98 protein-coding genes, 1 tRNA gene and 5 pseudogenes (1 of these 104 only partly in view) are annotated in these 114,549 nt (G+C 72.8%); 62 read left to right on the top strand and 42 right to left on the bottom strand.

Annotation, left to right across the window (positions count from 1 at the left end; genetic code table 11):
• Positions 1-75: 75 nt before the first annotated feature.
• Together JQN83_RS18180 and JQN83_RS18175 are read left to right on the top strand one after the other, a co-directional pair.
• The gene (locus JQN83_RS18180) at positions 76-1,149 is read left to right on the top strand and encodes an NAD-dependent epimerase/dehydratase family protein (protein WP_208568312.1); all 1,074 of its coding nucleotides are present in this window, start codon (positions 76-78) and stop codon (positions 1,147-1,149) included.
• Positions 1,150-1,379: 230 nt separating this feature from the next.
• Positions 1,380-2,252 carry a lysophospholipid acyltransferase family protein gene (locus JQN83_RS18175; protein ID WP_208568330.1) on the top strand — a complete coding sequence of 291 codons (873 nt, stop codon included), beginning with the start codon at positions 1,380-1,382 and terminating at the stop codon, positions 2,250-2,252.
• A gap of 178 nt (positions 2,253-2,430) precedes the next feature.
• On the opposite strand, the gene JQN83_RS18170 is transcribed toward JQN83_RS18175, so the two are convergent.
• From JQN83_RS18170 to JQN83_RS18160, 3 genes are all read right to left on the bottom strand, one after another.
• Positions 2,431-3,297, bottom strand: coding sequence for an HAD family hydrolase (locus JQN83_RS18170; RefSeq protein WP_208568311.1), 867 nt, complete (start codon positions 3,295-3,297; stop codon positions 2,431-2,433).
• Between the two features lie 109 nt (positions 3,298-3,406).
• On the bottom strand, positions 3,407-4,270 hold the full coding sequence (locus JQN83_RS18165; RefSeq protein ID WP_208568310.1) for a DUF5667 domain-containing protein: 864 nt from the start codon (positions 4,268-4,270) through the stop codon (positions 3,407-3,409).
• 230 nt (positions 4,271-4,500) lie between these two features.
• The gene (locus JQN83_RS18160) at positions 4,501-5,610 is read right to left on the bottom strand and encodes an ECF subfamily RNA polymerase sigma factor, BldN family (protein ID WP_208568309.1); all 1,110 of its coding nucleotides are present in this window, start codon (positions 5,608-5,610) and stop codon (positions 4,501-4,503) included.
• 711 nt (positions 5,611-6,321) lie between these two features.
• Here JQN83_RS18160 and JQN83_RS18155 point away from each other — a divergent pair.
• From JQN83_RS18155 to JQN83_RS18125, 7 genes are all read left to right on the top strand, one after another.
• The gene (locus tag JQN83_RS18155; RefSeq protein WP_208568308.1) at positions 6,322-6,576 is read left to right on the top strand and encodes a glutaredoxin family protein; all 255 of its coding nucleotides are present in this window, start codon (positions 6,322-6,324) and stop codon (positions 6,574-6,576) included.
• 293 nt (positions 6,577-6,869) lie between these two features.
• Complete coding sequence (locus JQN83_RS18150) at positions 6,870-7,640, top strand: redox-sensing transcriptional repressor Rex (protein ID WP_208568307.1); 771 nt, start codon at positions 6,870-6,872, stop codon at positions 7,638-7,640.
• On the top strand, positions 7,637-9,022 hold the full coding sequence (locus tag JQN83_RS18145) for a glutamyl-tRNA reductase (RefSeq protein ID WP_208568306.1): 1,386 nt from the start codon (positions 7,637-7,639) through the stop codon (positions 9,020-9,022). Before JQN83_RS18150 ends, JQN83_RS18145 begins: the two co-directional genes overlap by 4 nt.
• Positions 9,019-9,987 carry a hydroxymethylbilane synthase gene (gene hemC, locus JQN83_RS18140; RefSeq protein WP_208568305.1) on the top strand — a complete coding sequence of 323 codons (969 nt, stop codon included), beginning with the start codon at positions 9,019-9,021 and terminating at the stop codon, positions 9,985-9,987. Before JQN83_RS18145 ends, hemC begins: the two co-directional genes overlap by 4 nt.
• Entirely contained in the window at positions 9,984-11,564 is a 1,581-nt protein-coding gene (locus tag JQN83_RS18135) for a uroporphyrinogen-III synthase (RefSeq protein ID WP_208568304.1), read from the top strand. The genes hemC and JQN83_RS18135 overlap by 4 nt, the downstream gene beginning before the upstream one ends.
• A gap of 19 nt (positions 11,565-11,583) precedes the next feature.
• Positions 11,584-12,567, top strand: coding sequence for a porphobilinogen synthase (hemB, locus tag JQN83_RS18130; RefSeq protein ID WP_208568303.1), 984 nt, complete (start codon positions 11,584-11,586; stop codon positions 12,565-12,567).
• Positions 12,568-13,662: 1,095 nt separating this feature from the next.
• The gene (locus JQN83_RS18125) at positions 13,663-14,100 is read left to right on the top strand and encodes a helix-turn-helix transcriptional regulator (protein ID WP_307799405.1); all 438 of its coding nucleotides are present in this window, start codon (positions 13,663-13,665) and stop codon (positions 14,098-14,100) included.
• Between the two features lie 56 nt (positions 14,101-14,156).
• Here JQN83_RS18125 and JQN83_RS18120 read toward each other — a convergent pair whose 3' ends face one another.
• The 3 genes from JQN83_RS18120 to JQN83_RS18110 all read right to left on the bottom strand — a co-directional run bounded on the left by JQN83_RS18120 (position 14,157) and on the right by JQN83_RS18110 (position 20,146).
• On the bottom strand, positions 14,157-17,429 hold the full coding sequence (locus JQN83_RS18120) for a lamin tail domain-containing protein (RefSeq protein WP_208568302.1): 3,273 nt from the start codon (positions 17,427-17,429) through the stop codon (positions 14,157-14,159).
• A gap of 140 nt (positions 17,430-17,569) precedes the next feature.
• Positions 17,570-18,586: a GNAT family N-acetyltransferase gene (locus tag JQN83_RS18115; protein WP_208568329.1), complete on the bottom strand. Its 1,017-nt coding sequence runs from the start codon at positions 18,584-18,586 to the stop codon at positions 17,570-17,572.
• Between the two features lie 72 nt (positions 18,587-18,658).
• Positions 18,659-20,146, bottom strand: coding sequence for a lytic transglycosylase domain-containing protein (locus tag JQN83_RS18110; RefSeq protein ID WP_307799403.1), 1,488 nt, complete (start codon positions 20,144-20,146; stop codon positions 18,659-18,661).
• Positions 20,147-20,202: 56 nt separating this feature from the next.
• Here JQN83_RS18110 and JQN83_RS18105 point away from each other — a divergent pair, with 56 nt between their 5' ends.
• Complete coding sequence (locus JQN83_RS18105; RefSeq protein WP_208568300.1) at positions 20,203-20,430, top strand: FmdB family zinc ribbon protein; 228 nt, start codon at positions 20,203-20,205, stop codon at positions 20,428-20,430.
• A gap of 186 nt (positions 20,431-20,616) precedes the next feature.
• Complete coding sequence (locus tag JQN83_RS18100) at positions 20,617-23,493, top strand: ATP-binding protein (protein ID WP_208568299.1); 2,877 nt, start codon at positions 20,617-20,619, stop codon at positions 23,491-23,493.
• Between the two features lie 192 nt (positions 23,494-23,685).
• On the opposite strand, the gene JQN83_RS18095 is transcribed toward JQN83_RS18100, so the two are convergent.
• Complete coding sequence (locus JQN83_RS18095) at positions 23,686-24,228, bottom strand: phospholipase (protein WP_208568298.1); 543 nt, start codon at positions 24,226-24,228, stop codon at positions 23,686-23,688.
• A 171-nt stretch (positions 24,229-24,399) separates the two neighbouring features.
• Entirely contained in the window at positions 24,400-26,091 is a 1,692-nt protein-coding gene (locus JQN83_RS18090) for a glycoside hydrolase family 10-like protein (protein ID WP_208568297.1), read from the bottom strand.
• 343 nt (positions 26,092-26,434) lie between these two features.
• Between JQN83_RS18090 and JQN83_RS18085 the strand changes: the two genes are divergently transcribed.
• Positions 26,435-27,928: an amino acid permease gene (locus JQN83_RS18085; protein WP_208568296.1), complete on the top strand. Its 1,494-nt coding sequence runs from the start codon at positions 26,435-26,437 to the stop codon at positions 27,926-27,928.
• Between the two features lie 60 nt (positions 27,929-27,988).
• Here the strand turns inward: JQN83_RS18085 and arfA are convergent, their stop codons facing one another.
• Positions 27,989-29,500: an arabinosylfuranosidase ArfA gene (gene arfA / locus JQN83_RS18080; RefSeq protein ID WP_208568295.1), complete on the bottom strand. Its 1,512-nt coding sequence runs from the start codon at positions 29,498-29,500 to the stop codon at positions 27,989-27,991.
• Between the two features lie 137 nt (positions 29,501-29,637).
• Here arfA and JQN83_RS18075 point away from each other — a divergent pair, with 137 nt between their 5' ends.
• Positions 29,638-30,639 (top strand): LacI family DNA-binding transcriptional regulator, encoded by a 1,002-nt coding sequence (locus JQN83_RS18075; RefSeq protein WP_208568294.1) that lies wholly within the window; start codon positions 29,638-29,640, stop codon positions 30,637-30,639.
• Between the two features lie 114 nt (positions 30,640-30,753).
• On the opposite strand, the gene JQN83_RS18070 is transcribed toward JQN83_RS18075, so the two are convergent.
• The 3 genes from JQN83_RS18070 to JQN83_RS18060 all read right to left on the bottom strand — a co-directional run bounded on the left by JQN83_RS18070 (position 30,754) and on the right by JQN83_RS18060 (position 33,636).
• A complete protein-coding gene (locus JQN83_RS18070) occupies positions 30,754-31,479 on the bottom strand; it encodes a methyltransferase domain-containing protein (protein ID WP_208568293.1) in 726 nt (241 codons plus the stop codon).
• Between the two features lie 167 nt (positions 31,480-31,646).
• Positions 31,647-31,961, bottom strand: coding sequence for a hypothetical protein (locus JQN83_RS18065; RefSeq protein ID WP_208568292.1), 315 nt, complete (start codon positions 31,959-31,961; stop codon positions 31,647-31,649).
• A 37-nt stretch (positions 31,962-31,998) separates the two neighbouring features.
• Positions 31,999-33,636, bottom strand: coding sequence for an ABC-F family ATP-binding cassette domain-containing protein (locus JQN83_RS18060; protein WP_208568291.1), 1,638 nt, complete (start codon positions 33,634-33,636; stop codon positions 31,999-32,001).
• A gap of 185 nt (positions 33,637-33,821) precedes the next feature.
• Here JQN83_RS18060 and JQN83_RS18055 point away from each other — a divergent pair, with 185 nt between their 5' ends.
• Both JQN83_RS18055 and JQN83_RS18050 read left to right on the top strand, forming a co-directional pair.
• Complete coding sequence (locus tag JQN83_RS18055; RefSeq protein ID WP_208568290.1) at positions 33,822-34,592, top strand: ROK family protein; 771 nt, start codon at positions 33,822-33,824, stop codon at positions 34,590-34,592.
• Between the two features lie 92 nt (positions 34,593-34,684).
• A complete protein-coding gene (locus tag JQN83_RS18050) occupies positions 34,685-35,053 on the top strand; it encodes a tetratricopeptide repeat protein (protein WP_088644718.1) in 369 nt (122 codons plus the stop codon).
• 33 nt (positions 35,054-35,086) lie between these two features.
• On the opposite strand, the gene JQN83_RS18045 is transcribed toward JQN83_RS18050, so the two are convergent.
• Entirely contained in the window at positions 35,087-35,305 is a 219-nt protein-coding gene (locus tag JQN83_RS18045; RefSeq protein WP_307799401.1) for a hypothetical protein, read from the bottom strand.
• 190 nt (positions 35,306-35,495) lie between these two features.
• On the opposite strand from JQN83_RS18045, the gene JQN83_RS18040 reads away from it, so the two are divergent.
• Positions 35,496-35,690, top strand: a complete 195-nt coding sequence (locus tag JQN83_RS18040; RefSeq protein WP_067315487.1) for a helix-turn-helix transcriptional regulator — start codon at positions 35,496-35,498, stop codon at positions 35,688-35,690.
• A gap of 68 nt (positions 35,691-35,758) precedes the next feature.
• Positions 35,759-36,013 (top strand): Smr/MutS family protein, encoded by a 255-nt coding sequence (locus tag JQN83_RS18035; protein WP_067315484.1) that lies wholly within the window; start codon positions 35,759-35,761, stop codon positions 36,011-36,013.
• A gap of 6 nt (positions 36,014-36,019) precedes the next feature.
• On the opposite strand, the gene JQN83_RS18030 is transcribed toward JQN83_RS18035, so the two are convergent.
• The 7 genes and pseudogenes from JQN83_RS18030 to JQN83_RS18005 all read right to left on the bottom strand — a co-directional run bounded on the left by JQN83_RS18030 (position 36,020) and on the right by JQN83_RS18005 (position 41,783).
• Entirely contained in the window at positions 36,020-36,283 is a 264-nt protein-coding gene (locus JQN83_RS18030) for a type II toxin-antitoxin system RelE family toxin (RefSeq protein WP_208568288.1), read from the bottom strand.
• Positions 36,280-36,660 carry a hypothetical protein gene (locus JQN83_RS18025; RefSeq protein ID WP_208568287.1) on the bottom strand — a complete coding sequence of 127 codons (381 nt, stop codon included), beginning with the start codon at positions 36,658-36,660 and terminating at the stop codon, positions 36,280-36,282. The genes JQN83_RS18030 and JQN83_RS18025 overlap by 4 nt, the downstream gene beginning before the upstream one ends.
• Positions 36,661-36,780: 120 nt before the next feature.
• Entirely contained in the window at positions 36,781-37,230 is a 450-nt protein-coding gene (locus JQN83_RS18020; protein ID WP_208568286.1) for a GNAT family N-acetyltransferase, read from the bottom strand.
• A gap of 960 nt (positions 37,231-38,190) precedes the next feature.
• Positions 38,191-38,529, bottom strand: a complete 339-nt coding sequence (locus tag JQN83_RS18015; RefSeq protein WP_208568285.1) for a PadR family transcriptional regulator — start codon at positions 38,527-38,529, stop codon at positions 38,191-38,193.
• Between the two features lie 123 nt (positions 38,530-38,652).
• Entirely contained in the window at positions 38,653-38,901 is a 249-nt protein-coding gene (locus JQN83_RS34365) for a transposase (RefSeq protein WP_357019613.1), read from the bottom strand.
• 16 nt (positions 38,902-38,917) lie between these two features.
• Positions 38,918-39,187 (bottom strand): annotated as a pseudogene (locus tag JQN83_RS34360) (hypothetical protein); the annotation flags it as partial.
• Positions 39,188-39,323: 136 nt separating this feature from the next.
• Positions 39,324-41,783, bottom strand: a complete 2,460-nt coding sequence (locus tag JQN83_RS18005) for a M28 family peptidase (RefSeq protein WP_208568283.1) — start codon at positions 41,781-41,783, stop codon at positions 39,324-39,326.
• Positions 41,784-42,025: 242 nt separating this feature from the next.
• Here JQN83_RS18005 and JQN83_RS18000 point away from each other — a divergent pair, with 242 nt between their 5' ends.
• The 7 genes from JQN83_RS18000 (at position 42,026) to JQN83_RS17970 (ending at position 51,064) form a co-directional block, all read left to right on the top strand.
• Complete coding sequence (locus tag JQN83_RS18000; RefSeq protein ID WP_208568282.1) at positions 42,026-43,270, top strand: PP2C family protein-serine/threonine phosphatase; 1,245 nt, start codon at positions 42,026-42,028, stop codon at positions 43,268-43,270.
• On the top strand, positions 43,267-45,141 hold the full coding sequence (locus tag JQN83_RS17995) for a sensor histidine kinase (RefSeq protein WP_208568281.1): 1,875 nt from the start codon (positions 43,267-43,269) through the stop codon (positions 45,139-45,141). The genes JQN83_RS18000 and JQN83_RS17995 overlap by 4 nt, the downstream gene beginning before the upstream one ends.
• Positions 45,138-45,590 carry a response regulator gene (locus JQN83_RS17990; protein WP_067310481.1) on the top strand — a complete coding sequence of 151 codons (453 nt, stop codon included), beginning with the start codon at positions 45,138-45,140 and terminating at the stop codon, positions 45,588-45,590. Before JQN83_RS17995 ends, JQN83_RS17990 begins: the two co-directional genes overlap by 4 nt.
• On the top strand, positions 45,583-46,389 hold the full coding sequence (locus tag JQN83_RS17985) for an inositol monophosphatase family protein (protein ID WP_208568280.1): 807 nt from the start codon (positions 45,583-45,585) through the stop codon (positions 46,387-46,389). The genes JQN83_RS17990 and JQN83_RS17985 overlap by 8 nt, the downstream gene beginning before the upstream one ends.
• 353 nt (positions 46,390-46,742) lie before the next feature.
• Positions 46,743-47,756 carry a coiled-coil domain-containing protein gene (locus tag JQN83_RS17980; RefSeq protein WP_208568279.1) on the top strand — a complete coding sequence of 338 codons (1,014 nt, stop codon included), beginning with the start codon at positions 46,743-46,745 and terminating at the stop codon, positions 47,754-47,756.
• A 36-nt stretch (positions 47,757-47,792) separates the two neighbouring features.
• A complete protein-coding gene (locus JQN83_RS17975; protein ID WP_208568278.1) occupies positions 47,793-49,346 on the top strand; it encodes a fused MFS/spermidine synthase in 1,554 nt (517 codons plus the stop codon).
• Between the two features lie 71 nt (positions 49,347-49,417).
• Positions 49,418-51,064, top strand: a complete 1,647-nt coding sequence (locus JQN83_RS17970; protein WP_208568277.1) for a serine/threonine-protein kinase — start codon at positions 49,418-49,420, stop codon at positions 51,062-51,064.
• Between the two features lie 122 nt (positions 51,065-51,186).
• Here the strand turns inward: JQN83_RS17970 and JQN83_RS17965 are convergent, their stop codons facing one another.
• Positions 51,187-51,855, bottom strand: a complete 669-nt coding sequence (locus JQN83_RS17965; protein WP_244252651.1) for a potassium channel family protein — start codon at positions 51,853-51,855, stop codon at positions 51,187-51,189.
• The gene (locus JQN83_RS17960) at positions 51,845-53,179 is read right to left on the bottom strand and encodes a TrkH family potassium uptake protein (RefSeq protein ID WP_208568276.1); all 1,335 of its coding nucleotides are present in this window, start codon (positions 53,177-53,179) and stop codon (positions 51,845-51,847) included. The genes JQN83_RS17965 and JQN83_RS17960 overlap by 11 nt, the downstream gene beginning before the upstream one ends.
• A 216-nt stretch (positions 53,180-53,395) precedes the next feature.
• On the opposite strand from JQN83_RS17960, the gene JQN83_RS17955 reads away from it, so the two are divergent.
• Both JQN83_RS17955 and coaD read left to right on the top strand, forming a co-directional pair.
• The gene (locus JQN83_RS17955; RefSeq protein ID WP_208568275.1) at positions 53,396-54,529 is read left to right on the top strand and encodes a glycerophosphodiester phosphodiesterase; all 1,134 of its coding nucleotides are present in this window, start codon (positions 53,396-53,398) and stop codon (positions 54,527-54,529) included.
• 221 nt (positions 54,530-54,750) lie between these two features.
• The gene (coaD, locus tag JQN83_RS17950) at positions 54,751-55,221 is read left to right on the top strand and encodes a pantetheine-phosphate adenylyltransferase (RefSeq protein ID WP_208568274.1); all 471 of its coding nucleotides are present in this window, start codon (positions 54,751-54,753) and stop codon (positions 55,219-55,221) included.
• A 180-nt stretch (positions 55,222-55,401) separates the two neighbouring features.
• Here coaD and JQN83_RS17945 read toward each other — a convergent pair whose 3' ends face one another.
• On the bottom strand, positions 55,402-55,605 hold the full coding sequence (locus JQN83_RS17945; protein ID WP_208568273.1) for a hypothetical protein: 204 nt from the start codon (positions 55,603-55,605) through the stop codon (positions 55,402-55,404).
• A gap of 474 nt (positions 55,606-56,079) precedes the next feature.
• Between JQN83_RS17945 and JQN83_RS17940 the strand changes: the two genes are divergently transcribed.
• Positions 56,080-58,416: a RecQ family ATP-dependent DNA helicase gene (locus JQN83_RS17940; RefSeq protein WP_208568272.1), complete on the top strand. Its 2,337-nt coding sequence runs from the start codon at positions 56,080-56,082 to the stop codon at positions 58,414-58,416.
• 315 nt (positions 58,417-58,731) lie between these two features.
• Complete coding sequence (locus JQN83_RS17935) at positions 58,732-59,856, top strand: DUF8832 domain-containing protein (protein ID WP_307799397.1); 1,125 nt, start codon at positions 58,732-58,734, stop codon at positions 59,854-59,856.
• Positions 59,857-59,942: 86 nt separating this feature from the next.
• On the opposite strand, the gene JQN83_RS17930 is transcribed toward JQN83_RS17935, so the two are convergent.
• Complete coding sequence (locus JQN83_RS17930) at positions 59,943-60,359, bottom strand: helix-turn-helix domain-containing protein (protein WP_208568271.1); 417 nt, start codon at positions 60,357-60,359, stop codon at positions 59,943-59,945.
• Positions 60,360-60,580: 221 nt separating this feature from the next.
• Here JQN83_RS17930 and JQN83_RS17925 point away from each other — a divergent pair, with 221 nt between their 5' ends.
• On the top strand, positions 60,581-61,006 hold the full coding sequence (locus JQN83_RS17925) for a hypothetical protein (RefSeq protein WP_244252650.1): 426 nt from the start codon (positions 60,581-60,583) through the stop codon (positions 61,004-61,006).
• A 6-nt stretch (positions 61,007-61,012) separates the two neighbouring features.
• Here JQN83_RS17925 and JQN83_RS17920 read toward each other — a convergent pair whose 3' ends face one another.
• The 4 genes from JQN83_RS17920 to JQN83_RS17905 all read right to left on the bottom strand — a co-directional run bounded on the left by JQN83_RS17920 (position 61,013) and on the right by JQN83_RS17905 (position 65,734).
• Positions 61,013-62,182, bottom strand: a complete 1,170-nt coding sequence (locus JQN83_RS17920; protein WP_208568270.1) for a class I SAM-dependent methyltransferase — start codon at positions 62,180-62,182, stop codon at positions 61,013-61,015.
• Positions 62,183-62,673: 491 nt separating this feature from the next.
• Positions 62,674-64,422 carry a DEAD/DEAH box helicase gene (locus JQN83_RS17915; RefSeq protein ID WP_208568269.1) on the bottom strand — a complete coding sequence of 583 codons (1,749 nt, stop codon included), beginning with the start codon at positions 64,420-64,422 and terminating at the stop codon, positions 62,674-62,676.
• A gap of 380 nt (positions 64,423-64,802) precedes the next feature.
• On the bottom strand, positions 64,803-65,030 hold the full coding sequence (locus JQN83_RS17910) for a DUF3107 domain-containing protein (protein ID WP_091242202.1): 228 nt from the start codon (positions 65,028-65,030) through the stop codon (positions 64,803-64,805).
• A 65-nt stretch (positions 65,031-65,095) separates the two neighbouring features.
• Positions 65,096-65,734, bottom strand: a complete 639-nt coding sequence (locus JQN83_RS17905; RefSeq protein WP_208568268.1) for a TetR/AcrR family transcriptional regulator — start codon at positions 65,732-65,734, stop codon at positions 65,096-65,098.
• A gap of 2,581 nt (positions 65,735-68,315) precedes the next feature.
• On the opposite strand from JQN83_RS17905, the pseudogene JQN83_RS34455 reads away from it, so the two are divergent.
• From JQN83_RS34455 to JQN83_RS33850, 6 genes and pseudogenes are all read left to right on the top strand, one after another.
• Positions 68,316-69,395 (top strand): annotated as a pseudogene (locus tag JQN83_RS34455) (hypothetical protein); the annotation flags it as partial.
• Between the two features lie 45 nt (positions 69,396-69,440).
• Positions 69,441-70,388 (top strand): annotated as a pseudogene (locus JQN83_RS17895) (alpha/beta fold hydrolase); the annotation flags it as partial.
• A 197-nt stretch (positions 70,389-70,585) separates the two neighbouring features.
• Positions 70,586-71,581 carry a DUF3152 domain-containing protein gene (locus tag JQN83_RS17890; RefSeq protein ID WP_208568266.1) on the top strand — a complete coding sequence of 332 codons (996 nt, stop codon included), beginning with the start codon at positions 70,586-70,588 and terminating at the stop codon, positions 71,579-71,581.
• Between the two features lie 163 nt (positions 71,582-71,744).
• Positions 71,745-72,722, top strand: a complete 978-nt coding sequence (locus JQN83_RS17885; RefSeq protein WP_307799394.1) for a DUF3152 domain-containing protein — start codon at positions 71,745-71,747, stop codon at positions 72,720-72,722.
• Positions 72,723-72,832: 110 nt separating this feature from the next.
• The gene (gene moeZ, locus JQN83_RS17880; RefSeq protein WP_208568265.1) at positions 72,833-74,014 is read left to right on the top strand and encodes an adenylyltransferase/sulfurtransferase MoeZ; all 1,182 of its coding nucleotides are present in this window, start codon (positions 72,833-72,835) and stop codon (positions 74,012-74,014) included.
• Positions 74,011-74,926: pseudogene (locus tag JQN83_RS33850) on the top strand (hypothetical protein); the annotation flags it as partial. The gene moeZ and the pseudogene JQN83_RS33850, both read left to right, overlap by 4 nt.
• A gap of 166 nt (positions 74,927-75,092) precedes the next feature.
• Here JQN83_RS33850 and JQN83_RS17870 read toward each other — a convergent pair.
• Together JQN83_RS17870 and proB are read right to left on the bottom strand one after the other, a co-directional pair.
• Positions 75,093-76,334 carry a glutamate-5-semialdehyde dehydrogenase gene (locus JQN83_RS17870; RefSeq protein ID WP_208568263.1) on the bottom strand — a complete coding sequence of 414 codons (1,242 nt, stop codon included), beginning with the start codon at positions 76,332-76,334 and terminating at the stop codon, positions 75,093-75,095.
• A gap of 49 nt (positions 76,335-76,383) precedes the next feature.
• Positions 76,384-77,541: a glutamate 5-kinase gene (gene proB, locus JQN83_RS17865; RefSeq protein WP_208568262.1), complete on the bottom strand. Its 1,158-nt coding sequence runs from the start codon at positions 77,539-77,541 to the stop codon at positions 76,384-76,386.
• A 13-nt stretch (positions 77,542-77,554) separates the two neighbouring features.
• On the opposite strand from proB, the gene JQN83_RS17860 reads away from it, so the two are divergent.
• The 3 genes from JQN83_RS17860 to JQN83_RS17850 all read left to right on the top strand — a co-directional run bounded on the left by JQN83_RS17860 (position 77,555) and on the right by JQN83_RS17850 (position 80,959).
• Positions 77,555-77,869 carry an MGMT family protein gene (locus JQN83_RS17860; protein ID WP_088644748.1) on the top strand — a complete coding sequence of 105 codons (315 nt, stop codon included), beginning with the start codon at positions 77,555-77,557 and terminating at the stop codon, positions 77,867-77,869.
• 136 nt (positions 77,870-78,005) lie between these two features.
• A complete protein-coding gene (locus JQN83_RS17855) occupies positions 78,006-79,514 on the top strand; it encodes an MFS transporter (protein WP_372444062.1) in 1,509 nt (502 codons plus the stop codon).
• Positions 79,511-80,959 carry a pyridoxal phosphate-dependent decarboxylase family protein gene (locus tag JQN83_RS17850; protein WP_208568261.1) on the top strand — a complete coding sequence of 483 codons (1,449 nt, stop codon included), beginning with the start codon at positions 79,511-79,513 and terminating at the stop codon, positions 80,957-80,959. Before JQN83_RS17855 ends, JQN83_RS17850 begins: the two co-directional genes overlap by 4 nt.
• 206 nt (positions 80,960-81,165) lie before the next feature.
• Here the strand turns inward: JQN83_RS17850 and JQN83_RS17845 are convergent, their stop codons facing one another.
• Both JQN83_RS17845 and JQN83_RS17840 read right to left on the bottom strand, forming a co-directional pair.
• Entirely contained in the window at positions 81,166-82,368 is a 1,203-nt protein-coding gene (locus tag JQN83_RS17845) for a hypothetical protein (protein WP_208568260.1), read from the bottom strand.
• Positions 82,361-82,909 (bottom strand): SigE family RNA polymerase sigma factor, encoded by a 549-nt coding sequence (locus tag JQN83_RS17840; protein ID WP_208568259.1) that lies wholly within the window; start codon positions 82,907-82,909, stop codon positions 82,361-82,363. The genes JQN83_RS17845 and JQN83_RS17840 overlap by 8 nt, the downstream gene beginning before the upstream one ends.
• Positions 82,910-83,091: 182 nt before the next feature.
• Between JQN83_RS17840 and JQN83_RS17835 the strand changes: the two genes are divergently transcribed.
• Positions 83,092-83,679, top strand: a complete 588-nt coding sequence (locus JQN83_RS17835) for an NADH-quinone oxidoreductase subunit B (RefSeq protein WP_208568258.1) — start codon at positions 83,092-83,094, stop codon at positions 83,677-83,679.
• Between the two features lie 354 nt (positions 83,680-84,033).
• Positions 84,034-85,350, top strand: a complete 1,317-nt coding sequence (locus JQN83_RS17830; RefSeq protein ID WP_208568257.1) for a DUF2252 domain-containing protein — start codon at positions 84,034-84,036, stop codon at positions 85,348-85,350.
• Between the two features lie 16 nt (positions 85,351-85,366).
• On the opposite strand, the gene JQN83_RS17825 is transcribed toward JQN83_RS17830, so the two are convergent.
• Positions 85,367-86,413, bottom strand: coding sequence for a glucose 1-dehydrogenase (locus JQN83_RS17825; RefSeq protein ID WP_208568256.1), 1,047 nt, complete (start codon positions 86,411-86,413; stop codon positions 85,367-85,369).
• 232 nt (positions 86,414-86,645) lie between these two features.
• On the opposite strand from JQN83_RS17825, the gene JQN83_RS17820 reads away from it, so the two are divergent.
• The gene (locus JQN83_RS17820; RefSeq protein ID WP_208568255.1) at positions 86,646-87,452 is read left to right on the top strand and encodes an NADH-quinone oxidoreductase subunit C; all 807 of its coding nucleotides are present in this window, start codon (positions 86,646-86,648) and stop codon (positions 87,450-87,452) included.
• Complete coding sequence (gene nuoH, locus JQN83_RS17815; RefSeq protein WP_208568254.1) at positions 87,452-88,417, top strand: NADH-quinone oxidoreductase subunit NuoH; 966 nt, start codon at positions 87,452-87,454, stop codon at positions 88,415-88,417. Before JQN83_RS17820 ends, nuoH begins: the two co-directional genes overlap by 1 nt.
• A 49-nt stretch (positions 88,418-88,466) precedes the next feature.
• Here the strand turns inward: nuoH and JQN83_RS17810 are convergent, their stop codons facing one another.
• Entirely contained in the window at positions 88,467-89,783 is a 1,317-nt protein-coding gene (locus JQN83_RS17810) for a S8 family peptidase (protein WP_208568253.1), read from the bottom strand.
• Between the two features lie 351 nt (positions 89,784-90,134).
• A complete protein-coding gene (locus JQN83_RS17805) occupies positions 90,135-91,181 on the bottom strand; it encodes a glutathione S-transferase family protein (protein ID WP_208568252.1) in 1,047 nt (348 codons plus the stop codon).
• 96 nt (positions 91,182-91,277) lie between these two features.
• Between JQN83_RS17805 and JQN83_RS17800 the strand changes: the two genes are divergently transcribed.
• Positions 91,278-91,700, top strand: a complete 423-nt coding sequence (locus tag JQN83_RS17800; RefSeq protein WP_208568251.1) for an ester cyclase — start codon at positions 91,278-91,280, stop codon at positions 91,698-91,700.
• On the opposite strand, the gene JQN83_RS17795 is transcribed toward JQN83_RS17800, so the two are convergent.
• The gene (locus tag JQN83_RS17795) at positions 91,681-92,256 is read right to left on the bottom strand and encodes a Uma2 family endonuclease (RefSeq protein ID WP_208568250.1); all 576 of its coding nucleotides are present in this window, start codon (positions 92,254-92,256) and stop codon (positions 91,681-91,683) included. The two genes, JQN83_RS17800 and JQN83_RS17795, sit on opposite strands and share 20 nt — an antisense overlap.
• Positions 92,257-92,440: 184 nt before the next feature.
• Between JQN83_RS17795 and JQN83_RS17790 the strand changes: the two genes are divergently transcribed.
• The 7 genes from JQN83_RS17790 to htpX all read left to right on the top strand — a co-directional run bounded on the left by JQN83_RS17790 (position 92,441) and on the right by htpX (position 100,360).
• Positions 92,441-93,031 (top strand): NuoI/complex I 23 kDa subunit family protein, encoded by a 591-nt coding sequence (locus JQN83_RS17790; protein WP_208568249.1) that lies wholly within the window; start codon positions 92,441-92,443, stop codon positions 93,029-93,031.
• Positions 93,028-93,570, top strand: a complete 543-nt coding sequence (locus JQN83_RS17785; RefSeq protein WP_208568248.1) for an NADH-quinone oxidoreductase subunit J family protein — start codon at positions 93,028-93,030, stop codon at positions 93,568-93,570. The genes JQN83_RS17790 and JQN83_RS17785 overlap by 4 nt, the downstream gene beginning before the upstream one ends.
• Positions 93,567-93,968 carry an NADH-quinone oxidoreductase subunit NuoK gene (nuoK, locus tag JQN83_RS17780; RefSeq protein ID WP_307799389.1) on the top strand — a complete coding sequence of 134 codons (402 nt, stop codon included), beginning with the start codon at positions 93,567-93,569 and terminating at the stop codon, positions 93,966-93,968. Before JQN83_RS17785 ends, nuoK begins: the two co-directional genes overlap by 4 nt.
• Positions 93,965-95,878, top strand: a complete 1,914-nt coding sequence (locus tag JQN83_RS17775) for an NADH-quinone oxidoreductase subunit 5 family protein (RefSeq protein ID WP_208568247.1) — start codon at positions 93,965-93,967, stop codon at positions 95,876-95,878. Before nuoK ends, JQN83_RS17775 begins: the two co-directional genes overlap by 4 nt.
• A 173-nt stretch (positions 95,879-96,051) precedes the next feature.
• A complete protein-coding gene (locus JQN83_RS17770) occupies positions 96,052-97,581 on the top strand; it encodes a complex I subunit 4 family protein (protein WP_208568246.1) in 1,530 nt (509 codons plus the stop codon).
• 114 nt (positions 97,582-97,695) lie between these two features.
• The gene (locus tag JQN83_RS17765; protein WP_208568245.1) at positions 97,696-99,279 is read left to right on the top strand and encodes an NADH-quinone oxidoreductase subunit N; all 1,584 of its coding nucleotides are present in this window, start codon (positions 97,696-97,698) and stop codon (positions 99,277-99,279) included.
• A 202-nt stretch (positions 99,280-99,481) separates the two neighbouring features.
• Positions 99,482-100,360: a zinc metalloprotease HtpX gene (htpX, locus tag JQN83_RS17760; protein WP_208568244.1), complete on the top strand. Its 879-nt coding sequence runs from the start codon at positions 99,482-99,484 to the stop codon at positions 100,358-100,360.
• Between the two features lie 144 nt (positions 100,361-100,504).
• On the opposite strand, the gene JQN83_RS17755 is transcribed toward htpX, so the two are convergent.
• Together JQN83_RS17755 and JQN83_RS17750 are read right to left on the bottom strand one after the other, a co-directional pair.
• Complete coding sequence (locus JQN83_RS17755) at positions 100,505-101,725, bottom strand: MFS transporter (protein ID WP_208568243.1); 1,221 nt, start codon at positions 101,723-101,725, stop codon at positions 100,505-100,507.
• Positions 101,725-101,895 (bottom strand): hypothetical protein, encoded by a 171-nt coding sequence (locus tag JQN83_RS17750; RefSeq protein WP_208568242.1) that lies wholly within the window; start codon positions 101,893-101,895, stop codon positions 101,725-101,727. Before JQN83_RS17750 ends, JQN83_RS17755 begins: the two co-directional genes overlap by 1 nt.
• Before the next feature lie 189 nt (positions 101,896-102,084).
• Between JQN83_RS17750 and JQN83_RS17745 the strand changes: the two genes are divergently transcribed.
• Positions 102,085-103,344, top strand: a complete 1,260-nt coding sequence (locus JQN83_RS17745) for an MFS transporter (RefSeq protein ID WP_208568241.1) — start codon at positions 102,085-102,087, stop codon at positions 103,342-103,344.
• Positions 103,345-103,414: 70 nt separating this feature from the next.
• Here the strand turns inward: JQN83_RS17745 and JQN83_RS17740 are convergent, their stop codons facing one another.
• Positions 103,415-103,909, bottom strand: a complete 495-nt coding sequence (locus JQN83_RS17740) for a YajQ family cyclic di-GMP-binding protein (protein ID WP_091242112.1) — start codon at positions 103,907-103,909, stop codon at positions 103,415-103,417.
• A gap of 148 nt (positions 103,910-104,057) precedes the next feature.
• On the opposite strand from JQN83_RS17740, the gene JQN83_RS17735 reads away from it, so the two are divergent.
• A tRNA-Tyr gene (locus JQN83_RS17735) sits at positions 104,058-104,141 on the top strand.
• Positions 104,142-104,327: 186 nt separating this feature from the next.
• On the opposite strand, the gene JQN83_RS17730 is transcribed toward JQN83_RS17735, so the two are convergent.
• Complete coding sequence (locus JQN83_RS17730) at positions 104,328-104,702, bottom strand: winged helix-turn-helix domain-containing protein (protein ID WP_208568240.1); 375 nt, start codon at positions 104,700-104,702, stop codon at positions 104,328-104,330.
• A 186-nt stretch (positions 104,703-104,888) separates the two neighbouring features.
• Here JQN83_RS17730 and JQN83_RS17725 point away from each other — a divergent pair.
• Positions 104,889-105,161: pseudogene (locus JQN83_RS17725) on the top strand (hypothetical protein); the annotation flags it as partial.
• A 523-nt stretch (positions 105,162-105,684) separates the two neighbouring features.
• On the opposite strand, the gene JQN83_RS17720 reads toward JQN83_RS17725, so the two are convergent.
• The gene (locus JQN83_RS17720; RefSeq protein WP_208568238.1) at positions 105,685-106,287 is read right to left on the bottom strand and encodes a hypothetical protein; all 603 of its coding nucleotides are present in this window, start codon (positions 106,285-106,287) and stop codon (positions 105,685-105,687) included.
• A gap of 178 nt (positions 106,288-106,465) precedes the next feature.
• Positions 106,466-107,323: a sigma-70 family RNA polymerase sigma factor gene (locus tag JQN83_RS17715; RefSeq protein ID WP_208568237.1), complete on the bottom strand. Its 858-nt coding sequence runs from the start codon at positions 107,321-107,323 to the stop codon at positions 106,466-106,468.
• 233 nt (positions 107,324-107,556) lie between these two features.
• Between JQN83_RS17715 and JQN83_RS17710 the strand changes: the two genes are divergently transcribed.
• The 9 genes from JQN83_RS17710 to JQN83_RS17670 all read left to right on the top strand — a co-directional run.
• A complete protein-coding gene (locus tag JQN83_RS17710) occupies positions 107,557-107,883 on the top strand; it encodes a hypothetical protein (protein WP_208568236.1) in 327 nt (108 codons plus the stop codon).
• A 423-nt stretch (positions 107,884-108,306) separates the two neighbouring features.
• Positions 108,307-108,582 carry a hypothetical protein gene (locus JQN83_RS17705; RefSeq protein WP_208568235.1) on the top strand — a complete coding sequence of 92 codons (276 nt, stop codon included), beginning with the start codon at positions 108,307-108,309 and terminating at the stop codon, positions 108,580-108,582.
• On the top strand, positions 108,582-108,818 hold the full coding sequence (locus JQN83_RS17700) for a hypothetical protein (RefSeq protein ID WP_208568234.1): 237 nt from the start codon (positions 108,582-108,584) through the stop codon (positions 108,816-108,818). The genes JQN83_RS17705 and JQN83_RS17700 overlap by 1 nt, the downstream gene beginning before the upstream one ends.
• A 381-nt stretch (positions 108,819-109,199) precedes the next feature.
• A complete protein-coding gene (locus tag JQN83_RS17695) occupies positions 109,200-110,288 on the top strand; it encodes an FtsK/SpoIIIE domain-containing protein (protein WP_208568324.1) in 1,089 nt (362 codons plus the stop codon).
• The gene (locus JQN83_RS17690; RefSeq protein ID WP_208568233.1) at positions 110,285-111,184 is read left to right on the top strand and encodes a hypothetical protein; all 900 of its coding nucleotides are present in this window, start codon (positions 110,285-110,287) and stop codon (positions 111,182-111,184) included. Before JQN83_RS17695 ends, JQN83_RS17690 begins: the two co-directional genes overlap by 4 nt.
• Positions 111,185-111,270: 86 nt before the next feature.
• Positions 111,271-111,954: a GGDEF domain-containing protein gene (locus JQN83_RS17685; protein WP_208568232.1), complete on the top strand. Its 684-nt coding sequence runs from the start codon at positions 111,271-111,273 to the stop codon at positions 111,952-111,954.
• Between the two features lie 128 nt (positions 111,955-112,082).
• Entirely contained in the window at positions 112,083-113,390 is a 1,308-nt protein-coding gene (locus tag JQN83_RS17680) for a replication initiator (protein WP_208568323.1), read from the top strand.
• Positions 113,371-113,568: a helix-turn-helix transcriptional regulator gene (locus JQN83_RS17675; protein ID WP_208568231.1), complete on the top strand. Its 198-nt coding sequence runs from the start codon at positions 113,371-113,373 to the stop codon at positions 113,566-113,568. The genes JQN83_RS17680 and JQN83_RS17675 overlap by 20 nt, the downstream gene beginning before the upstream one ends.
• Positions 113,565-114,549, top strand: the 5' portion of a protein-coding gene (locus tag JQN83_RS17670) for a tyrosine-type recombinase/integrase (RefSeq protein ID WP_307799386.1). 455 nt of this gene lie beyond the right edge of the window; the window shows 985 of its 1,440 coding nt (coding positions 1-985); the start codon lies at positions 113,565-113,567; the stop codon falls past the right edge of the window. Before JQN83_RS17675 ends, JQN83_RS17670 begins: the two co-directional genes overlap by 4 nt.

Here is a 114,549-nt window from a genome sequence, read left to right as displayed (position 1 = left end):
TCGACCCCCGGAGGCTCAGGTGATCAGGCCGCGGACATCCCGGCTCGATCTCGCCTGCCGGTCAGGGCGTGCGCGATGACCCCCGGTGGCACCCCAGGTGCTCCGGGGGTCGTCGTCGTGACCGGGGTCGGTCGTTATCTGGGGGCGCACGTCGCCGCCCGGCTCGCCGCCGACCCCCGCATCGAACGGGTGATCGGCGTCGACCCGGCCACTCCCGGCCCCGAGTTCGCCGGCCTGCTCGACCGGGTGGAACGCATCCGGCTGGACCTCGACTCGCTCGGCGGCCTGCTGGCCGACCTCGACGTCGCCGCCGTGGTCCATCTCGCCCTGGCCACCGCCCCCGACCCGCAGCAGGGCGGCCGGTCGGGGATGAAGGAACAGAACGTCATCGGCACCATGCAGCTGCTCGCCGCCTGCCAGCGCGCACCCCGGCTGCGCAAGCTGGTGGTCCGGTCGTCGACCGCCGCCTACGGCGCGTCCTTCCGCGACCCGGCGGTCTTCACGGAGGAGACCGAGCCCCGCGAGGTGCCGCGCGGCGGTTTCGGCCGCGACATCCTCGACATCGAGGGGTACGTGCGCGGCTTCCGTCGCCGTCGACCCGACGTGACCGCGACGGTGCTGCGCTTCGCCCCGTTCATCGGCTCCACCGCCGACACCACACTCACCCGGTACTTCTCCCAGCCGGTGGTGCCCACCGTCTTCGGCCGCGATCCCCGGCTCCAGTTCGTGCACTTCGACGACGCCCTGGAGGTGCTGCACCGGTCGGTCGCCGAGGACCACCCGGGCACGTACAACGTCGCCGGGCCGGGGGTGCTCTCGCTGTCCCAGGCGATCCGCCGGGCCGGTCGGGTGGCCGTGCCGGTGTGGGAGCCGGGGCTGTCCGGGGCCGCCGCGATCGCCCGTAACCTCGGCTTCGGCCGCTACGGCCTCGACCAGGTCGACCTGATCGTGCACGGCCGGGTGGTCGACACCCGCCGGCTGACCCGGGAGTACGGCTTCACCCCGCGCTCCACCGCCGTCGCGTTCGACGACTTCATCCGCGCCCACCACGGTGGTGCCGTCCTCAGCCGGGACCAGCTCGCCATGGCCGAGCAGATGGTGCTGGAGAGCATCCGGCAGGTCCGTTCCGCGGTCCGGGACCGTACGTGACCGAGCAGAACGGCCACCGTCGGCTCACCACGCCGCCCGTCCCCGCCCCGCCGTCGCGCAACGGGGCCCGGCCCGAGCCCACCGACCCCGCCCTGACCCGACCCGCGCCCGTGCCCAAGTCCGCGCCCGCGCCCGCGCCCGCGCCCACACCTAAGTCCGTGCCCACACCTAAGTCCGCGCCCGTGCCCAAGTCCGCGCCCGTGCCCAAGTCCGTGCCCGTCGAGCCTGACGTGGCCGGCCCCTCGGTGGCGGACCGGCCCGGTGACCAGTGGGACCGTCGGGTCGCCTCCGGTCTGGCGTTCCTGCGCCGCCGCCTCTCCGGCCAGTACGAGGTGGACGAGTTCGGGTTCGATCCGGAGCTGACCGGGGCGGTCTTCCATCCGCTGCTGCGGCTGCTCTACCGCGACTGGTTCCGCACCGAGGTGACCGGCCTGGAGCACGTGCCCACCGACGGGGCCGGCCTGGTGGTCGGCAACCACTCCGGCACGGTGGCCCTGGACGCGCTGATCCTCTCCGCCGCCCTGCACGACCAGCACCCCGCCCGCCGCTACCTGCGGCTGCTCGGTGCGGACCTGGTCTTCCGGATGCCCGTCGTCTCCGAGCTGGCCCGCAAGACCGGCGGTACGGTCGCCTGCAACCCGGACGCCGAGCGGCTGCTCGGCAACGGCGAGGTGGTGGGCGTCTTCCCCGAGGGGTTCAAGGGCATCGGCAAGCTCTACTCCGACCGCTACAAGCTGCAACGCTTCGGCCGGGGTGGTTTCGTCTCGGCGGCGTTGCGCACCGGCACCCCGATCGTCCCGGTCGCCATCGTCGGCGGCGAGGAGATCTATCCGATGCTGGCCGACATCAAACCGTTGGCCCGGCTGCTCAAGCTCCCCTACTTCCCGGTCACTCCGACGTTCCCGTGGCTGGGGCCGCTGGGCATGGTGCCGCTGCCCAGCAAGTGGCTGATCGAGTTCTGCCCGCCGATCCCGACCGCCCACCTGACCGACTCGGCGGACGACCCGCTGGTCGTGTTCAACCTCGCCGACCAGGTCCGCGAGACCATTCAGCAGACCCTGCACCAGCTGCTGGAACGCCGCCCCGACCCGTTCGGCCCCTGAGCCTGCGGCTCCGGCCGCCCGGCGCGGGGGTGTGGCGCGGTGGCCCGGTCCGGTCCGGAGAGGGTGCGGTGCGGCGCGGTGGCCCGGCGCGGGGAGGGTGTGGCGCGCGGTGGCCCGGTCCGGGGAAGGCGTGGCGTGGTGGCCCGGCGGGTCGGCTGCGGTCCGGGTGGCGCCGGGGTCAGGCCGGGTGGCGGCGTCGGTGCAGCGCCCGGCCGGCGGAGACCGCGCCGGCCAGCAGCCCCAGCGCCGCCGTCGACGGTACGGCGATCCGGGCGGCCCGGCGCCCGGTGCGGAAGTCCCGGACCTCCCAGCCCCTGTCCCGGGCGGTACGCAGCAACGCGCCGTCCGGGTTGACCGCCACCGCCCGGCCCACCGCGTCGAGCATCGGCAGGTCGTTGCAGGAGTCGCTGTAGGCGGTGCAGCGGGCCAGCTCCAGCCCTTCGACCGTGGCGAGTTGGAGGACCGCCTCGGCCTTCGCCGGCCCGTGCATCAGGTCACCCACCAGCCGGCCGGTGTACGCGCCGTCGACCACCTCGGCGACGGTGCCGATCGCGCCGGTCAGGCCGAGCCGGGCGGCGATCACCCGGCCGATCTCCACCGGCGCGGCGCTGACCAACCAGACCCGCTGGCCGGCGTCGAGGTGGCGTTGGGCGAGCCGTCGGGTGCCGACCCAGATCCGTGGTGCCATCAACTCGTCGAAGATCTCCTCGGCGAGTCGTTCGACGTCACCGACCCGCCAACCCTCGACGAAGGCGAGGGCGGCCTGTCTGGCCTTCGACATGTCGCCGGCGTGCTCGGTGGCCAGCAACCGGAACCGGGCCTGCTGCCAGGCGAACCGGGCCAGGTCACCGGTGGTGAAGTAGCGGCGGGCGGCGAGCCCACGGGCGAACCAGTAGATCGACGCGCCCTGCATCATGGTGTTGTCGACGTCGAAGAACGCAGCGGCGCGGGAATCCGCCGGCCCGGGCGCCGGCGTCGCGTCCGCCCAGCCGGCGGTGTGCCCGTGGGCGTCGGTGCTGACGGTGACCTTGCGGGTGTCGGCCATCGCACCTCCTCCCGCGCCGTCGAGCGTGCCTTCGTTGACGAGCCTAGTCGGGCCGGGACGCCGGTCGGCCGGTCCACGCAGGAACTGTGGCGGGTGACTCTGCCGCCGGTCAGCGGCCGATCGGGCAGCCGGCCGGGACAGGGCCGAGGGCGTCGCTGTCGACCGGGGCGGGTGACGCGCAGCCGATCGCGGCGCGCAGCGCGTCGGAGCGCTTGCGGATCGCGTCGAGCAGGGCGAGGGACTGCCGGGTGCGTTCCCGCTCGGCGGAGCCGGCCCCGTCGAGCAGGCCGGCCACCGCCCGGCGTTGCCCGGTGACGAAGGTGTTCACCGCGTCCAGCGCCGCCGGATCGGTGTGCTGCGCGGCACCGGTGGTGAGCAGCCGTACGCCCTGCCGGGTGTCGGCGTCCATGTCGTCGAGGACCGCGCTGAACCCGGTCGCGTCGTCGCGGAGCGTCGCCGCCTCGTCGAGCCGGGTCCGGGCGAAGTCGAGGAAGAGTTGCCCCCGGCTGAGGTCCGACTTGGCCAGGGCGAGCTGGGCCCGTTCGGTGGAACGCTTCATGCCGTACAGGGCGTCGCCGGGCACCGCGTTCTCGCTGGCGGCGGAGATGCCGGAGACGGCTACCGCCCCGGCCGCGATGCCCACCAGGATGGCGCCCCGGGCCCGGGCCCGGCGGGCGGTCGCCCCGCCCAGCAGCGAACTCCGGCCGGTGGCCTGCGGGGTGCCGGCCGCAGCCGGGTCGGTGGTGTGTTCCCGCTCGGCGGCGGCCACCAGCATGGCCCGCAGGCCGGCGCGGAACTCGACGTCCACCTGGATGTCAGGTCGCTCGGCGACGAGTCGCTGCCCGACCGCCACGAGCCTGGTGAGCTGGTCGTCGGCGCGGGATCGGACGTGGTGGCGTCGGCCGCCGTTGGCCTCGTCGAGAAGCTGGGCGAAGCGTACGGCCCGACGACGGGAGAAAAGGTCGCTGTCCACCGCAGGCACCCCCTCTCGCTGGTCACGGCCGGTCGGCCGCGGTGGTTCCCAGCGACCGGCGGCGGCGTGCACCGTCGTACCAGGGTCGTGGTCGGCGGCGCTGCCCTGGACCGGGACGGATCCGGGGGCGCCGGGACAACCACCGGCCGCACCCGGAGAAACGCTCCGTGCCGGGCACCGGTTACGGGGCGGCCGGCAGCGAAATCACGAAGAGTGATCGTTGCCGCAGGTCAGGGCTGGAAACCGTCGGGTAGCAGACGGGCCAGCGCGCGGACCGCGCGGTACTGCAACGCCTTGATCGCTCCCTCGTTCTTGCCCATCGCCCGGGCCGTCTCCGCCACCGAGAGGCCCTGGAGGAAGCGGAGCACGATGCACTCCTGCTGTTCCGGGTTGAGCCGGGTGACGGCGGTGAGCAGCGCGACGTTGGTGATGTGCTCGACCACCGCCGCCTCGGGGCTGCCCTCCGGTCCGCGGTCCTCCCGGTCGGCGTCGAGTACGTCACCGGTGGTCACCTCCAGCCGGTAGCGGCCGGACTTGAAGTGGTCGGCGACCAGGTTGCGGGCGATGGTGACCAGCCAGGCGCCCAGGTCGCGGCCCTGCCAGGTGAAGCTGCCGATCCGTTTGAGAGCGCGCAGGAAGGTGTCCGAGGTGAGGTCCTCCGCCAGTTGGCGGTTGCCGACCCGGAAGTAGACGAACCGGAAGACCGTGTCCACGTACCGGTCGTAGATCAGTCCGAACGCCTCGGCCTCGCCGGCCTGCGCCCGTTCGACCAGCGTCCAGACCTCGGTGGCCGGGTCGGACGGGTCGGGTCGGCTCGGAAAGCCGGTGGGCGGGGTGCCGGTGGGCGTCGCGGTGGTACCGGGCGGGGCGGGGGCCGGGACCGTCGGGCGTGCGGTGCCCTCGGTCGGTACGGCCGGGACCAGTGCGGTGTCGTCGGTCGGTACGGCCGGGACCAGTGCGGTGTCGTCGGCCGGCACGGCCGGGATCAGTGCGGTGTCGTCGGTCGGCACGGCCGGGATCAGTGCGGTCTCGTCGGCCGGTACGGCCGGGATGACGGCGGTCTCCCCGCCGGTCGGATCGGTCACGGCGGGGGGGTCGCCGACCCGGCGGCTCTGCGTGGGCATGGTGGGTGGCCGGGCGGGTGAGGTCACCCGGCCGGCCGGGGTGGCGTTGCCACCGGGCGCGGCGGGCCGGGGTGCCGCCTCGTTGGGGTGTGGACGCTGGTGCACCCGGCGGGACGCCGCCTCCGGGCGGGCCGGGTCCAACCGTTCGTTCACCGATGCGCGGGGCGTCGGCCCGGTCAGCCCGGTGGGATGATCCGGGTAGCCGAAGGCGGTCATCGGGCCTCCCGAGGGCGCGACACGGCCGGGCCCGGACGGCGGCGGGCAGCCGCCGCGCCGGGTCTGTCCCTGTCGGACAGGGCCGTGTGGTGGGGTGCCGACGCGCGGCAGATCCCCTTGAGGTGCTGGTCCAATGCGCGCACAGGCACGGGGGCCTCCTCGGGCTGAGGGGTGTCGACTCACGGCAAATGGGGTGAGCCGACCCGAGTGATGATAGGGCCAACGTCACCCGTGTGTGCCAAGTCCGTTACACAGGGCCAAAGTATTTGCCGAGGCCGCACAGCCTTGGCGGACCGGTTGTCCGTCGTGGTCGGTTGACTTTCACGTCGCGACTTGATCCGGGGTGGAAATTGCAGCTCAGTGGGGTGGTGGGCGGTCGACGACACGCCGCGGCGCCGGTCCGTCCACCGGTGTTCCCGGCCCCGTCCCGGCGCGGTCGGGGACCCGGATCGGCCCTCCGTTCGGGCGGGCCCGTTGACGCTGCGTGACCGTACGGTGTGTGGGCCTGGCCGGGCGGTCGGGGGCGTGCCAGACTCAGCCACCGCGCGACCGGCTCGGCCGTCCCGGGTGTGGCGCACCGGTGGACGGGCGAGACTGGGCGGGCGTGCCCGGCGCGTGTCGCCGGGCATCCGGCACCCGTGCGCACCGGTCCGTCCACCGCGCGCATCCCCGTCGCGGCCGAGTTCGGCCGCCCCGTACCCGGAGGTCCCGATGTCCACTGCCGCCCGGCTCGCCCTGATCACCCGACCCGGTTGTCACCTGTGCGAGGACGCCAAGGCCGCCCTGGAGCGGGTGGTGGCGGTCACCGGCGACCGGTGGGTCGAGAAGGACGTGACCGGCGACGTCGAGCTGGAGCGCGAGTACGGCGACCGGCTGCCGGTGGTGCTGCTCGACGGCAAGGAGCACGGGTACTGGCGGGTGGAGGAGGAGCGGTTGCTCAAGGATCTGACCACTCCCCAGCTCTAGGGTGGCGCGGATCACGGTGGGTCAGCAGTCGCGCGCGATTGGTGAGGGAAGTCGGGATTGCGCAATAATCGCGCGGCGGCACCCTTGGCGTGCCGGATCGATCTTGCGGGATGGGGGAGCTGGTGGAGGAGTGCCGCGATTCAGCAAGATCGCGATTTGTGCACGTCTTCACAAGCGCCTACTCTGTAGTTTCGACGCGCCCTGCTAGCACGGCCGGCTCACCCGGCCACCGGCGGGGGTCCCCCAACGGGCGGGCACCGGAGCCGGCCGAGGATCGCACCGCACGGAGTCTCATGAGTCAGCACCGTCACCCTGGCGTGCCCGGCCGCGCCGGTGCCGTACCGGCGCTCCCGGACCTCCCGGAGGCGACCGTCGCGCGGCTCCCCGAGTATCTCCGCGCCCTGCACAACCTCGCCGACGCCGGCCACGAGACGGTCTCCAGCGAGGGCCTGGCCGGGGCGGCCGGGGTCAACTCCGCCAAGCTCCGCAAGGACCTCTCCCACCTCGGCTCGTACGGCACCCGGGGCGTCGGCTACGACGTCGCCCTGCTGATCGACCAGATCGAGTTCGTGCTCGGGCTCACCCAACGGCGGGCCGTCGCCCTGGTCGGGGTGGGTAATCTCGGTCACGCCCTGGCCGGCTACGCCGGCTTCGCCGGCCGGGGTTTCCGGATCGCGGCCCTCTTCGACGCCGACACGTCCCGGGTCGGCGAGATGATCAACGGGTTGGTCGTCCGGCACGTCGACGAGTTGCCCCGGGTCGCCGCCGAGGAGGCCATCTCGATCGGCGTGATCGCCACCCCGGCCCCGGCCGCCCAGGCGGTGGCCGAGCAACTGGTCGCCGTCGGCGTCACGAGCATCCTCAACTTCGCGCCGTGCGTACTCTCGGTGCCGGACGGGGTCGACGTGCGCAAGGTCGACCTCGCCATCGAGCTGCAGATCCTGTCCTTCCACGAGCACCGCAAGGCGTCGCTGACCGCGCTGCCCGCCACCGGCGGCTCCGCCCTCACCGCCCTGCCCGGCGGGCTCACGACCCCCGACACCCAGGAGGCGATCGGCACGTGAAGCTGCTCGTCGTCGGCGCGTCCTACCGCACCGCTCCCGTGGCTACCCTGGAGCAGTTGGCAGTCGCCCCCGCCGACCTCACCCGCACCCTGGACCGCCTGGTCGCCCAGCCGTACGTCGCCGAGGCGGTGCTCGTCTCCACCTGCAACCGGGTGGAGGTCTACGCCGCCGTGTCCGGTTTCCACGGCGGCCTGGGCGACATCTGCGCGGTCCTCGCCGAGCAGGCCGGCGCCCCACCCGCCGCGTTCGCCAACCACCTCTACGTGCACTACGACGCCGCCGCCGTCGACCACGTCTTCCGGGTCGCCGCCGGGCTGGACTCGATGGTCGTGGGCGAGGCGCAGATCCTCGGCCAGCTCCGCGACGCCTACCACTGGGCCTCCGGCGCGGACACCGCCGGGCGGTTGCTGCACGAGCTGATGCAGCAGGCGCTGCGGGTCGGTAAACGGGCCCACGCCGAGACCAACATCGACCGGGCCGGGCAGAGCGTCGTCACCGCCGCCCTGGACCTCACCGCCGAGCTGCTCGACGGTGGCCTCACCGGCCGGCCGGCCCTGGTGGTCGGCGCGGGTGCGATGGGCGCGCTGAGCGTGGCGACGCTGTCCCGCCGGGACGCCGGCCCGCTCACCGTCACCAACCGGGGCGTCGACCGGGCGGTCCGGTTGGCCGAGTCGTACGGGGCGAACGCCGTCCCGATCGCCGGACTCGTCCCCGCGCTCTCCACAGTGGACATCGTAGTGGCCGCCACCGCCGCCACCGAACCGGTCCTCACCGTCGACGTGGTGACCGGGGCGCTCGCCCGCCGCGACCCCGACCGGGGGCCGCTGGTCCTGCTCGACCTCGCCGTCCCCCGCGACGTCGCACCCGAGGTGGCCGGGCTGCCCGGCGTCGAGGTGATCGACATCGACCGGATGGCCACCCTGCTCGCCGACGGCCCGGCCGCCGCCGACGCCGCCGAGGTCGGCCGGATCGTGGCCACCGAGGTCGAGGCGTTCCTGAGCTGGCTGCGCGGCGCCGACGTGGCACCCACCGTGGCCGCCCTGCGTGGACGCGCCGACGACGTGGTCGCCGCCGAGCTGCGCCGGCTCACCCAGCGTCGCCCCGACTTCAGCGACGACCAGCGCGCCGAGGTCGCCCGGACCGTGCACCGGGTGGTGCAGCGGCTGCTGCACCAGCCCACCGTCAAGGTCCGCCAGCTCGCCGCCGAACCGGGTGGCGACCAGTACGCCGCGCTGCTGCGCGAGCTGTTCGACCTGCAGGTGCCGCAGACCTCGCCGGTCGACGCGGTGCCCGACGTGGTCGAGACCGGCCATGGATCGTTCGAGGTCGCCGACCTGCCGGCGACCGACACCGACCAGCCGCCCACCGGAGGTGAGCGATGAGTACCCCCCTGCGCCTCGGCACCCGGGGCAGCGCCCTGGCGATGGCCCAGTCCGGCCACGTCGCCGCGGCGATCACCGCGGCGACCGGCCGCGCCGTCGAGCTGGTCGAGGTGGTCACCGCCGGGGACCGGTCGTCCGCGCCGGTGCAGCGCCTCGGCGTCGGCGTCTTCGTCTCGGCGCTGCGCGACGCGTTGACCGCCCGCACCATCGACCTCGCCGTGCACTCCTACAAGGATCTACCCACCGCCGAGGCGAGTGGACTGCACGTCGCGGCGGTGCCGCCCCGGCAGGACCCGCGCGACGCGCTGGTCGCCACCGGTGGTCGTACCCTCGCGGAGTTACCGCCCGGCGCCGTGGTCGGCACCGGCGCGCTGCGCCGCATCGCCCAGCTGCACGCCCTCGGCCTGCAACTGGAGGTCACCCCGATCCGGGGCAACGTCGACACCCGGCTCGGCCGGGTGCTCGGCCCGGACGCCGACCTCGACGCGGTCGTGCTGGCCCGGGCCGGGCTGGCCCGGCTCGGCCGGACCGACGTGATCACCGAAACGCTCGACCCGATGCTGATGCTGCCCGCGCCCGCCCAGGGCGCGCTGGCCGTGGAGTGCCGGGCCGACGACTCCGACCTGGTCGAGCTGCTCGCCGTGCTCGACCACGCACCGTCGCGGGCCGCGGTCGTCGCGGAACGGGCGCTGCTGGCCACCCTGGAGGCCGGGTGCTCCGCCCCGGTCGCCGCCTACGCCGAACTCGCCGAAGGCGAGAACGGTGACGAGATTTACCTGCGCGGGGCGGTGATCAGCCCGGATGGTTCCCGAGACCTCCGGCTGTCCCGCACCGGAACGCCCGCCGACGCGGCGGAGATCGGCAAGGCACTCGCCGCCGAACTCCTCGAACTCGGCGCCGACTCGATCCTCGGCCACGAAGGAAGCACCGGCCCGGGGACCCAGCAATTTGGGAGCACAGAATGACCCGCACCCGTAAGCCCGTCGGCCGCATCGCGTTCGTCGGCGCCGGACCCGGTGACCCGGGCCTACTGACCCGCCGGGCCCACGACGCCCTGACCGACGCCGACCAGGTGGTGTACGACCGGGGAGTCCCCGAGTCGCTGCTCGACGTCGTGCGTGCCCAGGCCCGGGCCGACGCCCAGTTCAGCCCCGCCGAGGGCGTACCGGGCGACGTGGCGAAGATGCTCATCAGCGCGGCCCGCTCCGGGCTCAACGCGGTGCACCTGGTCGCCGGTGACCCGTTCGGCCACGACTCCGTGGTCAAGGAGGTGCAGGCCGTCGCGCGGACCGCCGCGCACTTCGAGGTGGTGCCGGGCGTCGGCCAGGCCGAGGGCGTCGCCACCTACGCCGGGGTGCCGCTGCCCGGGGTACGCACCGCCGCCGACGTCGAGGACGTCAGCGCGCTGGACTTCGACGCGCTCGCCGCCGCCGTCGCCCGGGGCTCGCTGGCCCTGGCGGTCGACGCCGGCGACCTGGCCGCGGTGCGCGACGGCCTGCTGGCCGCGGGGGTGGACGGCACCACCGGGGTCGGGGTGACCGGCGACGGCACCGGTGAGACGCAGTACACCACCACGTCGAGCGTGGACTCGTTCGTCGCGGCGGCGCTCGGCTTCACCGGCCGGGTGGTGCTCACCGTCGGCGAGGGCGTCGGCCAGCGGGACCGGCTGAGCTGGTGGGAGAACCGCCCGCTGTACGGCTGGAAGGTGCTCGTCCCCCGGACGAAGGAGCAGGCCGGGGCGATGAGCGCCCGGCTGCGCGCGTACGGGGCGATCCCGTGCGAGGTGCCGACGATCGCGGTCGAGCCGCCGCGTACCCCCGCCCAGATGGAGCGGGCGGTCAAGGGGCTGGTCGACGGCCGGTACGCCTGGGTGATCTTCACCTCGGTCAACGCGGTCCGGGCGGTCTGGGAGAAGTTCGCCGAGCACGGGCTGGACGCCCGGCACTTCGGCGGCGTCAAGATCGCCTGCATCGGTGAGGCCACCGCCGACGCGGTACGCGCCTTCGGCATCCAGCCGGAGCTGGTGCCCGCCGGGGAGCAGTCCTCCGAGGGGCTGCTGGCCGAGTTCTCCCCGCACGACGAGATCCTCGACCCGGTCGGCCGGGTGCTGCTGCCGCGCGCCGACATCGCCACCGAGACGCTCGCCGCCGGGCTCACCGAGCGCGGCTGGGAGGTCGACGACGTGACCGCCTACCGGACGGTCCGGGCCGCCCCGCCGCCCGCCGAGATCCGCGACGCGATCAAGTCGGGCGGGTTCGACGCGGTGCTCTTCACGTCCTCCTCCACGGTGCGCAACCTCGTCGGTATCGCGGGGAAGCCGCACGCGCGTACCGTTGTCGCTGTCATCGGGCCCAAGACGGCGGAGACCGCGACGGAGTTCGGCCTGCGGGTCGACGTGCAGCCGCCGCACGCCTCGGTGCCCGACCTGGTCGAGGCGCTCGCCGCCTACGCCGTCGAACTGCGCGAGAAGCTCGCCGCCATGCCGGCGAAGCAGCGTCGGGGTTCGAAGGTGCAGGGGCCGACCGCGCTCAGGTTCCGCTAGTCGTACTGGGAGGCCCCTCATGCCGTACCCCGAGATCCGGCCCCGCCGGCTGCGCCGTAACGCGGCCGTGCGGCGGCTGGTCTCCGAGACCCGCGTCGACCCGGCCGAGCTGGTCGTGCCGATGTTCGTCAAGGAGGGGCTGACCGGGCCACGGGCCATCGCGTCGCTGCCGGGGGTGCTCCAGCACTCCCGGGACTCGCTGCGCAAGGCGGCGGTGGAGGCGGTCCAGGCCGGGGTCGGCGGGATCATGCTGTTCGGGGTGCCCGAGCAGCGGGACCCGACCGGCTCCGGCGGCACCGACCCGGCCGGCATCCTCAACGTCGCCATCCGCGACGTCGTGGCCGAGGTCGGCGACGCCACCGTGGTGATGAGCGACCTGTGCCTCGACGAGTTCACCTCGCACGGGCACTGCGGGCTGCTCACCTCCGACGGCGGGGTGGACAACGACGCGACCCTGGCCGCGTACGCCGAGATGGCGGTGGCGCAGGCGGACGCCGGGGTCGGCATGGTCGGCCCGTCCGGGATGATGGACGGCCAGGTGGGCGTGGTCCGCCGGGCCCTCGACGCCGCCGGTCACGCCGACGTGGCGGTGCTGGCGTACGCGGCGAAGTACGCCTCCGCCTTCTACGGTCCGTTCCGCGACGCCGTCGAGTCGGCGCTCGACGGCGACCGGCGCACCTACCAGCAGGACCCGGCCAACCTGCGGGAGTCCCTGCGCGAGGTCGAGCTGGACGTGGCCGAGGGCGCCGATCTGGTGATGGTGAAGCCCGCGCTGCCCTACCTCGACGTGGTGGCGGCGGTCCGGGCCGCGGTGGACGTACCGGTCGCCGCCTATCAGGTCTCCGGCGAGTACGCGATGGTCGAGGCGGCCGCCGCGAACGGGTGGATCGACCGCGAGCGGGTGATGCTGGAGACGCTCACCTCGATCCGTCGGGCCGGCGCGCAGGTCATCCTCACCTACTGGGCGGTGGAAGCCGCGACGCTGCTCCGTCAGCGTTACTGACTCCCGGGGCGGCTTGGCCCGTGCCGCGAGCGCCGTGGCCCACCCTCGTCGGCGTCCCCCGCCCCCGGTCCGCCCTCCGTGCCCAGCCCTGACCCCCTGTTTCCTGCCCTGGCTCCTCGTTTCCTGCCCTGGCCTCTGGGCTTGCGGCCCTCGTTCCTTGCTCCGGCCCCCGTTCCTTGACCTGGCCTCCCGTTCCCTGATCTGGCCCCTTGTCCCTTGACCTGGGGCCTCCCGGTCCTCGCCTTGGCATCCGGTCCCGCTCTCCTGAACCGGTCCCCGCTTCGGCCTCGACCCCGGTCCACACCCCGCCCCGTCCGGGATCCGGCCCTCGGCCCAAGGTCCCGCCCTGCCGTCGGTGAGCGGCTGTCGCTGGCGATGCTGGGTCTAAATTCGGCGGCACCGTCCGGTCGGCTGGCAGCCGTCTTGATTACTCTCCGCATTTTCTGGCCTCCCTCCACCTACCCTCATTCGCACACTTTGCTCTGCTGCCATCCGCGCGACGCTCGCTCTGGGTGCCTGTCGCGGATGGGGCAGCAGAGCAAAGCGTCGGTGGGGTAGTGGGGTGGGGTCGGGAGAGGTTGAGCGTTCTTGCTGTTCAGGGCCTTCTGGTGGAACTTGGTGGGTGGTGGGGTGGTTCAGGCTTACGTTGCTCACAGTAATTTAGGCGATGAGGCGATCGAGTAACCCAGTGTGATCGGAAGAGATCTGTGGAGGGTGGGGGTTTTCCACAGGTCGCGGAGTTGTCCACAGGTGACGACGGCGGGGTTGCGGCAGGGCCTGGCCGGGCGCGACGGTGGTGCCATGACCGACCCCGCGCTGCCGCCCGAACCCGCTGCCCACCCCACCCCGGGCTCTGGTCCGGCTTCGGCGTCCCACCCCGCTCCGGCGCCGCCTGCTCCGGCGCCGCCTGCTCCGGCGCCGCCTGCTCCGGCGCCGCCTGCTCCGGCGCGGCCCGCTCCGGCCCCGTCCGCCCCGGCTCTTGCAGCTCCGTCCGCCCCGGCTGCGGCCCCCTCTCCCGCTCCGGAGGGGAAAGGGGACGAGCCGCCGACCTTCCTCAGCAGGCCGTTCGACCTGCCCTGGCCGGCGGCGGGCATCGTGCGGGCGGTCCGACGGCGTGCCGACGCGAGTCAACGGGAACTGGCCCGCTGGGCGGGGGTGCACCACGGCACGGTCGGGCGGATCGAGGCGGGTGCGCTCACCCCGAGCATCGCCCTGCTGCGCCGGATCATCGCGGCGGCCGGCTTCCGGCTGGCCGTGGTCGACGAGTTCGGCCGGGTGCTCACCCCGATGCGGGACCGCGACGACACCCGGGACGGTGCCGAGCGCCGCTACCCGTCGCACCTCGACACGATTCTCGACCCTGAACCGGGGGAGTGGTGGGCGGACGTCTACGGGCTCGCCCGACCGCCGGAGACGTTCCGCCGTAACCGGGCCGTCCGGGACGCGATGCGCCGCCGGAGCCAGTGGGAGGTGCGGGTGGCGAAGTACCGCAACGTGCCACCGCCGCCCCGCGTGGTGCGCCCGCAATGGTGACGGCCCGCCGATCCGGCGGGAAGCCGGACCGACGGGCCGTCGGAGGTGCGCAACCGTCAGTCGTCGTCGGTGATGGTGCCCGTCGCCAGCAGATCGGCGAACCGCAGGTTCAACGGGCCGGCCACCGCGAACGCGATCTTCTCGTCCGCCTCCCGCTTCCGGTCACCGCGGACGGTCACCGGGAACGCCAGCGAGGTCTGCCCGGCGGGCAGGGTCCGGCAGCCGACGTACGGGGTGAAGTCCAGCACGACCGTCGCGGTCAGCCCCACCGTGGCGGCGCAGAGCGTGGTCGGCTGGGACAGCGGACGGGACACGGTGACCTGGAACGTCATCGTGCTGCCACCCTGGTCGCCCTCCACCACGGTGGCGTCGGCCACCCGCAGCGACGGCTGGCTGCGGAACCGGGCCACCTGCGGGTCGTGGTCGCTGGCCCCCCGGGTGCCGTCCCCGGTGAACTCCGCCGGCCAGTCCGCGTTGACGTGCGCCGCCCGGATCTGCACCAGGTCGGCGTGCAGCGCGTCGTTGACGAACAGGTTGTCCAACGTCTGCGCCGCCCCCTGGAAGCTGTACGAGTACGCCGCCGACGGCACGTCGGCCACCAGGTCGTCCCAGAGGTTGTGCAGGCCGGCCCGGTAGAGCGGCCCGAGCTGGTCCGACGGGGTCGGGTTCGCGCCGGTCGCGATCGGGTCGTCCGGGCGGGGGAAGACGTTCAGGTCCCCGCCGTACACCACCCGGGCGTCCGGATCGGCGGCCTCGATCGCGGTGACGATCGCCGAGCCGTACGCGGCCTGCTCGGTGCGCTGCCCGACCCGGCTGTCCGGCCCGGACGAGTAGTGGTTGCTCAGCGCGTACAGCAGGTAGGACTCCGAGCCGCCGGGCGTCGACTTCACCACGAACTTGCCCAGCTGCGGGGCCCGGGTGAAGACGTTGTTGCCGTCCTTGCCCGTCGAGGTGTCGGTGTCGGCCGGCAGCACCGCGTTGAGCGCCTTCGGGTTCTGCACGTCCGCGTTGGACGCCAGCCCCGCCGACCGGTACTGCACGGTGGGCGCGGAACCCAGCAACGGATCGGTGGCGCTCGCCCCGGCCAGCGACAACCGGTCCGTGCGGTACAGGAACGCCGAGGTGATGCCCCGGGCGTCCGCGCCGGTGCGGTCGTACGTCGCCGCGTAGGCGGGACCACCGGCGGCCCGGATCGCCAGCGCCAGATCCTGGAGGGTGTCCGGAGCGCCGTCGGCGTTGTCGGTGGTGCCGCAGACCAGGCTGCTGCCGGAGACCGAGCAGATGTCCTGGTCCTCGGCCTCCTGCACCAGGATCAGATCCGGGGCGTGCAGGTCGGTGCGGATCTGCGCGGCCAGCTCGGACAGGTGCTCCCGGTAGTCGGCCTCGCCCGCCGGCACGTAGTCGAACGGCGGGGACACCCCCGGGCAGCCCGCGTTGCCGGTGAAGTCGCAGCCGTCGAACGGGTCGTCGCGGAAGTCGTACAGGTTCTCCACGTTGTAGGTCGCCACCGCGACCTCCCGGGCCCGGTCCGCCGGGCGCGGCGGGTTGTTCGTCGCCGGGTCCACCCCGGCGGTCAGGGCCAGCGACTCCGGCTGCACGCTGAACTTGCTGAAGCCGTACGACACCGCACCGAACGCGTCGGCGGTGAGGGTGTCGAAGGTACGCGCGGGCGGGAGCAGCGCCGTCGAATCACCGGCGGTGGCCTTCACGCCGCCACCGCCGAGCAGGATGCGCTGCCCGTTGCCGTTGTCGAAGACCTGCCCAGGCACGTCGTCCAGCGGGTGGGCGTCCCGGAAGACCCGGCGGGCGTACGGGTCGGCCCGCTTCAGCAGCGGATCCGCCCGGTCCACCACCCACACCTCGGAGTCGGCGGTGGAGCCGAACACGTCCCGGGGGCCGGTGACGCCGGAGCCGCTGCGGACCCGCAGCCGGGCCCCCTCGTGCCGCTCCCAGAACCGGTCGGCCGCCGCCGCGTCGGCCGGCGGGACCGCGTCGTCCACGGTCACGGCGGTGTTCACGTCGAGTCCGGTGTCGAGCCGGCGGACCAGCGAGGCACCGGAGAGCTGGGTCTGGTCGAAATACTCCGACACCCGGCCGCGCAGCACCACCTCGTCGCCGACGGTCGGCGCGTAGCCGCCGATCAGCGTGGTGAACGCGCCCATGAAGACGAAGATGCCGTCCGAGCTGAGCGGGTCGCCGTCCTCGGTGCCGGTGCGGCTCTGCAGGTAGAAGCCGTACTGGTCGGCACCGGCCGAGGTGCGGGTCAGCGACTTCTGGGTGATCACGCCCCGCACGTCGTACAGCAGCGGGCTGGTGCCGGTGCCGGTGGGCGGGGCGAGCGGCGACCGGTCGGTGCGCGGGTTCTCGTCGTCGCGGGTCGGGCCCTGCACCTGGCCCACCGACAGCACCCCGTTGGCCTGCACGGTGAGCGGGCAGCTGGCGGTGCCGCCGTCGGCGTCCGTCGCGGTCACGGTGACCGTGTAGGTGCCGGCGGGCAGGCCGGTGGCGGTCACCGTCGCGGTCGCCGTGCCACCCGGCGCGGTCGCCGGGGTGAACGCGGTACGGCTGATCGAGCCGCCCGCCGGGGCCGGGGTGACCGCGGTGACCGCCAGATCGACGATCGTGTCGTCCGGGTCGGTGCCGGTGACCTGCCGGGTGCCCGTCGCGCCGGCCTCGATGGTCAACGTCCCGCCGCAGGTCAGCACGGCCGGCTGGTCGACCGGGCCGCCACCGTCGACGGTGTGCGCGCCCAGCCCGTCGAAGGTGTCGGTGGCGAACCCGGCCCACTGGGCGGCCGGGTCGAACGCGTCCGACGGGTCGGTGTCCCCGCTGGACACCGCCGGCAGCCGGCGCAGCGTGTTGTCGGCGGTGCTGGTCAGCCCGCTGCCCCACTCGCTGCCCGGGTCGACGCCCACCTGCCCGATCGCGTCGAGCACGACGGCACCCCGACGCAGCACGATCGCGTCGTCGCCGTTGAACAGGCTCGCGCCGGTGGTCTGGTCGGCCTGGGCGAGGATCGCCGGCCCGGCCGAGGCGGCGGCGAAGACGAAGACGTCCCCGGCGGCGACGGTACCGGTGAGGGCGATGGTGGTGGCGGTGGTGGACCCGTTGAAGTAGAGCTGGAGCTGGTAGTCACCGGCGGTCAGGTCGACCGCCGCGCCGGTGCCGTTGTACAGCTCGATCGCCTTGTTGTTGGACGATCCTTCGACGTACTCGGAGATGAACAGGTCGGTGGGCGCGGCGGTGGCCGCGGTGGGCGCGACGCCGAGCACCGGTACGGCGACGACGGCGACGGTGGCGAGCGCGGCGAATCTGCGGCGCAGGCGCATGGGGCCTCCACGATGGGTGGACGGGAACCAACGCACGTTAAGGTGCGTCGCTGTCCGCCGTCCATCCCCCCGGGGGCGATGTGGTGAATTCGCGACAGTGCCGCCCGACGCCCCCGATCGGACGCCGCCGGCCGCCCTGCTCAGCGTTGGGCGTCGAGCCGGTGCACCAGTTCGGCGACGTCCACGCTGTATTCGCACCAGTCCCGGTCGGCCTGGTAGCCCAGCTCGGCGTTGACCTTCAGCATCGCCTCGTTGGCCTGGGCGTTCCAGGTCTGCACCTCGGTCAGCTCCGGCTCGGCGGACCGCAGCTCCAGCAGCATCCGCGCCTTGATCGCCCGGTCGATGCCGTAGCCCTGGTGGTCCCGCACCACGATGGTGTCGTACTGGTCGGCGCGGGTGGGGTGCTGGACCGGCACCACCACCTCGGTCAGGCCGGCCACCGTGCCGGTGCGCTCCTGGAGGGCCAGCACGATGTACGGCTTCATGCCCCGGCGGTGCAGCGTGTCGAGGCTGTCCCGCAGCCGCTGCGGATCGTACGAGCTGGGGCGCAGTTCGCCGTCGTCGACGTCGCGCACCTCGGCCTTGGCCCGCGCGTACGCCTCGATCAGGTCGTCGGACGGCCCACCCGGGTAGAACTCCAGGTGGTAACCCGGGTCGACGCCGGCCGCCATCTCGGTGAGCGCCGTCCAGTCGACCGTGCCCAGGTCGAGCACGCTGCGGGTCTCGACGTACTCGCGGGTGAAGCCCAGCGACGAGTAGAAGCCGATCGCGGGGGTGTCCCCGACGACCTCGACCCCGATCGACTGGAAGCCCTCCTGGTAGACCCGTCGGGCGGCGGTGCGCACCAACTCCCGGCCGAGCCCGCTGCGGCGCACCGCCGGGTGCACCAGGACCTCCAGCACGCCGATGTCCCCGAGCAGCAGCACGTGCACGTGCCCGAGGATGGTGCCGTGGCCGCCCCCGGCCGGCGGATCGTCCTCCGCCACCCAGGAGATGCGTCGTTCGCCGGGCATCACCTCGGAGAGGTACTCCCGCAGGGAATCCTCCCGCCAGGGCGGGTCCTGCGGGAGATCGGCGGCGAGGACCGCGTTCAGCGTGTCCAGTACGGAGCCGATCTCGGCGGACGACGCGGTTCGGGGATCCCACTCGCGCACCATCACGCGTCTAGCTTGCCGTCAACGGCTCTTCGGGGGAAGTGTCCGGTCCGCCAATGTATGCGAACGATCACCTCACGTACGGCTTGCGCGCCCGTACTCGTGGGCTTTGTCGAAGACGTCCTGTGCGTACCGGCGGACGTCGTTGTAGGAGAGGATGGCCCCCCACCAGTCGCCGGGGATGGTCATGTTCCGGCCGCCCTGGCACAGGTAGTTGCCGGCGGCGAGCGCGGTGTCGTCCAGGTCGTGCGGGTCCTTGCGGCCGTCGTTGTCGGCGTCCGCCCCGACCTGCTCCCAGGTGGTGGGGATGAACTGCATCGGTCCGATCGCCCGGTCGTAGACGGTGTCCCGGTCGAACAGCCCGCCGTCGGTGTCCCGGATCAGGGACCGCCCGCCCTTGCCGTCGAGCGGATCACCGATGATCTCCGGTACGGCCCGGCCGTCCGGTCCGAGCGTCGCGCCGTTGGCCTGCCCGTGCCGGGACTCCACGTAGCCGATCGCGGCGAGTGTGGTCCAGCTCAGCCGGCAGCTCGGGTTCGTCCGCGCGAGCACCAGCTCGGCGTAGCCGTACGCCTGCATGGCGATCGGGGAGACGCCCACCTTGGTGCCGGTGACCCGGGCCCAGTCACCCAGCGCGTCGGCGGGCCGGCCGGCGGCGGTGGGGGCGACCGGTCCGGTCGGCGCGACCCCGCCCGGTGGGAAGCCGGTCGGCGGCAGGGAGGGGACGCCTCCGCCCGGGAGCACCGGGATCCCGGTGGTCGTGGCGACCGACGGCAACCCGGAGCCGGTGGTGGCGGGGTCGTCCACCGCCACCGGTCGGGGGGCCCGGACCGCGCCCGGCACCACCACCGCGCCGACGGCGGCGGTCGCCGCGACCAGCGCGAACAGGAACAGGGCGGGCAATGTCAGCCGGCCGCTGGGACGACGGGACCAGGCCCGGGTGGCCCGGGTCGCGGCCCCCACCGCCTGCCGTGGTGGCGGCAGGCGGACGGCGTGCGCGAACGGGATCCGCCGCCGCCGACCCGCCACCGCACCGCCACCCGCCGGCGGCTGCGCACCCGGCGTGGCCTCGTCGTCCCCGTCGCCCTTCGCGGCCGACCCGCCCTCGTCACCGGGACCGGTCTTCGCAGCCGGCTCGGCGTCGGTCTTTACAGCTGGTTCGGCATCGGTCTTCGTGGCCGGTTCGGCGTCTTCGGCGTCGGTCTTTGCGGTCGGTTCGGGATCGGTCTTCGTGGCCGGTTCGGGTGTGCCGTCGGTGCCGGCCGTCGGGGCCGACTCCGACCCGGGCATCGTCGGCTGCGATTCAGGCGTCGTCGGCTCCGAACCGGGCGTCGTCGGCTGCGATTCGGGCGTCGTCGGCTCCGGCCGGACCTCGGGGGTCCGGGGTTGAGCGGTGGCGTCGGCCGTCGGGGAGACGGGGGCGGTAGGGGCCGGCGTGGACGAGGGGGCCCGGTGGGGTCGGCGGGGCCGGGGGATCCAGCCGCGCCGTGGAGCGGGGGGTACGTCCTCGGGTGGGGTCGCCGCCCGCAGGGGCCGTACCGTCGAATCTTCGCCGCTCACCACTGTTTGAGTATCACCCATGTCGGCCAGGGAGTCAGGTCCGGCCGTAGGGTGGGGGCATGCCCCGGTACGAGTTCCGCTGCCGCGCCTGCGGCGACACCTTCGAGGTCAACCGGCCGATGGCCGAGGCCGGTGCGCCGGCCGACTGCCCCCAGGGGCATGCCGACACGGTCAAGCTCCTGTCCACCGTGGCGGTCACCGGCCGTGGTGGCGGCTCCGGCGCCGGTGGCGCCCCTGCGGGTCCCGCCTCCGGTGGCGGTTGTTGCGGGGGCGGCTGCGGCTGCTGACCGGATCGTCCGGCGACCGGACCGGCTGGTGACCGGGTCGGAAACGACCCGATGTAACGGTGTGGCGCGTCGGTGCGCCAGGATCAGTGACCCCTTGGGTCCGATATCGCCCAACCGTTCTCACGATGCGTGACCGGTTGACCATAGGGCAGCATGAACCCCGACGTCAGGGCGGAGGTGCCACGAATGTCGCCACGGATCCACCTCCCGAGCGGTTGGGTGACCTTCGTGTTCACCGACATCGAGGGTTCCACCCGGCTGGCCCAACTGCTCGGGTCGGACTATCGCCCGGTGCTCTGGGAGCATCGTCGCCTGCTGCGTGACACGCTGGCCGAGACCGACGGCGCGGAGCTGCTGACCGAGGGGGACTCCTTCTTCCTGGCCTTCCCGGACGCGTCGGCGGCGCTGACCGCCTGCCTGACCGCGCAGCGGGCGTTGTCCACCCACGAGTGGCCCAACCCAGAGGCAGCCCCGAAGGTGCGGATGGGACTGCACACCGGCTACGCGGAGCCCCGCGACGGCGAGTACGCCAGCCCCGAGGTGCACCGGGCCGCCCGGGTGGCCGCCGCCGCGCACGGTGGGCAGGTGCTCTGCTCGGCGTCGACCGCACGGCTGGCCGAACCGCTGCCCGCCGGGGCCACCCTGATCGACCTGGGCCTGCACCGGCTCCGGGGCTTCGACGACCGGGAACGGCTGTTCCAACTCGTCGCGCCGGGGCTCGGGCGGCAGTTCCCCCGCCCGCGTACCGCCGAGGCGTTGGCGCACAACCTGCCCACCCAGGTCACCTCGTTCGTCGGCCGGGAGACCGAACGGGTCGAGCTGGATCTGCTGATCCGTCGGCACCGGCTGGTCACCGTGGTCGGTGCGGGTGGCGCCGGCAAGACCCGGCTCGCCGTCGAGGTGGCGTCCGGCCAGGTGGAGGCGTACCCGGACGGGGTGTGGTTCGTCGACATCGCCACGGTCACCGACCCGGGTCTGGTGGCGTTCGCGATCGCCGCCGTGCTCGGGGCCCGTCCGGAACCGGGCCGCCCGATCCTGGACACCCTGGTCGAGTACGCGGCCGTCCGGCGGATGCTGGTGGTCCTCGACACCTGCGACGCCCAGCCGGCGGCCTGCGCCGAGGTGATCTCCCGGCTGCTCGCCGGTGGCAGCGGACTGCGGGTGCTGGCCACCAGTCGGGAGGCGTTCGGCCTGCTCGGTGAGGTGGTGTGGCGGATTCCGCCGCTGGCGGTCGACCCGCAGCCGGGGCGTACCGAGAGCGACGCGGTGGCGTTGCTGCTGGACCGGACGGCGGCGGCCCGGGGCGGTCGCCCGCCGGAGTGGACGGAGGCCGCCGACCTGCGCCGGGTGGTGCAGCGGCTGGACGGGCTGCCGTTGGCGATCGAGTTGGCCGCGGCCCGGCTGCGGGTGCTCTCCGCCGGTCAGTTGGCCGCCCGGCTGGACGACATGCTGGGCACCCTCGACGCCGGGCGGGACGCCCCGGAAGCACCCGCCGAGCGGGGTTGGGCGGGCAACCAGCAGGACACCGTGGACCTGGTCGCAGCAGCCTCCGGGCAGACGCCGCCGAGCCCTGCGCACCGGGCGGTGCAGCGTTCCGCCACCGAGCGGCACCTCACCATGCAGGCGACGGTCACCTGGTCGTACCGGACGTTGGGGCCCCGGTCCGCCCGGTTGCTGCGCTGGTTGGCGGTCTTCGCCGGGCCGGTGGACCTGGCCACGGTGGAGTGGCTGCTCGCCGACGACCCGCTCGATCCGCTGTCGGTGCTGGTGGACAAGTCGATGGTGCTGGCCGAGCCGCACGCCTCCGGCAGCACCTACCGGATGCTCGACCCGATCCGGGCGTACGCGGCGCGTCGGCTGGTCGAGACCGGCGAGGAGCAGGCCGCCCGGGACCGGCACGTGGCCTGGGCCCAGCACGCGCTGCACCGGGCCCACCTCGGGGCGGACGGCCGCCCGGTCACCCTGTCGCTGTACGCGGTGGACCCGCTGGCCCGTGAGTTGCGGGCGGCGTTGCGTTGGTCGGCCACCGGGGGCAGTGCGCGGGCCGGGCTGCTGCTGGCCGGTGGGCTGGACCAGTGGTGGCGGGAGCGGGGGCTGTCCCGGGAGGCCCGGCTGTGGCTGTTCCGGCTGTACGGGCGGATCGCCGAGACCGGGGAGGCGATCCCCGAGGCGGAGCTGGCGGCGGCGTACCACCTGCACTCGCTGCACGCCGGTGCGGACGGCGAGTTCGCCGAGGAGCTGCGGTTCTCGCAGCGGGCGGAGGCGGCGGCCCGGCAGGCCGGTGACGCGGGGCTGCTGGCCCGGGTGCTCGCCGGGCGGGCCGCGCCGCTGGTCGACATGGGGCAGTTCGCCGAGGCGGAGCGGGTCTGCCGGGAGGTCATCGACTGGGCGGGCGAGTTGGAGGTCAGCGGGGACGCCCTGCTGGCCGTCTACAACCTGGCGGAGCTGCTGTGGCGGCGGGGTGCGTTGGCGGAGGCGGCGGAGCTGCTCGGGGCGGCCCGCCCGGCGGAGGCGGCCCGGCCGGTGGAGCGGGGCTACCGGTCGGTGGACATGCTGCTGGGCATGGTGGCGTTGGCCCGGCACGACCTGGTGGCCGCGCACGACCATCTGTTGGTGGCGCTGCGGGCCCGGATGGGGCACGGCTACCACGGGCGGGCCTGCGACACGGTGAACGCGGTGGCGGTGCGGTGTGCGCTGGGCGGGGAGCCGGTGACGGCGGCCCGGTTGTTCGGCGCGGCCCAGGCCACCCGGGCCCGGTTGCGGGGCACTCCGGGCATCTTCGCCACGTACTGGCAGGAGCGGCAGGTCGAGCTGCGGCGCACCCTCGGCGACGCGGCCTTCGACGCGGCCTACGGCGAGGGCGGCGAGTTGGGTCTGGAGGAGGCGGCGGCGTTGGCGTTCGCCGTGGAGCACCCGGACCTGGCGGCGGACTCGGTCCGGTTCCGGGCGACGGGTGTGGTGACGCCGCGACCGACCGGCACGGCCACCCCCCGACCGGCCGGCGCGGTCACCCCTCGACCGCTGGCCCGCCGCGATGCGGAACGTCGGGAGGAGTGGGCCTGACCCGTCGCGCCGTCCGACGGGCGCGGCGGCGATCCACGACGAGCCCGCCCGGCGGGTACGGGGCTGCGGGGGACCCGGTGCGGCCTGCGGGTCCAGGCGTTCGGCGGACACGAGCGCGGCGCGCAGACCGGCCGGTGGGCGTGGGCGTCCGGCGGCGCTGCCCGCGCCGCCGGACGCCCGGCTGCCGGTGGGTCAGCCGCGTCGGGCGGCGGCCCGCTCGGCGTCGGCCTTCATCCGGGCGGCCCGGTCGAGGTCGGCCTGCGAGACGGCGGCGACTGAACCGAAGATGCTGACCGCCTGGTAGTACGTCCAGGCGAGGCTGGTGCAGGCCGGGCGGACGACGGAGTTGTAGGTGGCGCAGACCCGCTTGAGGTCCTCGTAGAAGGCGCTGTCCAGGCGGGCCTTGTTGGCGGAGAAGATCCCCATCGCCTTGTGGTTGCGGTAGCCGAAGTCGTGCCGGTAGCAGGAGAGGTTGAAGGTGAAGCCGAGCGGGTTGTCCGGGCTCGACGAGCAGTAGTCGGTGGACCAGTCGAAGCCGTAGTCCGCCCAGGCGGCCTGGTTGAGGCGGCCGGAGTTCCAGGCGTTGTAGCTGCTGGCGCTGGTCTGGGTCCAGCTGCTCAGCACGCTGAGCTTTTGCGAGGTGCTCACCGCGGCGGACGCGGGTGAGCCGACGCCGAGCACGCTGAGCAGGGCGAACGTGCCGGCGGCGAGGGCGGTGGCGAGACGACGGGACAAGTTTTCCTCCGCGGGATGGGCGGTACGGTGTGTCACCGGTTGGTCACCAGAGTTAGATCAGTCTCGATCAATGTCCCGTCGGTGGGGCGTGGCGGAGGCGACGTATTGGTGACATACGTCGAAACAGACGAATGCCCCGGATGCCGGAGCACCCGGGGCGTCCGAGGACGATCAGCGCACCACCCGCGCCGAGGAGGCGGCACTCTCGTTCCACGACCGGTCCAGCGCGGTCACCTGGTAGGTGTACGCCCGGCCCGGCTCAGCGGTGCCGTCCACCCAGGACTGCGGCTGCCCCGGGGCGGCCCGGACCGTGCCGACCAGGTGTGCCGCGTCGGCCCGCCCGCACCCCTCGACCGGGCCGGGCCCGTCGAAGCGGTAGACCGCGTACGACGTGGCGGTGCCGAGCGGGCCCGTCCCGTCGGCCGGCTGCCGCCAACGCAGACGTACCCCCTCGGTGGTCCGCTCGGCCCGGGTGAGTGCCGGACGCAGCAGCGGCTTCGCCGGCAGGTGCGCCATGGTCGGCACCAGCGCCGGACGGGAGTAGTGCGCGGCGGCGTAACTGCTCGTCGCGCCGAGCCGGTCGGCCCGCACCTGCACCGCCGAGAAGTGCACGTTGCCGAGCACCTCCGGGTAGGCCCGGTTCAGCGTCAGGTGGTCCGACAGTTCCTGCGGGTTCATCCAGTACGTGCCGTAGGCCGGGTCGCCGCTCTTGTAGTCCGCCTGGCCGATGTAGAGCTGCACCCGGGTGCCGCGTACCGTCTGCGCCCACCAGGGCACCAGTCGGGCGTAGTCGGCGGCCGGATACTGGCCGATGTACCAGTAGAGCTGCGGCACCACGTAGTCGATCCACTCCTGCTTGACCCACCTGCGGGTGTCGGCCGAGATGATGTCGTACGACTGGCTGCCGGTGGTGTCCGAGCCGTCCGGGTCGGCGCTGGCGTTGCGCCAGATGCCGAACGGGCTCACCCCGAACTTCACCCACGGCTTGACCGCCTTGACCCTGACCCCCATCTCCTGGATCAGCAGGTCGATGTTGTCCCGCCGCCAGGCCGCCCGGTCGGTGAACCCCCGGTGGTACGCGGCGAACGTCGCGTCGTCCGGTACCGGGTACGTGCCGCTCGGGTACGGGTAGAAGTAGTCGTCGAAGTGCACGCCGTCGATGTCGTACCGGCGGACCGCGTCGAGTATCGCGGTCTGGACGAACTCACGGACCTGCGGGACGCCCGGATCGTAGTAGAGCCGGCTGCCCGCGACGCCGGCCGGCGGGTAGGCGAAGGTCCACTCCGGATGCTGCCGGGCCGGATGGTCCGGGGCGAGCTGTCCCAGGTCGGCGCCCGCGCCCCCGGGTGCCGGCATGGAGATCCGGTACGGGTTGAACCAGGCGTGGAACTCCAGGTTCCGCAGGTGTGCCTCGGCGACCAGGAAAGCCAGCGGATCCCAGCCCGGGTCCTGCCCCCGCACCCCGGTCAGGTACTCCGACCACGGCTCGTACGGCGACGGCCAGAACGCGTCGGCGGTCGGCCGGACCTGCACCACCACCGCGTTGTGGTGCAGTCGCTGCGCCAGGTCGAGCCAGCCCCGGTACTCCGCCTGCTGGGCGGCGATCCGGTCCGGGGCGGTACGGGAGGCCGCGCTCGGCCAGTCGATGTTCACCACCGACGAGATCCACATCGCCCGGAACTGCCGCTTCGGCACCGCCGGATCGACCACGCAGGCGTCACCCACCCCGCCCGTCGCGGCACCACCCCCGCTGCCCGCGCCACCCACGCCGTCTCGGCCGGTGGCCGCCGCCGACCCGGTCCCCCCGAGCCCGCCGACCACCACCAGCACCAACCCGACCGCACCGATCCCGAGCCTTCGCACCACGCTCTCCCTCCGCCGCTCCCGCCCGCCCGCACCCACCCGCCGCCGCTCCCTCTCCGCCTCCGGCGTCCCGCCCCTCGCCCCTTCCCCCTCCCCTCCGGACGGGTGGGTGAGGGGAGGAGGGGAGGGGCGGGAAGTGGCGGGGTGGGGTGGGGGATGGGAGGAAATTTTCATACTTGGGGTGAGGGTGCAAGGGGTGGGGTCGGGTGGTGGTGACCGAAAGTGGTTAGCGGGGGACTGGGTGTAGATGTGGTGGGGTTGATTGGGGTGGGGTTGGGGTGGGTAGCAACGCGCGGCACCGGTCGTCAGCAGGGCGGTCGCGGTGGTGGGAGGGGTGAGTACGGTGTCTGTGCTGCGAACCAAACCGATCAAGGATGTGGTTGCCCAGGGCAACGCGGACGGCAGCGACGGCAGCCCCGGTCTCAAACGCCGGCTCGGTGCCCGCGACCTCACCGGCTTCGGCATCGGCATCGTGATCGGCACCGGCATCTTCACCCTCACCGGCATCGAAGCACGCGACAGCGCCGGGCCGGGCGTGGTGATCTCGTTCGCCATCGCCGGGGTGGTCGCCCTGCTCGCGGCCCTCTGCTACGCCGAGTTGGCGTCCAGCGTGCCGACCGCCGGCAGCGCGTACACCTACGCGTACGCCACGATGGGTGAGATCGTCGCGTGGATCATCGGGTGGGACCTGCTGTTGGAGTTCGCGCTCGGCGCGGCGGTGGTGGCCCGGGGCTGGTCCGGTTACCTGGCCGAGCTGTTCGGCCTGCCCAGCACCTGGTTCGCCGAAGAGGGCAGCGTGGTCAACCTCGGGGCGATCGGCATCGTGCTGCTGCTCGGTGTGGTCGCCGTCATCGGCATCCGCGAGTCCGCCCGGATCACCAACATCCTGGTGCTGGTGAAGGTCGCCATCTGCATCTTCGTCGTGGTCGCCGGGCTGTTCTTCGTCAAGGCCGCCAACCTCAGCCCGTTCATCCCGCCGGCCGAGCCGGCCGGTGCCGGTGACGACGGCATCAAGCAGCCGGTCGTGCAGGCGTTCTTCGGGCTGGAGCCGTCCGTCTTCGGTTTCGTCGGGGTGCTCAGCGCCGCCGCCGTGGTCTTCTTCGCGTACACCGGGTTCGAGGCGGTGGCGAACCTGGGTGAGGAGACCAGGCGGCCCAAGCGGGACCTGACCCTGGGGTTGTTCGGCACCCTGTTGATCTCCACCGCGCTCTACGTCGGCGTCTCGCTGGTCGTGGTCGGCATGGTGCCGTACGGCGAGATCGACCGGGGTGCCCCGATCGCCGCAGCCTTCAACGCGGTCGGTGCGAGCTGGGCCGGGGTGCTGGTCTCCATCGCGGCCGTGGCCGGCCTGACCAGCGTGATCCTGGTCGACCTGGTGGCCATGGGCCGGATCGGGTTCGCCATCTCCCGGGACGGGTTGATCCCGCCCGCCGTCGCCAAGATCCACCCGCGTTGGGGGACCCCGTACCGGATCTCCGCCGTGATGACGGTCGTGGTGGCGCTGCTCGCCGGGTTCCTGCCGCTGTCCGCGTTGGCCGACCTGGTCAGCATCGGCGCGCTCTGCGCCTTCATGATCGTCGCCATCGCGGTGCCGATCCTGCGCCGCAAGCGCCCCGACCTGGAGCGGCCGTTCCGGGTCCCGTTCTCCCCGGTGCTGCCGATCTTCACCGCGCTGGCCTGCCTGTACCTCACGCTCAACCTGTCGATCGAGACCTGGATCAGGTTCCTCATCTGGATGGCGCTCGGCGGGATCATCTACTTCGGCTACGGCTACCGCCGCAACCGGCTCGCCACCGGCGAAGCCGAGGACCGGGCCAAGGAGCGTGCCCCGGCCTGACGACCCGGGGGTCCCGGCCACCCCGGGCCGCCGGTCGGTCGTTCCGGTGGCCCGGGGTGGTCAGGGTCGGGGGGCGAAGCGCAGCAGGTTCCAGGAGATCGCCGGCAGGCGTACGGAGCAGCGGTCGCCGTCGACGGTGGCGGTGGGCAACTCCCGGGGCGTCACCCGGTCGGGCTCCGCCTCGGTGTTGATCGCGTCCGGGTCGTCCCCGGCGGCCAGGCTGAGGTGCTGCACCTGGTGCAGCCCGGACAGGCCCCGCAGGTCGATCTCCACCGGGAGGGCGTCGGTGCCCCGGTTGACCGCGAACACGGTCAGCCCGCCGGACTCCTCGTCGTGCAGCGCGACGGTGTCCAACACCGGCACGTCGCCGTACCGCTTCGTGGCGTAGTGCGGCGAGACCGGCTCGGTGCGCAGCACGGTGCCGGTGGCGTGGCGGGCGGTCAGGGCGAACGGGTGGAAGATGCTCTGCCGCCAGGCCGGCCCGCCGGTGCGGGTACGGATCGGGGCGATCACGTTGGTCAGCTGCGCCTGGGCGGCGACACCGACCCGGTCGGCGTGCCGGAGCAGGGTGATCAGCAGGTCGCCGACCACCACCGCATCGACGGCGGTGTAGTCGTCCTCAAGCAGCGCGGGTGCCTCGACCCAGCCGCGCGCGTCCAGGTCGCCCTGGACGCGGGACTGGTACCAGACGTTCCACTCGTCGAAGGAGATCTTCAGCTTGCGGGTCTGGCGCAGCCGGGCGGCCATGTGGTCGGCGGTGGCGACGACCTCGGTGATGAACTGGTCCATGTCGACGGCGGAGGCGAGCAGGCTGGCCCGGTCGCCGTCGGTCGGGTCGTAGTAGGAGTGCGCGGAGACGTAGTCGACCTGCTCGTAGGTGTGTTCCAGCACGGTCGCCTCCCAGGAGGCGAAGGTGGGCATGCCCCGGCCGGAACTGCCGCAGGCGACCAGGCTGATCGAGGGGTCGATCAGCTTCATCGCCCGCGCGGTCTCGGCGGCGAGCCGGCCGTACTCCTCGGCGGTCTTGTGGCCGACCTGCCACGGGCCGTCCAGTTCGTTGCCGAGGCACCACAACCGCACGCCGTACGGCTGCTGCGCGCCGTGTGCGCGACGCAGGTCGGACAGCCGGGTGCCGCCCGGGTGGTTGGCGTACTCCAGCAGGTCGCACGCCTCCTGGACGCCCCGGGTGCCGAGGTTGACCGCCATCATCGGCTCGACCTGCGCGGCGGCGGCCCAGGCCATGAACTCGTCGAGGCCGAACGCGTTGGTCTCGATGGTCTTCCAGGCCAGGTCCAGCCGGCGGGGGCGGTCGTCGACCGGGCCGACACCGTCCTCCCAGCGGTAGCCGGAGACGAAGTTCCCGCCGGGGTAGCGGACCATCGAGACGCCCAGTTCCCGGGTCAGCTCCAGCACGTCGCGGCGCAGGCCGAGCGGGTCGGCCCCGGGGTGCCCCGGCTCGTAGATGCCGCCGTAGACGCAGCGGCCCAGGTGTTCGACGAAGGAGCCGAAGAGCCGGCGGTCCACCGGGCCGACCGTGAAGGCCGGGTCGATCGTCAACCGTGCTGCACGCACGGGCCCACCTCTTCCCCTGAGCTGCTCGGAGCGACTACGGTCGATGCGCTGCTCCGCGTTTGTATACCGTTGTCGCCAACGTTGTAAAGGATCTCTCGCGCGATTCGGTCCGGTGGCGGACGCGGGAAGGAGCCCACGTGCGGCACCGACTGAAGGACGTGGCCGAACGGGCCGGGGTGTCGGTCAAGACCGTGTCGAACGTGGTCAACGGCTACCAGCACGTCCGCCCGGCCACCCGGGCCCGGGTCGAGGCGGCCCTCGCCGAACTGCGCTACCGGCCCAACCTGTCGGCCCGCAACCTGCGCAAGGGCCGTACCGGCGTGATCGCCCTCGCCGTGCCGGAGCTGGACATCCCCTACTTCGCCGAGTTGGCCCGGCACGTGGTGGCCGCCGCCGCCGACCACGGCTGGACCGTGCTCATCGACCAGACCGGCGGTGGCCGGGAACGGGAACGGGTCGCCGCCGCCGGCATCGGCGACCACCTGATCGACGGTCTGATCTTCAGCCCGCTGTCGCTGACCGCCGACGACCTCACCGACCTCGACGGCGTACCGATGGTGCTGCTCGGCGAGCGGGTGGACCACGGCCCCGCCGACCACGTGGTGATCGACAACGTGACCGCCGCCCGGGAGGTGACCGCCCACCTGATCGGCCTCGGCCGCCACCGGATCGCCGCCGTGGGCGCGCAACCCACCCCCGAGGGGGCCGGTGCCCGCCTGCGGCTGGCCGGCTACACCGCCGCCCTGACCGAGGCCGGCATCGGGTACGACGAACGCCTCGTCGCCGCCACCCCGGCCTGGCGTCGCGCCGACGGCGCCGCCGCCCTGCGCCACCTGCTTGCCTCCGGAACCCGCCCGGACGCGGTGTTCTGCTTCAGCGACACCCTCGCCCTCGGCGCGCTGCGCGCCCTGCACGAGGCCGGCCTGCGGGTCCCCACCGACGTCGCCGTCGCCGGCTTCGACGACATCGAGGACGGGCGGTTCAGCGTCCCCACCCTGACCACTGTCGCCCCGGACAAGGAACGGATCGCCCGGCTCGCCGTGGACCTGCTCGCCGGCCGGCTGGGCGGGGACCGGGACGCGCCACCCCGGGAACTCACCGCCCCGCACCGCCTGACCCCCCGGGAGAGCACCGCCTGACGCCCGCCCTGCCCGCTCGCCCCGCCCTGCCCGTCCGGGGCGGACCTGCCGTCCGGGGCGGACCTGCCGGCTGGGCCGGATCGGGTCGCTGGGCCGGAGCTGTGGCCCGGCCGGTCAGTCGAAGAAGCGGGCCAGGTGGGCCGGTGCCGGCGGTGGGGCGTCGACGGGCAGCGGGGTCAGATCGGCGAAGATGGACGCGCCGTCGCAGCCGGCGTGCAGCGGATGCCAGCGCGGGGTGCCCGGCGGGCGCTGACCGCAGACCCCCTTGATCGTCTGTACGTCCAACAGCCGGACGTGGGTCGGGTCCGCCACCGCGTTGACGTGCCCCCACCAGGGGCTCATCACGTGCAGCACGCCACCCGGGCGGAGCACCCGGTGGCACTCGTCCAGCAGCGGCAGGAAGTCGATCAGGTGCTCCAGGATGTGCACGGTGAAGATGACGTCGACGGAGTCGTCGGCCAGCGGCAGCGACCCGGACAGGTCCGCCACCGCGTCCACCCCGGGGGCCGGGAAGATGTCCAACCCCAGGTTCGTCGGGTACTGCTTCTGGCCGCCGCAGCCCAGGTCCACCACCACCGGGTCCCGGCCGTCGACCCGCACCCGCCCCCACACGCCGTACACCCCGGCCAGCCGGCCGACCAGCTCGCGGACCAGCCGCAACTGATCAGGTTCGGCCACCTCCCCGCTCAGGTGGGCGACCCCCCGGTCGAACCGCACCTCGACGCGGAGCCCACGTAACCGCTCGTCGTGGCGGGCCTGCTCGGCCCAGGCCGCTTCGAGGAACCCGTCGAGCGCCCGCAGCCGTTCGGCCGAGGGCGGTGCCTGCGCCAACGCGACCATGGCCACCTCCCGCCGGCCGTTACCCGCTCTCCGGCCCCGCACACCAGTCGCCGCCAACTCTCGCCGCTCTGCTGCCCATCGCCGAGCCGGTGCCCGGGGCGGACCCCACCGTGACCGTGACCGTCCAGCCGGGCGATGGCTCCGGGCGCGGAGCGCGTACCCGTGGGTCAGCCGCCGGTGCGGCGGGTGGGCCGGCCGACGGCCCGGATGCGCTGCCGGGGCGCACCGGCCGCCTTCGGCCGCTTGAGGTGATAGCGGTGCAGCTCGTTGTGGCCCTCCAGGGACGGGTCCTCACTCATCCCGACAAGCTCCCAACCCTGGTCACCGGCCCGGTTCAGGTGCGCCAGCGCCGTGTCGCCGTAGGCGGTCACGTCGGTCATCGAGCCGTCCGGGCCGTACCAGACGAAGACGACCTCCCAGCTGAGGTCGGAGGCGGTCGGCTGGCGACGGCGCACCAGCAGCGCGTACTCCCATCTGAGCATGACCCATTGTCACCCGGCGGTCGTCGGGCGGCACGGATCAGTCCTCGGCGATCCGCCCGTCGGCGACCCGCAGCCGCCGGTCCACGCTGACCGCCTCCAACATCCGCCGGTCGTGGGTGACCAGCAGCAGCGTCCCCGGATAGCCGGCCAACGCCGACTCCAACTGCTCGATGGCCGGCAGGTCGAGATGGTTGGTCGGCTCGTCGAGCACCAGCAGGTTGACCCCCCGGCCCTGCAGCAGCGCCAGCGCCGCCCGGGTCCGCTCGCCCGGCGACAGCGTCGCCGCCGGCCGCAGCACGTGCGCGGCCCGCAGACCGAACTTGGCGAGCAGCGTCCGCGCATCCGCCGGCATCATCTCCGGTACGGCGGCCCCGAACGCCTCCAGTAGCGGCTGGTCGCCGAGGAACAGCCCCCGGGCCTGGTCGACCTCGCCGACCACCACCCCCGGCCCGAGCGCGGCGTGCCCGGCGTCGAGCGGCAGCCGACCCAGCAACGCGCCGAGCAGGGTGGTCTTGCCGGAACCGTTCGCCCCGGTGATCGCGACCCGGTCGGCCCAGTCGATCTGGAGGTTCACCGGCCCCAGGGTGAAGTCGCCCCGTCGGACCACCGCGTCGCGCAGCGAGGCCACCACCGCACCGGCCCGGGGCGCTGCGGCGATCTCCATCCGCAGCTCCCACTCCTTGCGGGGCTCCTCGACCACGTCGAGGCGTTCGATCAGCCGCTCGGTCTGCTTCGCCTTGGCCGCCTGCTTCTCCGTCGCCTCGGCCCGGAACTTCCGGCCGATCTTGTCGTTGTCGGTGGCCTTGCGGCGGGCGTTCTTCACACCCTTCTCCATCCAGGCCCGCTGGGTGCGGGCGCGGGCCTCCAACGCGGCCCGGGTGTCGGCGTACTCCTCGAAGTCGGCGCGGGCGTGCCGGCGGGCCACCTCCCGCTCCTCCAGGTAGGCGCCGTAGCCGCCGCCGTAGTGCCGCACCTGCTGCTGCACGAGGTCCAGCTCCAGCACCCGGGTCACCGTCCGGGTCAGGAACTCCCGGTCGTGGCTGACCAGCACCGTGCCGGCGCGCAGGCCGGTGACGAACCGTTCCAGCCGGTCCAGACCGGCCAGGTCCAGGTCGTTGGTGGGCTCGTCGAGCAGGAAGACGTCGTACCGGCTGAGCAGCAGCGAGGCCAGCCCGGCGCGGGCCGCCTGACCACCGGACAGGCCGGTCATCGGGTGGTCCAGGTCGACCGTCAGCCCCAACTCCGCGGCCACCTGCTCGGCGCGTTCCTCCAGGTCCGCCCCGCCGAGGTCGAGCCACCGCTCCAACGCCGCGGCGTACGCGTCGTCCGCCCCGGCCGTGCCTGCGGTGAGCGCCTCGGCGGCGGCGTCCAGGGCCGCCTGCGCCCCGGTCACCCCGGTCCGTCGGGCCAGGAAGTCGCGGACCGTCTCGCCCGCCCGCCGTTCCGGCTCCTGCGGCAGATAACCCACCGCGGCCCCCGGCGGGCTCACCGAGACGTTGCCCTCCTCCACACCCTGCAACCCGGCCAGCGTACGCAGCAGCGTCGACTTGCCCGCCCCGTTGACCCCGACCAGCCCCACCACGTCCCCGGGTGCGACCACCAGATCAAGGTCACTGAAGAGCATCCGCTCCCCGTGCCCGGCGGCAAGTCCTTTGGCGATCATCGTGGCGCTCATGAGGCCCCGAGCCTATCGCCCGCCGCTCCCGCCGTTCCCGCCGCTCGTCACCACCGTCATCGGGTCTCCCGGGCCGGTGGTCGGGGTCGGGGCTGGGTCGGTGGTCGGGGGCGGGCTGTCGGCGCCGGTCGGCAAAAGGTGGGGGAGGGGCGGGAGGAACGGGGCGGGTGGGGCAAGGTGAGGGGGTGGGATTGACGCTGGCGGTCGACTGCGGTGGCGGAGGCATCAAAGGATCGGTGCTGGACGGGGGTGGCAACCTGCGGGCACCGGTGATCCGGGTGGACACCCCGTACCCGTTGCCGCCCGAGTTGTTCGTCAAGACGCTGGTGGAGCTGGCCGGCCGGCTGCCCCCGGCGGACCGGGTCACGGTGGGGATGCCGGGCATGATCCGGCACGGGGTCGTGGTGGCCACGCCGCACTACGTGACCCGGTCCGGGCCGCGCAGCCGCGTCGACCCGGACCTGCTCGCCGAGTGGTCCGGGTACGACGCCCGCCGGGCCGTCACCGAGGCGTTCGGGATGCCGGCGCTGGTGCTCAACGACGCCGAGGTGCACGGTGCCGGGGTGGTCGCCGGCACCGGCTGCGAACTGGTGCTGACCCTCGGCACCGGGCTGGGCAGCGCGCTCTTCGACGGTGGGCGGCTCGCCCCGCACCTGGAGCTGTCGCACGCCCCGGTCCGCTGGGGCACCACCTACGACACGTACGTGGGGGAGCCGGAGCGGCGGCGGCTCGGCGACGCCTTCTGGTCCCGGCGGATCCGGCAGGTGGTGGACGGGCTGCGCCCGGTGTTCCGCTGGGACCGGCTGTATCTCGGTGGCGGCAACTCGCGGCTGATCCGCCCCGAGCAGGTGGCCCGGATGGGCGACGACGTGGTGATCGTGCCCAACACGGCCGGAATCGTCGGTGGTGTCCGGGCCTGGCAGTTGACCGGCGAACGGGACGACCCGGCCTCCTGAGCCACAAGTCGACCCCCAGGAACACTCGCGGTACGCCCGGTGTTGTGCCAGCGTCGGAGCAATGGCGACGTGACGCGAGGGGGTGGGTCGGGATGGATCTTCTGGCGGAGTACCGACGGGCGACCATGTACTTCGAGATGGGTGACCCGAGCGGAGCGGTCCGGCTGCTGGAGCCGATCGTGGCGGCCGAGCCCGGCAACTCCTCCGTACGTCAGCTGCTGGCCCGGGCGTACTTCCAGACCGCCCAGCTCGGCCGCGCCGAGGAGCAGTTGCGGGAGTTGGTCGACCGGGACCCCAGCGACCACTACGCCCACCACGTGCTGGGCCGGACGCTGGAGCGGCTCAACCGCTACCCGGACGCGCTGCGCCACCTGCGTATCGCGGCGGCCATGCACTCGACCAACGACGACTACGTGACCGCGCTGCGCCGGGTGGAGAGCCGGGTCGGCAACGGTCGCTGAGTCCTGATTACGCCGGGCCGGGGGCGGGGTTTTCTACCCTTCCCCCGGCCCGGTTCCGCGTCTGGTCCAGGCCAGGAAGCGGTCGAACAGCTCCGCCGGGGTCGGTACGGCGTTCGGGTTGAGGGTGACCAGGTCGCCGGTGGCGTCGTACAACATCCCGGCCATGTGAACGGACAGCCCGACCCGGTCCCGCCGGTATTCGAGGAGCAGCAGCAGCCGGGCGGGCTGACACGGCCAAGGGGCGGCGCACACCCGGCACAACCAGAGCGGTCGCATCGGTACGTGCGGCCGTACGGCCCCGCCTGGGCGGGCATGCACCTGGGAAACGTTCAGCGGTTTCACCGTCTCAGGGTGGTCGCTACGCTACCTACTAGTCAAGGCCCTAGTTGGGTGTTGCCCAACTAGGGCCTTGCCCAGTGGGGAGGTGTCTAGCCTCGCGTTCATGGGCCGGCATCTCATGGGCGCGTACGAGATCCGGATGAGGCTGGGCGTGAGCAGGCAACGCGTCGAGCAGTTGATGAAGCGCCCCGACTGGCCGAAGCCCTACGAGTCGCTCGCCACTGGTCGGATCTGGCGTACCGAGGACATCGAGGCCTGGATCCGTGAGCACCGGCCGAACCTGCCCGACGAAGCCTGAGCCTCGCCCCGACGCCTGTCGGCCTACGATGGGCCTGCCATGGCGGCTGCGCAGGTGGGGGAGGCGGGATGAAGCTCAAGCTGGACCTGCACGACATCTTCAACAAGGGTCACGACATCGACCGCGCCCTGCGCGGGATCATGGACGAGGCGGTGGCGAAGAAGGCCACCCTGGTCGAGATCATCCCGGGTAAGGGGTCCGGCCAGCTCAAGAAGAAGGTGCTGCGCTTCCTCGACCAGAAGGACGTCAAGCAGCTCTACCACCGAGTCGAGAAGGACTCCAAGAACTTCGGCCGCCTCTTCGTCCATTTCCGCTGGAAGTAGCGTGCCCTAGAAGGACCGGTACACCTCTCTGCGGTGGGCGATTCGTACGACTGCTATCAAAACCTGGTCGTCCAGGATCAGGTAGACGATCCGGAAATCGCTGACCCGGATTCGCCACTTGGTATCGCCACCGGACAGCTTCACGCAACCAGCGGGCCGAGGGTCGACTGCCAGCTGATCGATCGCGGCACCGATGCGGACCTGAGTGGGGCGATCGAGCTTGGCCAGTTCGCGCGCCGCAGCATTGGTGAGCTCGATCTTCCATGTCACAGGTCGAGTTCCCGCCTGACCGCGCTCCACGGCTGCGTCGACTCACCAGCACGCATCGACGCCAGTGCGTCGTCGCAGGCCTGGGCGTCCTCCTCGTCGATCACCTGTTCCAGGATCTCGTCGAGCCGCGCAAGCTCCTCACGAGCCGAGGCGCGCAGAGCGGGTGTCCGGTTCGGGTTTCTGGCCACCGCTCCCAGATACTGTCTGATCTTCTCAAGACCCTGCGGATCGAGGGCCGTCGGTGGCCCCATCGCCGCCACCCGCTGCCCCTGACGAGTCAGGTAGACGACGTTGCCATGCTCAGCCGCCTCGACGGCCTCGGACGGCGGACCGGCATGAGGCGGAACCTCATACTCGAACGCGTGTGCGGCGGTCATGGAGGTCATGGTAACGCTGGACTGCCCCGGAGCTGGACAACCAGCTGAGGCGGTGTCGGCTGGAATCCGTCAGAGGGTTGAGTCAGCCCAGCCGGGTGACCCGCTCCTACATCCTCACTGTCAGAGGTCCAGGACGGCGACCGTCTCTCCTTCGCTCTGCTCGCCGGTCGGCCGGAAGCCCAGCTTCAGATAGAAGTCCTCCGGCCCGCCCTCGCGGGGCACCCAGGTGACGAACGCCCGGTTGCCGCCACGGGCGCGGATCTCCGCGCACACCGCCTCGACGGCGAACCGTCCGTAACCCTTCCCCTGGGCGTCGGCCGCGATGTTGAGTTTCCAGAGGCCGGACCGGACATCATCGGGGTTGTCGCCCCACGCGTAGTCGAGGAAGGCCATCAGGAAGCCGACCAGCCGGTCGCCGTCGAAGATCAGCCTCGGCCAGGCGATGTCCGGGAAGACGTACGCCTCGGCGAGTGACTTGACCACCGGTCCGACCAGATCCTCCTGATCGGGGCGCACCGACAGCTTGAGCGCTGCCTCGTAGTTCTCCGGGGTGACCTTCTCCAGCCGCATCCTGCGGACCGTAGTCCGCCCTGCCGGTCCAGGCGACCCATTATCTGCGGTCATCGGTAATCGGCTGCCTTCGCCCACGTCGTCAGAGCGGATAGGTGCGGGCAACCACACGCATCGCCGAGTTGTGACTTCACCACCCCTAGGTTGTCGCCGAGACCCCGAAGCAGGAGTTCGGGAGTGATAGATGCGAGAGGGTGAAGCCAGGGATTCCCGAATTGCTTGGACTACGCGCCCCTCGTGATGTGAGCTGCGGCGAACTGGGCGCCAATGAAAAGTATCCCTGTGGGCAGTAGGATGAGTAGCACCTTGTATGCGGCGGTGCGCCGGCCGACAGTTTCGCCGAACACTGCAGTCAAACTTATGAGGGTGACGATACTGGTGTAAGTGAGAAGAACGGTCGTCGGGACCCAGTGAGGCATGGCAGTATCTCCGTCCTGAACAGCTCTGGGGCTGCCTGTCTGGTTGGTCCGAACCGGGGAGCCCTGTGAGTCGTTTTGTGAGGCATGGAGGTCGTCAGCGACGCCTTGCAGTTCATGGATTGGTTCGGCGGCGTCCAATCCAACGCAGCGTCAATGCTTGTTTTGGAACGCTGCGTAGAATGTCCAGCACGTAGGCGGCGCGATGCCACCAACGGGCGTTCTCGGCACTTAGGTCGTATAACTCACCTTGCCACTCCTCCAGCCATCGTGTTCGTGCTGAAGCGGGTAGTAGAAAGCTCAGTAAGCCCAAGATCGAGGCTCCCAGTGGAGTTGCCGAGGCGGCTCCAGCCGGACCTAGGCGCGGACCTTCCGCTGCCTTCCTACCCCTCGTTGCAATTGCCAGGGAAAGTGGCCTACGTGGCACCCGCCGTCTGCCGCGATACCTATCGGGCTCGCTACTAAGCCGTTGGCGCATTACTTCGACCCCCCGCTAATGCGGTGTATCCCTAAGATGCGACAGGACCTCGTCAAGGCGGGCACATCAGTAGCCCGGTTGAGGACGAAGTCGCCCAGCAGTGGAGACGTCTCTGGCGCGGGTGGAGGTATCGGCTAGAGCGAGGCGGGCGGTTTCGACGCCCCCCGGGGCGAACTGGTAGTACCGTCGCCGAGGCCGCCCTTGATCCTCGTGCTCAGCGGGATCTTCCCAATGGGATTCCACCCAGCCGGCCTGCTCAAGACGGGCGAGAATTGGATGGAGGGTGCCCGACTTGAGGCCGGTCTCGCGAGCAATGTCACGGCCCCATCGCGGGTCGGCGGGCGTGGCAAGTAGGGCGCGAATCACTGCCACGGTCTGCGGTGTGAGGCGTGGCGTTTCTGGCATGGCTCGACTCTACCTAGATAGGGTATCGATGTCTACCTAGGTTGCTTGCTTCGGTGCGCCGGGTCAGCCCTGTGCGCGAATTTGGCGAGATGATCGAGGCCTGGCACCTGCTGAAGGACGCTCCTATGCCGCGTCAAGTGGGTGGGGTGGGGTTTCGAGGCGTCGGTAGAGGTCTCGGGCGACGTAGCGTTTGAGGCAGCGTTTGATCTCGCGGTCGGCTTTGCCTTGAGCACGGCGGCGTTCGGCGTAGGCGCGGGTGGTGTGGTCGCGTTGGAGGCGGGTCAGGACGATGGTGTGTAGGGCGCGGTTGAGTTGGCGGTCGCCTGAGCGGTTGAGCCGGTAGCGGGTGGTCTTGCCCGACGATGCGGGGATGGGGGGCGGTGCCGGCGAGCATGGCGAACGCTGCGTCGTTGCGGCAGCTTCCGGGGTGGGACCAGGCGGTGAGCACGGTGGCGGCGACGATCGGTCCGACGCCGGTCAGGTGCAGCAGGTCCGGTCGCCAGGAACGCACGATCGTCCGGATTGCCTTCTCGTGCTCCAGGGCTTCGGCTTCGAGGAAGCGGACGCGGCGGGCGAGGTCACGTAGGACGGTCAAGCTCCTGAAGACGTCCACCTCCGCGCTGGTGGTGGGACGTAGTCGGGTGGCGGTGGTGAGCATGAGGCGGGTGCTCTGGCCGCGGAAACAGGCTCGCACGACCTCGGGTGAGGTGATCATCAACGCGTGCAGTTGCCGCTGGGCGTCGGCGCTGGCTCACAGTCAGGTCAAGGGGCGTCGCCGATGTTGGTGCCAAGCGTCAGAAGGAATAGGTGCGGGCGACCGCCAGCATCTCCGAGGTGTGCGACCCGGCCACCCCCACCCCCGCCGGCCGTGCCCGGAACCCCGGCAACGCCGTCAACCCGTCGCTGGCGTCCATCGCCCGCAGCGCCACCTTGGCTGCCCGGGGCCGCACGGTCAGGGTGATCTCGACACCCTCCGGCGGCGGGGCGTGGAAGACGATCCCGAAGCCCCACCGGTCCAGCGACGCCTCCTCGACGGTCGGTTGCCGCCCGACGGGCACGTCCCGGCCGGCCACCTCGGCCCGGGTCACCTCGGCGGTGGTCGCGTCCACGTGCAGGGTGGCCAGCCGGACGGTGCGCTGGGGGAGCAGTCGTAGCCGCAGGGTGCGCAGCCCACCGGCGGTGGTGTCGGCCAGTACCTGCACCGTCGGCGCGGGCAGGTTCGCCGCCGGTGCCACCCCGGTACGCATCGACTCCCTACCCAGGCCGGGGAACGCTGCGCCCAGGTACTCGCTGAAGTGTGAACCGGCGTGCTCCTTGGTCCACGGCTGAGGTTCCTCCTCGCGGGTGATCCACTGCGCCTCGTTGGTGTCGGCGTCGAGGGCGTACATCAGGTGGGTGGGCACGGGGTGGTCGGCGTCGAAGCGGTCGACCGCCAGGCCGACCCCGGCGAACAGGGTGGCGGCGAGCGCGGCGGCGACGGCCGGCAGCGCGCCGAGCCGACGGCCACGGGCGGCGACCCGGCGTCGCTCGTCGTCGGCGGCCGGGTCGACCGCGCCGCGTTCGTCGTCGGCGGTCGGGCCGGGCAGCCCGGCGGCCGGGTGCAGCAGGTCGAGCACCGGCAGCGCGGCCAGCCCCAGCAGCACCGCGAACAGGGCCGCCACCCCGCCCATCGCCATCCCCAGCGCGGGGAAGAGCAGCACCACCGTGGGCAGCAGGATCACCACGGCGACCGCGCCGGCCAGGGTCACCGCGACCACCGGCCACGGGCCGTCGATCCGGCACCGCAGCGCCACCAGGCCGGCGAGCGCGCCGGCCAGCGCCGGCAGGGTGGCCAGGTACGCCCCGCCGGGCACCAGCGCGGCCAGCACCACACCGAGCAGGGCCAGCCAGCCCAGCCCGCCGACGGCCGGCGCCGCCGGGCCGACCCGGCGGCGGGTCAGCGCATACCAGGCGAGCAGGATCGCGGCGGCGAGCGCCACCACCGCCAGCCGGTACCAGACCGGCCGGTACGGGTCGAGCAGCTCGGCGTAGCCGGGGCGCAGCGCGGTGATCCCCGCCCAGAGTAGTTGGGCGGCGACCGGGGCGGCCACGATCGGCACCAGCGCCAGCCCGAACCCGGCGAACAGGCGACCGGTGCCGGCCCGGCCGGTGTGCCGGACCTGCCAGCCCAGCACCAGCACCCCGAGCACCGCCAGGGCGGCCAGTGGCCAGGTCAGCCAGCCGGGGTAGCGGACCAGCCCGCCCGGCACCGGGAAGTAGGTGGCGTCGTGGCCGGACTTCAGCGCCGTCAGGTCGGCGCGGCCGAACTCCCGGGCCAGCCCGAGCGCGTTGTCGCCGTGCATCTGGAGGCTGCCCCGGTCCATCGCCGCCGGGGTGTCCAGCGGGGTGTGGTAGATCGCGCCCCCGTCGATGTACGCCGCGTTCAACCCGACGAAGTCGTGGTCGAGGAAGGCGGTGAAGTCGGTGTCGTTGGGCAGCGCCCGGTAGATCTCCACGGCGAACGAGGTGCCCACCGGGTGCGGTGCGCCCCGACCGAAGGCGGCCACCAGCTCGGCGTTGTTCCGGGACGTCTCGAACATGATCACCGGCCCGGTGGAGCCCCGCGCCTCCAGGTTGAGCACCACCCCGCCGTCGGCGGCCAGCGGGTGACTCGCCGCGAACGCCGCCGCCCCGCACAGGCACGCCTCCTCGGCGTCGGTCAGCACGAACACGACGTCGTTGCGGGGCCGGGGACCGGCGGCCAGCGCGCGGGCCACCTCCAGCACGGTGGAGGTGCCGGCCGCGTCGTCGTTGCCACCCGGGCCGGTCTGCACCGAGTCGTAGTGCGCCACCAGGAAGACCCGGCCGGTGGAGGCGGTGCCGGGCAGTCGGGCCACCACGTTGCGGACCCGGGCGAAGGTGGCGCCGCCGGCCGCCCCGCTGAGCTGCCCGGCCTCCGGGGCGACGGTGTCCTGCACCTCGGTCTCCAGGCCCAGCCCGCTCAGCACCCCGACCAGGTGCTCACGGACCTGGTCGTTGGCGGCGCTGCCGGCCGGGTGCGGGCGTTGCGCCACCGTCTGCACCGTCCGGTACGCCCGTCCGGCGCTGAACTCGTCGGCCGGGGCGTCGACCGGTCGGGGCGTCGGGGTGGCCAGGGTGACCAGCATCGCGGCACCCACCGCGACCAGCGCCAGCAGGGCGGCCAGGGCGGCGAGCGGACGACGCCGGGGCCGGGCCAGCGCCCGGTCGGCGGCGGAGGCGGGGGGTGCGCCCACGGGAACTCCTCGGGGGTGGTGCGGAGGTGGTGCACCATCCTGCCCCCGCCGGGGCGCAGCCGGGGCGTACCGGAACCGAACCGTGACGCTGGCCGCTGCCCGGACGCTCACCTGGTGACGGCCTTGCCCGGGAACGCCCGGACCGGGCGGACCGTGTTGTGTGCGACCGTTGTCTAATACAGGATCAGCAGGGCACTCGGAAGGAGCCCGACATCACCAGCGAACTCCCGCGTCTCGCGGCGGTGACCCGGTCGCACCGGGGGCCTGGCTCGGCCGGGCCCTCCGTCGCGCCGTACCCGCACGGCGGGCTGGGGCCGCACCCCAACCTGCCGCCGGGTGAACGGCTGCGGGTGCTGCTGGTCGAGGACGACGAGGGCGACGCCTTCCTGGTCGGCGAGCTGCTCGCCGAGACCAACTCGATGATCGACCTGCTGGTCGCCACCAGCCTCAGCGAGGCCCGGCGGCGCATCGCCGGCGTCGACTGCGTGCTGCTCGACCTCGGGCTGCCCGACGCGCAGGGCCTCGACGGGCTGCGCCGGGTGCTGGAGATGTCCAGCGGCGCGGCGGTCTGCGTGCTGACCGGCCGCTCCGACGAGCACCTCGGCATCGTCGCGGTCGCCGAGGGCGCCCAGGACTACCTGGTCAAGGGGCAGGTCGACGGGGTGCTACTGACCCGCGCCCTGCGCTACGCGGTGGAACGCAAACGGGCCGACGAGAACGCCCGCCGGCTGCGCGAGGTCGAGCTGCGCCAGGCCGAGTCGGCCCGCCTGGAACGGGGCCTGCTGCCCCAGCCGCTGATGACCACCGACGAGGTGGCGGTGCACACCTTCTACCGGCCGGGCCGGCACGCGGCGCTGATCGGCGGGGACTTCTTCGACGTGGTGCAGACCCAGCCGGACCGGGTCGACCTGATCGTCGGCGACGTCTGCGGGCACGGGGTGGACGAGGCCGCGCTCGGCGTCGAGCTGCGGGTCGCCTGGCGGGCGTTGATCCTGGCCCGGGTGCCCGACGACGAGGTGCTGCCCGCCCTGGAACAGGTGCTGATGAGCGAGCGCCGGCTCCAGGAGATCTTCGCCACCGTCGCCACCGTCCGGCTCGACCTGGCCGCCAACCGGGCCACCGTCCGGCTGGCCGGTCACCCGCCGCCACTGCTGCTGTCCGGCGGCAAGGTCGCGCCCGTCCCGGCCCGTGGGGGCCTGCTGCTCGGCGTACGACCCCGCCGTCCCGTCGCGTTCGACCTGGAGTTCGACACCGATGACTGGTCCCTGCTGATGTACACCGACGGCCTCATCGAGGGGCGGGTGGGTGACGGCGACGACCGGTTGGACGTCGACGGGCTGACCGGCCTGCTCCAGGAGCGCGCCAACCACGCCGTGCCGCTGTCCGAGCTGCCCGCCTGGCTGGTCGGTCGGGCCGAGCAGATCAACGGGGGGCCGCTCGCCGACGACGTCGCCATGCTGCTGGTCAGCCGGGGCGGTGGCCGGTGAACACGTACCGCCGGGGGTGGACCCTGCGTCGTCGGGTGCTGGCGTTGCTGGCCGTGGTCGGCGTGCTGCTGGTCGGGTTGGCCGTGGCCGAGGCGGTGGTGGCGGCGAAGAACCGCGCCTACACCGACGCGCTGCTCACCCGCACCGGCCCGCTGCGGGTGCAGGGGCAGGAGATGCTCAACGCGCTGCTCGACCAGGAGACCGGCATCCGGGGGTACGCGGTCAGCGGCAACCGTGCCGACCTGGCCCCGTACGAGCAGGGGGTGCGGCAGGAGCGCGACGTGGCCGCCACGATCGCCGACCTGAGCCGTGACTATCCGGCGGTCGCCGGTGCGCTGCGCACCGCGCAGCAGCAGGCGGCGGACTGGCGGCGGACGGTGGCCGAGCCGGTGATCGCGACCACCGGGAGCAGCGGCACGGCCGCCGGCCAGGCGTTGATCACCGCCCAGGCCCGGCAGGAGTTCGACCAGATCCGGGCGTCGGTGGGTGACCTCCAGGCGGCGATCCTGGCCGAGCGGGAGAAGGGCGCCCGGGACATCGAGCGGACCGGCAACATGCTGGTGATGCTGCTGATCGTCGCGGCGGTGGTGGTGGTGCTCGCCGGCACCCTGATGCTGCTCTCCCTGGAGCGGATGGTGATCCGGCCGCTGACCGGCCTGGCCCAGCAGGTGCGGGAGGTCGCCGCCGGTGACTACCAGCACCACATCGCCGGGACGGGGCCGCCGGAGTTCCGTCGGCTCGCCGACGACGTGGACGTGATGCGGCAGAAGATCGCGAAGGACCTGGCGGAGGTGCGGGCCGCCCGGGAGAACATCGAGTGGGTCAACAGCCAGTTGCAGAAGCAGGCCGAGGAGCTGACCCGCTCCAACCGTGACCTGGAGCAGTTCGCCTACGTCGCCTCGCACGACCTGCAGGAGCCGTTGCGCAAGGTGGCCAGCTTCTGCCAGCTGCTCCAGCGACGGTACGCCGGTCAGCTCGACGAGCGGGCCGACCAGTACATCGCGTTCGCCGTCGACGGCGCGCAGCGGATGCAGCGTCTGATCAACGACCTGTTGGCGTTCTCCCGGATCGGCCGGCTCACCACCGGTTTCGTCGACGTCGACCTCAACCGGGTGATGGGCGACGTGGCCAGCCAGACCGAGCCGGGCAGGCAGTACGCCGACGCCGAGCTGACCTGGGGCGAGCTGCCGGTGATCCGGGGCGAGGAGCCGCTGCTCACCAACCTGCTGGTCAACCTGGTCAGCAACTCGGTGAAGTTCCGCCGCCCGGACGTCACGCCGAAGGTGCGGGTCTCGGCCCGGTTGGTCGACGCCGAGTGGGAGATCACCTGCGAGGACAACGGCATCGGCATCGAGCCCGAGTTCGCCGACAAGATTTTCGTGATCTTCCAGCGGCTGCACGCCAAGGACGCCTACCCGGGCACCGGCATCGGCCTGGCCATCGTCAAGAAGATCGTCGAATATCACGGCGGTCGGGTCTGGGTGGACACCGACCGGGCCGAGGGGACCGCGATCCGGTTCACCCTCCCGGCCCGGCCGGAGGACGTCGAGGCGGCGAAGGCCGCCGCCGAGGCGGGCCCGGCGGCGGCAACCGGTGCGGACGCCCCGGCAGGGCCCGACGGGGACGCCACGGTGACGCCCGAGGGAGACGCCCCGGCAGGCTCCGACGGGGACGCCCCGGCAGCGCCCGACGGGGACGGCACGGCGACGACGTCCGACGACGACGCCGCGTCCCGCCCGGCCGGGGACACCGGGCCGGCGGACCGGCCGATCCCGGTCGGCCGACAGTCGGGCGGCACGCAGGACGAGGACCCACCCGGCGGGCCGCCGGGGCACGGCACCACGGGTGGTACGAAGGAGGGGGTGGGATGACCGCGCCGGCGGACGGCAAGAGCCCGATCGAGGTCCTGCTGGTCGAGGACGATCCGGGTGACGTGCTGATGACCCAGGAGGCATTCGAGGAGCACAAGCTCCGCAACCGGCTGACCGTCGTCTCCGACGGCGCCGAGGCGCTGGCCTACCTGCGGCGCGAGGGCCGGTACGCGGACGCGGTGACCCCGGACCTGATCCTGCTCGACCTGAACCTGCCGCGCCGCGACGGCCGGGAGGTGCTGGAGGAGATCAAGAACGACGAGCAACTGCGCCGCATCCCGGTGGTGGTGCTCACCACCTCCCAGGCCGACGAGGACATCCTGCGCAGCTACCAGTTGCACGCCAACGCCTACGTGACCAAGCCGGTGGACTTCGAGCGTTTCATCTCGGTGGTCCGTCAGATCGACGAGTTCTTCGTCAGCGTGGTGAAGCTGCCGCCTCGTGGCTGACCAACTGCTCGCCGACGTCGGCACGCTGCTGCGGGAGACCGCGGCGGACGTGGTGTTGCCGCTGTTCCGCAAGCTGGACGACGCCGACGTCATCGAGAAGGCACCGGGTGACCTGGTCACCGTCGCCGACCAGCGGGCCGAGGAGCGGATCTCGGCGGAGTTGCGCCGGCTGCTGCCGGGGTCGCTGGTCGTCGGCGAGGAGGCGGTGGCCGCGGACGGGTCGTTGCTGCGGCACCTGCGCGGCGGCGGCGACGTGTGGGTGGTCGACCCGGTCGACGGTACGGGCAACTTCGCCGCCGGCCGCCGACCGTTCGCGCTGATGGTGGCCCTGCTCACCGACGGTGAGCCGGTCGCCTCGTGGGTGTTCGACCCGCTGGCGGAGACGATGGCCGTGGCCCGGGCCGGGGCCGGGACCCGGTTGGACGGCCGGCCGGTACGCAAGACCCCGGTCGTGCCGCCGGAGCGGCTGCGGGGCACCGCGATGGTCCAGTACCTGCCCCGGGCCACCCGGGACCGGGTGGCGGCGGGCGAGGGCCGGATCGGGGAGCTGCTGCCCGGTCAGCACTGCGCCGGCCGGGAGTACCTCGACCTGCTCACCGGTGACCAGCAGTTCGTCCTGTTCTGGCGGACCCTGCCTTGGGACCATCTCCCCGGTGCGCTGCTGGTGCGCGAGGCGGGTGGGGTGGCCCGCCGCTTCGACGGCACCGACTACCACCCGGCCGACGACGGGCATGGGCTGCTGGTCGCCTCCGACGAGCAGACCTGGCACGAGGTCCGCGCCGCCCTGCTCGGCGACTGACCGCCCACCGCCTGCACGTTCGTGGGTGCCGGGCGGTGGGGCCGCCCGGCCGGTGTGGCGGGTCGCCGGGCGTGGGACGGACGGGCCGCCCGGCCCGGGTGGCGGGGTCGGTCGAGCCGGGCGGTGGGCCGCCCCGGGGGTGGCTGAGGGATCGATGAGATGGACTCTCGGCGACCGGCTCGACACGCCGTGTCGAGCGTTGCTGTCCGGTGTCGTCACGGGCCTGGTCACCGGGCGTGATTGCGGTAGTGTGACCGGCGGTCTCCGCCCCCAGGCCGCCAACCGGGGCCGGCGGGACCGCCGCCGTACCGGCCCTGTGGCGGGCGTCGGCGGCAGAGGGAAGGACAACCTCCGTGCCCAGGACCAGCCTGACCCGGCCACGCGTGCGTCGGCCGTTGACCGTGCTGCTCGCCGCGCTGGCGCTGCTGCTCGGTGTCGGCGCGGTGCCCGCCTCGGCGGAGCCCGGTGAGGGTGGCACCAAGCAGCTCAAGGATGCGCTGACGGCGGCGGCGAAGGGGCACATCGAGGCCAAGGCCAAGCTGGACAGCTCCAAGCGGCGGCAGACCGCGCTGGCCGCCGAGTTGAAGGTGGTCGAGGGCCGGTTGGGTGAGCTGACCGTCCAGGTGGGCGAGGTGGCCGCGCAGTCCTACCGGGTGGGCCGGTTGACGCCGACGTCGATGCTGCTCAACACGGCAAACCCGGAGGCGTTCCTCAAGCGCGCCGCCGACCTGGACATGATGGCCCAGCGGGACGGCAAGCAGCTCCGTGCCCTCGCCGAGGCGCGGCAGACCGCCGCCGAGGCCACCCTCGCCATCAACGCCGAGGTCCGCGAGCAGCAGAAGCAGCTCGCCACGCTGGCGAAGAAGAAGCGGGACGCCGAGCGCGCCCTGGCCACCGTCAGCTCGGGCAGCAGCGCCGGCTTCAGCGGCGGGTCGAGTTCGGCCGCGCCGGCCCCGCGCAACTCCGACGGGTCGTGGCCGGGCGAGTCGTGTTCGGTGAACGACCCGACCACGTCCGGCTGCATCACCCCGCGCACCCTGCACGCCATGCAGCAGGCCAAGGCCGCCGGCTACAAGCGGTTCGTGTCCTGCCACCGCAGCGGCGGGGGCGGCGAGCACCCGAAGGGTCGGGCCTGCGACTTCTCGGCCGCCACCAGTGGCTTCAAGGACGAGACGGCCACCGGCGGGGACAAGGCGTACGGCGACAGCCTGGCCAACTACTTCAAGAACAACGCCAACCGGCTCGGCGTGCTCTACGTGATCTGGTACCGGCAGATCTGGATGCCGAACACGGGTTGGCGGGCGTACAGCGGGTCGGGCAGCCCGGCCGCCGACCACACAAACCATGTTCATCTTTCGATGTACTGACCGTGGGGCCCAGGAACGGGACGTAGCATCGCGACGGTGAGCAGCTCATCGTCCGACGTCGTGACCGCTCCGACGCCTCCCGCGCCGGTTCCCTCCCGCGCCCTGCCCAACGGGCTCGCCGCGTTCCTGGTCTTCTTCGCAAGTGGCGCGGTGCTGGTGTTGGAGACGGTCTCGTTGCGCCTCGTCGGCCCGTACGTCGGGGTGACCCTCCAGGTGACCAGCTCGGTGATCGGCATCGCGTTGGCCGCCATCGCGTACGGGGCGTGGACTGGTGGTTGGCTGGCCGACCGGCGGGACCCGCGCGGGCTGCTCGCCCCGGCGCTGATCCTGGCCGGCATCGCCGCCGCCGTCACCCTGCCGGTGGTCCGGTACGCCGGTGAACTGCTGCGCGGCGGTGCGGTCAGCGGCATCCTGCTGCTCACCGCGTTGGCCGTGTTCGTGCCGGCGGCGCTGCTGTCGGCGGTCACCCCGCTGGTGGTGAAGCTGCAACTGGCCGACCTGCGGCGCACCGGGCAGGTCGTCGGGCGGCTGTCCGGCATCGGCACCCTCGGCGGCATCACCGCCACCCTGGTCACCGGGTTCGTGCTGGTGGCGGCGCTGCCCAGCACCGTCATCCTGATCGGGCTGGCGGCGGCGCTCGGGGTGGTCGGGCTGACGCTCGGGGTCTACCTGCGCCGGCAGGAGGCGGCGGGGCTACCCGGTCCGGCCCGGCTGAAGGCCACCCTGGCGGTGCTCGGGTTGGTCGCGGCGGGGCTGAGCGCGGTCGCGCCGAACCCGTGCGACGTGGAGACCGCGTACCACTGCGCCCGGGTGGAGCGTGATCCGGCCCGCGACGGTGGGCGCACCCTCTATCTCAACTCGGCCCAGCACTCGTACGTCGACCTGGACGACCCGACCCACCTGGAGTACGAGTACACCCAGTGGATCGGCGCGGTCGCCGACGTGGCCGCCCCGAAGGGGCAGCGGCTGGACGCGCTGCACCTGGGCGGGGGCGGGTTCACCATGCCCCGCTACCTGAGCGCGACCCGGCCGGGCACCGACAACGTGGTCTTCGAGATCGACGGCGAACTGGTCGAGCTGGACCGGCGCGAGCTGGGCGTCCGCACCGGGCCGGGGCTGCGGGCGGAGGTGGGCGACGCCCGGATGCTGGTCGCCGGGGAGCCGGCGGACAGCCGGGACCTGGTCGTCGGGGACGCCTTCGGGCACCTGGTGGTGCCGTGGCACCTGGCCACCCGGGAGATGGCGGCGGAGGTCGACCGGGTGCTGCGCCCCGGCGGGATCTACGTGCAGAACGTCATCGACTACCCGCCGGGTCGGTTCATCCGCTCGGAGCTGGCCACGGTGGCCGCCGAGTTCGAGCATGTGGCGTTGGTCGCGCCGCCCGAGGCGATCGCCGGGCGGCAGGGCAGCAACTTCCTCATCGTCGCCTCGGACGCGCCGCTGCCGCTGGACGCGCTGCGGACCCGGCTGGGCACCGTGGCGAAGATCCCCGACATGGTCGCCGGCAGCGAGGTGACCCGGTTCGTCGACGGGGCACTGGTGTTGACCGACGACTACGCCCCGGTGGACCAACTGCTCGCGACCGCCTGATCGGGTGACTTTCCTGACCGATTACGACCATCGAGGTGTAGGTCGGGCCGTCCCGGGCAACTCGGTCGACCATGGGTGCAGGAGTCCGGAACGCAGCCCAGCTCCTCGGTGAGCGGTACCGGCTGATCGAGCAGCTCGGCGCGGGCGGCATGTCCGTGGTGTGGCGCGGCTACGACCAGGTGCTGGGCCGGCAGGTCGCGGTGAAGGTGCTCGCCTCCCGGCTGGCCACCGACCGGGCCTTCCGGCACCGGATCAGGATCGAGGCGCAGGCCGCCGCGCGGCTCTGCCACCCCAACATCACCAACGTGTACGACTACGGCGAGTCCGAGCAGGTCGGGCTGACCGTGCCGTACGTGGTGATGGAGCTGGTGGACGGCGGTCCGCTCACCGCGCGGCTCGGCCGCGACGGGCAGCTGCCCTGGCGGGAGGCGGTGACCATCGGGGCCGAGGTGACCTCGGCACTGGCCACCGCGCACGCCCGGGGGGTGGTGCACCGGGACGTAACCCCCGGCAACGTCATGTTGACCGCGACCGGGGTGAAGGTGGTCGACTTCGGCATCTCGGCGCTGGTCGGGGAGAGCGAGAAAGGGCCGGACGGCACCCTGCTCGGCACCCCCGCCTACCTCGCCCCGGAGCGCCTCGACAACGGCCAGGTCTCCCCGGCCACCGACGTGTACGCCGTCGGGCTGCTGCTCTACCGGATGCTCACCGGAAGGCTGCCCTGGCAGGCCAGCACCACCACGCAGATGCTGCGGGCGCACATGTACCACGACCCGGAGCCGATGCCCCCGGTACGCGGGCTCCCCGACGAGGTGGTCGAGCTGGTCGGCCGCTGCCTGGCCAAACGCCCGGAGGACCGGCCGGCGACCTCGGAGGTGGCGCGTACCCTCGCCTCGGCGGCCGGGATGGTCGCGGCCGTGCCGGTGTCCCCGGCCCCCGGGCGGCTCGACCCGGCGTTGCTCGCCAACGCCGGCACCACGATCCTGCCCTGGTCGGCCGACACCGACGCGTTGCCCTTCTCGGGTCGGACCCGGAGCCGCCGAGCCGCCACCCGCCGCCGCCGGATCGAGGCCGGGGTGGCCGCCGCGAGCCTCGTCGCCGTCACCGCGGCGATCTGGGGGGTGACCTCGCGCAGCCCGGCCAGCGGCGGTGTCGAACCGCCCACCGAGGCCCGGATGGGGTTGCCCGACACCATCCCCTGCGAGGTCGAGTACGCGCTGCGCAGCGACTCCGGCAAGGACTTCGCCGCCCAGCTCACGCTGACCAACACCGGTCCCCGGGAACTGCGGGACTGGACGGTGAGTTTCGCCTTCCCCGGCCAGCAGGTCGTCACCGGGCCCACCCCCCAGGTGCGCCAGGAGGGGCGTCTGGTCCGGGTCACCGCGGCGGCCGGCCGTGCCGCGCTGGCCCCGGGCGGGTCGGAGAAGCTCGCCCTGACCGGCCGGTACACCGGCGGCAACCCGTTGCCGTTGGAGTTCGCCGTCGGCGATTCGAGCTGCGGGGTGCGGGTATCCGGGGTGGCCGGCAGCGCGCCCGTGGTGAAGCCGCCGACGGTGAAGAAGCCACCGGCGAAGAAACCGGCGAAGACGTCCGGCAAGGGCGGGTCCGGCGCGGCCGGCCCGGCGAAGCCCAAGCCGAAGTCCGAGAAGCCCGCCAAGGGGCCCGGCCCGGCGGCGGGCAAGGGGGCGGGTGCGACCAAGGGAAAAGCGGGAAGGTGACGGGGAAGGGAGGCAAGGGCGCAGGTGGCGGCCCCTTCGGGGGCCCGGGTGGCGGTCCCGGCACGGGGCCCCGGGGCTGAGGCCGAGGGCTGCGACCTGGTCGCGGCGGGCGGACGGTGCGGTCAGCGTAGGGCCGCGAACCGCTGCACCTGGGCGATCCCGCCCTCCACGACGAGGATGCTGCCCGGCCCGAGCACCGTGTCCGGGTCGGCGTACCGGAAGCGTTCCCCGGCCGGTTTCGCGCCGACCACCATCACCCCGTAGCGTTCCTGCACCGCCAGGTCCCGCAGCCGGTGACCGACCAGCGGCGGGGGGACCGGCACCTTGGCGATGGCGAAGTCGTCGCCGAACTCCATGAAGTCGAGCATCCGGCTGACGATCAGGTGGGCCACCCGTTCCCCCGTCTCCGCCTCGGGGAAGACCACGTGGTGGGCGCCGACCGAAGCCAGGATCTTCGCGTGCTTGCGGGAGGTGGCCCGCGCCCACACCTGCGGTACGCCCACCTCGGTCAGCGCCAGCACGGTGAGCACGCTGGCCTCCACCGAGGCGCCGATGGCGACCACCACCCGGGAGAACTCGCCGACGCCGAGCTGCCGCAGCGCCTGCTCCTCGGTGGCGTCGGCCTGCACCACCCGGTCCAGCGACGCCGACCAGCGTTGCACCCGGTCGGGGTCGCGGTCCACGGCGAGCACCTGGTGGCCGAGCCGGGTCAACGCCCCGGCCAGGTGGCAGCCGAACCGGCCCAGCCCGATCACGGCGATGTCGCCGTCGCCCTCACCCCTAGCCGACAACGGGTTGCTCCTTCGGGTAGCGGTACAGCCGGTGCCGGGTGTTCAACGCGATCGCCGAGCCGAGGGTGAGGGGGCCGATCCGCCCGATGTACATCAGCACGGTCAGCACCAGTTGCCCCGACGCGGGCAGGTGCTGGGTGAGCCCGACGGTGAGGCCGGCGGTGCTGAACGCCGAGGTCACCTCGAACAGCGTCTCGTTGGCCCGGACGTCGGTGGTGAGCACCGTCAGGCCGAGCGTGCCGACGGTCACCAGTGCGACGCTGAGCAGCGCCACCGTCAGCGCCTGGCGTTGGCTGGCCACCGCGATCCGGCGGCGGCCCACGGTGACGTCCGGCTCGCCGCGCAACTCCGCCCAGATGACGAAGCCGAGCAGGAAGAACGTGGAGACCTTGATCCCACCGGCGGTGCTGGCGCTGCCACCGCCGATGAACATCAGGGCGACGAGCAGCGGGTAACTCTCCTCGCGTAACGCGGCCACGCCGATCACGTCGAATCCGCCGGTACGGCTGAGCGCGACCTGGGTGAACGTGGCGAGCAGCTTGCCCGGGGTGTCGTAGGTGCCGATGGTGAACGGGTTGTCCCACTCGGCGGCGAGCAGCCCGACGAACCCCACGGCCACCAGCACCACACTGCCCCAGATGGTCAGCTTGGTGGCCACCGCCCAACGGGCCGGCCTGCGGCGTCGGCGGAACGCCTCGAACAGCGCGGGGAAGCCCAGCCCGCCGACGATCCCGCCGAACGCCAGCGGCAGCGCCACCCACGGATCACGGGCGAAACCGACCAGTCCGTCGGTGTAGAGGGTGAAACCGCCGTTGTTGAACGCCTGGATCGAGTGGAACGTCCCCGACCACAGCGCCCGGCCCGGCGGGTAGTCGTAGGCGAGCCGGAGCCGGGCGGTCACCACCGCGGTCATCACCAGCTCGCAGCCGAGCACCGTGCCGGCGATGCGCATCAGCAGGCGACGCAGGTCGGCGGAGCCGTACTCGGCCGTCTCGGCCTGCACCAGCAGCCGGTTGCGCAGCCCGAGCTGCCGGGTGACCGCCAGGCTGACCAGGGCCGCACCGGTGAGGATGCCCAGCCCGCCGACCTGGGTGAGCACGGTGATCATCACCAGCCCGAACCCGTTCCAGTAGTTCGGGGTGTCGGTGACGGCCATGCCGGTGACCGAGACCGCCGAGGTGGCGGTGAAAAGCGCGGTCACCAGCGGGGTGTAGCGGTGCTCGCTGGTGGCCCAGGGCAGCATCAGCAGGCCGGTGCCGATCGCGATCGTCACCAGGAAACCGAACGGCACCAGCCGGACGGGGTGACGAAGGAACCGGCGCACCACACAATCCTGTCGACTACGGCGCGACCGGGCCGGTGAATCGCGTATCCCGGGCCGGTGCCGGCTTCCGCGCTCGTCTCCCCGCAGGGTTCACCTGGCGGCCAGTCGACGACCAACTGGCGGTCAGCCGCGCCCGGTCTGCTGGCATCGCCCCATCGGCACCTGCCGGGGCGTCCCGGGCTTCGACCGGGGTGCCCCCCGACGAAGGAGACCGCGTTGCGACGTACCCTTTCCGCCCTCGGTGTGGCCGGCGCGCTGCTCGCCGTGGCCGTCGCCGTCCCGGTGGCCGTGCCCGGCGCGGCCTCGGCCCGCGAGGACGACGCCGACCGTGCGGACCGGGCCACCCGCCGGCCCCTGGTGATCGGCCACCGGGGAGCCAGCGGCTACCGCCCGGAGCACACCCTGGAGGCGTACCGGCTGGCGATCCGGATGGGCGCCGACTACATCGAGCCGGACCTGGTCTCCACCCGGGACCGGGTGCTGGTCGCCCGGCACGAGAACGAGATCTCCGGTACGACCGACGTGGCGACCCGCCCCGAGTTCGCCGGCCGCAAGGCCACCAAGACCATCGACGGGGTACCGGTCACCGGCTGGTTCACCGAGGACTTCACCCTGGCCGAGCTGAAGACGCTGCGGGCCAAGGAGCGGCTGCCCCAGGTGCGGGTGGCGAACACCGCCTTCGACGGCCGGTTCGAGGTGCCCACCTTCCAGGAGGTGCTGGACCTGGCCCGCGCCGAGTCCAAGGCGCGGGGCCGCACCATCGGCGTCTACCCGGAGACCAAGCACCCCAGCTACTTCGCCTCGATCGGGCTGCCCCTGGAGGAGCCGCTGGTAGCGGTGCTGCGCCGCAACAAGCTGACCCACCGCAACGACCCGGTCTTCATCCAGTCCTTCGAGACCGGCAACCTGCGCAAGCTCGACCGGATGATCGACGTGCCGCTGGTGCAGCTCCTCGACGCCACCGGCCAGCCGTACGACCTCGCCGCCGCCGGTGACCCGCGCACCTACCAGGACCTGGCGACCGCCGCCGGCCTGCGCGGGATCGCCCGGTACGCCGACGGGGTCGGCCTCAACAAGAACCTGATCGTCCCCCGGGATGCCACCGGGAAGCTCCTCGCCCCGACCACGGTGATCCGCGACGCGCACCGGCACCAGCTGGTGGTGCACGCCTGGACGTTCCGCGCCGAGAACCAGTTCCTCCCGGTCGACTTCCGGATCGGCACCGACCCGAACGCCCGGGGCGACATCACCGCCGAGTACGAACTCTTCCTCGGTCTCGGCCTGGACGGCGTCTTCGCCGACCAGCCGGACACCGCCGTCGCCGCCCGCGCCGGCCTGTCCACCCGCTGACCCTGCGCCCTGGCCTGTTCTGGCCTGGCCTGGCCTGGTCGGGCGCTTGATCGACTCAATGTCGTCCAGGTAGCGGTGTCCCGTCGCCCGGGACACCGCTACCTCGGCCCCCGGAAGTAGATCAACCGGCCAGGCGCGATCCCGGACCGCCAGGAGTCGCCCGGCCGTGTTACGCATGGTCTCGCTGGCACGTGGTCACGGCCGGAACCTACAGTCGGGCCATGGGCATCGACGGGCCGCCGCCGGCAGGAACTACCGGCCGGGTACGCGTGCGTGCCGTCTATCCCGGCAGCTTCGACCCCTTCACCCCCGGTCATCTGGACGTGGTGGGCCGGGCACGCACCCTCTTCGACGAGGTGGTCGTGCTCGTCGCGGTCAACGGCAGCAAGCATCCGGGCGTCGACGAGGAGCGGCGGGCCGCCGCTGTCCGGGCGAGCCTGCCGATGGGATGGACCTCCGTCACCGTCGCCGCCTGGCGTGGGTTGACCGCCGAATACTGCCTCCGCCACGGGGCGGGAGTGATCGTCCGGGGCGTACGGAACACCACCGACCTCCAGACCGAATGCCGGCTCGCGGCGATGAACCAGTCGCTGGGCGTCCCCACGGTGTTCCTGCCCGCCCAGCCCGAACTGGCGGCGATGTCGTCGACCGCCGTACGCACGCTCGGGAAGTCGCTGTCGCGACCGGGGTAGCGCGGAGGCCGGGCGACCGGGGCGTACCGACTGTGGAGGGTTGTTGTCGCCTGGGCCGCTGTCGCCTGGGCCGTAATAACTCTGCACGATCCAACGGTCCGGCTGGTGGAGGCCGGCCGGATACCGCTGTATCGGCTCAGGGGAGTGGCGTGACCCCGGGTCTCGGGCTCGGGCGTCCGATCAGAGACTTCCGCCCCCGGTGCTGCGGAGGTTGCTGCCGTCCGTCGGGTTCCGGTGGTCGTCCAGGCGGCGGCGGGCCTGCTCCGATGCCGCCAGGTCACGTACCTTCTGGTCCCCGTCGGTCACGGACCGGCGGCCACGACGCCACCATGCCACGGCTGCGAGGGCCAGGAGTACGACGACGAGGATGATGAGCCAGCGCATGTCTGCCTCCAGCGGGTGAGAACTCTGCCGTCCAGGGTGGACCCCCAGGTCAAGGACTGCCGACAACGGGGCGGTGCGGATCTTCACGCCTGTCGGGTGCGCCGGGGCGGTAGCCGGTGACGTGTGCACCCGATTGCCCGCGCACCCGGTGGTGGCTGTCGGGTGGGTTCCCCTGCACCCAGAGTAGCCGCCAGGCGAGTCACCGTATATCCCGGCCGCCTCACACCGTATTGCCGTGGGCCGGACTACCAGGACGATCTGCCCTGCCCGGGGTTGCCCGCCCTCCCCCCGCCGTCGCCCACGCCCCGGCCCTGCCCCCCACGCCCGTAGCAACTCCCTCCCTCCCCTCCCGCCGTCCCCTCCCTCCCCGGTGATCAAGAAGTTTGCGTCACCCTGAGGCCGATTCATGACGTAAACCTCTTGATCAACTGCGCAGGGGGCCGGGGTTGCCTGCCGGGCTGGTAGACATGTCGGATGAGCGGGGATCGGGCGGCGGTGCGGGAGCGGGCCGAGGGGGTGCTGCGACGGCTGGCCGGTGAGCACGCCCGGCTGCGGGAGGACCAGTGGCGGGCCATCGAGGCGCTGGTGGTGGACCAGCGGCGGGTGCTCTGTGTGCAGCGCACCGGGTGGGGCAAGTCGGCGGTCTACTTCGTGGCCACCGCACTGCTGCGTGAGCGTGGCGAGCACGGCCCGACGGTCATCGTCTCGCCGCTGCTGGCGCTGATGCGCAACCAGGTGGAGGCGGCGGCCCGCGCCGGCATCCGGGCCCGCACCATCAACTCCGCCAACCTCGACGAGTGGGACGAGATCACCGCCGAGATCCACGCCGGGGCGGTCGACGTGCTGCTGATCAGCCCCGAGCGGCTCAACAACCCCGACTTCCGGGACACCGTCCTGCCGAGGCTGGCCGCCACCACCGGACTGCTGGTGGTCGACGAGGCGCACTGCGTCTCCGACTGGGGGCACGACTTCCGGCCCGACTACCGCCGGCTGCGTACCTTCCTGGGCAACCTGCCGGAGCGGACCCCGGTGCTCGCCACCACCGCCACCGCCAACGAGCGGGTGACCCGGGACGTCGCCGAGCAACTCGGCACCGAACCCAACCCACCCCCCACCGACCGCCACGCCCGCCGCGCCGAACTCTCCGCCGACCGTGCCGTGTCGCCCGCCGGACCTCGCGCCGACGGGAGTGCACCGACCGGCGATCCCGCCGCGTCGCCCGCCGACCCTGCCGCACCGCCCGCCGATCCTGCCGCGTCGCCCGCTGGTCCTGTCGCGTCGCCCGCCGACGCCGGTGGACGACGGGCCGACGTGCTCGTGCTGCGGGGCACCCTGGACCGGGAGTCGCTGCGGCTGGGCGTGCTCGACCTGCCCAGCCCGGCGCACCGGCTGGCCTGGCTCGCCGATCACCTGGACGCGCTGCCCGGTTCGGGGATTATCTACACGCTGACCGTCGCGGCGGCCACCGAGACCGCCGAGTTCCTGCGTGGTCGCGGCTGGTCGGTGGCCTCCTACACCGGTCAGGCCGACGACGCCGACCGTCGCGCCGCCGAGCAGGACCTGCTCGACAACAAGATCAAGGCGCTGGTGGCGACCAGCGCGCTCGGGATGGGGTTCGACAAACCCGACCTCGGTTTCGTGGTGCACCTCGGTGCGCCGCCCTCGCCGATCGCCTACTACCAGCAGGTCGGCCGTGCCGGTCGCGCCGTCGAACACGCCGAGGTGCTGCTGCTGCCCGGGGTCGAGGACGCCGCCATCTGGCGCTACTTCGCCTCGCTCGCCTTCCCGCCCGAGGATCAGGTGCGCACCGTTCTGACCGCCCTGCACACCGACCGGCCGCTCTCCACCCAGGCCCTCGAACCCATCGTCGACCTGCGCCGGACCCGCCTGGAGTTGATGCTCAAGGTGCTCGACGTCGACGGCGCGGTCCGCCGGGTCCGTGGTGGCTGGCTCGCCACCGGCGAACCCTGGACCTATGACGAGGCCCGGTTGCGCCGCGTCGCCGAGGCCCGCACCGCCGAGCAGCAGGCCATGCGCGAGTACGCCAGCACGCCCGGCTGCCGGATGCGATATCTGCGGGACTGCCTGGACGACAGCGGTGCCGGCGACTGCGGCCGGTGTGACCGCTGTGCCGCGCCGCTGTTCACCGCCGACGTGTCCGGTCCCGCGTTGACCGCCGCGCAGACCTTCCTCGGCCGCCCCGGCGTGCAGATCGCCCCCAAGAAGCTCTGGCCGACCGGCCTCGACGCGGTCGGCGTACCACTGAAGGGGCGGATTGCCCCGACGGAGCAGGCGTTGCCCGGTCGGGCCGTGGGGCGGCTGTCCGACCTGGGCTGGGGCGGGCGGCTGCGCGGCCTGGTCGGCCCGGACACGGCCGACGGGCCGGTCCCCGACGACGTGGCGGCGGCCGTGGTGGAGGTGCTGAAAGCCTGGGCACACGGCGACGACCCGTGGCCGCGCCGCCCGGCCGGCGTGGTCGCGGTCGGCTCCCGCAGCCACCCGACCCTGGTCGCCTCGCTCGCCGAGCGGATCGCCACGGTCGGCCGGCTGCCGCTGCTCGGCCTGGTCACGCCCACCGGCCCGGCCGGGGCCGGCGGGCCGCGTGGCAACAGCGCCCAGCGGGTACGCGCCCTGCACGACGCCTTCACCGTCACCGACGAGGTGGCCGGCGCTTTGACCGGGCTGGACGGCCCGGTGCTGCTCGTCGACGACCTGGTCGACTCCGGCTGGACGATGACGATGGCCGCCCGGCTGCTGCGCCGCGCCGGTGCCCCCGACGTCCTGCCCCTCGCCCTCGCCGTCGCCGGCTGACCCGGCCCGCTCGACCGTGGCGACGAGCAGTCACGTCAGACGGTCGACCCCGTTGATCAGTGGGCGGTCACGGCGGGCGGTCGACCCGGGAGCGGTCACGGCCGGCGGTCGAACACCGGCTGACCCGGCCGGGCCGATCGGGGCGACGAGCGACCATCGCAGGTCACCGGCAGCCGGTGGGCCGACCCGGGGTCGCGGGCCGGCCGGCGGCTGCCGGGCCGGGGCGGAAAGTTCCCCGACCGGCCGAGGTGCGACCGTCGCCACGGTGCCCGGCCGCCACCCCGACGCCGCCGGGGTCGACGGTACGGTGGGCAGATGGCCGACCAGCGATCCGTCACCCGGCCCGCCGGCCCGGCAGGTAGCGGCGGCCCGGCCACCGACCGGGGCACCCCGCAGCCGGTGGACCGGCAGGACCGGGGTACCCCCGACGCGGAACCGGGGAACCGGCCGGGACCAGGCGACGCGGAGCCCGGCGGATGGGTGCTGTCCGCCGGGGGGACGCCGGCCGGGGGCGAGGAGTCGACCGTCGGACCGGACCGGGCCACCCTGCGGATGGCGCTGGTGGTCGGCGGTCTGGTGCTGGCCGTCCTGCTCGGCTTCGGCCTCGGTCGGGCCAACGGGCGGCCGACCGACCGTACGACGGCGACTGTCGCCACCGCCGCCGGGGACCACACCCACGCACCGGGCACCGGGGCGCACCAGCACGACGCCACCGGTGGGGACTCCTCCGGTGACGGGGCCACCGGCCTGTCGGTCACCGCCGGCGGCTACACGCTCACCCCGTCGGGTGGGGAGTTCGTCGCCGGGCGGGCGGGGGAACTGCGGTTCCAGATCCGCGACGCCCAGCGCCGGCCGGTCACCCGGTTCGCGATCGTGCACGACAAGCCGATGCACCTGGTGGTGGTACGCCGCGACCTCACCGGGTTCCAGCACCTGCACCCCACGATGGCCGCCGACGGCACCTGGTCGATCCCGCTGACCCTGCCGCAGCCGGGCGTCTGGCGGGCGTACGCCGACTTCACCGCCCTCGCCGACGACGGCCAGCAGACCCCGGCCACGTTGGGCGTGGACCTGGTCGCACCGGGGGACTACACGCCCCGCGCACTGCCCGCCCCGGCCAACCGGGCTTCCGTGTCCGGGTTCACCGTCGACTACTCGGGTACCCCGCAGGTGGGTTCCGCCGTACCCCTGCGGTTCCAGGTCCGGGACGCGGCGGGACAGCCGGTGGTCCTGGAGCGTTACCTCGGCGCGTACGGGCACCTGGTGGCCCTGCGCGAAGGCGACCTGGGCTACCTGCACGTGCACCCGGGCCCGGGGCCGACCGCCGACACGGTGACGTTCTGGCTGACCGCGCCCGGCCCCGGCAGCTACCGGATGTACCTGGACTTCCAGGTGGCGGGCGTGGTGCGGACCGCCGAGTTCACCCTCACGGTCCGCTGACCCCCGGCCACCGGCACACCCGGCCCGGTGCGGCGGTGCCGACCCGCGTGCCCGGCCGACCGTCGAGACGGCTCAGCCGGCCCGGTTCACCCGGCCCGGCGGACCGGGCGGCGGGCGAGGTAGCGGAGCAGGTCGCGGATGTGGTGCTTCTCCTCGGCCGGCACCGCCGGATCGGCCAGCCGGTCGAGGATCACCCGGACGTCCGCCTCCACCGGGCCGTCGTCGGCGCGGCGGCGGGGGGCGGGTCCCGCGTCGGGCAGGCCGAGGGCCCGGAAGGCCGCCGCCACCGGCAGGTCGAGGGCGGCGCAGAAACCGCGCACCTTGGCCAGCTCGGGATAGTCCTGCCAGTCACCGGCGAGCCAGCGGAAAACGGTGGATCGACCGACCCCGGTGTGGGCAGCGAGGTCGCTCACCGTCCAACCCCGCTCGTCACGGGCGTCGTCGATGGCTCGTCGCACGAACCGTGCGAATGCCATCTGGGGTGATACCTCTGTCGAACCCATGCCGGTGAGATCGTCCCTTCCGGTGGGAGTCGGGTGTCCGGTGCGCCCTTCGAGGGTAGTACGGCGGGACGTCGTGACAATTGCCCGACCGTCCGTCCCTTTCGCGCCGACGGCGTCGCCGCACCCGGGGCAGCTGGCGGACGGGTGCGGACTGCCACAGTTGTCACCAACCCAGGACGGTCGGTGGGGCCCCGACCCGTCCCGTACGCCGAGGAGGAGCCATGGCCGAGCCCGACCGTCCGGTGCCGCACCGCCCGGGTGCGGTCAGTCTCTTCTTCGTCGCCAAGGCGGGGGTGTTCGCCCTGGGCTTCTGGAGCTGGCTGCTGGTGCTGGTGGTGACCGGTGGCGGGGTGACCGGCGGACACGTGCTGGCCGCCGCCGGGGCCGTCACCACCACGCTGGTGGGGGTGGTGCTGGGCGTGCGGCTGGCCCTGCAACGCAGCGCCGCCGCCCGGCACGCCGAACTCAAGCGGCTCCTGGTCGACATCTCGTGGAACGCCTTCGCCGCCGCCGGCAACGCCGAGTCGGCCGGCACGGTGGTGCCGTTCCCCACCACGTCCGTCGAGGGCGAGCGTGGGGAGCGTGATCGGGTCCCTACGGTCTTCGCCCGGGGGCCGGGGGAGTGGCCCGGCGGGCGACGTCGCTGAGCCCGGTCACGCCCCGCCGACGGGTGCGGGCCGGTCGTCCAACAGGATCGACAGGCGCGGGGTGACCTGCCACTGGTCGACCAGCTGCTGATATTCGGCCCGCTGCGGCCCGGTGTCGGTGCCGGACCCGGTGCGGCGGGCGCGGATCAGCAGGTTGCGGGGGGTGTGCCGGGAGTCGACGAACTCGACCACCTCGGCCCGGTAGCCGTGCACCCGCAGCAGCCCGGCGCGTAGCGCGTCGGTGAGCACGTCGGCGAAGCGTTCCCGCAGGATGCCCTGCCGGGTCAGCAGCTCGTACGGGGGCGGCGTCGGCCGGGAACGCAGCTGTGCCGCCAGGTCGTGGTGGCAGCACGGCGCGGCGAGGATCCACCGGGCGTCCCAGCGCACCGCCCGGGCCAGCGCCTCGTCGGTGGCGGTGTCGCAGGCGTGCAGCGCGAGCACCAGGTCGGGGGCGGGTTCCACCACCGCGTCGGCGATGGTGCCGGCCACGAAGGAGACCCGGTCGGCCCAGCCGAGGCGGGCGGCCAGTTCGCTGTTGCGCTGCCGTTGATCCTCCCGGACGTCCACCCCGACCAGTTCCACGTCCAGCCCGCGACCGGTGAGGTACCGGTAGGCGGCGAAGGTCAGGTAGGCGTTGCCGCAGCCCAGGTCGACCACCCGCAGCCGGCCGGTGAGATCGTCGGGCAGGGTGGCGGCCAGCGCGCGGAGGAAGGCGTCGACCTGCCGCCGTTTGGCCGCGTTGCCGCCGATCGTCGCGAAGATCGGGTCCCCCGGATCGAGCAGGTAGTCCTTCACCCGGTCGTGGCCCTCCGGTCCGGCCACCGGTCGGTCGGCGGTGGCCCGGTGCACCTGGGCCTCACCGGACTTGGTCACCCGCAACTGGAGGGTCGCCTCGGCGGTCTCCACGTGCCAGTTGCCGAACGGCTCGGCGAGCAGCGCGTCGACCGCCGCGTCGGCCTCCGCGCCCGGCGACACGTTCCGGGTGTACGGCCGGACGCCGTCGGACGTGGAGATCTGCAACCGGGCACCGGTCTTGAGGGCCACCGGGCGTAGTTCGGCCCGGACCAGGGAGGGGCGCTGCCCACGGCGTCGACCGGCGGCGACGGCGCGGGTCAGGGCGGGGTCGAGCAGCAACGCCCGGACCTCGGTGAGGGCGGCGTCCAAGGGTTCCGGCATCGTTCCATCATCCTTCCCGGCCGATCGTTGCCGCGATCGGGCAACCCGAGGTGTCCCGCACCGCACCGCACCCCTGCGCCGCGCACCCCACCCACCGGCTCACCCCCACCGCACCGGCCCCACCCGGCAACATCTCGCGGCAGACCCGCAGTCGGTCTGCCTCACCCACACAGACCCGGGGTGGCCTCAAGATCAGATTGCAGTTTTGCAGACGACACGCCGATGCGAGTACGCGAAATCGCAATCTGATCATGGTGACCCCCTCGCCAGCCGGAGTCCGGGGATGGCCTGGGTCTGCTCGTGTCGGGGACCACACGGAGACTGACGGCCCGACTACGGCCCGACCCGACTGCGGTCCGGGTTCGGCCCGGTTCGGGGCCGGATGGGGGTGACGCGGGTCCGCACCACCGCCCCGCTGACGCCCGTACCGGGGCGGAAACGCGACATCCCCCGGGCCGTCCGTACGGGCCGGGGGATGTCGGTGGTGCCGGTCAGTCGGCGGTGGCCTCGGCCGGCGTGTCCGTGCCGGAACCGCCGCCACGGCGACGCCGCCGACGACGGGGCCGGGTCGACTCGCCCTCGCCGGCCGGCCCGGAGGCTGCGACTGCCGGCTCGGCGGCTGCGGCGGCCGGCTCGCCCGCCGTACCCGTCGGGGTGTCGGTGGACTCCCCACCGGTCACGGTGGTCGGCTCGCCCACGACGACCTCGCCGGCCCGGCGGCGACGCCGGTGGCGCGGGGTACGGGGGCCTTCGTCGGTGGACTCCACGGGCGTCTCGGCGGCGCCCGGCGCGTCGGTGTCGGGGCGGCCCCGTCGGCCCTCGCCGCGACCGCCGGTGGTGCCCCGACCGCCGCTGTCACCGCGGCCTCGGCCCTCGCCGCGTCGGGAGCCCCGGCCGCCGCCGCTCTCACCCCGGCGGGAACGGCCACCGAGGTCCTCCTCGACCTCGGCGGAGAGCCCGGCCCGGGTCCGCTCGGCGGTCGGCAGGGTGCCGGTCATCTCGGACGAGATGTCCAGGTCGGTGTAGAGGTGCGGGGAGGTGTGGTAGGTCTCCGGCGGCTCCGGCATGTCCAGGCCGAGGGTCTTGTCGATGATCCGCCACCGGGGCATGTCGTCCCAGTCGACGAAGGTGACCGCGACGCCGGTCGCCCCGGCCCGACCGGTACGACCGATCCGGTGGGTGTAGGTGTCCTGGTCTTCGGGGCAGTCGTAGTTGATGACGTGGGTGACGCCGCTGACGTCGATGCCCCGGGCGGCCACGTCGGTGGCGACCAGCGTGTCGATCTTGCCGGCCCGGAACGCGCGCAGCGCCCGCTCCCGCGCGCCCTGGCCCAGGTCACCGTGCACCGCAGCCACCGCGAAGCCGCGGAAGTCGAGATCCTCGGCGACCCGGTCGGCGGCCCGCTTGGTACGGGTGAAGATCATGGTGAGCCCGCGCCCCTCGGCCTGGAGGATCCGCGCCACGATCTCGATCTTGTTCATCGAGTGGGTGCGGTACGCCAGCTGCTGGGTCTGCGGCGACGGGCCGGTCTCGGCGGTGTGCCCGGCGTGGATCGTCACCGGCCGACGCAGGAACCGCCGGGAGAGGGTGACGATCGGGTCCGGCATGGTGGCCGAGAAGAGCATGGTCTGCCGGTCGTCCGGCAGCATCGCCAGGATCTTCTCGACATCGTCGAGGAAGCCCAGGTCGAGCATCCGGTCGGCCTCGTCGAGCACGAGGGCGCGGACCCGGTCGAGCCGCAGGTGCTTCTGCTTCTGCAGGTCCATCAGCCGGCCGGGGGTGCCGACCAGGATCTCCACGCCCTTGCGCAGCGCGTCGATCTGCGGCTCGTAGGCCACGCCGCCGTAGATCGGCAGCACCCGCACGCCCCGGGTCCGCCCGGCGGCGGCGAGGTCCTTGGCGACCTGGATGCCCAGCTCGCGGGTGGGTACGACGACCAGCGCCTGGGGCACGCCGTCGCTGCCCTCGGCCGGTGCCAGGACACGTTCCAGCAGCGGTACGCCGAAGCCGAGGGTCTTGCCGGTGCCGGTCGGGGCCTGGCCGATCATGTCGGTGCCGCGCAGCGCGATCGGGATCGCGTACTCCTGGATCGCGAAGGCGCGGGTGATGCCCGCCGCGGCCAGGGCCTCGACGGTCTCGGGCCGCGCGCCGAGCGCGGCGAACGTGGGGGCCTCCGGGCGGACCGGGGCGGTGGGGACCAGTTCCTGGCCCTCCAGTTGGTCGAGAATCTGTTCGCTCATCTGGATCTGGGGGTGCCCTCTCGTGGTGCGCCCCGTTTTGTCCTCAGGGCGCGTTCGGTGTGACGCGGGCCACGCGATCGGCGGCGGAGAATCGCCGCGCCGGACCGGGCCGCACGCGCGCCGTGGGCAGGACTTCGATCAGATCGGCGCCCACGGCAACTACCTCATCCTACCCGAGCAGGTCGGCACACGCTCCTGACCTGGACCCACGGCTTTTCGCCGGGGGTGGGAATTGTGACCTGAGTCACCGTTAATGTCGTCGGTGGCGCCGTCGGCACCGGGGTGGGCCAGTGCGGCGACCGGATTCGACACGGTCGGTGACCCGACGCCCACCGGGCCCGGCCTGCGACGGGATCACCCGCCGCAGGGGCCGGACCGGTTCAGCGGACGGTGAACCCGACCGAACGGGGAGACGCCTCGGCGATCTCGACATAGGCGACCTTGCCGACCGGCACGATGACCCGTCGACCCTTCTCGTCGGTCAGGGACAGCGTCCCCTCGACCTTGGCGAAGGCGTCGGTCACGATCTGCTCGATCTCGGCCGGCGACTGCGCGCTCTCCAGTACCAGCTCGCGCGGCGCGTACTGCACGCCGATCTTGACCTCCACTGTGCCTCCTCAGGTGGGCGAGATAGCCGCCGGTCCGAAGGCTATCCGATCTCGGGGCGGGATGTTCAGGCTGACTCACCCTGGAGCGGGAAGCTCGCGATGCCCCGCCAGGACAACGCCGCGACCAGCGCCTCGGCCTCGGCCTTCGGCACCTGCCGGCCACCGGCCAGCCAGAACTGGGCCGCCGTCTCCGCCGCACCGACCAGGCCGGAGGCGAGCAGCTCGGCGTGCGACCGGCTGACCCCGGTGTCGGAGATGATGGTGTCGGTGATCGCCGCGATGCAGCCCTGCTCCACCCGCTCCACCCGCTGCCGGACCGCCGGATCGTTGCGCAGGTCCGACTCGAACACGAGCCGGAACGCCTCGCTCTCGTGGTCGACGAAGTCGAAGTAGGCCCGCACCGACGCGCCGACCCGCTCCTTGTTGTCGTTGGTGCCCCGCATCGCGTCGTGCACCTTGGCGACGATGGCGTCACAGTGCGTGTCGAGTAGCGCCAGGTAGAGATCCATCTTTCCGGGGAAGTGCTGATACAGCACCGGCTTGGAAACCCCGGCCCGCTCGGCGATGTCGTCCATCGCCGCGGCGTGGTACCCCTGGGCTACGAACACCTCCTGAGCCGCCGCGAGTAGCTGCTTACGGCGTGCTGAGCGGGGCAGCCGGGTGGGCCGGCCGGTAGTCTGCGCACCGTTCCCCACAGCGGTCATGGGAACCTCCGAGTTTCGTCATCCAGCCGGCACTTTTACCCCGTACCGGTCAGGGCACTCACCCCGGCCCCGGAATTGGCCCGCCGCTGTAACTTATCGCCACTGTCACCACACGGTAGCCTCAGCGGGGGCGACCAAGGAGCGCGCGGTGAGTGAATCAGGGCAACCCGGTGCTGCCACCCCGGGAGAGCATGACGACGGTACGGGTCAGCAGGACGACCTGGCCCGTTCCGTCAGTGGGTGGGCACCTGCGACCGGGTGGTCCGGCGGAACCGACGCCCCGGGTTACCGGGAGTCGGCCTCACCGTGGAACCGGCCCGATCCCACCGCCGGCTGGGGTGGTCAGCCGTCCCGGCACGGTGACCTGCCTGCGCCGTTCCCCGTTCCCCCGGCCGGCGACGAGGTCCCCCGCAACGGGCGGGCCCACCGCAATGGTCACGACTCGGCACCGGAATTCCCGGCCCCGCTGCGTCGCCCGGTGAGCGCCCCGCCCGGCGGGCCGGGTCACCCCGCCGACGACCCCGGATTCACCGACGGTGACCGGCTGGTCGTGCCGGCCCAGCGGCCCGCGTCCCCGCCCGAGCCACCGCACGATCCCGAGTCCGCCCGGCACTCCTCGGACGATCCCGCCGCGCCCCGGCGCGGCCACTGGCCCGACAGCGGCCTGCCCACCTCCGCCCCGCCGGCCGTGCAGGTCCCGCCGGTCGGCACCGCCGCCTCCGGGTTCGAGGTGCCCCCCGGTTTCCACGCCCCCGAGCGGGGCGAGGCCGGGCCGCCGCCGACCGACGCCCCCCGCGACTGGAGCAACCGCCTGCCCGTCGAGGGCGGCCCGCGCGGGGCCGGCCGGTTCGCCCCCGCCGAGCCCACCGCCGGCACCGAGCCGCCCGGTGCCGAGCCACGTGGTGCCGATCCGTACGGCACCGATCCGTACGGCACCGGGCCGCGTGGTGCCGGGCAGTACAGCGGGGAGCAGTCCGCCGCGGGGCGTCGGCCCGCCCCCGGAGCGGACGAGCCCGACTGGTCCGGCCCGAGCTGGAACCGGCCCAGCTGGGGCGGCAGCTGGGCACCCGCCTGGTCACGGGACGAGGAGCCACCCGCCGGCCGACCGACCCGCGCCGAACGGACGGCCGAGTGGTCGGCCGAGCCCGCCCGCCCCTACGAGCCGGTCCGTGCCGAACCCGCCCGCCCCTACCAGCCGGTGCGCGCCGAGCCCGCCCGGCCGTACGAGCCGGTGCGCTCGGAGGTGCCCCGCCCGTACGAGCTGACCCGCTCCGAGCCGGTCACCCCACCGGCGCTGCCGGAGCCCGCGCCGTCGGTGGTCGCCCGGCCCGGCCGGGACCAGCCGCCCGTCGCGCCGGTCGTCGACCGGGCCGCCCCGGGTCGCCCCGGCACCGACCACCCCGAGCCCGACTGGTCCGACCGCACCGGTCACGACCGCGACCGGCCCGAGCGGGACTGGTCCGGGCGTACCGGCCGGTCCGAGCGGGACCTCCCGACCCGCACCGACCGGCCCGAGGGGGACTTCTCCGGCCGGTCCGAGCGGGACTTCCCGGACCGGGTGGACCGCAGCGGTCGAGCGGAGCGCTCCGAGCGGGACTGGACCGCCCCCCTGAAGCGGGACTGGACCGACCGCCCCGAGCAGGACCGGTCCGGTCGGGACTGGACCGACCGGTCCGGGCGGGACTGGCCGGAGCCCGTCGAGCGGCCCGACCGCGGCCGGCCGGCCGGTGAGTCCGCCACCGAGGGGTCGCCCACGCCGGACCGACCGGCCGAGCGACGCCCCTGGGCGGTGGGCCCGCCCGCCGACGCGCCACCCGTACCCCCCGAGACGTTCACCGGCCCACCCCCGGCGGCCCCCGAGACGTTCCCCGGCCTGCCCCGCGACGAGCCGGCCGGTCTGTCGCCCGCCTCGCGGGCCGAGCCGCCCGCCGTGCCGGCCCTGCCGGGGCCCGAACCGGTCGGGCCGGTGGCCGCCTCCGGCCCGGAACGGGGCACCGGACTGCCGCCCGCCGTCCGGGCCGACCAGCCGTTCCGGCTCCCCCGCGACGAGCCGGCCGCCCGTCCCGTCGGCCGCGCCGACCAGCCGTTCCGACTCCGGTCGGTGCCGACCGAGCCGGCCACCCCCACCGATCCTCCCGGCCACCCGCCGGAGCCTCCCGTCTCCGCCGTCGGTGCCCCCGCCACGAGCGGGCCACACCGCCTGGACCGGATTCCCCCCGCGCCCGTCCCGACGAGCGCTCCCCCCTACGCGGCCCGCCGATCCGCCCCTGACCCGCTGACCGCCACCGAGCCGGTGATGGACGAACGGCAGCCGGACCGGGGCACGGCGGTGCTGCCGCAGCGCGTCCCCGCCGAACCGGACGTGCCCGTCGTGCCGGAGCCGCCAGCCGTGGAGCCCCCCGCAGAGACCCCGGAGCTCGCCCGAATCGCCACCCACCTGCGTCGTGACGACGAGCCCGCCCCGCTGCGGGAACGCCCCGAGGGCTTCGACGTCAACGCGATCCTGGACGCCGTACGGGAGGTGGCCGGGGTGCGGGACGCGGCGCTGCGTCGTACCCCCGCCGGGGCGCACAGCCTGCGCCTCGACCTGTCCGACGGGGCGGACCCGGCGGAGGTGAGCCGACTGGTGGCCCGCCTGCTCCAGGAACGGATGGGCCTCGCCGCCGCGCCGCAGAACCTGTCCGGTGAACCCAGCGCCCCGGTGCCGCCGCCGCTGCGTCGGCGTACCGGTGAGCCGCGTCCGGCTGCCGGCGAGCGCCCGGGTGACGCCCGGGGCCGTGACGAGTTCGGCCCGGCCGACCGGCGGGATCCGAACCGGGGCGGTGCCCCGACCGGCCGGGCCCGCGCCGTCGAGCCACCCGCCGCGTCGCCGGTGGTCTCCCCGTCCGCTGCGGCACCGCCCGTCGTCGCGTCGTCCCCGGTCGAGGACCACCCGGTCGGTGACCCCGCCCGACCGGCGGGTGAGCCGACGGCCCGGTCGACCGCCGCGGCCCGTGCCGACGGGGTGTCCCGCGCCGACGGTCCGGCCTGGGACGGCGAGGAGCACCCCGCCGAGGAGTCGCCGACCGCGTCCGGGGTGCCCCGGCGACGTCGGCAGCCCGTCCACCGGGGTCGGGCCAGCGTGGAGGAGGCACCCCCGGGGGCGCTGCTGGTGCCGACCGGCAGCCCGGCGACGCTCAACGCGTCGTACTCCGGTGGGCAGATGACCACGACGGAGACCGCGCCGTCGCGACCGCTGGACACCGGCGGTGTGCCGGGGCCCCGGGTGGTGATCGACCACGTCCAGGTGAGCACCTTCGGCCTGGACGCCAACGTCGAGGTACGCCTGCTCACCGCCGGTGAGCCGGCCGCCGGTCACGCCACCGGGCCGGCCGTGGACGGGTACGTGCTGCGGCTGTGCGCGGTGGCCGCCGCGGCGGCCGTGGACGAGTTGCTGCGCCACGCCGAGCGCACCGCCGAACGGGGACGTTGCTTCGTCGAGCACGCCGCCGTGGTGCCGTTCGGCAACTGCGAGGTGGCGACCGTGGTGGTGCTGCTGGTCTGCGACGGCTGGGTGGAGCAGTTGGCGGGGTCGGCGCTGGTCGCCGGTGATCCGCGTCAGGCGGTGGTCCGGGCGACCCTGGCGGCGGTCAACCGACGCCTCGAAGCGTTGCTCGCCTGACCTGGCACGTTGTCGGCGAGGGGTCGGGGCGGTAACACTGCCGGTATGAAGCGCGCCGCCCTCTGGCCCGAGGAGCACCTGCCCCCGCACCGGCTGCCCCCACCGTGGCCCGGCCGGGCGGTACGCCTCGACGGCACGGTCACCTACGTCCGGGACACCCCGGCCACCGGGCCGGACGCGGAACCCGCGCTGTACGTGCACGGGCTGGGTGGTTCGTCGCAGAACTGGACGGACCTCGCCGGCCTGCTCGCCGGCCGCCTCGACGGGCAGGCGATCGACCTGCCCGGTTTCGGGCGCAGCGAGCCGGGGCTGCGCTACACCATCCCGGCGTTCGCCGACCGGGTGGTGCGCTGGATCGAGCACTCCGGCCGGGGCCCGGTGCACCTGTTCGGCAACTCGTTGGGCGGGGCGGTCTCGGTGTACGTCGCCGGTCGCCGGCCGGACCTGGTGCGGACCCTGACGCTGATCTCGCCGGCCCTGCCGTTTCTGAACTTCGGCCGTTCGTTGCAGGGGCGGATGCTGCCGCTGCTGGCCATCCCGCGGGGGGAGCGGTTGGCCGCGTGGCGGCTCGCCCAGCTCGCCCCGGAGGTGATGGCCCGGCAGGCGATGGAGGCGTGCGTGGCCGACCTGAGCCGGATCAGCGAGCAGCGTCGGCAGGAGGCGCTTGAGGAGATCCGGGTCCGCTACGAGGCGACGCACTACGCCGCCGCGTACGTCCGGACGTTCCGGGGGCTGGTGGCCAGTTTCCTGCGGTCGTACCTGCCGGGGCCGGGGTCGCTGTGGCGGATCGCCGCCGCGATCGAGGCGCCCACCCTGGTGGTGGGGGGCATGAAGGACCGGCTGGTGGACGTCCGGGTGGCCCCGCAGACCGCCCGGATCATCCCGGACAGCCGGTTGATGATGCTGGCCGGCGTCGGGCACGTGGCCCAGTTGGAGGTGCCGCGTACGGTGGCCCGCGCCGTGCTTCACCTGCTCGCCGAGACGGCGGGGTCCACGCCGCCTGCCCGGCCCGGCAGGCCACCGGACGGCGGTGCGGACCTGACGTCTGCCGGGGCCGCGGCGCCGACGACCGGCGGTGGGGCGGACGTGCCGTCAACCGGTGCGGGTGCCGCGCTTGAGTTCGGCGGGGGCGACGCGCCGGAGTCCGGTGGTGACGTGGCGTGCCGGCCGGGGGTGGCATCCTGACCCGGATGACTGCCCTCCTGCGCCACGGCCTGCGATGGGCCCGTGGCATCCGCCGCCCCGGGACGGTCCTGCGCCGTCCGTCCGTCTTCACCGGCCGGCCGCGTCCGGCGGTGTCGGCGACCGTGCTGCTGTTGGTGGTGGTCTCCGGCGGGCTGGCGGTGACCACGGGTGCGGGGTCGGGCACCGGTCGGTTGGTCGCCCGGCCGGTGGTGACACCCGGCGGGTCGGCCGCGACCGGCAACGCGTCGGACGCCGTGGGGTCGGCCGGCGACTTCGGGCGGGCCGGGCCCGCCGACGGTGCGGGTCCGCCGGGTGCGGCCGGGCCGGTGCCGCCGGTCGCGGTGCCGTCGGCGGAGCAGGCCGGCGCGGATGGCCCGACCACGGCCGTGCCGCCGTTGGCGTTGTCCGGGCCGGTCCCGGCGACCGGCCGGGGCACCTTCGCCTACGACGACCGGGCCGGGGCGACGCTGGGCCGGTCCGGTGTGCTGCGGCGGTACCGGGTGGCCGTGGAGGTCGGCTCCGGTGAGGACGTCCGGGACTTCTCCGACCAGGTGCAGGCGGCGCTGGCCGGGCCGGGTAGCTGGGTGGACGGCGGGCGGTTGCGGCTGCGCCGGGTGCCGGGGGACGCGCCGTACGACTTCACGGTCCAGTTGGCGACCCGGAACACGGCGGGTCGGTTGTGCCGGGCCGGTGGGGTGGACATCCGGGTCGGTGGGGTGCCGTTCACGTCGTGCCGCGCGCCGGGGAAGGTGATCATCAACCTGGACCGGTGGCGGACGTCGGTGCCGCATTTCGTCCGGGCCGGGGTGCCGTTGGCGCTCTACCGGACGTACGTGGTGAACCACGAGGTGGGGCACCAGTTGGGGCACCGCCACGAGGGGTGCCCGGGGGCGGGCCGGCCGGCACCGGTGATGCAGCAGCAGTCGTTGTTCCTGCGGGGGTGCACGGCGAACCCGTGGCCGTACCTGGATGGGCGTCGGTACGCCGGCCCGGCGCGCTGAACCCGCCGGCCCGGCGCGCTGAACCCGCCGGGCCGGCGCGCTGAACCCGCCGGCCCGGAACGCTGAACCCGCCGGGGCGGGTCGTTCCGGGGGATGTGAAACATCCTCTCGTAATAAGTGGCAATAACGCTAATATGCCCGATTAGTCTGCCATGCTGGACGGGTGACCACCCCGACCGACTCCGCCGGGCGTCCGGAGCCGCCGGCCGCCGGCCCACCCGACCCATGCCCGAGCGACCGCGCCGCGTGGCAGCCCGGCGACCCGCGCCACCGCGACCCGCACACCGAGCCGCACCACGGCGGGCGAAGCCACACCGGGCCGAGCCACGGCGGGCCGAGCCACCCCACGGCGGGGCGGCGAGGGTCGTACCGCAGTCGTCGGTTGCGGCGTCGGCGTCGCCGGGCCGTGCTGCTCGGCCTGGTCCTGCTCGGCGCGGGCGGGTTCGTCGGCCTCTACCCGGACGACCCCCCGGGAGACCCCGCGCCGGTCGCCGGGCGGCTGGCCGACGGGACGGGCGGTGGACGACCGACCGGCGGACCCGACGGCGGGCAACCCCCCACCGGCTACCCGCGCAGCGGCCCCGGACGCTTCACCGCCGCAGACGGCCGCTCCGAGGTGTACGGCTCCGACGGCCCGCTGCACCGCTACCGGATCGAGGTCGAACAGGGCACCGGTCAGGACGTGGACGCGTTCGCCGCCGCCGTGGACGCCACCCTGGGTGACCCGAACAGCTGGATCCGCTCCGGCGAACTACGGTTCCAGCGGGTGCCGGAGGTGGCCGCCGCCGACTTCACCATCTATCTCGCCACCCCGGCCACCTCCGAGCGGATCTGCGCGGAAGGTGGGCTGGACACCGAGGGCTACACCTCCTGCCGGCTGCCCGGTCGGGTGGTCATCAACCTGGCCCGCTGGATGGACGCCGTGCCGGACTACGGGGCACCGCTGTCGGTCTACCGGACGTACGTGGTCAACCACGAGGTGGGGCACGAACTGGGCGAGGAACACCAGGCCTGCCCCGGGCTCGGCGAGCCGGCCCCGGTGATGCAGCAGCAGACGTACGGGCTGGACGGCTGCGTGGCCAACGCCTGGCCGTACGTCGACGGCTCCCGCTACTCCGGCGAGCTGATCCCCGGCGCCTGAGTTATTCCCCTCCCGTATGTCGGACGGGGTGTCACTGCTCATGGCCGAGGGGTGGTGGGCCGAGCGACAATGGCTCGGTTCGCCATCAGCCGATCACCGGGGAGTCCACCGTGTCGTTGCCCCCGCTCGTCGAACCCGCCGCCGAGCTGACCGTTGACGAGATCCGTCGTTACTCCCGTCACCTGATCATCCCCGATGTGGGGGTCGAGGGGCAGAAGCGGTTGAAGAACGCCCGGGTGCTCTGTGTGGGTGCCGGTGGCCTCGGCTCGCCGGCCCTGATGTACCTGGCCGCCGCCGGGGTCGGGACGCTCGGCATCATCGACTTCGACACCGTCGACGAGTCCAACCTCCAGCGCCAGATCATCCACGGCGTCTCCGACATCGGCCGGTCCAAGGCCGAGTCCGCCGCCGCGTCGATCCGCGAGATCAACCCGCTGGTCCAGGTGGAGATCCACAACACCGCCCTCGACCGGGAGAACGTCCGGGACATCTTCGCCCGGTACGACCTGATCGTCGACGGCACCGACAACTTCGCCACCCGCTACATGGTCAACGACGCGGCGGTGCTGCTCGGCAAGCCGTACGTCTGGGGGTCGATCTACCGGTTCGACGGTCAGGCGTCGGTCTTCTGGGCCGAGCACGGCCCCTGCTACCGCTGCCTCTACCCGGAGCCCCCGCCGCCCGGCATGGTGCCGTCCTGCGCCGAGGGCGGCGTGCTCGGCGTGCTCTGCGCGTCGATCGGCTCGATCCAGGTCAACGAGGCGATCAAGCTGCTCGCCGGAATCGGCGAGCCGCTGGTCGGCCGGCTGATGGTCTACGACGCGCTGGAGATGGAATACCGCAAGATCAAGATCCGCAAGGACCCGAACTGCGTGCTCTGCGGGGAGAACCCCACGGTCACCGACCTGCTGGAGGACTACGAGGACTTCTGCGGCGCGGTCTCCGAGGCGGCCCAGGAGGCGATCATCGACTCGACCATCACCGCCACCGAGCTCAAGGAGTGGCAGGACGCCGGCAAGGACATCTTCCTGGTCGACGTCCGGGAGCCCGCCGAGTACGAGATCGTCCGGATCCCCGGCTCCACCCTGATCCCTAAGGGCGAGATCATCTCCGGTGAGGCGCTGGCGAAACTCCCGCAGGACAAGCAGGTCGTGCTGCACTGCAAGTCCGGGGTCCGCTCGGCCGAGGCGCTCGCCGCGCTGAAGGCCGCCGGGTTCCGCGACGCGGTGCACGTCCAGGGCGGGGTGCTCTCCTGGATCAAGCAGATCGATCCCTCGCTGCCCGCGTACTGACCGGTGACCGGGGCCGGGGGCGGCGACGAACCGCCCCCGGCCCCGACCGATTCCCCGAGGCGGGATCGCGTCCGCGCCGGTAGCGTCTGCGCCGTGGTGGACTTGGATGCGGCGATAGGTTTCGTCGTGGCGCACGGCGACGCGGTGGACCGCGCCCGGCTGTCCCGGCTGCGCACCGGTGCCCCCGTGCCCCCCGACCTGCTCGACGCGGCCGAGGTCGGGCAGACCGTCGACGGCGGCTGGCCGGCGGTGCTCGGCGGTGAGGTCCCGTCCATCGACGCCACCTGTTTCCGCCTGGCCGAACTGGACGATCTCGGCGCGCTCGGCCGGCCCGCCGCCCGGCACGCCCTGGACTGGCTGGCTGCCCGGCAACTGCCCGACGGCGGCTGGGACGAGGACCCGAGGCTGGCCGGCAGCGCCCCCGAGTGGGCCACCCCGGGTGACCCGGAGGCCCGGCTCTACCTCTCGGCCAACGCCGCGTTCTGGCTCAGCGTCGCCGGTCGGGACGCCCGTGCCGCAGGCCCGCTGGACAACCGCGTCGGCGGCGCGTACGCCGGGGTGGTGCAGGCGGCGGCGCAGGCCCTGGCCGGGCAGCTCGCCCCGGACGGCAGCTGGCCGTCCTTCCTCGCCGCCGGCTGGCTGAGCGCGGCGGTGCTGCACCGCCAGCAGCTCTACTACGAGTCGGCCCGGATCCAGGCGGTGCTGGCCGAACGGATGCCGCAGCTGTCCCCGGCGGACACCGCCGCGCTGGCCGCCACCCTGCGCCGGGTGGAGGTGGGCGAGGAGCAGTGGGTGCTGGTGTCGGCCCGCAAGCGGCTCGCCGAGACCCAGCGCAGCGACGGCGGCTGGGACAGCGACGACGGCCACCAGTTCGACGTGCACACCACGCTGACCGCGATCCGCGCCTGCCGGCCGATCGGCCCGGTCCTGCCGCCGGGCTCCCCGAGCGCCCCGATGGGCTCGCCGGTGACGCCACCCGGCTCACCTGTCGTGCGCCGGGCCCGGCCGGTCCCACCGCCGACGGACGACGAGCCCGGCACCTGGTGACCCCGGCCCCGGGCGTGACCCGGGGAGCGGCTCAGCGCAGGTGACCGTCGCCGGTCACCACGTACTTGGTGGAGGTCAGCTCGGGCAGCCCCATCGGCCCCCGGGCGTGCAGCTTCTGGGTGGAGATGCCGATCTCCGCACCGAAGCCGAACTCGCCGCCGTCGGTGAACCGGGTGGAGGCGTTGACCATCACCGCCGCCGCGTCGACCCGGGCCACGAACTCCCGGGCGGCGGCCTGCGAGTCGGTGACGATCGCCTCGGTGTGCCCGGTGCCGTAGCGGCGGATGTGCGCGACCGCCGCGTCGAGCGAGTCGACGACGGCGACGGAGATGTCGGCCGAGAGGTATTCGGTGGCGAAGTCCTCGTCGGTGGCGGCCACCACGGCGGGGGAGTACGCGGCGACCTCGGGGGAGCCGTGCACGGTCACCCCGGCCTCGGCGAACGCGGCCAGCACGACCGGCAGGAACGCGTCGGCGACGTCGGCGTGCACCAGCAGCGACTCGGCGGTGTTGCAGGTGCTCAGCCGCTGGGTCTTGGCGTTCAGGGCGATCGCCACCGCCTTGGCCTGGTCGGCGGCGGCGTCCACGTAGACGTGGCAGTTGCCCACCCCGGTCTCGATCACCGGCACCGTCGACTCCTCGACCACGGTGCGGATCAGCGACGCGCCGCCGCGCGGGATCAGCACGTCGACCAGGCCCCGGGCCCGCATCAGCTCCTTGACCGAGTCCCGGGAGCCGGCGTCGAGCAACTGCACCGCGTCGGCCGGCAGCCCGGCCCCGGCGACCGCGTCGCGCAGCACCGCCACCAGCGCCGCGTTGGAGTGCGCCGCCGAGGACGACCCGCGCAGCAGCGCCGCGTTGCCGGACTTCAGGCAGATGCCGGCGGCGTCCACCGTCACGTTGGGCCGGGCCTCGTAGATGATGCCGACCACCCCGAACGGCACCCGCACCTGCCGCAGCTCCAGCCCGTTGGGCAGGGTCGAACCCCGGACCACCTCGCCCACCGGGTCGGGCAGTGCGGCCATCTGGCGCAGCGCGTCGGCGATGCCGGCCACCCGACCCGCGTCGAGGGCGAGCCGGTCCAGCACGGCCGCGCTCAGCCCGGCCTCCCGCCCGGCCGCCAGGTCCGCCGCGTTCGCGGTGAGGATCTCCGGCGTACGCGCCACCAGCGCGTCGGCCATCGCGTGCAGCGCGCCATCCTTGACCGTACGGGTGGCCACGGCGAGGGCCTCCGCCGCGTCCCGGGCCCGCCGGGCCTGCTCGACGACGCTCATTGCGTACTCCTTCGGATCTTCCGGAAGCGTCCGCGTGGGACGCCTGACGTCACAGCAGCACCAGGTCGTCGCGGTGGACGACCTCACGTTCGTACGCCGGGCCGAGCGCCGCGGCGAGTTCCCCGGTGGACCGGCCGAGCAGGCCGGGCAGCTCCACCGCGTCGTAGTTGACCAGTCCCCGGGCCACCGACGCCCCGTCGACGTCCACCAGGTCCACCGGGTCGCCGGCGGTGAAGGTGCCGTCCACGGCGGTGATCCCGGCCGGCAGCAGCGACTTGCGCCGGCCCACCACGGCCTGCACCGCGCCCGGGTCGAGGTGCAGCCGCCCCCGGGGTGCGGTGGCGTGCGCCAGCCAGAACAGCCGGGCCGCCGGGCGTCGCCGGGCCGGGTGGAAGAACGTGCCCACCGGTTGCCCGGCCAGCGCGTCGCCGGCCAGCGGGGCGGCGGTCAGCACCACCGGGATGCCGAAGCCGGTGGCGATCCGGGCCGCTTCCACCTTGGTGACCATGCCGCCGGTGCCGACACCGGCCCGGCCGGTTCTGCCGATGTCGACGCCGGCCAGGTCGGCCTCGCCGCGTACCTCGGTGATCCGGGTGCTGCCGGGGCGGGTCGGGTCGCCGGTCCACAACGCGTCGACGTCGGAGAGCAGCACCAGCAGGTCGGCGTCGACCAGGGCGGCGACCAGGGCGGCCAGCCGGTCGTTGTCGCCGAACCGGATCTCCTCGGTGGCGACCGTGTCGTTCTCGTTGACGATCGGCACCGCCCGCAGGTCGAGCAGCTTGCGCAGGGTCCGGTACGCGTTGCGGTAGTGCGCCCGCCGGGTCACGTCGTCGACGGTGAGCAGGACCTGCCCGACGGTGAGCCGGTGCCGGGCGAAGCCGGCCGCGTACCGGCCGATCAGCAGGCCCTGGCCGACGCTGGCGGCGGCCTGCTGGGTGGCCAGGTCACGCGGGCGGCGGGGGAGCCCGAGCGGGGCGAGCCCGGCGGCGATCGCCCCGGAGGAGACCAGCACCACCTCGCGGCCGGCGGCGGCGAGCGCGGCGAGGGCGTCCACCAGGGTGTCCACCCGGGTCTCGTCCAGGCCGCCGGTGGCGGTGGTCAGCGAGGACGAACCGATCTTGACGACGATCCGCCGGGCCTGGGTGACTGCTTCACGCACCCGCCCATTCTGCGTGGTCGGTGCCGGCGGACCCCGCCGCGTTCCCATATCCTGGCCGGTCGTGACGCCTGAGGAGTACGTGGAGGCGGTGCTCGCGCTGGTCGAGCGGATACCGCCGGGCCGGGTGATGTCCTACGGGGCGATCGCCGACGCGCTGGCCGAGCGGTCCGGGCGGGCCTCGGCCCGGCTGGTCGGCTCGATCATGGCCCGGCACGGCGGCGGGGTGCCCTGGCACCGGGTGGTGAACGCGGCGGGTCGACTGCCACCCGGGCACGAGGTGCGGGCGCGGGCCCTGCTGCGCGCCGAGGGCTGCCCGTTGCGGGGTGCCGGGGTGGATCTGGATGCCGCCAAATGGTGGCCGGATGAGGGGCGGTGACCAGGCGGTAACGTGAGTAGCATTCGGCCGCATGGACGTGCCACCGGCCGAGCCCGGCTCCCCACCCGCCGGCCCGCCCGCGCCGGTCACCGGGGTGCCCGCGTCGGCTGCCGGCCTGCCCGCGTCGGCCGGCGGGGTGTCCGCGTCGGCCGGCGGGGTATCTGCGTCGGCCGGCGGCCTGTCCGCGTCGGCTGCCGGGGTGTCCGCGTCGGCCGGCGGGTCGGCCCGGTCAGCCGGTGCCGACGGGGTCGGGTTGCCGCGTCGGGTGCATGCCGGCTACGCGCTCGGCTCGTTGGCCACCGGGGCGTTCGGCACGGTGCCCGGGTTGCTGCTGCTGCCCTACCTGACCGACACGCTCGGGGTGGCCGCCGGGCTGGCCGCCCTGCTGGTGCTGTTGCCCAAGGCATGGGACGTGCTGGTCAACCCGGTCGCCGGGCGCATCTCCGACCGGACCCGCTCCCGGTGGGGGCCACGCCGGCCGTGGCTGCTCGGTGCCGGGATCGCCCTGGCGGTGCTCTTCGCCGCCATCTTCGCCGCGCCCTTCGGCGTCGGGCCGGCCGCCGGGGCGTACGTGGCCGTCGTGTTCCTCGCCACCGCCACCGCGTTCGCCTTCTTCCAGGTCCCGTACGTGGCGATGCCCGCCGAGCTGACCGACGACGCGGCGGAGCGTACCCGGCTGATGGGCTGGCGGGTCGCGGTGCTGGCGCTGGCCATCCTGATCTCCGGGGCGGTGGCCCCGATGGTGGTGACCGCCGGTGGCGAGGGGGTGGCCGGGCACCGCTGGATGGGGGTGTTCGTCGCCGCGCTGATCGCGCTCGGCGCGCTCGGCGCGTTCCTCGGCACCCGGTCGGCGGCGACCGGCACGGTGACCGCCACCGAGCCGACGCTGCGCGCCCAACTCGCGGTGGTCGCCGCGGCCCGGCCGTTCCGGGCACTGCTGCTCTGCTTCGTGATCCAGTCCGCCGGGGTGGCGACCATCCTGGCCGGGGTCAGCTACTTCGCGGCCCAGATCCTGCGCGACCCGACCACCGGGCCCACCGTGCTGTTCGCCTGCTTCGTCGGGCCGGCGTTGCTGGTGATGCCGCTGTGGACCCGGCTCGGCACGCGCCTGGGCAAGAAGACCGCGCTGGTCGCCGCCTCGCTGCTGCTGGCCGCCGGTGCGGCGACGCTGGTGGCCGCGCCGGTGCTGCCCGCCGTCGCCGTCTACGCGGTGGTCGCGCTCCTCGGCGTCGGGTACGCCGGGCAGCAGGTCTTCGCGCTGGCGCTGCTGCCCGACTGCGTGGCCGCCTCGACCGCGCGCACCGGTCGCCGACAGGCCGGCGTCTTCACCGGCCTGTGGACCGCCGGCGAGACCTTCGGTCTGGCCCTCGGCCCCGGCCTCTACGGCCTGGTCCTGGCCCTCTCCGGCTACGTCTCCTCAGCCACCGGCACCGCCGCCCCCCAGACCCCCACCGCCCGCCTGGGCGTCCTCCTGGGCTTCACCCTCGTCCCGGCCCTCCTCATCGCCCCCGCCACCCTCCTCCTCCGCCCCCACCCGTACCTCCCCCCACCCCCACCCCCCGCCCCCACCCACCTCGTCGATCATGGAGTTGTGGCGGGGACGAAAGCCGCGAAAACCCACGGAAAGGCCACGACAAGTCCATGATCGACAAGAACGGGGTGCCTGCGGAGCGGGTGCTGGATGAGATTCGGCAGCTGCGGGCGGGGGACCGGCCGGTGCACGGGGGGCGGTTGTTCGCCTATGTGTACGACCCTGGTGTCGGCGGGCTCGACGCGTTGGGGGCGGCGGCCCACGCGGAGAGCGCCCACGTCAACGGGCTCGATCCGACCGCCTTTCCGTCCCTGCTGGCGATGGAGAACTGGCTCGTCGGGGCGGCCGGCAGTCTGCTCGGTGGCGGACCGGGCAGCGCCGCGCCGGACGTGGTCGGCAGCGTCACCAGCGGCGGGACCGAGTCGCTGATCCTGGCCGTCAAGGCCGCCCGGGACGCCCGCCCGGAGCTGACCGCACCCCGGATCGTGGTGCCGGCCAGCGGGCACGCCGCCTTCGCCAAGGCCGCCCACCTGCTCCGGGTCACCCTGGACACGGTTCCCGTCGACCCGGTCACCCTGCGCCCGTCGGTCGCCGACGTGGCCGCCGCGATCCGCCCGGAGACGGTGCTGGTCGCCTGCTCCGCCCCGTCGTACGCGCACGGGGTGATCGACCCGGTGGCCGGGATCGCGCAGGTGGCGGCGGCGGCCGGGGTGCGCTGCCACGTGGACGCCTGCTTCGGCGGCTGGACCCTGCCCTACCTGCGTCGCCTCGGCGTGCCGGTGCCACCGTTCGACTTCACCGTCGACGGGGTCACCTCGATCTCCGTCGACCTGCACAAGTACGCGTACGCCCCGAAGGGGGTGTCGGTGCTGATGCACCGGGACGCGACGCTGCGCGCCCCGCAGTTCTTCGCGTACGCCGACTGGCCCGGCTACACCATGGTCAATCCGGTGCTCGCCTCGACCCGCTCGGGTGGCCCGATCGCCGCCGCGTACGCCACGCTGCGGCACCTCGGCGACGACGGCTACCTGCGGTTGGCCGCCACCACCCGGGACGCGGTCGGCACCCTGGCCGCCGCCGTACGCGGGGTCGACGGGCTGCGGCTGATGGCCGAACCGGAATCCACCGTGGTCTGCTTCACCGGCACCGACCCGGCACTCGACCTGTTCGTCCTGGTCGACGAGCTGACCGCCCGGGGCTGGCACACCCAACCCCAGCTGCGGTACGCCGACCTGCCCGCCAGCGTGCACCTCACGGTGACCGCCTCGGTGGCCCCCCGGGGGGCCGAGTTCGGCCCGGACCTGGCCGCCGCGGTGGCCGCCGCCCGCCAGGCCGGGCCGGTCGAGCTGCCGGCCGAACTGGTCGCCCTGGCCGGATCGCTGACCCCGCAGACGCTCACCCCGGAACTGATCGGGGGGCTCGCCGCCGGCCTCGGGCTGGGTGCCGGGCCGCCGGACCGGATGGCGATGGTGAACACCCTGCTCGACGCCGCCCCCGCCGCGTTGCGCGAATGCCTGCTGGTGGAGTTCGTCGGCCTGCTGCAACGTCCCACCTGGTGACCGGTCCCGGGGCCGCCGCCGACGGCCCCGGGACCTACTCCGGTCCACCCACTGTCTGCTGCGGCCCCGAGCAGCCCGGGCGGCCCCGGGCGACCCGGGGTGGCCTCGGGCGGCCCGGGGTGGCCTCGGGCGGCCCGGGGTGGCCCCGGGCGGGCACGGGCGACCCCGGGCGGGCACAGGCGGCCCCGGGCGACCCGGGCGGGCGGTCACCGGTAGGGCAGCGGGGTGACGTTGTCGAATTCGACGACCTCCGCGACGATCCGGTGCCCGGCGTCCAGCGCCTGCGCGGTCAGCTCGGCCGTGCCCGCGCCGAGCGGGTCGTCGGCCGCCACCCGTAGGCCCAGGACCAGCCGGAACTCGGCCCCGGGGGCCAGCGCGCCCAGCTCGCAGCGCACCGGCCCGCCGGTCGTCGCCGGGGCGGTCCGGCAGGCGGCCCAGCCGTCGCCGTCCGGGCGCAGCGCCACCGGCAGGTCGAACCGGAGCGCCACGGCCCGGGCCGGCCCGGTGCCGGTGTTGCGGACCCGCACCGTCGTGTTTCCGGCCCGGGAGCCGTCCGGTGCGACGCCGAGCACCAGGTCGGTGGCGGTGACCACGAGATTCACCTCGTGCGGGTTGGGCGGGAAACCGGTCGGCCCGGAGACCTGGCGGAAGGACCCGCCGTCCCAGCGGTAACCGCGCCACTGCCGCTGCGACCACTCGCCGGCCCAACCGCCACCCGGGTAGATGTCCCCGACCTGCACCCGGACCACCCCGTCGCCGCGCACCTGCATCCCGATCAACCACTGGGGCCGCTCCCGGGCGCTGACGACCACCCGCCCGACGGTGACGATCCGGCCGGCGACGTCCCGGTCGAAGGCCACCACCTGCTGCCAACCGTGGGTGCCGAAGACACACTGCACCAACGCCACCGTCTCCTGCGCCCCGTCGGCGTCGACGTCACCGTGGTCCACGGCGAGGAGGGCGTTCTGCCCCTCGTGGCCGTCCGCGGTCAACCGGACGCCCCCGGTGCGGCACTGCGCCCCGGCCGGCCACCCCGGCAGCGTCACCGTGGTGGCCAGCAGTTCGTTGCGGCCGATCCGGCCGTCGGGTGGCGTCGTCGGGGCCGCACCGGTCGGCGTGGGGCTGCCGGTCGGGGTCACCGGTCCACCCGGCGTCGGCGTACCGGTCGGTTCGGGTGCGGGCAGCACCGGGCCGGGCCGGGGCTCCGGACGGTGCAGTGCGACGTACCCCAGGGTCGGTCCGGTGAACAACGCCAGCACCGCCGCGACCAGCGCGGCCCACCGGCGCCGGCGCCGCGACCGCACGGTCCGCCGGACCGCGGCCGGGCCGGGCACCACCACCTCCGCCAGCACGGTACGGCGGTAGCGGGCGAACTCCACGGTCGGATCGAGGATCTCCGGGTCAGGCATCTCGCACCTCCCCGGTGCTCTCACGCAGTTGGCTGGCCAGGGCGGCCCGGCCCCGGTGCAGCCAGGACTTGACCGTTCCCTCGGCGACCCGCTCCTGGGCGGCGATCTCACTCACCGACATGTCAGCCAGATAGTGCAGGACGACCGCCCGGCGCTGCTTCGGTGGCAGCTGCGCCAACGCGACGTCGACCGCGACCCGGTCCGGTGTCGGTCCGGCCACGTGGGTCTCCCGTTGCCGGGACAACCACGCCTGGGCGGTCCGCAGCCGCCGCCACCGGTGGTGGCCCAGGTTCCAGGCGACCTTGCGGACCCACGCCAGCGGGTCGTCGTAGCCGGACACCCGGTCCCACCGCGCGTACGCCCGGCAGAACGCCTCCTGCACCAGGTCCTGCGCCTGGCCGAGGTCGCCGGTGTAGGCGGTGAGCTGGACGACCAGCCCACGGAAATGGGCATGGTAGAACCCGTCGAAGCTCAGCTGCGGGGCTGCGGGCCGGGGGTCCGGTGGTGGATCACCGACCCGCGCGCTTCTCGTCACCGTCACTCGTCCTCCCCGTGGTCGCCCGACGGCCCGCACCCCGGGACACGGCCCGCCGTCACACGGGTAAGAGCCCGCTGCCTGCGCACAGGGTTGCGTCCGTCGGCTGTGGTTGACTGTCCGTTGGGAGACAGCGCAGCGGCCACGGCGACGTAACGGTCGTCGACCGGCCGGACGAGGAGGCGGTCGTGCAGTTGCCGGCAGTGCTCGGCGAGCCGATCCGGTTCGTCCTCAACTGGGGTCGCCGCTACTCGCTCTGGGTGTTCAACTTCGGCCTGGCCTGCTGCGCGATCGAGTTCATCGCCACCAGCATGGGCCGGCACGACTTCATCCGGCTCGGCGTCATCCCGTTCGCCCACGGGCCCCGGCAGGCCGACCTGATGGTGGTCTCCGGCACGGTCACCGACAAGATGGCCCCGGCGATCAAGCGGCTGTACGACCAGATGCCCGAGCCGAAATACGTCATCTCCTTCGGGGCCTGCTCCAACTGCGGCGGCCCGTACTGGGACTCGTACTCGGTGACCAAGGGGGTCGACCAGCTCATCCCGGTCGACGTCTACGTGCCCGGCTGCCCGCCCCGGCCCGAGGCGCTGCTGCACGGCATCCTCCGCCTCCAGGAGAAGATCGCCGCCGAGCAGTCCGGCATCGGTGGCGTCGACCGCACCGACCCCCTCGCCCCCCTGGCCGACGTCACCCCCTCCGACGGAACCCCCCCACGCCCAGCCGACTCCCTGACCGCCCCCCTGATCCACCCCCCCACCCCCTCTACCCCCTGACCCCCTCTGCCCCCGCCCCCGCTGCCCCCTCCGCCTCGCCCCGGTGATCAAGAGCTTTACGCCATCTCCACCCGGATTCTTGACGCGAACCTCTTGATCACCGACCCGTACCCGTCCGGACGCGCGGGCCGTGCTCCAGCCGTCACTTTCTCCGGGATCCCTGCCCGTCGGGGCGTGCGGGCTTGCGCCCAGCCGCCGCTTTCTCCGGTGATCAAGAGGTTTGCGTCAGCATCCCGGCCGGAATTGACGCGAACCTCTTGATCACCGGGGCGAGGGTGGGTGGGGGCGGGGGTGGGGGTGAGGGTGGGGGGAGAGTGGGGCAGGGGGTGGTGGGTGGGGGTTAGCGTGCGGGGCATGAACGACTCTGGGGACCGGCGGTCCGCCTTCATCGTCGACGTGTTGACCGAGGAGTTCGGTGCGTCGATGGCACTCGATCCGGCGGCATTCCGCCGCAAGTTCCGCAAGATGGCTGCGTCACCGTTCGCCTTCTACCGGGGCAGCGCCGCACTGTTCTACGCCGACCAGCGTGGGGACTTCGCCGACGACGCGTTCCTCGACAAGGAGACCAGCCGGGTGTGGATCCACGGCGACCTGCACGCCGAGAACTTCGGCACCTACATGAACGGTTCCGGGCACCTGGTGTTCAACGTCAACGACTTCGACGAGGCGTACGTCGGGCCGTTCTCCTGGGACCTGAAGCGACTCGCCGCCAGCGTGGCGTTGCTCGGCTACGCCAAGGCCCTGTCCGACCAGGCGATCGGTGAGCTGGTCACCGGGTTCGCCCGGTCGTACCTGACCGAGTTGCGGGCGATCGCCGCCGGTGGGGACGACGCGATCGGGTCGATCACCCTGGACAACGCCGACGGGGTGTTGCGCCGGGTGCTCCAGGAGGCCCGCCTGAACACCCGGGTCGACCTGCTGGCCGCGCAGACCACCGTCGACAACTACGAGCGGCGGTTCTCCCTCGGCGACGGGGTCTACGAGATCGACGGGGAGACCCGGGAGCGGGTGTGCGCCGCGTTCACCGGCTACCTCGCCACGCTGCCCGAGGCGACGGCCCGGCTGCGTCCGGTCGCCACCCAGATCAAGGACGTGGTGCTACGCAAGGGCGTGGGCATCGGCTCGGCCGGGCTGCCGTCGTACAACCTGCTGCTGGAGGGGCACACCGAGGCCCTGGAGAACGACGTGGTCATCTACATGAAGCAGGCGCAGGTGCCGGCGGTGGCCCGGTACGTCGACGACGAGCGGGTCCGGGGCTACTTCCGGCACCAGGGTCACCGGACGGCCGAGTCGCAACGGGCGTTGCAGGCGCACGCCGACCCGTGGTTGGGCTTCACCGAGCTGGACGGGGCCGGTCAGCTCGTCGCCGAGGTCTCCCCCTACGCCGCCGACCTGGACTGGTCGGACGTCAACGAGCCCGAGGAACTGGCCGGGGTGCTCGCCGACCTGGGTCGGGCGGTGGCCCGGATGCACTCGGTCGCCGACGACGAGTCCAGCCACGACCTGGTCGACTACTCCACCGAGGAGGCGATCGTCGCGGCGATCGGCGACGACACCGACGGCTTCGTCGGGCACCTGGTCGAGTTCTCCCACGCGTACGGCGTCCGGGCCCGCACCGACCACCAGCTCTTCGTCGACCTGTTCCGCAACGGCCGGCTCCCCGGCATCTGAGCCGGCCGGTCGGGGTTCACCTGTCGAACTCCAGCACCACCTTGATGTCCTCGTCGGCGTGGGCGTACGCCTGTGCGTACGCCGACACCGGCACCCGGCGGGTGATCAGCGAGTTCAGCCACGACTGGTCGGCCCGGGCGAGCGCCTGGGCGGCCAGTTCCCAGTGCCGCCGGTTGGCGTTGACCGAGCCGAACACCACGTTGTTCTCCAGCACCAGCTCCCGGTTGAGGGCCCCGGCGTCGAAGTCGATGGTCCGGCCCCCGCTGGACACCCCGGTGAGGCAGACGATCCCGGTCGGGCCGACCTTGCACATGGCGTCCAGCACCACCGTCGGAGCTCCGGTGCACTCGACCACCACGTCCGGCTCGACGTCCAACTCGTTCACCGACTCCGTGTGGTAGGTCGCTCCGAGCGCCCGGACCAGGTCCGGTTTCGGGCCGGTGGTGCTGCGGTCCAGCACGTGCACCGACAGCCCCCGCTGGACGGCCAGCAGAGCCGCCAGCAGCCCGATCGGCCCGGCACCGGTGATCAGCGCGGTCTGCGGTTCCCACCTGGCCCGGGTGCCGATCCGCCCGATGTGGTCCCACGCTTTCGCCACCACGCTGGTCGGTTCCAGCAGCATGCCCACCGGAGCGAGGACCGGGTCCAGCCCGATGGCGAACTTGGGTTGCACCCGCCACCTGTCCCGGGCGAAGCCGGGCAGCGCCTTGATCCCGTGCTCGGTGTACCGGCCGTTGCGGCACATGTCCCACTCGTCGACGGCGCAGTTGGGGCAGGGCACCGGATCGGGGTGGCGGACGATGCCGGCCACGAGGTCACCGGGTTGCAGGGTGCCGGACGGGTCTTCCAGCACCCGGCCGAGCGACTCGTGGCCGAGCACCAGCTCCCGCTGGCCGGGTGGGGCCTCGCCGTAGTGCCCGGCGATGATCTCCTGGTCGGTGCCGCAGATGCCCACGGCGAGCGCCTCGACCAGGATGACCCCCTCTTCGGCTGCCGGCTCCGGCCAGTCCTGTACCAGCCGTAGCGAGTCACGGACCTTGGGAGTCACCGTCACAGCGCGCACGGCCCCATCTTTCCCCGTCCCGTCCCGCCCCGCCCGGCAAAGCGCCAGATGCCCGCCCCGCCCCCGCCCGGCACAGCCCCGAACGCCCGCCCCGCACAGCGCCGGACGGATCGTCCGGGTTGATCCGCGACACGGCGGAAGGCTGTCCGTTCACCTCATCCAGGTGTCCGCCGGGCGCGTACGACCGGGAGGGCGGGCCCGGCGTCGGGGCGGCGGCCATAGGATCAACCGCATGACTCCGGAAGAGGTCGGTCGGCGGGTGGTCGCGCTGCTCACGCCGGTCGAGGCGACCGCGTCGGTGTCCGGCGGGCAGGCCCACGCCCGGGCCACCGTCGACGTACCCCCGGCGGCCTGGCCGGACTCCCTCCGCGCGGTCCGCGACGACGCCGAGCTGGCCTGCGACTTCTTCGACTGGCTCTCCGCCGTCGACGAGCTGGCCGGCGGCTTCGACATCGTGGCCCACCTGTGGTCGACCCGGCACCGCCACGGCGTGCTGCTGCGGACCCGGGTGCCACGGCAGACGCCGACGGTGGGATCGGTGGTCGACGTCTTCCCGGGCGCGGCCTGGCACGAGCGGGAGACCCACGAGATGTTCGGTGTCGATTTCGCCGGCCACCGGGGGCTGGCCCCGCTGCTGCTGCCCCCCGAGTTCGAGGGGCATCCGCTGCGTAAGGAGTTCGTGCTCGCCTCCCGGGTGGCGAAACCGTGGCCGGGTGCGAAGGAACCGGGTGAGTCCGAGGCCGGTGGTGGTCGCCGGGCGGTCCGTCCACCCGGGGTGCCCGCCCCGGGGGAGTGGGGTGTGGTGCCCGCCCCGGCCGGTCCGGTGACGGTGGGCGACGGGCCGCGCGGCGGCGCCCCGGCCCGCCCGCCCAGGGACCGTCCGGCCCGGCCCGCTGCGGGGGCCCGTCCGCCGCGTACCCCCGCCTCCGGCGCGACCGGCGACGCCCCGCCGGCAACCGGAGGCCCGGCCCCCGACGGCCCGGCCGGCGACGGCCCGGTGCGCGGTGACCAGGGTGGCGACGAGCAGGGTACGGACTGATGCCGACCTGGTTGGAGCTGGTGATCCGGATCGGCGGGGTGCTGGTCGCGTTCCTCACCCTGCCACTGATCGTCGGCCAGGCCGAACACAAGGTGATGGCGCACATGCAGGGCCGGCTCGGTCCGATGTACGCCGGTGGCTTCCACGGGTGGGCGCAGCTCGTGGCCGACGGGATCAAGTTCGTCCAGAAGGAGGACATCACCCCGCGGGAGGCGGACCGGGCGGTGTTCCGGCTGGCGCCGGTGGTGGCCCTGGTGCCCTACCTGCTGGTGTTGCTGGTGATCCCGCTCGGCCCGGACGACCTGGTCGGGCAGCCGCTGGACATCGGCCTGTTCTTCGTCCTGGCGGTGGTCGGCGTCGGCGTGGTGGCGGTGCTGATGTCGGCGTGGGCTTCGGCCAACAAGTACAGCCTGCTCGGTGGGTTGCGCGGGGCGGCCCAGCTGCTCGGCTACGAGCTGCCGTTGGTGCTGGCCGCCGCCTCGGTGGCGATGGCGGCCGGGACGTTGAGCCTCGGCGGGATCGTCGAGGCGTGGCAGCCGTGGTGGCTGCTCTGGCAGGCCCCCGCGATGATCGTGTTCTTCGTGGCCGGGCTGGCCGAGATCCGACGGCCCCCGTTCGACATGCCGGTTGCCGACTCCGAGCTGGTGTTCGGCTACATGACCGAGTACACCGGGCTGCGGTTCGCGTTCTTCCTGCTCGCCGAGTACGTCGGGATCGTGGTGATCGCCGCGCTGACCACCGTGCTGTTCCTCGGTGGCTGGCAGGGCCCGTTCGCCGACGCCCAGCTCGGGTGGCTGTGGACCCTGCTGAAGGTCTTCGCCGTGTCGTTCGTGATCATCTGGCTGCGGGTGTCGTTCCCCCGGCTGCGCGAGGACCAGCTCCAGCGGCTGTGCTGGCTGGTCCTGGTGCCGGCCGCGCTGGCCCAACTGGTCCTCACCACCGCCGTACGGCTCACCCTGAACTGAGCGCCGGCCCGGAGGGCCCCGGGACACTCCCCGGGGCCCTCCGGCACGCTCACGGCGCGGCGTAGAGCAGACGGTTCGGGGAGCCGACCCCCGGGTTGACCACCTTGCCGGTGCTGGCGGCGCTGATCAGGGCGCTCTTGGCGGTGGCGAGGGTCGCCGACGGGTTGGTCTGCCGGTAGCGGGCCAGCCAACCGGTGACGTGCGGGGCCGCCATCGAGGTGCCGGACCAGCCGCTGGCCACTGCGGTGTTCGAGGCGATACCGGCGGAGGTGATGTCCACCCCCGGGGCGAAGATGTCGACGCAGGTCCCGTAGCTGGAGAACGACGCCCGGTTGTCGCTGATGTCGGTCGCCGCGACGGTGATGCCCCGGGTGGACCGGGGGCCGTTGGTGCAGGCGTCGGTGTTGAAGTTGTTGGCGATGAACACCGGGTACACCCCGTGGTCGATCAGGTTCTCGATCGAGGTGTTCGCGGAGGTGCCGTAGCCCTGGAGGCTGAAGTTCGCCACCGAGACGGCCGCGTGGTTGGTGGCCAGCCAGTCGACGCCCTCGATCAGGTCGGTGCTCCACCCGGAGTTGTCGCACTGGAGGACCCGGACCGCGCGGAGGGTCACCGACTTGGCGACCCCGTAGGTGGTGCCGCCGATGGTGCCGGCGACGTGCGTGCCGTGGCCGTGGCAGTCGTTGGTGCCGTTGCCGTCGCCGACCGCGTCGTAGACCCCGGCGGCCCGGGTGCCGAAGTCGACGTGGGTGGCCCGGATGCCGGAGTCGACGATGTAGGCGGTCACCCCGGAACCGGTCGAGGTGTAGCCGAAGCTGTTGCTCAGCGGCAGGTTGCGCTGGTCGATGCGGTCCAGTCCCCACGACGGCGGGTTGCTCTGCACGGCCTGGACGGACACGCCGCCGGCCTGGGCCCGCTCGGCGCGGGCCGTCGTCGGGCCGGTCCGGTCCGGGGTGGTGCTGGTCAGCCCGCCCTGGATGCGGGTGTCCCGCTCGACGTACTGCACGGCCGGGTCGTTGCGGACGGCGGCGAGGGCGGCCGGCGGCAGCACGGCCGCGTACCCGTCGAGGACCTGGGTGTAGCGGTTCAGCACGGTGCCGCCGGCCCGCTCGGCGACGGCTGCCGACTGGGTGGTGCGGGCGAGGCGGGCGGTGCGCTCGCTGCTGACCGGCTTGTCGGAGAGGACGACGATGTACCGGTCCGGTGCGGCTTCCGCGCTGCCGGCCAGCAGCGGCGCGGGTGCGGTCCGCCCCGGGCCGGGGGTGGCCGGGGCCGCGACGGCGGCGTTGGTGGTGGTGGCGAGCGCGCCGGCGAGAACACCGGCGAGTACGCCCAGACGTGCGGTCCTGCTACCCAGCTTGCGCAAGGCTTGATCCTCCTCAAGAGGGGAGTCCGTAGTGGACTGGCAGCCCGCCGTCGACGGAAGTTGCGGCGACGGACACCCCTAGTCGAACAGGTCATATTGACCATCGTGTTAACTCTTGGACACTGAAGGTGAATGTGGGACAGCTCTCAGTGTCCGTAATCGACGGTGACTTCGGCACCTCCGGGCACGTCAGCACGGTGCCCTTGGCGCGCGCCACCACGGTGCCCGGGGCGCGCGGTGGCGCGGTGCGGGGGCGCGGTGCGGGAGTGCGGCAAGGTGGTGCGGTGCCCGGGTGACGTGCAGCGCGCCCCTGCCCGGCGGGCCGGGCAGGGGCGCGTGGTCGGTGGTGGCTCAGCCGATGGGGGTGTGCTCCGGCGGCACCTGCTCGGCCGGCAGCGGGGGCGGCGGGGGAGTGCCGTCGCCGAACGGCCGGCCGCCGAGCGCCTCCCGCCCGTGCGGGCTGAGCCAGTTGACCAGGTCCGGGCCCAGCGGCACCACCCCGGTCGGGTTGATGTCGCGGTGCACCTCGTAGTAGTGCCGCTTGATGTGGTCGAAGTCGATGGTGTCGCCGAAGCCGGGGGTGGTGAACAGGTCCCGGGCGTACGCCCACAGCACCGGCATCTCGCTGAGCTTCTGCCGGTTGCACTTGAAGTGGCCGTGATAGACCGGGTCGAAGCGGACCAGCGTGGTGAACAGCCGCACGTCGGCTTCGGTGATGGTGTCCCCGACCAGGTAGCGCTGGTCGGCGAGCCGGTCGCTGAGCCAGTCCAGCCGGTCGAACAACCGTCGGTACGCCTTGTCGTACGCCTCCTGCGAGCCGGCGAAGCCGCACCGGTACACCCCGTTGTTGACGTCGGCGAAGACGACCTTGTTGACCTCGTCGATCTCGGCCCGTAGGTGCTCCGGGTAGAGCTGCGGGGCGCCCTCGCGGTGGTGTGCCGTCCACTCGCTGGACAGGTCCAGGGTCATCTGCGCGTAGTCGTTGGTGACCACCTGCCCGGTCGGCACGTCGACGATCGCCGGCACGGTGATCCCCCGGTCGTACCCGGGGTACCGGGCGAAGAACGCGTCGGCGAGTCGTTCGATGCCGAGCACCGGGTCCCGCCCGCCCGGGTCCAGGTCGAACGTCCAGCTCCGGGCGTCGTGGGTGGGCCCGGCCACCGCCATGGGCAGCGCCTCCTCCAGCCCGAGCAGCCGCCGTACGATGATCATGCGGTTGGCCCACGGGCAGGCCCGGCTGACCACCAGCCGGTAGCGTCCCGGCTCGACCGGGTAGCCGTCCCGCCCGTCGACGGTGATCCGGGTGGCGATGTAACGCTGGTCCCGGGTGAACTCGCCGCCCGGCTCGACGTACTTGCCGCCGCTCTGGGTCGCCGTCGTGCCGTTGCTCTCCGCCATGGTGTCGCCCTTCGTCCGCTTCGGCTCCCATCATGGCGGTTCTTCCGTCCCGGGGCAGCACAACGGCGTCCGGGCCGGTCCGCCTAGGCTGTTCGCATGATCGACGTGGCGGCGGTGGCCCGACGGTTCGTGTCCGACGTGTGGAACGCCGGCCACGAGGAGTCGGCGCACGAGCTGGTGGCGCAGGAGTGCCCGGGGCTGGGTGGCACCGGCCCGGCGGCGGTGCTGGCCTGGCACCGGGACCGCCGGGCCGCCTTCCCCGACCTGCGCTACAAACTGGTGGACGTGGTGGCGACCGGGGACCGGGTGGCGCTGCGCTGGCGGGCCGCCGGCACCCAGGCGGGACAGTTCGGCCCGGTGCCGCCGACCGGGCAGGTGGTCAGCTATTCCGGGGCGACGTTCCTGCGGTTCGACGCCGCCGGCCGGATCGTCGACGTGTGGAGCGTCAACGAACTGTTCCAACTGTTGCAACAGTTGGGTGTGGAGATGCTGCCGCCGCTCACCGACGCCGGGGCGTGATCCGGTCGATCGACAGGTTCACCGGGAACGGCTCACCGGTGTCGACGAACTTCGTCCACCGCCCGGTCTCCAGGTAGACCTCGTTCACCGCGTCGATCTTGTAGGTGTGCACGACCAGGCCGTCGTCCTCCACCTCGATCCGCCAGTAGAACGGGATGCCGGCCTGCGCGTAGAGGGTCGGCTTCAGCACCCGGTCGATGGACCGGGTGCTGGGGGAGACGATCTCGACGGCCAGCACCACCTCGTGCGCCTCGTAGCGGGACGGTTCGCGGGCTGCGGCGGTGGACGTGGTCACCAGCACGTCGGGGATGAAGGAGCGGGTCCGGTTGATGCGTACCTCAACCGCCTGGGTCACGTCGTAGTAGTCGGGGCAGTCCTCTTCGAGTGCGACGCCGAGTCGCATCGCGATGGTCTGGTGGACACGGGTGGGGGAGGGGGACACGATCAGCACTCCATCGAGAAGTTCGCGGCGGCGGCCGTCCTCGGGCAGTGCGTCCAGATCGTCGGTCGTCCAACCGCCCTCGGGCGGATGGTCGCTCTGCAACGCAGCAGTCATCGGTCGGTCCTTCCCGGTGCGTCGTTCTCCCCGTCCGTCAGGGTAGCGCCGGCAAACCCCGGGTGGTGGTCGCGCGCGCCGTGGCCACAGGGCAGGATGACCCCATGAGCGAGCGCAGCGGGCGAGCCAGCCGGCTCAGTGCGGCGGCATCTCACGGTGTGGGTGAGCGCAGCGGGGCGACGCCGTGAGCGAGCGCGGCGGGGTCCCCGGTGAGGGGCTGGTGAAGGGGCTGGCGGTCACGTTGAAGACGATGACCCGCCGGTCGACCACCCAGCAGTACCCGGACGTCGCCCCCGAGTTGCCGCCCCGCTCCCGGGGCGTGATCGCGCTGCTGACCGAGAACTGCACGGTCTGCATGCTCTGCGCCCGGGAGTGCCCCGACTGGTGCATCTACATCGACTCGCACAAGGAGGAGGTGGCGGTGGCCGGTGCGGCCCGGCCCCGCCAGCGCAACGTCCTCGACAAGTTCGACATCGACTTCTCACTCTGCATGTACTGCGGCATCTGCATCGAGGTCTGCCCGTTCGACGCCCTCTACTGGTCGCCGGAGTTCGAGTACGCCGAGTACGACATCAAGGATCTGCTGCACGACAAGGACCACCTCGGCCAGTGGATGGCCACGGTGCCGCCGCCGCCCGCGCACGACCCGCACGGCGAGCCGGCCAAGGAGGAGACCACCGCCGCGCGCAAGGCCGCCGCCCCGACCAGCTCCGCCGCCCGCCCCACCGTGGTACGCCCCGAGCCCGGCCCCGCCGACGGAGGTGCCCCCCGGTGACCGGTGCGGACGTGCTGCTGCTCGCCCTCGGCGCGGTGGCGGTCGGTTCGGGGGTGCTGGTGGTCGCCACGAAGCACCTGGTCCGGGCCGGCCTCTATCTGGTGCTCTGCCTGGGCGCACTTGCCGGCGACTACCTGGTACTCACCGCCGAACTGGTCGCCTGGGTGCAGGTGCTGATCTACGTGGGCGCGGTCGTGGTGCTGCTGCTGTTCGCGGTGATGTTGACCCGGGCGCCGATCGGGGCCTCCGACGACCTGGACCGGCCGGGCTGGCCGGCCGCGCTGATCGGGGCGGGCACCGGGCTGGGCCTGACGGCGCTGCTGGTCGACGCGTTCCGTTGGTCGACGGTGGAGCTGCCGGCGGCGGGCACCGCCGAGGGCATCGGCGAGCAGGTGTTCCGTTCCTGGGTGCTGCCGTTCGAGGTGCTGTCGGTGCTGCTGCTGGCCGCCCTGGTCGGCGCGATCATCCTGTCCCGCCCGGACATCGGCCGCCGCCCCGACGACGCCGCGTCGTCGTCGCGAACAGAGGTGATCCGGTGAGGCCGGTCATCCCGTACGTCACGGCCGCGCTGCTGTTCGGCCTGGGCGTCTACGGCGTGCTGCGGCGACGCAACGCGGTGCTGGTGCTGATGGCGGTGGAGTTGATGCTCAACGCGGTCAACCTGATCCTGGTCACCGCCGACACCACCGTGCGGGCGGTGCTGCCGCACTCCGGGCAGGTCTTCGCGCTGTTCGTGATCGTGTTGGCCGCCGCCGAGATCGGCGTCGGGCTGGCCATCGTGCTTCAGCTCTACCGGCTACGGGCCAGCGTCACCGTCGACGACGTGCCGCTGACCGAACCGGCTGTCGACCGGGCCGGGTCGACCGGCGCACGGGCCGGGTCGGCCAGGGACGCCGCGGCCGGGTCGGCCGGCGCACGGGCGGAGGCCGGGCGGTGACCGGGGTGCTCGGGGCGGCGCTGCCGGTCGTACCCCTGGTCGCCGGGTTGCTCGGGTTGCTGCTGCCGCCGGCACCGCAGGGGGCGACCACCGGGGAGAGCTCGGCCCGGCGGGCGGCGATCGGCCTCGGGGTGGCCGGTGCGGCCGGTGCGTTGCTGGTCGCGGTGCTGCTGCTGGTGCGGGTCGGCGACCCGGTCGAGACCAGCACCAGCTGGATCGACCTGGGCGGGCTGCGGGTCACCCTCGGGGTACGGCTGGACGGCGTCGCCACGCTGGTCGCGGTCGCGGTGACGGCGGTGGCGCTGGCGGTGCAGGTCTATTCGGTGGCCTACCTGCGGCGCGGCCCGCATGACGACGTCGAGGTGGACCACCGCTACCCGCCCTACGCCGCGCAGATCAGCCTGTTCACCGCCGCGATGCTGCTGGTGGTGGTCAGCGGGGACCTGATCCTGCTGCTGGTCGGCTGGGAGGTGATGGGCCTCTGCTCCTATCTGCTGATCGCCCACGACCGCCGGCTGCCCGAGGCGCCCGCCGCCGCGATGAAGGCGTTCCTGGTCACCCGGGTGGGTGACGTCGGGTTCCTGCTCGGCATCGCGCTGCTCGGCGTCTCCGCCGGCAGTTTCCGGATCGCCGACGTGCTCGCCCACGACCACTCCACCGGCACCCTGACCGCCGCCTGTCTGCTGCTGCTCGCCGGGGTGGCCGGCAAGAGCGCCCAGTTCCCGCTGCACACCTGGTTGCCGGACGCGATGGCCGGCCCGACGCCGATCTCCGCGCTGATCCACGCCGCGACCATGGTCGCCGCCGGGGTGTACGCGGTGACCCGGCTCTACCCGCTGTTCACCCGGGCCCCGGTGGCGTTGGCGGTGCTCGGCGTGCTCGCCTCGATCACCCTGCTGCTCGGCGCGCTCGCCGCCACCGCCCAGGACGACCTGAAACGGGTGCTCGCCTGGTCGACGGTCTCCCAGCTCGGCTACATGACCGGCGCGCTCGCCGTCGGTGCCCCGGCCGCCGCGCTGTTCCACCTGCTGACCCACGCCGCGTTCAAGGCGCTGCTGTTCCTCGCCGCCGGTGCGGTGATCCACGCCGTCGGCACCACCCTGCTGTCCCGGATGGGTGGGCTGCGGCGCAGCATGCCGGTCACCTTCTGGTGCACCCTGATCGGCCTCGGCGCGCTGGCCGGGGTGCCACCGCTGTCCGGTTTCTGGAGCAAGGACGGCGTGCTCGCCGCCGCCGAGGCCGCCGCGTTCGACGGCACCGGTCCCGCCCCGGCCTGGGTCGGTTGGCTGGTCTGGCTGGCCGGGCTGCTCGGGGTGCTGCTCACCGCCGCGTACGCCACCCGGCTGCTGCTGCGCGCCTTCTTCGGCGAGGCCCGGCTACCGCTGCTGCACCCGCACGACCCGCCGGCGCTGATGCGTTGGCCGGTGCTGCTGCTGGCCGTCCCGGCGGCGCTGCTCGGGCTGGCCGCGTTCTGGCCGCCGTTCACCGACCGGTTGCGGGGCACCGCCGCCGATGCGGAGCTGGTCCACCTCGCCCCGGCGGTGCTGCTGCCGCTCGCGCTGCTGGTGGTCGGGGCGGGGCTGGCCTGGGCCGGCTGGCGGCGGGACCCGGCCGCCGATCCGGCCCGCGCGCTGGGTCCGCTGCGGCCGGTGTTCGCCCGCGCCTTCCGCCTCGACGACCTGCAACACACCCTCGTGGTACGCCCCACGACGGCGCTCGCCCGGGTGACGCGTACCGGTGACGAGGTCGGGGTGGACGGCCTGGTGGAGGGGGTCGGCCGGGGCACCTCCACGCTCGGTGCCGGGCTGGCCGCGCTGCACCGGGCGGCCCTGCCCCGCGCGACGGCGGCGGTGCTGGTCGGCGCCCTGCTGATCGGCCTGGCCGCCGCCCTGATCGGAGTCTCCCCATGAGCGCGAGGAGTGCAGCGCAGCGGAGCCCCGCAGTCGCGAACGAGAGGCGGGCCCGGTGAGCGCGAGGAGTGCAGCGCAGCGGAGCCCCGCAGTCGCGAACGAGAGGCGGGCCCGGTGAGCGCGAGGAGTGCAGCGCAGCGGAGCCCCGCAGTCGCGAACGAGAGGCGGGCCCGGTGACGGTTGGGCAGGTGTTGCTGGTCGCGGTGCTGGTGCTGCCGGCGGTGGGGGCGGCGCTGGTGGCCGTGCTCCCCGGGGAGCGGGCGGCCCGGCTGCTGGGTACGGCGGTCGCCGGCCTGACCCTGGTCGGGGCGGCGCTGCTGGTGCTCGGTGACCACGGCTGGTTCGGCTACGGCCCGGCCCCCGCCGTGCAGCCCTGGCACGAGGTCGACCTGCCCTGGGTGCCCGGCCTCGACCTGCGTTTCCACCTCGGGGTCGACGGCATCTCCTGGCCGCTGGTGGTGCTCACCGCCCTACTCACCCTGCTCTGCTGCGGCTACACGGTGCGCCGGGTGCCCGAGGGCCGGGGGAGCGGCCGGGCGCTGGTGGCGTTGCTGCTGGTGGTCGAGGTGGGCATCCTGGGCACCTTCCTCGCCCTCGACCTGGTGTTGTTCTTCGTCTTCTTCGAGGTCGTCCTGCTGCCGATGTACGCGATCATCGCCGGCTGGGGCGGCACCGGCGATGATCTGCCGGCACGGGACGCGGCCCGGGCGGCGGCCCGCAAGTTCGCCCTCTACACGCTCTTCGGCTCGGTGCTGCTGCTGGTGGGTGTGTTCGTCGTGGTGGCCGCCGCCGGGACCGCCGACATCGTGGCGCTGACCGGCGGGGTGGGGCTGTCCCGGGGCACCCAGTTGACCGCGTTCGCCCTGCTCGGGTTGGCGTTCGCGGTGAAGGCCCCACTCTGGCCGCTGCACTCCTGGCTGCCCGACGCGCACACCCAGGCACCCACCGTCGGCAGCGTCATCCTCGCCGGGGTGCTGCTCAAGATGGGCACGTACGGCCTGATCCGGGTCGCCGTCGGGGTGGCCCCGGAGGGGGCCCGCTGGGCCGCGCCGATCATCGGGGTGTTGGCCGTCGCGGCGATCCTCGTCGGCTCCCTGGTCTGTCTGGCCCAGGATGACCTGAAGCGGCTGATCGCCTATTCCAGCGTCGGGCACATGGGGTTCGTGCTGCTGGGGGTGGCGACGCTGACCGCCACCGGCATCCAGGCGGCGCTGATCGGCAACGTGGCCCACGGGGTGATCACCGGGCTGCTGTTCTTCCTCGCCGGGGCGGTCAAGGACCGGTCCCACACCGGGGCGCTCGCCGAGTTGTCCGGGCTGCGGGAGACCGCACCCCGGCTGGCCGGTCTACTCGGCTTCGCGGCGGTCGCCTCGCTCGGCCTGCCCGGGTTGGCGGGTTTCTGGGGTGAGGCGTTCGCGGTGGTCGCGGCCGTCGAGCGGGGCGGGCCGCTGTGGACCACGCTGGCGGTGCTGGCGGCGGTCGGCGGGGCACTCACCGCCGCGTACTTCCTGCGGTTGCTGCGTCGGGTCACCCACGGTCGGCCGAGCCCGGCGGTGGGCCGGTTCACCCCCGCCCTGGCCGGGGTGGAGCTGACCGCCTGGGTTCCGCTGGTCCTGCTCGCCCTCGCCGTCGGCCTGGCACCCACCCTGGTGCTCGGCTATGCGAGCGGCCCGGTGGACGCCCTGGTGGCGGTGCTGCGGTGAGCGCGAGGAGTGCAGCGCAGCGGAGCCCCGCAGTCGCGAGCGACAGGTGGGTGCGGTGAGCGCGAGGAGTGCAGCGCAGCGGAGCCCCGCAGTCGCGAACGGAGGTGAGCACCCGTGAGTCTCGTGCAGAGCGTCGACAACGTGGCGTTGCTGCCGGCGTACCTGGCGGCCGGCACCGCCGTACTCGTGCTGCTGGCGGATCTGCTGGTCGGCCGGGCCGGCGCGACGGTGGCCGTGGCCTGCGCGGGCGTCGTCGCCACCGGGGTCGGTGCGGTGGTGGTGGGCGCGGCCGGCACCCGGCGGACCTTCTGCGTGGGTGCCGACTGCTCGTGGGTGTTCGACGGCCGGGCGGCCCTGGTCGCCGGGGTGTTCGCCCTGCTCACCCTGGGGGTGCTCGGGCTGTCCGGGCCGCTGCTGCGCGGCGGCCCGACGCCGGTCGGGGAGTACTGCTTCCTGCTGGCCTGCTCGATGACCGGTGGCGTGGTGCTCGGCGCGGCCGGTGACCTGATCACCCTGATCGTCGCCCTGGAGACCCTGACCCTGCCGTTGTACGTGCTGGTCGGCCTGCGTCGGGGCAGCCTGGCCAGCGCGGAGGCGGCGGTCACCTTCTTCGTGGTGAGCGTGGTGGCCACGACGGTCACCCTGCTCGGCGCGGCCCTGCTCTATGCGGCGACCGGCGGCCTGCACCTGGACCGGCTCGGCGGGTTGCTGGCCGACGCGCCCGACCTGCCGTTGATTCCGGCGGCGGTGGCGTTGCTGGTGCTCGGGCTGGCCTTCAAGGTCGCCGCGGTGCCGTTCCACGCCTGGGCCCCGGCCACCTACGACGGAGCGCCGCTGCCGGTGGCCGCCTACCTGTCCACCGCGTCGAAGCTGGGTGGGGTGGTGGCCCTGCTGGCGGTGGTGCAGCGGGCGCTGCCGGCCGAGGTGACCGGCCCGGTGCTGGCCCTGTTGGCGGTGCTCACCATGACCGTGGGCAACCTGGTGGCGCTGCGTCAGCGGCGTGCCGTCCGGTTGCTCGCCTGGTCGTCGGTGGCCCAGGCCGGTTACATTCTGGCCCCGCTGGGGGTGCTGGCGCTGGCCGCCGACCGGGTCGACGACGTCCGGGCCGGGGCGTACGCGGCCGTGGTGGCGTACGCGGTCTTCTTCGTGGTGGTGGAGCTGGCGGCGTTCGCGGCGCTGGTGGCGTTGCGGCCGGCGGGTGCGGACGGCGGCACGCTGGCGGTCCTGCGTGGGGTGGCCCGGCGGCGGCCCTGGGTGGGGGCGGCCTTTGCGCTGGCCCTGGTCGGGTTGGCCGGCCTGCCTCCGGGGCTGGCGGGGCTGTTCGCCAAGGTGACCGTGGTCCGGGCGTTGCTGGACGGCGGGGCCGGTTGGCTGGCCCTGGTGGTGGCGCTGAACGCGGTCATCGGCCTGGCCTACTACCTGCGGATCGCCGCGACTCTCTACGCCGACCCGACCCCACTGCCGACCGCCCCGACGCACCCCGGTGACTCGGCCGCCCTGACGCCTTCCGGGGAGTCGGCCGCCCTGACGCCTTCCGAGGAGTCGGCCGTCACGCCCCCCGCCGGGCCGGCTGTCGCACCCGGGGTGGGGTCCGGTCGGGTGGCCTGGCCGGTCACCGTGGCGCTGACCGGGGCGACCGCGCTGACCGTGGTGATCGGCTTCGCCCCGCAGTGGGTGCTGGACCTCGCGTCCCGCTGAGCAGCCGCCGAAGCTCCCGACCCGGGCGTGCCGGGACGGCCCCCTGACCTGGTGTCCCGGGTCGTCCCCGGTGTCCGGTGCGTTCAGCGGGTTCCCAGCTTCTGTCAGTCAACTGCCAGTCATGAGCTGGATGGTTGACGGGTACCGGTGACGTTGTACCGGTCAGCGGGTCCCGCGCGACCCGCGCACCGAAGGAGCGATCGTGCATCACAACCGTCTGAAGACCGCAGCGCTGCTGGGCCTGCTGACCTCGCTGATCCTTGCGGTCGGCTACTGGTTCGGTGGGAGCGGTGGCCTCGTCATCGCCGTCGTCGTCTCGTTGCTGATGAACGGCGTGACCTACTTCTTCTCCGACAAGCTGGCATTGCGCTCGATGAAGGCGCAACCGGTCACCGAGGCCCAGTTCCCCGAGTTGTACCGGATGGTCCGGGAGCTGGCCACCGAGGCCGGGCAGCCGATGCCCCGGCTGTACGTCAGCCCGACCGCGCAGCCCAACGCGTTCGCGACCGGTCGTAACCCGGCCAACGCGGCGGTCTGCGTCACCCACGGGATCACCGAGATCCTCGACTACCGCGAGCTGCGCGGGGTGATCGGCCACGAGCTGTCCCACGTCTACAACCGGGACATCCTGATCTCCAGCGTGGCGGCCGGGCTGGCCGGCATCATCACCATGCTGGCGAACCTGGCGTTCTTCATCCCGCTGGGCGGAAGCAACGACGAGGACGGCCCGAACCCGGCGGTGCTGCTGCTCACCATCATTCTCGGCCCGATCGCGGCCACCGTGATCCAGTTGGCGATCAGCCGGAGCCGGGAGTTCCAGGCGGACGCGTCGGGTGCGCAGCTCACCCGGGACCCGTTGGCCCTGGCCAGCGCCCTCCGCAAGATCCACCTGGGGACCCAGGCCCGGCCGCTGCCCGCCCAGGGGCAGCTCACCAGCACCGCCCACCTGATGATCGACAACCCGTTCAAGCGGGGTGGCGGCATCGCCGCGCTCTTCTCCACCCACCCCCGGATGGAGGAGCGGGTGGCCCGGCTGGAGCAGATGGCCCGCAACTCCGGCCCGGTGCAGTTCCAGCGCTGACCCGCACCGACCCCGCGCCCGCGTCCACGTCCCGGACGCGGGCGCGGTCGTCTGCGCGGTGCCCCCGCCGGGACCACGGGCGGGGTGGTCCCGTCAGCGGGCCGGCGCGGTGCCTCCCGCCGGGAGCAGGGCCGCCGGAGGGCGTCAGTGCGGGGACGCGGTGGGTTGCGGGCCGGCGTCGGCCGGCAGCCGGTCGGGGCGGGTCAGCAGCACCACGACCAGCAGCAGCACCCCGGCCAGCAGGTACGCCACGGCCGGCCCGAACAACGCGGCGGCCGACCCGAGAAGGAAGATCCCGCAGCCGGCGACGACGATGTTGGCGGCAACGATGGTCGCCTCCACCTGCCCCATCCGTTCCACCGGTGCCAGCCGGGCAAAGGTGGCCTGCGCGCCGATCAACCACCCGCCACCCGCGCCGATCAACGCGTTGGCGCAGGCCAGCGCCCACACCGGGGCGTGCGTGGCGACCAGCAGGGCGGCCAGTAGCAGCGCCCCGGCCAGGGCGGCGGCCACGGTGACCTGCCCGGTCAACCGGCCCAGCCAGGTGCCCCGCCCCAGCACCAGCACGAAGACCGCGCCGCCCAACGCCGACGAGGCCAGCACCACGGGCCGCCAGGCCCCGTCGGCGAGGTCCGGGGTGAGAGTCTCGGGCAGCGCGCCGGAGACGACCGTGGCGAGGGTGAGCAGGGCGACGCCGCGCAGCACCGGGTGCCCGGCGATGGTCCGTAGGCCGGCGGTGGCCGGTGGGCGTGGCCCGCGCCGCCGCTGTTGCCCGGTCGGCAGCCCGGCCAGCACCACCGCCGCGAGCAGGAACGAGACCAGGTCGATCAGGAGCGCCACCCGGGGGCCGAGGGCCACGGTGATGCTGGCCCCGGCCAGCAGCCCCACCACCTGGCCGATCTGGTTGGCGAAGGCGGACAGGCCGAACAGCGGCAGCCGCAGCGGGGCGTCCACCGACTCGGCGGCGACCGCCACGTTGACGCTGGAGTAGGCGGCCCGGACCGCGCCGAGCAGACCCGCCGCGATGATCGCCGGCACCGGCCGGGGCGACACGAGCGGCACCGCGATCAGCACCGCGCCGGCCAACGAGAGCCAGACCAGCAGGGTACGGCGGGCCGGCACGTCCAGCCAGCCGCTGAACACCGTGGCGACCAGCAGGGCGGGCAGGGCTCGGGCGGCGTACACGGCGGCGGGCCCGAGGACCGACTGCGTCTGGTCGTACGCGAGCAGCAGCAGCGCGGCCAGCCCCACGAAGTCGCCCAGCTCGGAGATGCCCCGGGCGGTGACCAGACGGGAAGCCACCGGGTGGCGGAACAGCGCCAGGTAACCGGGTGTCGGCGAGAGCCGCTCGTCGGCGTCGGTCATCAGGTCGTCAGGTTCGCTTCCTCGACCCCGTTCTGCCGGTGACGGCTGCTTTCCCGGAGCACCCGGGTCGGCTGGTGGCGCTGGCCGCCGCGGCCGGCCGGGCCGGATCGGCGCTGGCTGTCGCGGGACGCCGGGCCGGGCCGGCGGTGCTCGATCGTGGTGCCGACCATCGGACCTCCTACGGCGTCGGGGGCGATTCAGCGGTGTATGTATCTGGGTCGATCAGCAAGTTACCCTCTCGCCGCCACCGGGTCAGCGGCCCGGGGTGTGAGTGAATCGACCATTCCCGGAGCGACCTGCGGCGTTAGGGTCTACAGGGTTCTGAGTCGTTACCTGATCGTCTCCTGGGAGGTGCCACCGTGGCCGCACTGCGCCAGTACCTGGGCGTCTGGCGGATTCCCGGGGCGCCGCTGCTGCTGCTCCTCGGTGTCGTCGGTCGCCTCGGCATCGGGATGACGCCGCTGGCGTTGCTGCTGGTCGTGGAGCAGGTCACCGGCCGGTACTCCCTCGCCGCCGTGGCCGGCGGCATCTACGCCCTGTCCGGTGCCGCGCTCAGCCCGGTCGCCGGCCGGATCGCCGACCGGGTCGGCCCCACCCCGGTGCTGCTGGTCACCGCCGTGGCCCACCCGCTGGCCCTGTTGGGGCTGCTCGGGGCGAGCCGCGCCGATGATGCTGACGTACGCCTGATCTATCTGGCGGCGGGGCTGGCCGGGGCCACCTACCCGCCGCTGACCGCCGCGATCCGGGGTGCCTGGAACGACCTGACCGCCCCGGCGACCGGCCGCTACCAGCTGCGCAACACCGCGCTGGCCGCCGAGACGTCGCTGTTCGAGGTCGTCTTCGTGCTCGGTCCGCTGCTGGTGGCCGGGTTCGTCCTGCTGGCCGACGCCGCCGCCGCACTGCTCGGCGCGGCCGTGGTGACCCTGGTCGGCACCGGCGGGGTGGCGCTGGGGCGGGTGATGCGCGCCTGGCGTCCGCACGCCCGCGAGCACCACGCCCGAGGGCTCGGCCCGCTGCGGGTGGGCGGGTTCCCGGCGCTGCTGGTCTGCGTGGCGAGCCTCGGCATCGCGTTCGGCGCGGCCGGGGTGATCGTGCCGGCGTTCGCCGGCAACCAGCCCACCGACGACCCGCAGAGCCTGGCCGGCCTGCTGCTCGCCGTCTGGGGGGTGGGCAGCGCCGTGGGCGGTTTCTGGTTCGGGGTACGCCGCCCGGCGGCCAACATGACCCGCCAGTTCGCCTGGCTGCTCGCGGCGGTGGCCGGCACCCTGGCGATCTTCGCGGTGATGCCCGGCCCGGTGTCCCTCGGCATCGCCCTGGTGATCGGCGGGGCCACCATCGCCCCCGCGTTGACCCTGGAGAACACCCTGGTCGGGCGGATCACCCCGACGGGCATGCTCAACGAGGCGTACACCTGGGTGGTGACCATGTCGGTGGCGGCGAGCGCGGCCGGCGGCGCGGTGGCCGGCCTGATCGTCGACCACGCCGGTGGGGTGCCCTGGGCGTTCCTGTTCGCCGCCGGGGCGGTCGGCGTCGGGGCCGCTGTCGCGGCCCTGCCCGGCGGCCCGATCGCCCGCGCCGAGGCCGCCGCCGTCCGCGCCGAACACCCCGTCACCGTCTGACGGTGTACGCGTCGGGCGGCCGTCCCCGTCGGGGGACGACCGCCCGGTCTGGTGGCGTCTGTCTACCGGGTCAGCGGTAGTTGGTGAACTGGAGGGCCACCCCGAAGTCCTCGCCCTTGAGCAGCGTGATGACGGCCTGGAGGTCGTCCTTCTTCTTGCCGGTGACCCGGAGCTGGTCGCCCTGGATCTGCGCCTGGACGCCCTTCGGGCCCTCGTCGCGGATCTTCTTGCTGATCGCCTTGGCCTTCTCCGACTCGATGCCCTGGATCACCTTGGCGTCGATCTTGAAAATCTTGCCCGAGGAACGCGGGTCCCCGGCGTCCAGGGACTTCAACGAGATGTTCCGCTTGACCAGCTTCTCCTTGAACACGTCGAGGGCGGCGGCGACCCGCTCCTCGGTCTCCGCCTGGAGGCTGATCGCCTCCTCTCCCGACCAGGAGATCTCGGCGCCGGTGCCACGGAAGTCGAACCGCTGGGCAAGCTCCTTCTCCGTCTGGCGAAGGGCGTTGTCGACCTCCTGCCGGTCGACCTTGCTCACGATGTCGAACGACGGGTTCGCTGCCATGCTGATGCTCCTGCTTGTCCGGCGGTCTGTCAGGGTCGTCGCGGTGCTGACCAGCCCCACGACCCTCTGACGGTACCCGGTTGCCATACCCCCGGGGGCGACCGCTATCCTTGCTCCGCTGCCGCGTTGCGACGCGGTGGTGTGCCCTGGCGGGTTGCCCGAGCGGCCAATGGGAGCGGACTGTAAATCCGTCGCGAAAGCTACAGAGGTTCGAATCCTCTACCCGCCACCAGGAGCACGAACGGCCCTGTGAACAGCAGAAACGCTGACCACAGGGCCGTTCTCGTTGATCTAGCCGAGTCCAGTGCGGTCTAGCCGTCTACGAGCCTCCACGGGAACATGGCGGGAACGCTGATCTTGGCCGTAGGGCTCGGTGCTGACGGATGTTCGGCTGCGAGACGGTGGCTAGTGGACGCTGTTACCGCCCGACGATCCGGATCTCATCAGCTCCGTACGTCTCGACTTCGCCGGTGGCTCTGGTGAGCACTGCCGTGCCGATGCCGGTGTACGCCACCGTGTCTCCTGGCCCGAGGATGACGTCTTCGACTCGGTCGACGGTCCGGACATAGGTGGAGCGCGGGTGGCCTGGCCGCTGTTCGACGACCACCAGGCCGTTACTCTTCAGGGAAGCGATCACGGTCCGGACGGTGGTTCGGCTGACGCCGTAGCCCTGGGATAGATCCGTCTCGCTGGGGAGTCTCGACCCGGCCGCGTACACACCTGCCGCGATTTTGCGGCGGATGTCGTCGGCAATCTGTCGCCAGATCGCCCGCTCTGGGTCGAAGTCGAGCACATATCTGACGCTAGGTGAACACGTACGAACCTAGGTCTGTACGTACCAATCTACGTAACGTACGTTGGCCTCTATCCCGCTGTGCTGGTCGTGGAGGATCCGAACCCGCCCCGGTGCGGCGGTACCCCTGCCCGGCCGGTCTCCTCCGACACCGGTCGGGCAGGGCCACCACAGGGAGGGAAGAGCATGCCTCTTGATCCACGGGCCTTACCTCGCCTCCAGCCCCCGACGCCGGGTGAGGAACTGCTGATCAGCCGGGAAGCGTCGGTGCAGTTCGCGCGGACACCGGCCTTCGTGTTCCGGGTGATCTCGGTCTGCCCCCGGCCCACCTATGACGGCTGGGCGTGGGTAACCGGCTACCAGCTCGACGGCCAGGGCCAGGCCGTCACCAAGCGGGAGATCTTCGTACGGTTGGCGGGCCTCAAACGGGTCCGCCGTTCTGATGGGCGCCTGACGTCGGGCTCGGCTTTCGTGTCACGGCCGAACACCCGGTGGACACCGCCACAGCAGCGCCTTTGACCTGACCCCGACCAGCCACGCAGCCGGCCCCTGGACGACCACCCCGCCCACCGCGGCACCCCACCCCCTTCCCAGGTGCCGGTTTTGAACTGACCTGGACAGCGGTAGGAGCTGGCACGGGGGGTCACCAGCTCGGGCACCGCGACCACCGCCCCCATGCTCGGGGCTTGCCGGTCGTCCCCCGCGCGGCATTCTCGGAGCCCAGCTCCGGCGGCGGCCCGTCGTAGCGCCGGGGTACACGGGGGTTGTCCGGCCGGCGTCGGGCGCTGCACGTACCCGGGTATCCCGCGTGCGTCCGGCCCGCCCGGCTGCGGCTGTCGATCGCTCCTCTTGCTACGCCGTGCGCCGGGGCGTGACCGGCCGCCAGGCCGCACGCGCGCCCCGGCGCGAACACGGCGGCGGGCCGCAGGCCCGCCCTTGACCAAGTAAAGAAAGTCTGAACACACTACGCTCCGACCACGCGCTACAGGCGACAAACCACCGCCGTAGCGTCGTCCCGGTGCTTATACCTCGGCCAGATCAAACCATCGGGATCACGGTCCTCAAATTCGCGGGTGGATGCAATCAGGGCGGACGGGCCTTGCTCGTAGGCGAAGGTCAGTAGCTCCGGCCAATCCATCGCACTGAAATCGGTCACGAGAAGAGCGGCACCATCTGACAGCAGGGCAGCGCCGCGTACCTCTTCCACAACTCCGGACATCGCATGTGCAGCAGCCGACGGGTCAACCTGCGCCACCCAGTAGCCACCGGGCCGATTTCTCACCTGTTGCTGCTCGCGAATCAGGGTAAATAGCGCCGCCTTGTCACTCTTGTCTCTGCCGGAACTAGCGGCTTGTGCACTATCAGAGGCGAAGGCGTTAACCGACTTGTCCTGTACCACTACCGGCCCGCCGCTGACACGATCAAGCGCTATCACGGAGTCCGACAGAACAAGATACTCCAGCGAGTCTCCGACATTCCTCACCATTGCTACCGTCGAGCACGGGGAACCAGGATGGGCGAGGTCGCAGGAGTCGCGATGCATGGCTGCCACGGCATCGATGGACTCCGCCAACACCTCCTCCAAGCCTCGACCAGAGTTGCCCGCGAGCCACAACAGCTTGCATCCGAGCTGGTGCACGTACCAGGGCGTCCCATGTACGCAGCCCGTCTCCGGCGCCTCCGAGAGTCCGTCGAGGACTACGGCAGTGCTCGTCGTTGCTCCGGCCCAGTCCTCGTTTCTGCCGTCAGGACGTCCGGATTCACTAGCTACGCTTACGTGCACTCTTCCTCCCGGGCTGATGGATTGGTGCCAGCAGTTCCGCTCGCTGAATCTGGCGTGACTCGGGGTCCCATTCGCACTCGACAAGGCATGACCAACGGGTAGCTTTCACATCCCGATAAAGGTCGTTTAGCCCCTGTTCAAGATACATTGCCGCACCCTGACCGCCTGGTGCATGAATTCCAGCCATATAAAGCCAGTAACCCCGTCCGTCCGGCCTCGGCAGGCGACCCAGATAGGCATAGTCACCGGGCTTACCCGAATCCTCTGGGGAACGGTACTGACGTCCGGTCGCCTTATCGTAGAGATACCAACCATCGGCATCTTTGTCGAATCCGTAGCGCTCATCCGCTGCAAGCATTTGCGCAATCAGCGGTGACCGTCGCGGACCACAGATCACCACCAGGCCCTCACGGTTAAGATCAATTAGGCCGGGAGGGACGATGTACTCGACCTCGACGGGTTCCAGGCCAGTACGGCGAACGGTACGGTTAAGGATCTCGATCGCGGCTGCGTGCTCCTGGTGCACGACCGGACGCCCGGACCCGCTCTCCTGCTTGGTGTCGACTGCGAACGTCACGGTCGACCCCTCGGAGAACAGGATGCGCTCTGGGGCCCTCTTCGGCGCGGCGCTGAGCTGTGACAGCCGTGCACGGCTAACGCCCGCCTTGTCAGCAATCTCTGTCAACGTCATGCCTTGACTGCGCAGATAGTCCACAGCATCGCGGCGCAGCTTGCCGAACTCAGCGATTGCAGCCTGATAGTCGGCCATCGCCTCAGTTGCCAGCCGAACCCGCTCCAGAGGGTCCGAGGTCTCTCTAGCCTTCCGCAGCTCTTCCACACGCTCTCCCTTCCAGGTGTTGAGGCCAGTCTAGTAAGGGGGGTTACGAAAGGCTAGACGAACCCCTTGACGAAGGCGGGAGCCCGGCTTACGGTTGTGGCGTAAGGGGGGCTACGGAAGTGGCTCAAAGCCTCCGCGAGCCTGGGGAGACGCTGCGTTAGCCCTGCTCAGGGCTCGCATCCAAACCAACGATGTCCGACCACCAAAGGGTCGATCGAAGGAGAGAAGTCCAGATGCGGAACATCCCTGTGAACCTGTCCGGCTACAAGCTGCGGGTGGTGGAGGAGCCGTCGGTCAAGGCGGATCAGGAGGGGAAGGTGATCACGGCTTACGGCACGAATGACCCGCTGTTCACGGTGGCGGTGTTCGCTAAGCCGGTGGCGACCGAGGACGGCTACCGGGGCAAGGGCGAGGAACTGAAGATCACGCTCTCGACCGAACCGGGCGCTGTCGAGGAGGGTGAGCTGGTCGAGCTGATCGGGCCGACGGTGTCGCACTGGGAGCGCGACGGCCGGTCGGGTCTGACGTGGAAGGCCCAGGGCCTCAAGACCGCGCGGTGATCAACCGGTCGCGTTTCTGATCTTTCGCCCCGCCCCTGTTTGGTGGGTGACCCGTTCGAGTCGGGTCGGGGCACTTTGTCGGGGCAATGGGCCGTCTGTCGGTTCATCCTCGGCTGCATGTTCATTGACAATTCCACAGTGGATAGAACCTTGCCTGAAACAGGTTGATATCACCATTCGACAAATTGAGGGGAGGTTATCATGTCTGATTTCGATTTGACGCTTATCGGGTTGCTGATTCTGTCGGTTTCGGTGAACGTCGGTTTGATTCGTCGTGAGACGCGTCGGTGGCGTCGGATGTGGCGTCTGACGGGCCGGGAGTGACCGCCTGGTCGGTGGTTTCCATCCCTCCCGGGTGCAGGGTTCCCGGGGGTGGGTGGTGCCCACCGATCGTGTGGGCTTCCGTGACCGGAAGGAGCAAGTGTGGATTTGGTGCCGGAGATGGTGAAGTCGATGACCGGCCGGCGGCGGTATGAGGCGCTGGTCGGCAACGTGCAGGGCTTGGCGATGCTCCTCGACGGGGTGAAAAGCCTGATCAAGTCGTGTGAGCCTCCGCCGGGGACGCTGTACCAGTTCGCCGCGCGGATCGAGGACCTGGAGGACGCGCACCGGCAGGCGGTGGAGTCGCTGCGGTCGTTCAGCGTGCGGGTCAAGACGTATGAGGCGGATCTGATCGCCAAGCCGTGGAAGGTGAATTGATGTCGTACCGGGTCACTGACACCTATGACGGGGTTGATCAGGCGATGCTCCTGATGCGCCGGTCGATGAAGGGAATGCCGGAGCGGTACCGCTACATGAAGCACTACGACGAGTTGCGTCGGTCGGTGGCGGTGCTGCTGCTCCTCCTCGAAGAGGCCACGCCGTGGCTGGAGGAGACCGACAAGGCGAAGCGGGCAACGACGCTCGCCAGGAAGATGCTCGAAGGGGTCCGCTGACCGACATTTGTTCGACGGAAAAGGCCCGGGTTGGTAATCCGATCCGGGCCTTTTCTATGCCCAAAACAGTAGCAATGGAATTGCATTCCAATTGGTGAAGGTAGGTGCGGAATGGGTAAGCGTGTTCGGGGTTGGGAATGGCGTGTGGCGGGGTGGGCTGCCAGGCACCCGGGGTTCGTGGCGGCTCCGGCTGCTCTCGGCGCGGGGATGCTGGAGTTCGGGCCGGCGACCACGGGCGGCGTGATGGCCGGTGCGATCGCGGCCGGGGTGGGCTGGTACCGGGGTCACCCGGACTCCTGGGAGCTGGTGGCGGCCCCCCGGTTGCGGGCGGTGCGTCGGCGGTGGCTGTCGCGGGCCTACCTGGGGCCGTGGTGGAGCCGGGTGGTGGAGGCGTGCAACCTGGTCACGGTCCACCGCACGACGGGCGTGATCAACGTGCCCCGGATCATCCGCATCCGCTCGCACTCCCCCTCCACGGAAACCGTCTACGTGCGGCTGCTGCTCGGGCAGACGCCAAAGATGTGGGAGGAAGCCGCCGACGCCCTGGCGGTCGCGTTGCAGGCGGAGCGGGTCGGCGTCGAGCGGGTCCGCCCCCAAGTGATCGCGCTGGTGGTGCAGCGGTCGGAGCCGTTCACGCAACCGATCATCCCGCCGGACCTCCTGGGCGACTCGGACGCGGTGGACCTGTCCCGGGTGTACCTGGGTGAGACCGAACACGGCACCGACTGGGTCGCGCCGTTGCTGGGTCAGCACTGGCTTGTCGGTGGGGCCTCCGGGTCGGGGAAGAACTCGGTGACGTGGATGGCGTTGCGGGCGTGCGCGCCGCTGATCCGTGACGGCCTGGTCCGCCTGCACGTGGTCAACCCCAAGGGCACCGAACTCAACGCCCTCCAGCCGGTCTCCCACCGGTACGCCGAGACCGACGCCGACATCGTCGAGGTCATCCAGGGCTTCTGGACCACCATGCAGGGTCGCAAGAAGGTGCTCGCGGAGCAGGGTCGGCGGACCTTCGTCATGTCCCGGGACACTCCGCTGGACGTCCTGGTCCTCGACGAGCTGGGCGCGGTGACCGGCTACGGCGACCGGTCGTTGACCAAGGGCGCTCAGGCCGTTCTGCCGCTGATCCTGTCGCAGGCTCGCGCGTTGGGCGGCAGCGTGGTCGGCGCGCTTCAGGAACCGACCAAGGACGTCATCCCGCAGCGTGACCTGTTCTCTCTGCGGGTGTGCCTGCGGACCACGTCGGCCGGGCACGTCGACATGGTCCTCGGTGAGGACATGCGCCGCCGGGGAGCGCTCGCTGATGAGATCCCGAACGTGCCGGAGTCGGCCGGGATCGGGTTCGTCGTGAAGCAGCGTTCCCGTACCCCGGTGCGGGTCCGGGCCGCGTACTGCGATGACTCCGACATCGCGGAGCTGGTGCGCGTCGCCGGCTGGCCGGTGTCCGAACTCGCCGCAACGGGGCAGCGATGAGTGACATGCCGGAGGGCGCCAAGCCGGCTCGTCCGCCTCGGCCGGTGCGGAAGCTGAGCAAGCGTCTCGATGTGGCGCGGCAGCTTCACGACCTGGAGCAGGATGCCGCCGCGCTCGACATCGTCGACATCGAACGCCTTCGGGTGTCCGTGACCCGGTCGCTGTGGCTGTTCCTGGCGGTCGGGTCGGTGTTCACCACCACCGGCGTTCAGGACTTCCTGGCCGGGAACCTCACCCCGGCCGACCCGGTGTGGTGGGGCTGCTGGGGCGTCGAACCGTGCCTGGTCGGGATTCTCATCACGATCCTGCGTTGGGAAGCGGCCATGATCGCCCGGAGCATCGACATCGACTCCGGGGCGGTCGACTGGCTCAAACGGTTCCTTCTCGGCTCGACGCTCGTGATGAACGTCGTACCGGCGCTCTGGCCCCGGGAAGGCTCGATCAGCGCTGGCATGCTCGCCGCGCACATCATGGTGCCCGTCCTGGTGTTCTTCCTCGCCGAAGTCATGCCCATCGTGCAAGCACGCTGCACTCAAGCACGCCGGGCCGTCGTCCTGCCCAAGCCCGAGACCAGCGAGCCCGAACCCGCCATGTCGGCTGCGGCTGCGGTGGTCAACGTTCCGACCGTTCCGGTCATGCCGACCCTCACCCCTACCCCCGCCCCGGTTCCGGTTTCTCGGGCAGAGACTCCGCCTCCGGCTCCGGCTGCGGTGGTGGAGCTGGAGGGGCTGGGCATCCCGGCCGCAATGCAGGCGCAGATCCGGCAACTCGTCGCGGACTCGCCCGCCCCGGTGACGGCCGTCGACGTCCAGCGCGCCACCCGCCTACCGCTGCCGATCGCGGCCCGGGTGGTCGACCGGCTCACCCCGGTCACCGCCAACGGCTACCAGCACTGACCTTCTCCCACCGGTTCCCCCTGGTCCTGCCGCGCTCCTTCCTACAGGCGCGGCAGGACCACCGGCCCCCTGAACGGAGACCTACCGTGTCCTACCTCTCCTCGCTCACTCTCGCTCTCGGCCTGCTCCTGGCCGTCGCTCTCGGCCTGGTCCTCACGCGCTACCGCCGAACCGTGGTCCGCGTGACCGCCCTCCACACCGAGCTGACCACCCTCCGGCAAGCCCTACTGCGCGACCCACTGACCGGCCTGGCGAACCGGCCGGGACTCACCCAGGCGTGGACACGCCTCGCCCCCGCCCGGCCCTACGTGGCGGTGATCGACCTCGACGGGTTCAAACCCGTCAACGACAGCCACGGCCACGCCGCCGGAGACATCGTGCTCACCACCATCGCCGCCCGTCTCCGCACCATCACCACCACGGCAGCCCGACTCGGCGGGGACGAATTCGCCATCCTCCTCGAAGGGCCCGACCCGACCGCCATCGCTCACCAACTCGCGCGAACGATCGCCGCCCCGATCCCGCTCCCCACCGGCATCACGGTCACGGTCACCGCCAGCATCGGCCTCGCCCCCACCACCGGTGACCTGCCCGCCGCTCTCGCGGACGCCGACGCGGCCATGTACCGAGCCAAGACCACCAATGCCGGGGTGGTGCTGTTCGACCCCCACCGGGACGACCACACCACCCCGACTCCGGACACCCGACCTGCCGTCCGGGTTCGCGACCTGAACCCCATCACGGTCCCCAGCCCCGCTGACCTTCTCTGACTCTCCCTGGCCCGCCGTGCTTCTCGATCCCGGGGCGCGGCGGGCTCTGCATCCGGAGGAACCTCATGTCATCACCACCCCGTGCGCCTCAACGGGTGCACGACCCTGAGGCGGCCCTGTCCCGGTGGATGCGGTCGCCGGCGTACAAGGAATGGCGGGCCGGCGTCGAGAGCGTCAAGGGCTGCCTCCAGCCGGTCCGCCTCGTCGGCAAGTGGGAGGTCCGCCACCTCGGCACCGGGGACCTGATCGCCTCCCGGCAGGGCCGGGTGTGGGCCTCCTGCGGCACCCGCCGCGCCGCTATCTGCCCCACCTGCGCCGACCGGTACGCCGCCGACGCCTGGCACCTCATCCACGCGGGCATGTCCGGCGGCAAGGGCGTCCCCGACACCGTCGCCCGGTCAACCCGCCTGTTCGTGACCCTCACCGCCCCGTCGTTCGGCGCGGTCCACAACCGGCCCGGCAAGCGACCCTGCTCCTGCGGACGCTGGCACCCCGAAGGGCATCCGCTCCTGGGCAGCCCGCTCGACCCGGGCACCTACGACTACACCGGGGCGGTGCTGTGGCAGGCACACAGCGGCCAACTCTGGCACCGGTTCACCATCGCCCTACGCCGGGCCGTCGCCGCCGCCGGTGGCCTCACCGTCCGCGCCTCCGGAGCACACCTACGGATCTCCTACGCCAAGGTCGCCGAATACCAGCGGCGCGGCCTGGTCCACTTCCACGCCGTCATCCGCGCCGACGGACCCTCCGGCCCCGACTCGACACCCCCCGCCTGGCTCACCCCCGACGTCCTCACCGACGCGGTCCGCACCGCGGCTTCCTCCGTCGAGCTGGACACCGCACGACCCGACGGAACCCCGCTGGCCCTCCAGTGGGGCAAGCAGGTCGACGTCAAGGACATCACCGCCACCGACATCGACGTCACCAACGACAACGACGACGGCGACCAGGTCGTCAACGACACCCGCCTCGCCGGCTACATCGCCAAGTACGCCACCAAGGGCACCGGGGCCACCGAAACCGGAGACCGGCGCATCCGCTCCCAGGCGCACATCGGCTTGCTGCGGGTGTCCGACCACCACCGGGCCATGATCCAAACCGCCTGGGACCTCGGCGGCCTCGACCAGTACACCGATCTCAAGCTGCGCCACTGGGCGCACATGCTCGGCTTCCGAGGCCACTTCCTCACCAAGTCCCGCATCTACTCGACCACCTTCAAGAACCTCCGGGCGGAACGTCAGGCCCACCAACTCCGCACGGCACTGACCGACGCCGGGCTGCCCGAGGACACCGACGTCCTGGTCGCCAACGACTGGCAGATCCTCGGCATCGGCTACGACACCCCCGAGCAACTCGAACTCGCCACCGCCATCGGTGACCGCATCCGCACGGCACGACAGCAAGCCAGAAAGGACGATGGTGATGGGAGTCGATAACAGTTTGCTGACGGTATCTGAGGTGCTGAAGGAGCTGCGAATTCCGCGCTCAACCTGGTACCTGTGGCGACAGACCGGCAGGGCTCCGCGTGTCTACAAGCTGCCGAATGGTGAGCTGCGGGTGCGTCGCTCGGTGCTGGAAGCCTGGCTGAGTGACTTGGAAAGCGAAGCGGCGTGAAGAGCTTCGAGGTTCGGATCTGGGACATTGGCAAGCGCACGATCCGGGGAAAGGTGTGGTATCGGGTTCGTTGGACGGTGCAGGGTGCGTCCCGACTGTTCGAGGAGCTGTTTCAGAAGAAGGCGCTTGCTAGCTCCTTCCGCGCAGAGCTGGTCAAGGCTGCCAATGACGGCCAGCCGTTCGACACCGAGACTGGTCGGCCGCTGGCTGAGGTGCGGGCACGTAACGCTGTTACCTGGTACGTGCACGTCCGTGAGTACATGGACCGCAAATGGCCTCGCTTGGCCGCGAAGTCACGTCGAGGGACGGTCGAAGCGCTTACCGATGTGACGCTTCTCCTGGTCGGGTCGAAACGGCGCAACCGTCCCGACATGGCCGTGCTCCGTGAGGCGCTGTACCGCTACGCCTTGATTCCCCGGAGTTGGACTGAAGAGGTGCCCGCGTCGCACGCTGATGCCTTGGCCTGGATCGAGGGTTCCTCGCTGCTCATCACCGAGTTGGAAAGTCCGGCTACGGTGCGCCGTGTTCTCGACGGGTTGTGCCTCAGACTTGACGGCAAGCCTGCGGCTGCGAGCACGGTCCGCCGTAAGCGGGCGATCCTCTACAACGCGATCGGGTACGCGGTCGAGCTGGGTCGTCTGGACGCTAACCCGATCGACCGTATCCAGTGGACTGCCCCTGAGGTTGCCTCAGCCGTCGACCGGCGGGTGGTCGCCAACCCGACCCAGGTCGTTGCGCTCTTCGACGCAGTGGCGGCGCTCGGCAACCGGGCCGACCGGGTGACCGCATTCTTTGGCTGTCTCTACTACGCGGGTACTCGTCCTTCGGAAGCTGCTGACCTGCGCCGTTCTGATTGTGAGCTGCCGGGCCGTTGCGTCATCTGCGGTGACGGCCTGGTCGACGTGACCGTCTCGCCGGCCGGCTCGTGCCAGCACGAGAAGATCGAGTACGGCTGGGGCAGGATCACCCTCACCGGTACTG

The organism is Micromonospora antibiotica (genome assembly GCF_017599305.1).
GTDB classification, from domain to species: domain Bacteria; phylum Actinomycetota; class Actinomycetes; order Mycobacteriales; family Micromonosporaceae; genus Micromonospora; species Micromonospora antibiotica.
The sequence above is the reverse complement of the archived record's forward strand: the minus strand, read 5'-3'. Positions and strand labels throughout refer to the sequence as shown.

Excerpts from the sequence above, each read along its gene's own strand:
- hemB (WP_208568303.1), top strand. The coding sequence starts at position 11,584 with ATGCCGTACCCCGAGATCCGGCCCCGCCGGCTGCGCCGTAACGCGGCC.
- JQN83_RS18170 (WP_208568311.1), bottom strand. The coding sequence starts at position 3,297 with ATGGCCGACACCCGCAAGGTCACCGTCAGCACCGACGCCCACGGGCAC.
- JQN83_RS17945 (WP_208568273.1), bottom strand. The coding sequence starts at position 55,605 with ATGCGCTGGCTCATCATCCTCGTCGTCGTACTCCTGGCCCTCGCAGCC.
- JQN83_RS17930 (WP_208568271.1), bottom strand. The coding sequence starts at position 60,359 with ATGGGTTCGACAGAGGTATCACCCCAGATGGCATTCGCACGGTTCGTG.
- JQN83_RS17755 (WP_208568243.1), bottom strand. The coding sequence starts at position 101,725 with ATGACCGACGCCGACGAGCGGCTCTCGCCGACACCCGGTTACCTGGCG.
- proB (WP_208568262.1), bottom strand. The coding sequence starts at position 77,541 with ATGGGAACGCGGCGGGGTCCGCCGGCACCGACCACGCAGAATGGGCGG.
- JQN83_RS18035 (WP_067315484.1), top strand. The coding sequence starts at position 35,759 with ATGAAGCTCAAGCTGGACCTGCACGACATCTTCAACAAGGGTCACGAC.
- JQN83_RS17700 (WP_208568234.1), top strand. The coding sequence starts at position 108,582 with ATGTCGTACCGGGTCACTGACACCTATGACGGGGTTGATCAGGCGATG.
- JQN83_RS17935 (WP_307799397.1), top strand. The coding sequence starts at position 58,732 with ATGGCCGACCAGCGATCCGTCACCCGGCCCGCCGGCCCGGCAGGTAGC.
- JQN83_RS17680 (WP_208568323.1), top strand. The coding sequence starts at position 112,083 with ATGCGGTCGCCGGCGTACAAGGAATGGCGGGCCGGCGTCGAGAGCGTC.
- JQN83_RS17675 (WP_208568231.1), top strand. The coding sequence starts at position 113,371 with ATGGTGATGGGAGTCGATAACAGTTTGCTGACGGTATCTGAGGTGCTG.
- JQN83_RS17800 (WP_208568251.1), top strand. The coding sequence starts at position 91,278 with ATGATCGACGTGGCGGCGGTGGCCCGACGGTTCGTGTCCGACGTGTGG.
- JQN83_RS18180 (WP_208568312.1), top strand. The coding sequence starts at position 76 with ATGACCCCCGGTGGCACCCCAGGTGCTCCGGGGGTCGTCGTCGTGACC.
- JQN83_RS18070 (WP_208568293.1), bottom strand. The coding sequence starts at position 31,479 with ATGGTCGCGTTGGCGCAGGCACCGCCCTCGGCCGAACGGCTGCGGGCG.
- JQN83_RS18020 (WP_208568286.1), bottom strand. The coding sequence starts at position 37,230 with ATGCGGCTGGAGAAGGTCACCCCGGAGAACTACGAGGCAGCGCTCAAG.
- JQN83_RS18060 (WP_208568291.1), bottom strand. The coding sequence starts at position 33,636 with ATGAGCGCCACGATGATCGCCAAAGGACTTGCCGCCGGGCACGGGGAG.
- JQN83_RS17940 (WP_208568272.1), top strand. The coding sequence starts at position 56,080 with ATGAGCGGGGATCGGGCGGCGGTGCGGGAGCGGGCCGAGGGGGTGCTG.
- JQN83_RS17740 (WP_091242112.1), bottom strand. The coding sequence starts at position 103,909 with ATGGCAGCGAACCCGTCGTTCGACATCGTGAGCAAGGTCGACCGGCAG.
- JQN83_RS18105 (WP_208568300.1), top strand. The coding sequence starts at position 20,203 with ATGCCCCGGTACGAGTTCCGCTGCCGCGCCTGCGGCGACACCTTCGAG.
- JQN83_RS18115 (WP_208568329.1), bottom strand. The coding sequence starts at position 18,586 with ATGGTGCGCGAGTGGGATCCCCGAACCGCGTCGTCCGCCGAGATCGGC.
- JQN83_RS18065 (WP_208568292.1), bottom strand. The coding sequence starts at position 31,961 with ATGCTCAGATGGGAGTACGCGCTGCTGGTGCGCCGTCGCCAGCCGACC.
- JQN83_RS18040 (WP_067315487.1), top strand. The coding sequence starts at position 35,496 with ATGGGCCGGCATCTCATGGGCGCGTACGAGATCCGGATGAGGCTGGGC.
- JQN83_RS17920 (WP_208568270.1), bottom strand. The coding sequence starts at position 62,182 with ATGCCGGAACCCTTGGACGCCGCCCTCACCGAGGTCCGGGCGTTGCTG.
- JQN83_RS17750 (WP_208568242.1), bottom strand. The coding sequence starts at position 101,895 with ATGGTCGGCACCACGATCGAGCACCGCCGGCCCGGCCCGGCGTCCCGC.
- JQN83_RS18015 (WP_208568285.1), bottom strand. The coding sequence starts at position 38,529 with ATGCCAGAAACGCCACGCCTCACACCGCAGACCGTGGCAGTGATTCGC.
- JQN83_RS17805 (WP_208568252.1), bottom strand. The coding sequence starts at position 91,181 with ATGGCGGAGAGCAACGGCACGACGGCGACCCAGAGCGGCGGCAAGTAC.
- JQN83_RS18135 (WP_208568304.1), top strand. The coding sequence starts at position 9,984 with ATGACCCGCACCCGTAAGCCCGTCGGCCGCATCGCGTTCGTCGGCGCC.
- JQN83_RS18120 (WP_208568302.1), bottom strand. The coding sequence starts at position 17,429 with ATGCGCCTGCGCCGCAGATTCGCCGCGCTCGCCACCGTCGCCGTCGTC.
- nuoH (WP_208568254.1), top strand. The coding sequence starts at position 87,452 with ATGCCGACCTGGTTGGAGCTGGTGATCCGGATCGGCGGGGTGCTGGTC.
- JQN83_RS18160 (WP_208568309.1), bottom strand. The coding sequence starts at position 5,610 with ATGACCGCCTTCGGCTACCCGGATCATCCCACCGGGCTGACCGGGCCG.
- JQN83_RS17870 (WP_208568263.1), bottom strand. The coding sequence starts at position 76,334 with ATGAGCGTCGTCGAGCAGGCCCGGCGGGCCCGGGACGCGGCGGAGGCC.
- JQN83_RS17905 (WP_208568268.1), bottom strand. The coding sequence starts at position 65,734 with ATGACCGCTGTGGGGAACGGTGCGCAGACTACCGGCCGGCCCACCCGG.
- JQN83_RS18100 (WP_208568299.1), top strand. The coding sequence starts at position 20,617 with ATGTCGCCACGGATCCACCTCCCGAGCGGTTGGGTGACCTTCGTGTTC.
- JQN83_RS17795 (WP_208568250.1), bottom strand. The coding sequence starts at position 92,256 with ATGACTGCTGCGTTGCAGAGCGACCATCCGCCCGAGGGCGGTTGGACG.
- JQN83_RS18025 (WP_208568287.1), bottom strand. The coding sequence starts at position 36,660 with ATGACCGCCGCACACGCGTTCGAGTATGAGGTTCCGCCTCATGCCGGT.
- hemC (WP_208568305.1), top strand. The coding sequence starts at position 9,019 with ATGAGTACCCCCCTGCGCCTCGGCACCCGGGGCAGCGCCCTGGCGATG.
- JQN83_RS17690 (WP_208568233.1), top strand. The coding sequence starts at position 110,285 with ATGAGTGACATGCCGGAGGGCGCCAAGCCGGCTCGTCCGCCTCGGCCG.
- JQN83_RS17830 (WP_208568257.1), top strand. The coding sequence starts at position 84,034 with ATGAACGACTCTGGGGACCGGCGGTCCGCCTTCATCGTCGACGTGTTG.
- JQN83_RS17845 (WP_208568260.1), bottom strand. The coding sequence starts at position 82,368 with ATGCCTGACCCGGAGATCCTCGATCCGACCGTGGAGTTCGCCCGCTAC.
- JQN83_RS18150 (WP_208568307.1), top strand. The coding sequence starts at position 6,870 with ATGAGTCAGCACCGTCACCCTGGCGTGCCCGGCCGCGCCGGTGCCGTA.
- JQN83_RS17925 (WP_244252650.1), top strand. The coding sequence starts at position 60,581 with ATGGCCGAGCCCGACCGTCCGGTGCCGCACCGCCCGGGTGCGGTCAGT.
- JQN83_RS17970 (WP_208568277.1), top strand. The coding sequence starts at position 49,418 with ATGGGTGCAGGAGTCCGGAACGCAGCCCAGCTCCTCGGTGAGCGGTAC.
- JQN83_RS18050 (WP_088644718.1), top strand. The coding sequence starts at position 34,685 with ATGGATCTTCTGGCGGAGTACCGACGGGCGACCATGTACTTCGAGATG.
- JQN83_RS17710 (WP_208568236.1), top strand. The coding sequence starts at position 107,557 with ATGCGGAACATCCCTGTGAACCTGTCCGGCTACAAGCTGCGGGTGGTG.
- JQN83_RS17820 (WP_208568255.1), top strand. The coding sequence starts at position 86,646 with ATGACTCCGGAAGAGGTCGGTCGGCGGGTGGTCGCGCTGCTCACGCCG.
- JQN83_RS17850 (WP_208568261.1), top strand. The coding sequence starts at position 79,511 with ATGATCGACAAGAACGGGGTGCCTGCGGAGCGGGTGCTGGATGAGATT.
- JQN83_RS17990 (WP_067310481.1), top strand. The coding sequence starts at position 45,138 with ATGACCGCGCCGGCGGACGGCAAGAGCCCGATCGAGGTCCTGCTGGTC.
- JQN83_RS17890 (WP_208568266.1), top strand. The coding sequence starts at position 70,586 with ATGACTGCCCTCCTGCGCCACGGCCTGCGATGGGCCCGTGGCATCCGC.
- JQN83_RS18155 (WP_208568308.1), top strand. The coding sequence starts at position 6,322 with ATGTCCACTGCCGCCCGGCTCGCCCTGATCACCCGACCCGGTTGTCAC.
- coaD (WP_208568274.1), top strand. The coding sequence starts at position 54,751 with ATGGGCATCGACGGGCCGCCGCCGGCAGGAACTACCGGCCGGGTACGC.
- JQN83_RS17915 (WP_208568269.1), bottom strand. The coding sequence starts at position 64,422 with ATGAGCGAACAGATTCTCGACCAACTGGAGGGCCAGGAACTGGTCCCC.